General features: G+C 56.2%; 115 protein-coding genes and 1 riboswitch (1 of these 116 cut by a window edge). Of the genes, 22 read left to right on the forward strand and 93 right to left on the reverse strand.

The window, feature by feature from the left end:
- The 7 genes from Q8Q08_02115 to Q8Q08_02145 form a co-directional block, all read right to left on the reverse strand.
- A protein-coding gene (locus Q8Q08_02115) for an ABC transporter ATP-binding protein (GenBank protein ID MDP2652805.1) crosses the window boundary here: on the reverse strand, nt 1-269 show its start. Its footprint begins 637 nt before the window's first position; only the first 269 of its 906 coding nucleotides appear in the window; its start codon is at nt 267-269; its stop codon lies beyond the left edge, outside the window.
- A gap of 178 nt (nt 270-447) precedes the next feature.
- Nucleotides 448-786, reverse strand: coding sequence for a tetratricopeptide repeat protein (locus tag Q8Q08_02120; protein MDP2652806.1), 339 nt, complete (start codon nt 784-786; stop codon nt 448-450).
- A 317-nt stretch (nt 787-1103) separates the two neighbouring features.
- Nucleotides 1104-2444: a nicotinate phosphoribosyltransferase gene (locus Q8Q08_02125; GenBank protein ID MDP2652807.1), complete on the reverse strand. Its 1341-nt coding sequence runs from the start codon at nt 2442-2444 to the stop codon at nt 1104-1106.
- Nucleotides 2441-3052, reverse strand: a complete 612-nt coding sequence (locus Q8Q08_02130) for a nicotinamidase (protein ID MDP2652808.1) — start codon at nt 3050-3052, stop codon at nt 2441-2443. Before Q8Q08_02130 ends, Q8Q08_02125 begins: the two co-directional genes overlap by 4 nt.
- Before the next feature lie 23 nt (nt 3053-3075).
- Nucleotides 3076-3459, reverse strand: coding sequence for a response regulator transcription factor (locus tag Q8Q08_02135; protein MDP2652809.1), 384 nt, complete (start codon nt 3457-3459; stop codon nt 3076-3078).
- 25 nt (nt 3460-3484) lie between these two features.
- Nucleotides 3485-4129: a response regulator transcription factor gene (locus Q8Q08_02140; protein MDP2652810.1), complete on the reverse strand. Its 645-nt coding sequence runs from the start codon at nt 4127-4129 to the stop codon at nt 3485-3487.
- The gene (locus tag Q8Q08_02145) at nt 4116-5225 is read right to left on the reverse strand and encodes a PAS domain-containing protein (protein MDP2652811.1); all 1110 of its coding nucleotides are present in this window, start codon (nt 5223-5225) and stop codon (nt 4116-4118) included. The genes Q8Q08_02140 and Q8Q08_02145 overlap by 14 nt, the downstream gene beginning before the upstream one ends.
- 176 nt (nt 5226-5401) lie before the next feature.
- On the opposite strand from Q8Q08_02145, the gene Q8Q08_02150 reads away from it, so the two are divergent.
- From Q8Q08_02150 to phoU (Q8Q08_02220), 15 genes are all read left to right on the forward strand, one after another.
- Nucleotides 5402-6181, forward strand: a complete 780-nt coding sequence (locus Q8Q08_02150; protein MDP2652812.1) for a ZIP family metal transporter — start codon at nt 5402-5404, stop codon at nt 6179-6181.
- A gap of 222 nt (nt 6182-6403) precedes the next feature.
- A complete protein-coding gene (locus tag Q8Q08_02155; protein MDP2652813.1) occupies nt 6404-7687 on the forward strand; it encodes a putative porin in 1284 nt (427 codons plus the stop codon).
- Between the two features lie 176 nt (nt 7688-7863).
- Complete coding sequence (locus tag Q8Q08_02160) at nt 7864-8853, forward strand: PstS family phosphate ABC transporter substrate-binding protein (GenBank protein ID MDP2652814.1); 990 nt, start codon at nt 7864-7866, stop codon at nt 8851-8853.
- 87 nt (nt 8854-8940) lie between these two features.
- Entirely contained in the window at nt 8941-9843 is a 903-nt protein-coding gene (gene pstC, locus Q8Q08_02165) for a phosphate ABC transporter permease subunit PstC (GenBank protein MDP2652815.1), read from the forward strand.
- Nucleotides 9836-10789 (forward strand): phosphate ABC transporter permease PstA, encoded by a 954-nt coding sequence (gene pstA, locus Q8Q08_02170; protein ID MDP2652816.1) that lies wholly within the window; start codon nt 9836-9838, stop codon nt 10787-10789. The genes pstC (Q8Q08_02165) and pstA (Q8Q08_02170) overlap by 8 nt, the downstream gene beginning before the upstream one ends.
- Nucleotides 10790-10791: 2 nt before the next feature.
- Complete coding sequence (gene pstB / locus Q8Q08_02175) at nt 10792-11553, forward strand: phosphate ABC transporter ATP-binding protein PstB (protein MDP2652817.1); 762 nt, start codon at nt 10792-10794, stop codon at nt 11551-11553.
- 162 nt (nt 11554-11715) lie between these two features.
- Nucleotides 11716-12387, forward strand: coding sequence for a phosphate signaling complex protein PhoU (phoU, locus tag Q8Q08_02180; protein MDP2652818.1), 672 nt, complete (start codon nt 11716-11718; stop codon nt 12385-12387).
- Between the two features lie 132 nt (nt 12388-12519).
- Nucleotides 12520-13221 carry a response regulator transcription factor gene (locus Q8Q08_02185; protein MDP2652819.1) on the forward strand — a complete coding sequence of 234 codons (702 nt, stop codon included), beginning with the start codon at nt 12520-12522 and terminating at the stop codon, nt 13219-13221.
- Nucleotides 13214-14572 carry an ATP-binding protein gene (locus Q8Q08_02190; GenBank protein MDP2652820.1) on the forward strand — a complete coding sequence of 453 codons (1359 nt, stop codon included), beginning with the start codon at nt 13214-13216 and terminating at the stop codon, nt 14570-14572. The genes Q8Q08_02185 and Q8Q08_02190 overlap by 8 nt, the downstream gene beginning before the upstream one ends.
- Before the next feature lie 150 nt (nt 14573-14722).
- Entirely contained in the window at nt 14723-15601 is an 879-nt protein-coding gene (locus Q8Q08_02195) for a PstS family phosphate ABC transporter substrate-binding protein (GenBank protein MDP2652821.1), read from the forward strand.
- Nucleotides 15602-15607: 6 nt separating this feature from the next.
- On the forward strand, nt 15608-16480 hold the full coding sequence (pstC, locus tag Q8Q08_02200) for a phosphate ABC transporter permease subunit PstC (GenBank protein MDP2652822.1): 873 nt from the start codon (nt 15608-15610) through the stop codon (nt 16478-16480).
- On the forward strand, nt 16477-17328 hold the full coding sequence (pstA, locus tag Q8Q08_02205; GenBank protein MDP2652823.1) for a phosphate ABC transporter permease PstA: 852 nt from the start codon (nt 16477-16479) through the stop codon (nt 17326-17328). Before pstC (Q8Q08_02200) ends, pstA (Q8Q08_02205) begins: the two co-directional genes overlap by 4 nt.
- A complete protein-coding gene (gene pstB, locus Q8Q08_02210) occupies nt 17322-18083 on the forward strand; it encodes a phosphate ABC transporter ATP-binding protein PstB (protein MDP2652824.1) in 762 nt (253 codons plus the stop codon). The genes pstA (Q8Q08_02205) and pstB (Q8Q08_02210) overlap by 7 nt, the downstream gene beginning before the upstream one ends.
- A 132-nt stretch (nt 18084-18215) precedes the next feature.
- On the forward strand, nt 18216-18968 hold the full coding sequence (gene pstB, locus Q8Q08_02215; protein MDP2652825.1) for a phosphate ABC transporter ATP-binding protein PstB: 753 nt from the start codon (nt 18216-18218) through the stop codon (nt 18966-18968).
- Nucleotides 18969-19030: 62 nt separating this feature from the next.
- Nucleotides 19031-19690: a phosphate signaling complex protein PhoU gene (gene phoU / locus Q8Q08_02220; GenBank protein ID MDP2652826.1), complete on the forward strand. Its 660-nt coding sequence runs from the start codon at nt 19031-19033 to the stop codon at nt 19688-19690.
- 206 nt (nt 19691-19896) lie between these two features.
- Here the strand turns inward: phoU (Q8Q08_02220) and Q8Q08_02225 are convergent, their stop codons facing one another.
- From Q8Q08_02225 to Q8Q08_02240, 4 genes are all read right to left on the reverse strand, one after another.
- Nucleotides 19897-20151: a hypothetical protein gene (locus Q8Q08_02225; GenBank protein MDP2652827.1), complete on the reverse strand. Its 255-nt coding sequence runs from the start codon at nt 20149-20151 to the stop codon at nt 19897-19899.
- Nucleotides 20152-20236: 85 nt separating this feature from the next.
- A complete protein-coding gene (locus Q8Q08_02230; protein ID MDP2652828.1) occupies nt 20237-20443 on the reverse strand; it encodes a cold-shock protein in 207 nt (68 codons plus the stop codon).
- Nucleotides 20444-20782: 339 nt separating this feature from the next.
- The gene (locus Q8Q08_02235; GenBank protein MDP2652829.1) at nt 20783-21181 is read right to left on the reverse strand and encodes a hypothetical protein; all 399 of its coding nucleotides are present in this window, start codon (nt 21179-21181) and stop codon (nt 20783-20785) included.
- Between the two features lie 99 nt (nt 21182-21280).
- Nucleotides 21281-22561: a translocation/assembly module TamB domain-containing protein gene (locus tag Q8Q08_02240; protein MDP2652830.1), complete on the reverse strand. Its 1281-nt coding sequence runs from the start codon at nt 22559-22561 to the stop codon at nt 21281-21283.
- A 143-nt stretch (nt 22562-22704) separates the two neighbouring features.
- On the opposite strand from Q8Q08_02240, the gene Q8Q08_02245 reads away from it, so the two are divergent.
- Genes Q8Q08_02245 through Q8Q08_02255 form a run of 3 tightly spaced genes read left to right on the forward strand, consistent with a single transcriptional unit; the run spans nt 22705 to nt 27982 of the window.
- Entirely contained in the window at nt 22705-24225 is a 1521-nt protein-coding gene (locus Q8Q08_02245; GenBank protein ID MDP2652831.1) for a PEGA domain-containing protein, read from the forward strand.
- Nucleotides 24222-25871 (forward strand): glycosyltransferase family 2 protein, encoded by a 1650-nt coding sequence (locus Q8Q08_02250; GenBank protein ID MDP2652832.1) that lies wholly within the window; start codon nt 24222-24224, stop codon nt 25869-25871. The genes Q8Q08_02245 and Q8Q08_02250 overlap by 4 nt, the downstream gene beginning before the upstream one ends.
- The gene (locus Q8Q08_02255; GenBank protein MDP2652833.1) at nt 25868-27982 is read left to right on the forward strand and encodes an MMPL family transporter; all 2115 of its coding nucleotides are present in this window, start codon (nt 25868-25870) and stop codon (nt 27980-27982) included. Before Q8Q08_02250 ends, Q8Q08_02255 begins: the two co-directional genes overlap by 4 nt.
- A 169-nt stretch (nt 27983-28151) precedes the next feature.
- On the opposite strand, the gene Q8Q08_02260 is transcribed toward Q8Q08_02255, so the two are convergent.
- The 21 genes from Q8Q08_02260 to Q8Q08_02360 form a co-directional block, all read right to left on the reverse strand.
- Nucleotides 28152-29045, reverse strand: coding sequence for a permease (locus tag Q8Q08_02260; protein MDP2652834.1), 894 nt, complete (start codon nt 29043-29045; stop codon nt 28152-28154).
- A 170-nt stretch (nt 29046-29215) separates the two neighbouring features.
- Nucleotides 29216-29545 carry a DMT family protein gene (locus Q8Q08_02265; protein MDP2652835.1) on the reverse strand — a complete coding sequence of 110 codons (330 nt, stop codon included), beginning with the start codon at nt 29543-29545 and terminating at the stop codon, nt 29216-29218.
- Between the two features lie 79 nt (nt 29546-29624).
- A complete protein-coding gene (locus Q8Q08_02270) occupies nt 29625-30047 on the reverse strand; it encodes a hypothetical protein (GenBank protein MDP2652836.1) in 423 nt (140 codons plus the stop codon).
- A gap of 12 nt (nt 30048-30059) precedes the next feature.
- Nucleotides 30060-30386, reverse strand: a complete 327-nt coding sequence (locus Q8Q08_02275) for a YHS domain-containing protein (GenBank protein MDP2652837.1) — start codon at nt 30384-30386, stop codon at nt 30060-30062.
- A gap of 34 nt (nt 30387-30420) precedes the next feature.
- Entirely contained in the window at nt 30421-30612 is a 192-nt protein-coding gene (locus Q8Q08_02280) for a DUF2892 domain-containing protein (GenBank protein MDP2652838.1), read from the reverse strand.
- 18 nt (nt 30613-30630) lie between these two features.
- A complete protein-coding gene (locus tag Q8Q08_02285; GenBank protein MDP2652839.1) occupies nt 30631-33966 on the reverse strand; it encodes an efflux RND transporter permease subunit in 3336 nt (1111 codons plus the stop codon).
- Nucleotide 33967: 1 nt separating this feature from the next.
- Nucleotides 33968-35359 (reverse strand): efflux RND transporter periplasmic adaptor subunit, encoded by a 1392-nt coding sequence (locus tag Q8Q08_02290; protein MDP2652840.1) that lies wholly within the window; start codon nt 35357-35359, stop codon nt 33968-33970.
- Complete coding sequence (locus tag Q8Q08_02295; protein MDP2652841.1) at nt 35346-36659, reverse strand: TolC family protein; 1314 nt, start codon at nt 36657-36659, stop codon at nt 35346-35348. The genes Q8Q08_02290 and Q8Q08_02295 overlap by 14 nt, the downstream gene beginning before the upstream one ends.
- A gap of 111 nt (nt 36660-36770) precedes the next feature.
- Nucleotides 36771-37166, reverse strand: a complete 396-nt coding sequence (locus Q8Q08_02300; protein ID MDP2652842.1) for a hypothetical protein — start codon at nt 37164-37166, stop codon at nt 36771-36773.
- Nucleotides 37167-37222: 56 nt separating this feature from the next.
- Nucleotides 37223-39682 (reverse strand): PAS domain S-box protein, encoded by a 2460-nt coding sequence (locus Q8Q08_02305; protein ID MDP2652843.1) that lies wholly within the window; start codon nt 39680-39682, stop codon nt 37223-37225.
- A gap of 137 nt (nt 39683-39819) precedes the next feature.
- The gene (locus Q8Q08_02310; GenBank protein ID MDP2652844.1) at nt 39820-40221 is read right to left on the reverse strand and encodes an ACT domain-containing protein; all 402 of its coding nucleotides are present in this window, start codon (nt 40219-40221) and stop codon (nt 39820-39822) included.
- Nucleotides 40222-40359: 138 nt separating this feature from the next.
- Entirely contained in the window at nt 40360-41115 is a 756-nt protein-coding gene (locus Q8Q08_02315) for a flagellar motor protein MotB (protein MDP2652845.1), read from the reverse strand.
- A 165-nt stretch (nt 41116-41280) separates the two neighbouring features.
- Nucleotides 41281-42561: a class I SAM-dependent methyltransferase gene (locus Q8Q08_02320; protein ID MDP2652846.1), complete on the reverse strand. Its 1281-nt coding sequence runs from the start codon at nt 42559-42561 to the stop codon at nt 41281-41283.
- Nucleotides 42548-43264, reverse strand: a complete 717-nt coding sequence (locus Q8Q08_02325; protein MDP2652847.1) for a glycosyltransferase — start codon at nt 43262-43264, stop codon at nt 42548-42550. The genes Q8Q08_02320 and Q8Q08_02325 overlap by 14 nt, the downstream gene beginning before the upstream one ends.
- The gene (locus tag Q8Q08_02330) at nt 43261-44388 is read right to left on the reverse strand and encodes a DegT/DnrJ/EryC1/StrS family aminotransferase (GenBank protein ID MDP2652848.1); all 1128 of its coding nucleotides are present in this window, start codon (nt 44386-44388) and stop codon (nt 43261-43263) included. Before Q8Q08_02330 ends, Q8Q08_02325 begins: the two co-directional genes overlap by 4 nt.
- Nucleotides 44366-44971 carry a class I SAM-dependent methyltransferase gene (locus tag Q8Q08_02335; protein ID MDP2652849.1) on the reverse strand — a complete coding sequence of 202 codons (606 nt, stop codon included), beginning with the start codon at nt 44969-44971 and terminating at the stop codon, nt 44366-44368. The genes Q8Q08_02330 and Q8Q08_02335 overlap by 23 nt, the downstream gene beginning before the upstream one ends.
- Nucleotides 44968-45480, reverse strand: a complete 513-nt coding sequence (locus Q8Q08_02340) for a hypothetical protein (protein ID MDP2652850.1) — start codon at nt 45478-45480, stop codon at nt 44968-44970. Before Q8Q08_02340 ends, Q8Q08_02335 begins: the two co-directional genes overlap by 4 nt.
- A 6-nt stretch (nt 45481-45486) precedes the next feature.
- Nucleotides 45487-45765 carry a hypothetical protein gene (locus Q8Q08_02345; GenBank protein MDP2652851.1) on the reverse strand — a complete coding sequence of 93 codons (279 nt, stop codon included), beginning with the start codon at nt 45763-45765 and terminating at the stop codon, nt 45487-45489.
- Between the two features lie 33 nt (nt 45766-45798).
- Entirely contained in the window at nt 45799-46179 is a 381-nt protein-coding gene (locus Q8Q08_02350) for a response regulator (protein ID MDP2652852.1), read from the reverse strand.
- Nucleotides 46180-46322: 143 nt separating this feature from the next.
- The gene (locus tag Q8Q08_02355; protein ID MDP2652853.1) at nt 46323-47258 is read right to left on the reverse strand and encodes a tetratricopeptide repeat protein; all 936 of its coding nucleotides are present in this window, start codon (nt 47256-47258) and stop codon (nt 46323-46325) included.
- Entirely contained in the window at nt 47245-49458 is a 2214-nt protein-coding gene (locus Q8Q08_02360; GenBank protein MDP2652854.1) for a hypothetical protein, read from the reverse strand. The genes Q8Q08_02355 and Q8Q08_02360 overlap by 14 nt, the downstream gene beginning before the upstream one ends.
- A 187-nt stretch (nt 49459-49645) precedes the next feature.
- Between Q8Q08_02360 and Q8Q08_02365 the strand changes: the two genes are divergently transcribed.
- Both Q8Q08_02365 and Q8Q08_02370 read left to right on the forward strand, forming a co-directional pair.
- Nucleotides 49646-50404, forward strand: a complete 759-nt coding sequence (locus Q8Q08_02365) for a glycosyltransferase family 2 protein (GenBank protein MDP2652855.1) — start codon at nt 49646-49648, stop codon at nt 50402-50404.
- Nucleotides 50405-50440: 36 nt separating this feature from the next.
- Nucleotides 50441-52717: a glycosyltransferase family 39 protein gene (locus tag Q8Q08_02370; protein ID MDP2652856.1), complete on the forward strand. Its 2277-nt coding sequence runs from the start codon at nt 50441-50443 to the stop codon at nt 52715-52717.
- Here Q8Q08_02370 and Q8Q08_02375 read toward each other — a convergent pair.
- A complete protein-coding gene (locus Q8Q08_02375; GenBank protein ID MDP2652857.1) occupies nt 52714-53682 on the reverse strand; it encodes a tetratricopeptide repeat protein in 969 nt (322 codons plus the stop codon). The genes Q8Q08_02370 and Q8Q08_02375 overlap by 4 nt on opposite strands.
- 62 nt (nt 53683-53744) lie before the next feature.
- Between Q8Q08_02375 and Q8Q08_02380 the strand changes: the two genes are divergently transcribed.
- Nucleotides 53745-55226, forward strand: coding sequence for a hypothetical protein (locus Q8Q08_02380; protein MDP2652858.1), 1482 nt, complete (start codon nt 53745-53747; stop codon nt 55224-55226).
- Here the strand turns inward: Q8Q08_02380 and Q8Q08_02385 are convergent.
- The 45 genes from Q8Q08_02385 to Q8Q08_02605 all read right to left on the reverse strand — a co-directional run bounded on the left by Q8Q08_02385 (nt 55174) and on the right by Q8Q08_02605 (nt 101078).
- Nucleotides 55174-56343: a hypothetical protein gene (locus Q8Q08_02385; GenBank protein MDP2652859.1), complete on the reverse strand. Its 1170-nt coding sequence runs from the start codon at nt 56341-56343 to the stop codon at nt 55174-55176. The genes Q8Q08_02380 and Q8Q08_02385 overlap by 53 nt on opposite strands.
- Nucleotides 56344-56378: 35 nt before the next feature.
- On the reverse strand, nt 56379-57302 hold the full coding sequence (locus tag Q8Q08_02390; GenBank protein MDP2652860.1) for a DUF475 domain-containing protein: 924 nt from the start codon (nt 57300-57302) through the stop codon (nt 56379-56381).
- Nucleotides 57303-57332: 30 nt separating this feature from the next.
- Entirely contained in the window at nt 57333-57854 is a 522-nt protein-coding gene (locus tag Q8Q08_02395) for a hypothetical protein (protein MDP2652861.1), read from the reverse strand.
- Between the two features lie 176 nt (nt 57855-58030).
- Nucleotides 58031-58216 (reverse strand): hypothetical protein, encoded by a 186-nt coding sequence (locus tag Q8Q08_02400; GenBank protein ID MDP2652862.1) that lies wholly within the window; start codon nt 58214-58216, stop codon nt 58031-58033.
- 73 nt (nt 58217-58289) lie between these two features.
- Nucleotides 58290-61799 (reverse strand): DUF58 domain-containing protein, encoded by a 3510-nt coding sequence (locus tag Q8Q08_02405; protein MDP2652863.1) that lies wholly within the window; start codon nt 61797-61799, stop codon nt 58290-58292.
- Between the two features lie 59 nt (nt 61800-61858).
- Nucleotides 61859-62317, reverse strand: coding sequence for an isoprenylcysteine carboxylmethyltransferase family protein (locus Q8Q08_02410; protein ID MDP2652864.1), 459 nt, complete (start codon nt 62315-62317; stop codon nt 61859-61861).
- Complete coding sequence (locus Q8Q08_02415) at nt 62314-63225, reverse strand: cation diffusion facilitator family transporter (protein ID MDP2652865.1); 912 nt, start codon at nt 63223-63225, stop codon at nt 62314-62316. Before Q8Q08_02415 ends, Q8Q08_02410 begins: the two co-directional genes overlap by 4 nt.
- Nucleotides 63226-63304: 79 nt before the next feature.
- Nucleotides 63305-64489 carry a hypothetical protein gene (locus Q8Q08_02420; protein MDP2652866.1) on the reverse strand — a complete coding sequence of 395 codons (1185 nt, stop codon included), beginning with the start codon at nt 64487-64489 and terminating at the stop codon, nt 63305-63307.
- Nucleotides 64490-64722: 233 nt separating this feature from the next.
- On the reverse strand, nt 64723-65052 hold the full coding sequence (locus Q8Q08_02425; GenBank protein MDP2652867.1) for a DUF5666 domain-containing protein: 330 nt from the start codon (nt 65050-65052) through the stop codon (nt 64723-64725).
- 99 nt (nt 65053-65151) lie between these two features.
- Complete coding sequence (locus Q8Q08_02430; GenBank protein ID MDP2652868.1) at nt 65152-67575, reverse strand: hypothetical protein; 2424 nt, start codon at nt 67573-67575, stop codon at nt 65152-65154.
- On the reverse strand, nt 67572-68285 hold the full coding sequence (locus Q8Q08_02435; protein ID MDP2652869.1) for a glycosyltransferase family 2 protein: 714 nt from the start codon (nt 68283-68285) through the stop codon (nt 67572-67574). Before Q8Q08_02435 ends, Q8Q08_02430 begins: the two co-directional genes overlap by 4 nt.
- 6 nt (nt 68286-68291) lie before the next feature.
- A complete protein-coding gene (locus Q8Q08_02440) occupies nt 68292-69068 on the reverse strand; it encodes a nucleotidyltransferase family protein (protein ID MDP2652870.1) in 777 nt (258 codons plus the stop codon).
- On the reverse strand, nt 69065-71494 hold the full coding sequence (locus tag Q8Q08_02445) for a hypothetical protein (protein ID MDP2652871.1): 2430 nt from the start codon (nt 71492-71494) through the stop codon (nt 69065-69067). Before Q8Q08_02445 ends, Q8Q08_02440 begins: the two co-directional genes overlap by 4 nt.
- Before the next feature lie 153 nt (nt 71495-71647).
- Nucleotides 71648-72772 carry an alpha/beta hydrolase gene (locus Q8Q08_02450; protein MDP2652872.1) on the reverse strand — a complete coding sequence of 375 codons (1125 nt, stop codon included), beginning with the start codon at nt 72770-72772 and terminating at the stop codon, nt 71648-71650.
- Between the two features lie 116 nt (nt 72773-72888).
- The gene (locus Q8Q08_02455) at nt 72889-74160 is read right to left on the reverse strand and encodes an NnrS family protein (GenBank protein MDP2652873.1); all 1272 of its coding nucleotides are present in this window, start codon (nt 74158-74160) and stop codon (nt 72889-72891) included.
- Nucleotides 74161-74237: 77 nt separating this feature from the next.
- Nucleotides 74238-74927 (reverse strand): anaerobic ribonucleoside-triphosphate reductase activating protein, encoded by a 690-nt coding sequence (locus Q8Q08_02460; protein ID MDP2652874.1) that lies wholly within the window; start codon nt 74925-74927, stop codon nt 74238-74240.
- A gap of 7 nt (nt 74928-74934) precedes the next feature.
- Complete coding sequence (locus Q8Q08_02465; protein MDP2652875.1) at nt 74935-77064, reverse strand: ribonucleoside triphosphate reductase; 2130 nt, start codon at nt 77062-77064, stop codon at nt 74935-74937.
- A 19-nt stretch (nt 77065-77083) separates the two neighbouring features.
- Nucleotides 77084-77899: a radical SAM protein gene (locus Q8Q08_02470; GenBank protein ID MDP2652876.1), complete on the reverse strand. Its 816-nt coding sequence runs from the start codon at nt 77897-77899 to the stop codon at nt 77084-77086.
- Between the two features lie 214 nt (nt 77900-78113).
- Nucleotides 78114-78518 (reverse strand): response regulator transcription factor, encoded by a 405-nt coding sequence (locus Q8Q08_02475; GenBank protein MDP2652877.1) that lies wholly within the window; start codon nt 78516-78518, stop codon nt 78114-78116.
- Nucleotides 78519-78716: 198 nt separating this feature from the next.
- The gene (locus tag Q8Q08_02480; protein MDP2652878.1) at nt 78717-78950 is read right to left on the reverse strand and encodes a DUF2934 domain-containing protein; all 234 of its coding nucleotides are present in this window, start codon (nt 78948-78950) and stop codon (nt 78717-78719) included.
- A gap of 281 nt (nt 78951-79231) precedes the next feature.
- Nucleotides 79232-79828: a MarC family protein gene (locus tag Q8Q08_02485; GenBank protein MDP2652879.1), complete on the reverse strand. Its 597-nt coding sequence runs from the start codon at nt 79826-79828 to the stop codon at nt 79232-79234.
- 69 nt (nt 79829-79897) lie between these two features.
- Complete coding sequence (locus tag Q8Q08_02490) at nt 79898-81277, reverse strand: deoxyribodipyrimidine photo-lyase (protein ID MDP2652880.1); 1380 nt, start codon at nt 81275-81277, stop codon at nt 79898-79900.
- A 21-nt stretch (nt 81278-81298) separates the two neighbouring features.
- Nucleotides 81299-82333: a cytochrome d ubiquinol oxidase subunit II gene (gene cydB / locus Q8Q08_02495; GenBank protein ID MDP2652881.1), complete on the reverse strand. Its 1035-nt coding sequence runs from the start codon at nt 82331-82333 to the stop codon at nt 81299-81301.
- Between the two features lie 13 nt (nt 82334-82346).
- Nucleotides 82347-83693 carry a cytochrome ubiquinol oxidase subunit I gene (locus Q8Q08_02500; protein MDP2652882.1) on the reverse strand — a complete coding sequence of 449 codons (1347 nt, stop codon included), beginning with the start codon at nt 83691-83693 and terminating at the stop codon, nt 82347-82349.
- Between the two features lie 99 nt (nt 83694-83792).
- Nucleotides 83793-84260, reverse strand: a complete 468-nt coding sequence (locus tag Q8Q08_02505; protein ID MDP2652883.1) for a hypothetical protein — start codon at nt 84258-84260, stop codon at nt 83793-83795.
- Nucleotides 84253-84522: a hypothetical protein gene (locus Q8Q08_02510; GenBank protein ID MDP2652884.1), complete on the reverse strand. Its 270-nt coding sequence runs from the start codon at nt 84520-84522 to the stop codon at nt 84253-84255. Before Q8Q08_02510 ends, Q8Q08_02505 begins: the two co-directional genes overlap by 8 nt.
- A complete protein-coding gene (locus tag Q8Q08_02515) occupies nt 84519-84773 on the reverse strand; it encodes a response regulator (GenBank protein ID MDP2652885.1) in 255 nt (84 codons plus the stop codon). Before Q8Q08_02515 ends, Q8Q08_02510 begins: the two co-directional genes overlap by 4 nt.
- A gap of 43 nt (nt 84774-84816) precedes the next feature.
- Nucleotides 84817-86943 carry a CHASE domain-containing protein gene (locus Q8Q08_02520; GenBank protein MDP2652886.1) on the reverse strand — a complete coding sequence of 709 codons (2127 nt, stop codon included), beginning with the start codon at nt 86941-86943 and terminating at the stop codon, nt 84817-84819.
- A gap of 126 nt (nt 86944-87069) precedes the next feature.
- Nucleotides 87070-88308: a PAS domain S-box protein gene (locus Q8Q08_02525; protein ID MDP2652887.1), complete on the reverse strand. Its 1239-nt coding sequence runs from the start codon at nt 88306-88308 to the stop codon at nt 87070-87072.
- 284 nt (nt 88309-88592) lie between these two features.
- Nucleotides 88593-88925 carry a hypothetical protein gene (locus tag Q8Q08_02530; GenBank protein ID MDP2652888.1) on the reverse strand — a complete coding sequence of 111 codons (333 nt, stop codon included), beginning with the start codon at nt 88923-88925 and terminating at the stop codon, nt 88593-88595.
- 28 nt (nt 88926-88953) lie between these two features.
- Nucleotides 88954-90159 carry a cation:proton antiporter gene (locus tag Q8Q08_02535; protein ID MDP2652889.1) on the reverse strand — a complete coding sequence of 402 codons (1206 nt, stop codon included), beginning with the start codon at nt 90157-90159 and terminating at the stop codon, nt 88954-88956.
- An 88-nt stretch (nt 90160-90247) separates the two neighbouring features.
- Nucleotides 90248-90318, reverse strand: a riboswitch (Fluoride riboswitch).
- 66 nt (nt 90319-90384) lie between these two features.
- Nucleotides 90385-90843: a hypothetical protein gene (locus Q8Q08_02540; protein ID MDP2652890.1), complete on the reverse strand. Its 459-nt coding sequence runs from the start codon at nt 90841-90843 to the stop codon at nt 90385-90387.
- A 19-nt stretch (nt 90844-90862) separates the two neighbouring features.
- Nucleotides 90863-91477 (reverse strand): DUF924 family protein, encoded by a 615-nt coding sequence (locus Q8Q08_02545; GenBank protein ID MDP2652891.1) that lies wholly within the window; start codon nt 91475-91477, stop codon nt 90863-90865.
- On the reverse strand, nt 91470-92225 hold the full coding sequence (locus Q8Q08_02550; GenBank protein ID MDP2652892.1) for an ATP-binding protein: 756 nt from the start codon (nt 92223-92225) through the stop codon (nt 91470-91472). Before Q8Q08_02550 ends, Q8Q08_02545 begins: the two co-directional genes overlap by 8 nt.
- 28 nt (nt 92226-92253) lie before the next feature.
- Nucleotides 92254-92487, reverse strand: a complete 234-nt coding sequence (locus tag Q8Q08_02555; protein ID MDP2652893.1) for a hypothetical protein — start codon at nt 92485-92487, stop codon at nt 92254-92256.
- A gap of 47 nt (nt 92488-92534) precedes the next feature.
- Nucleotides 92535-93542, reverse strand: a complete 1008-nt coding sequence (locus Q8Q08_02560; GenBank protein ID MDP2652894.1) for a hypothetical protein — start codon at nt 93540-93542, stop codon at nt 92535-92537.
- Nucleotides 93543-93626: 84 nt separating this feature from the next.
- Nucleotides 93627-94160 (reverse strand): DUF3332 family protein, encoded by a 534-nt coding sequence (locus tag Q8Q08_02565; GenBank protein MDP2652895.1) that lies wholly within the window; start codon nt 94158-94160, stop codon nt 93627-93629.
- Between the two features lie 241 nt (nt 94161-94401).
- Nucleotides 94402-95115: an SAM-dependent methyltransferase gene (locus Q8Q08_02570; GenBank protein ID MDP2652896.1), complete on the reverse strand. Its 714-nt coding sequence runs from the start codon at nt 95113-95115 to the stop codon at nt 94402-94404.
- A 50-nt stretch (nt 95116-95165) separates the two neighbouring features.
- The gene (locus tag Q8Q08_02575) at nt 95166-96071 is read right to left on the reverse strand and encodes an HD-GYP domain-containing protein (protein ID MDP2652897.1); all 906 of its coding nucleotides are present in this window, start codon (nt 96069-96071) and stop codon (nt 95166-95168) included.
- A 57-nt stretch (nt 96072-96128) separates the two neighbouring features.
- Nucleotides 96129-97004, reverse strand: coding sequence for a hypothetical protein (locus Q8Q08_02580; GenBank protein MDP2652898.1), 876 nt, complete (start codon nt 97002-97004; stop codon nt 96129-96131).
- A gap of 121 nt (nt 97005-97125) precedes the next feature.
- Nucleotides 97126-97488 carry a hypothetical protein gene (locus Q8Q08_02585; protein MDP2652899.1) on the reverse strand — a complete coding sequence of 121 codons (363 nt, stop codon included), beginning with the start codon at nt 97486-97488 and terminating at the stop codon, nt 97126-97128.
- A gap of 680 nt (nt 97489-98168) precedes the next feature.
- Nucleotides 98169-98516, reverse strand: a complete 348-nt coding sequence (locus tag Q8Q08_02590; GenBank protein ID MDP2652900.1) for a hypothetical protein — start codon at nt 98514-98516, stop codon at nt 98169-98171.
- A gap of 56 nt (nt 98517-98572) precedes the next feature.
- Nucleotides 98573-100123, reverse strand: a complete 1551-nt coding sequence (locus Q8Q08_02595; GenBank protein MDP2652901.1) for a tetratricopeptide repeat protein — start codon at nt 100121-100123, stop codon at nt 98573-98575.
- Nucleotides 100124-100168: 45 nt separating this feature from the next.
- A complete protein-coding gene (locus tag Q8Q08_02600; GenBank protein ID MDP2652902.1) occupies nt 100169-100327 on the reverse strand; it encodes a DUF5989 family protein in 159 nt (52 codons plus the stop codon).
- Between the two features lie 22 nt (nt 100328-100349).
- Nucleotides 100350-101078, reverse strand: coding sequence for a cytidylate kinase-like family protein (locus Q8Q08_02605; GenBank protein MDP2652903.1), 729 nt, complete (start codon nt 101076-101078; stop codon nt 100350-100352).
- 203 nt (nt 101079-101281) lie between these two features.
- On the opposite strand from Q8Q08_02605, the gene Q8Q08_02610 reads away from it, so the two are divergent.
- On the forward strand, nt 101282-101776 hold the full coding sequence (locus Q8Q08_02610; GenBank protein ID MDP2652904.1) for a response regulator: 495 nt from the start codon (nt 101282-101284) through the stop codon (nt 101774-101776).
- A 56-nt stretch (nt 101777-101832) separates the two neighbouring features.
- On the opposite strand, the gene pyk is transcribed toward Q8Q08_02610, so the two are convergent.
- From pyk to Q8Q08_02685, 15 genes are all read right to left on the reverse strand, one after another.
- A complete protein-coding gene (pyk, locus tag Q8Q08_02615) occupies nt 101833-102858 on the reverse strand; it encodes a pyruvate kinase (protein ID MDP2652905.1) in 1026 nt (341 codons plus the stop codon).
- A complete protein-coding gene (locus Q8Q08_02620; GenBank protein MDP2652906.1) occupies nt 102855-103235 on the reverse strand; it encodes a response regulator in 381 nt (126 codons plus the stop codon). Before Q8Q08_02620 ends, pyk begins: the two co-directional genes overlap by 4 nt.
- Nucleotides 103236-103296: 61 nt before the next feature.
- Nucleotides 103297-103758, reverse strand: coding sequence for a hypothetical protein (locus Q8Q08_02625; protein MDP2652907.1), 462 nt, complete (start codon nt 103756-103758; stop codon nt 103297-103299).
- A gap of 52 nt (nt 103759-103810) precedes the next feature.
- Nucleotides 103811-104146 (reverse strand): hypothetical protein, encoded by a 336-nt coding sequence (locus Q8Q08_02630; protein MDP2652908.1) that lies wholly within the window; start codon nt 104144-104146, stop codon nt 103811-103813.
- Between the two features lie 27 nt (nt 104147-104173).
- Nucleotides 104174-104656 (reverse strand): hypothetical protein, encoded by a 483-nt coding sequence (locus Q8Q08_02635; GenBank protein MDP2652909.1) that lies wholly within the window; start codon nt 104654-104656, stop codon nt 104174-104176.
- Between the two features lie 552 nt (nt 104657-105208).
- Entirely contained in the window at nt 105209-106093 is an 885-nt protein-coding gene (locus tag Q8Q08_02640) for a response regulator (protein ID MDP2652910.1), read from the reverse strand.
- A 76-nt stretch (nt 106094-106169) separates the two neighbouring features.
- Complete coding sequence (locus Q8Q08_02645) at nt 106170-107327, reverse strand: hybrid sensor histidine kinase/response regulator (protein MDP2652911.1); 1158 nt, start codon at nt 107325-107327, stop codon at nt 106170-106172.
- A 9-nt stretch (nt 107328-107336) separates the two neighbouring features.
- A complete protein-coding gene (locus Q8Q08_02650; GenBank protein ID MDP2652912.1) occupies nt 107337-107705 on the reverse strand; it encodes a response regulator in 369 nt (122 codons plus the stop codon).
- Nucleotides 107706-107879: 174 nt separating this feature from the next.
- Nucleotides 107880-108782, reverse strand: a complete 903-nt coding sequence (locus Q8Q08_02655) for a hypothetical protein (protein MDP2652913.1) — start codon at nt 108780-108782, stop codon at nt 107880-107882.
- A gap of 24 nt (nt 108783-108806) precedes the next feature.
- Nucleotides 108807-109598, reverse strand: a complete 792-nt coding sequence (locus tag Q8Q08_02660) for a hypothetical protein (protein ID MDP2652914.1) — start codon at nt 109596-109598, stop codon at nt 108807-108809.
- Entirely contained in the window at nt 109595-110536 is a 942-nt protein-coding gene (locus tag Q8Q08_02665; GenBank protein MDP2652915.1) for a glycosyltransferase family 2 protein, read from the reverse strand. Before Q8Q08_02665 ends, Q8Q08_02660 begins: the two co-directional genes overlap by 4 nt.
- Before the next feature lies 1 nt (nt 110537).
- On the reverse strand, nt 110538-111620 hold the full coding sequence (locus Q8Q08_02670; GenBank protein MDP2652916.1) for a glycosyltransferase: 1083 nt from the start codon (nt 111618-111620) through the stop codon (nt 110538-110540).
- The gene (locus tag Q8Q08_02675; GenBank protein ID MDP2652917.1) at nt 111617-112825 is read right to left on the reverse strand and encodes a glycosyltransferase; all 1209 of its coding nucleotides are present in this window, start codon (nt 112823-112825) and stop codon (nt 111617-111619) included. Before Q8Q08_02675 ends, Q8Q08_02670 begins: the two co-directional genes overlap by 4 nt.
- 14 nt (nt 112826-112839) lie before the next feature.
- Nucleotides 112840-113481: an acyltransferase gene (locus Q8Q08_02680; GenBank protein ID MDP2652918.1), complete on the reverse strand. Its 642-nt coding sequence runs from the start codon at nt 113479-113481 to the stop codon at nt 112840-112842.
- Nucleotides 113468-115258, reverse strand: coding sequence for a hypothetical protein (locus Q8Q08_02685; protein MDP2652919.1), 1791 nt, complete (start codon nt 115256-115258; stop codon nt 113468-113470). Before Q8Q08_02685 ends, Q8Q08_02680 begins: the two co-directional genes overlap by 14 nt.
- Nucleotides 115259-115343 lie beyond the last annotated feature (85 nt).

A 115343-nucleotide genomic window follows, 5' to 3' on the forward strand; every position in this document is an offset into this window, starting at 1 on the left:
ATGTTGAAGTTGAACTCCTGGGGGACAACGCCGATCAATTTCTTGGCTTTGGAAAATCGCGTGTCAATGCTGTGGCCCAAAACCTCAACGCTGCCGCTGGTCTTGTTGACCAACCCGGTGACGATCCCGATCAGCGTGGTCTTGCCCGCGCCGTTGGCGCCGAGCAGGGCAAAAAAATCGCCCCGGGCGACGTCCAGATCCACATTTTTCAGGGCCTGGGTGCCGCTGGCGTAAGTCTTGCTCAATTGACGGATCGACAAGGATTTCATAAAAAAGGAATGCTGTCCTGGGTTATTCCTGCGCAAGATCCCGCATAGAAAGAAAATTATACTGAATCGCGGGGACAAATACTAATGTTTTCTATGTCCGAAGGGATGCTCAGCGCAAATAAAAAACCCTCCCCGCTGTCCGGGCGGGAGGGGGTTTCCCAAAAAACAACAATTCCGCTTATTCGAGTTTCGCTTTCTTCCTAATCAAATTCTTCAAATAATCGGCCGTTTCCTGATCACCCAGCTCTGCGATCTTGGCGATCTCGACTCTGACTTTCGCCATCTGCCCCAACTCAAGGTGTGCGACTCCCAGGTTGCAATGAACGGTAATGTCATCCGGCCTGATTTCGAGGGCTTTTTTGTAATTTTTAATCGCTTTCTCGTAATTCCCGCTATCATGAGCTTTAGATGCCGTGCTCAAAAAATGATCCCTCTTGAGCTTTGCGCACGATAATGAGGAGAAGGCAAGAATGAGACACAACAGGGTCAGCCATCCCAATTGTCCTTTGATTTTCATACGCCCACCTCTTTCAACCGCGGCATTCCTCGCGGAACGCCTATCGCCGGCCGGAACGGCCGGCGAGTCTCTATAAGCTCAAAAAGCCCATTCCTTTAGAAAAAGAATAGGCTTTTTGGTAAATGCGTTGTCAGTTGCTATTCTTTAAAACCTATAAGGTCTTCCTCCGGTGATTCTCCCCGGCCCCTCCGAAGAGTGGCTCCAGGTATATTTGATCTGAAAAGCGTTTCTGATGCAAGTATAAAACATTCCCGGCGGGATTACGAGGAAATATTTACCGTCCCGGGGGTGAATAAACTTAAGGCGTTGGAATATAACTACTTATATAATTTCTTCAACCTTAAAATCTCCCGGCTGAAGCCAACAGGGTAGGCAGGAAAACCCCGGGATTTCAATAACGCCGGGGCCAAGGCACCGCGCTTATCGCGGACCGAAGCGCGGATTTCTGCCGTGGACGGCAGCGGCTCCGCGAGATCCCCCCCGCGGATGACCTGTTTGAGCAGCGGCTGAAATCCGGCCGGGGACTGTTCCGTTGCCAGGGCGATGACATCGCGCGTCATCAAACCCTTGCGGTTGAAATGCCGGTAAACCTGCTTGCGGCCCGGGACGGTCTGCTTGCCCCTGCTGCGCTTGGCCTTGAACTTCACGGTGCCGTCCGGATCGGTCAGCTGAACAAGTTTATAAGTCAAATCCAGGGCCGGCGCATCACGGGAGACCACCATCTCCGTTCCCACGCCGAAGGCGTCGATCGGCGCCCCGGCCTTGACCAGCCGTTCGATCTTATATTCGTTCAAATTGCCGCTGGCAAAGATCCGGATGTCTGTCCGGCCAGCCTCATCAAAAATCCTGCGTACCTTCCGGCTCAAGGCCAGCAAATCCCCGCTGTCCAGGCGCACACCCCGGATGTTCTGCTTCATCGCGGCCACTTTGCGGGCGGCCTCCAGGGTGTCATACGTGTCGATCAGCAAAATGGTGTGGTCGGGAAAAACGTGCCCGTATTTTTCAAAGGCCTCTTCCTCCCGGTCAAAGGCCTGGACCCAGGAATGCGCCATGGTGCCGAACACGGGAATGCCGAAGGCCTTACCCGCGAAAACATTGGACGTGCCCGCGCACCCGGCGATATAGGCGGCGCGCGCGGCCAGGACGCCGGCCTGCGGCCCGTGCGCCCGGCGGGAACCGAAGTCGATCACCATCCGCTCTCTCCCGTCCTGCCCTGCGGCATGGACAACGCGGCCCGCCTTGCTCGCCACCAGAGTTGAAATGTTGAAAACAGACAGGAGATACGTTTCAAGGATCTGGGCCTCCATAACAGACGCCTCCACTTGGAGGATGGGCTCAGAGGCGAAACAAATCTCCCCTTCCTCCAGGGCCCAAACGTCCCCCTGGAACCGGAACGCGGACAGGGTTTCAAAAAATTCCCCTCGGACGTTGTGAAAGGCCGGCTGGGCTTTCAGGTAGCCGATGTCGTCGGGAGTGAATCTCAAACCCCGGATGTAATCCAGCGCCTGCCTCAATCCGCAGGCGACCAAAAAGGCGCGCGGACCGGGCATCGTATGGCAATAGAGTTCAAACGTCGCCCGGGCTTCGACCCGGTTCTGCCAGTACCCGGCCGACATGGTGAGCTCGTAAAGGTCCGTGAGCAGGGCGTCGGAACTCATTGCGTGTCCTTTGCGAGGATGGCCTTGACATCTTTCAGGTTTACAGACTTGACGCCGGCCCGCGTCATGTCCTCGATGGCCTTCCGGGAATCTTCCGGTTTGAGGTCGACCCCGCGGACCGCGTCGGCGAGCAGATAAACGGCCAATCCATGCCGGACCGCGTCCAGGCAGGACTGTTTGACGCAATAATCCGTGGCGAGCCCGCCGGCAAACAAGGCCGTGACCCCGGCCCGGATGAGCACCTGCGGGAAAGGGACATATTTCTCATCAAATCCCTGAAACGCGGAATAGCTGTCTTTTTCCGGGTCCATCCCCTTGGAAATGATCATCGCTCCTGGGGGTAGCTTCAGCTTCGGATGAAAGGCCGCCCCGCGCGTCCCCTGGACGCAATGCGCCGGCCAGTCCCCGCCGAAATCCCGAAAATGGGTTGTGCGGGACGGATGCCAGTCGCGGGAAGCGAAAACAGAACACCCGCCTTTTTCAAAAAGGCGGGCATACGTGTTCAGGACAGGAACAACCTGATCTCCCGAGCCCACCTCCAGGGCGCCGCCCGGGCAGAAATCATTCTGGACGTCGACGATCAAAAGGGCGTTCCCTGGGTTCGGCATCACGGGTCCTTTAAAAAGGATTTTCATTTGGCGGATTCTGATTTACCGATGAACTTCAGCAACGTGGGGACGAGCTTGTCATACAGCTCGCTCTTCCCGAGGTAGGCGGAGATGTCCTCGCTTTTAAAAACGTCCTTGAAGGCGGCCGTTTCAAACATCGTAAGGATCACGACCTTGCACTTTGGGCAGTGGACCCTGACCCGGCCGGCGGCTTCGATCCCGTTCATCCCCGGCAGGCGGATGTCCATGAGCACGATCTGGGGCTGTTCGCGAAGGGCGATGGCGATCCCGATCTCGGCGGACGACGCCTCCAGGACCGTCAGTTTGAGAGCCTGGTTTTTCAGATAGGACTTCACCATCTCCCGGAAATCGTCATGGTCTTCAATGATCAGCAGCTTAGTCCACACAGGTATCTTCCCTTCCGTCAAAACGCTACACGAGGCCTTTTTGAATTGCGTATTTGACAAGGCGCGACGTTGTCTTGATCCCCAGCTTGTTCGTCATGTTCGCCCGGTGCGTTTCAACGGTCCGGGGGCTGATCTTCAGCTTCTCGGCGATATTTTTGCTGGCATGGCCACCGGCGACGAGCCGGAGAATCTGCAATTCCCTCCTGGTCAGGATTTCGACCGACGGGGCCTCGGAATCGTCCAAAGAACGGATATACCGTTCCGTCATGAGCGTGGAAATGGCCGGAGAAATGAACTGTTTGTCTTTCAAAATCATTTTAATGGCCATCAATAGCTGGTCAAACGCGTCCTCCTTGAGCATATACCCCGACGCGCCGAATTTCATCGCGTGCCGAAAATGCTCGGGATCCTTCTGCATCGTCAGCACCAGGGTCCGGATTTTCGGAAATCTCTCGCGGATGATCTTGAGCGCCTGGACCCCGTCCATGTTGGGCATGGTCAAATCCAGAACAACAAGATCGCAGCGGACAACGCCGAGTTTCGCCAGAAGGGCTTCCCCGTCCCCGGCCTCTCCGACAACCTGCAGGGAAGATTCCTTGTCGATCAAACTCTTCAGGCCGGCCCTGAAGATCTGGTGGTCGTCCGCCAGGACGATCTTAGACTTTTGCATTTTTCTTTTCTCCCTGCGTCACGGGCACAATCATCTTGATCACGGTCCCCGCCCCGGGGGCGGACACGATCTCAAAAGAGCTTTTGAGCAGGCGGGTCCTCTCCTGCATCGTGGAAAGCCCGAGGCCGGGCAGGCCGGCGCCCTTGGCTTGCGGCTGAGGAAATCCTTTCCCGTCGTCGCGGATCGTCACGGACAAATTCGTTTCCTGCCGGCGCAGGATCAGGTCGACATTCCTGGCCTGGGCATGCTTGGCGATGTTGGTCAAGGACTCCTGGATGATCCGATAAAGGTTGATCGGTTCTCCCTCGAACACCAGGTCGTCCATGTCCGGGACGGCGGCCCTGATTTTCAGCCCTTTTTTATTCTGAAAGTCGCCCACCAGGGACTTGACCGACGTGGTCAGACCCAGGACATCCAGTGTCGAAGGCCGGAGGACCGCAGCCATGGTCCGGGATTTCTCAACGATCTGGTCCAGATATCCGATGATTTTCTTGACCCCCCTGCCCCTGTCCTGGGGGTTGGCGGCGCATTCCTGGCAGGTGGACTGGATCAGAATTTTCAGCGTGACCAGCGATTGACCGAGGTCGTCGTGGATCTCCCGCGAAATCCGGGCCCGCTCGGACTCCTGGGCCTGGATGATCCTCTGCGGCAACTTTTCCAGTTCCTGCTCCATGAGTTTGCGTTTCGTGATCTCGTTGCGGATCGAGATATACTGGTAGGGTTTGCCCTTGCCGTTCAAAAAAGGGACGATCGTCGTGTCCACCCAGTAATGGCTCCCGTCCTTGGCCCGGTTGCGGATCTCGCCTTTCCACACCTGGCCGGCCGCGATCGTCCGCCACATGTCCCGAAAAAACTCCTTCGGGTGAAGCCCGGAATTGATGAGCCGGTGGTCCTGTCCCAGCAGTTCATCGCGGGAATATTTGGAAATTTCGCAAAATTTGTCGTTGGCGTAAATGATCTTGCCGGTCTGGTCGGTGATGGCCACGATCGAAGAAACATCGAGGGCGAATTTGATGTCCCCCAGCTCTTTGACAAGCTTCTCAAACGGCTGGGGATATGGCGGGCTGACGGGAACTGTATTTTGGGGGGCTCTCATATTCACGGTTTATCTTTGGAGTAAATTATAGCATATAAATCTTGCCTAAGGGCTGCGGAATGCAGTTTTGCGTATCCGGGATGACGCCGTCTCCGCCCGGGGGCGGAATGTCTAAAAATCCTTTGTCGCCTGCCCGGGTTATGTTATGGTAATATTGAATTTAAAATACCCCGGCCATGATCGATCAATCTTCTCTCATCTTCTGGACTCTCACCTCAGGGATCATCAGCGCCCTGGCCACCGGATTGGGCGCGATCCCCGTCCACTTCATGCCGAACAATTCCAAGATGGTGAGAGCGTTCTCCTCCGCCTTTGCCGCGGGGATGATGATCTCCGCCTCGGTGTTTTCTCTGGTGCAGCAAGCGATCAGCCTGCAAACCCGTTTCCCCTCCTCCCCCTACGTCGTGATCGTCGGGCTTTTGGCCGGCGCACTCTTCTTCTGGATCACGGAACGCGTTGTCAGCCAATACGACCTGCAGGACCAGTCCATCGGACGGGGGTTCACGAAAAAAAGCCTCCTCATTTTCGTCGCCATGTTCATCCATTCCATCCCGGAAGGGATCGCCATCGGCGTGGGATTCGCCACCGGGAATTTTGAATTCGGCATGATCATGGCCATCGCCATCTCCGTCCACAACATCCCCGAAGGGATCGCCGTGTCCCTGCCGCTTAAGGCGGAAGGGAACTCCACGTTCAAGTGCGCCGTCATTTCCATTCTCACCAGTATCCCCCAGCCGGTCATGGCCGTTCCCGCGGCCTATTTCACATGGCTTTTTGAGCCGCTCCTTCCCCTGGGCCTGGGCTTTGCCGGCGGCGCGATGATCTATCTGGTGTTTTCGGAACTGATCCCGGACGCGCTTCAGGAAGGCGGGCACACCCTGACCGCCTGGGGCGTTATGACCGGCCTCTGCGCCATGCTTCTCCTCAACAATCTTCTTCATCTTCTCCCGTTATAATACCGTCAATCTTCACCATTTTTACGGATTCCGCAGGCCCTTTTCCGCCCGCCGGGCGCTTCCTGCCGGCTCTTTAACCGAAAGTTAACACAAGCTTTATTTGATTTTCATCTCCCCCCTTTATACTTTCGACCGTAACAATGAAAACATCCGCAATGTCGAAAAGGGTCCGAATCATTGCGCCACAATATTTCAAAAACTCAATAGTCAAGGAGGAGAGGAATGAAAAGAACGGTCGTAGGATTCATGGCGGTTCTGGCCTTTACCGTGTCAACGCCCCAAGCAAGCTGGGCGGCATCGGAAGTGGATGCCCTGATTGAAAAGCTGGTGGAAAAAGGCGTCCTCAGCAAGAATGAAGGCATCGAACTCAAAGCAGAAGTCGCGGCAGACGCGCATATTGTACGCGAAGATGAATTGAAGCGCATGCTCCCCGAATGGGTGCACAACACGAAACTCAAGGGAGACTTTCGCGCAAGATACCAATATGAGAGAAAAGCCAACGACACGGACTCCCGGGACCGCGGCCGGTACCGTTACCGCCTGGGCCTGGAATCCAAAGTCAATGACCAGGTGAAGGTCGGCGCAGGGCTTGCCAGCGGCGCCGAAGATCCGCGTTCCACCAACCAGACGTTCCAGGACACCTTTGAGCGCGGAGATGTCCGGCTCAATTACGCCTACGGAGAGTACTCTCCCTCCCCGGAGATCAGCATCATCGGCGGTGTTTTTGAGAAAAAGAAATACCTCTGGACCCCGGACGACATGCTCTGGGATTCCGATATCAACCCTACCGGCGGCGCCGTTCATCTCGAACGGAAACTTGTCGGCAACACCAAAGGGTTCCTCAACTCCGGTCTCTTTGTACTGGATGAAAGCACGTCATCCGACAAGCCGGATCCCTTCATCCATTATGTCCAGGGAGGGACGAAATGGAAGAATTCATCCGAAAAGGTTGATGCCACCCTGGCCGGGACATACTACGGCTTCAACGCCGTCAAAGGCTCGAATCTCGACTGGTGCGCCGGAACAAACACGGGCCGAACGTCAGGATCGACCTCAAGCGGCGCGTGCACCGGAGCGCCCATCTACGACTTTGACTCAGTCGGCGGCTCCCTGGAAGTCGGCGTAAACCAGTTGTTCGGAGGGCTTCCCTTGAGCTTTGACGAACGGATCTCCCTGTTCGGCGACTACATCCACAACTTCGACCCCAGCGACAACGCCAACGGCTTTGCCGCCGGCGTCAAGTTCGGGCACAAAAAGGTCACCAACAAAAAACAGTGGCAGGCCAGATACCAGTTCACCAAACTCGGGAAAGACGCCTGGTTCGATGCCCTGCCGGACTCCGACCGCCTGGGGGGCGCCACCGATGTCTACGGGCACGAAGGCGTCCTGACCGTCGGGGTCAACAAGAACGTCTTTCTGGAATTCGACTACTACCAGGACCAGCGGATCACCGGGGCGAAAAACCGAGCCCAAGTGATGCAGGCGGACCTGAACTTCAAATTTTAACCCGAATTTTGCATGACACCTCCATTGTTATCAATCATGAATATCCAGAAAAGTGTCATGCAAAATTCGCCTTTGGCCGCCTGCCGTACAGCTTTAGGGCAGGCGGGGTTAATCCGGATTTTGCTGTTGCAAAATCCGGATTCCCAAAATTCAACATAAATACCAAGGAGAAATTCATGAAAAAATTACTCATCAGTTTATTGGTCGGCCTCATGAGCGGGGCTGCGGGTCTCGCTCACGCGGCCGGAGACCTCATCAAGGTGGACGGTTCCAGCACGGTCTTCCCCATTACCGAGGCCGTTGCCGAGGAATTCGGAAAGGTCTCAGGGGGGACCAAGGTCATGGTCGGAATTTCGGGGACCGGCGGCGGGTTCAAACGCTTTTGCCGCGGGGAAACCGACATCAGCGACGCTTCCCGTCCCATCAAGGCCAAGGAAGTGGCTCTCTGCAAAGAAAACAACATCGAGTATATCGAACTGCCGGTGGCCTATGACGGGCTTTCCGTCATGGTCAACATGAAAAACACCTGGGTGGATCATCTCACCGTGGCCGAGCTCAAGAAAATATGGGAACCGGCCGCGCAGGGCACCGTCAAAAAATGGAGCCAAGTCCGGGCCGGATTTCCGGATGAACCGATCACGCTCTACGGGCCGGGAACGGATTCCGGGACCTTCGATTACTTTACCGAAGTCATTAACGGGAAAGGGGGCTTGAGCCGGGGCGACTACACCGCCAGCGAAGACGACAACGTCCTCGTGGAAGGGATCGCCAACGACAAGGGCGCACTGGGCTACTTCGGCCTTGCGTATTATGAGCAGAACAAAGATAAGCTCAAACTTATCCCGATCGATGACGGCAAGTCGTCCAACGGCGAAGGCCCCATCTCCCCTTCTCTGAAAACCGTCATGGACGGGACTTACCAGCCGCTGGCCAGGCCCATCTTCATCTACGTCCGGAAGGACGCGGCCGAAAAAGAATACATCAAGAAATTCATCGAGTATTACCTCAAGAACGGCGCTCCTCTGGTTGAGGAAGTCGGCTACATTCCGCTCACGGACGAGTCCTACGAAGCGGCCCTCCACCGCTTCAACAACCGCATGGGCGGCTCTGTGTTTGCCAAAGAAACCGCCGGCCGCAGCATGGTCGAGATCCTGAAGTCCAACTGATCCCCTCCCCGGAGAACAGCATGTTCTCCGGGGAGTCGAATGGCCCGGTTCCCCGCCGTACCTGCGGCGGGGAACTCCCTTTAAAAAATGATTTCTCCTCAAAAAAAGCGACTGCAAAAAATCAAAGAACGGCTGATCGAGCATATCCTGTTCGCCTGCAGCCTCCTGTCCGTCCTGACCACCGCAGGGATCATCTATGTCCTCCTCTCCGAATCGCTCGGATTTTTCAAGGAAGTCTCCATTGTGAAATTTCTCACGGATACCCAGTGGACACCCATGTTCACGGACAAGCATTTCGGCATCCTGCCCCTGTTGTGCGGGACGTTCCTGACCACGCTGATCGCGATATCCGTGGCTGTGCCGCTGGGGCTCATCAGCGCGATCTATTTAAGCGAATACGCCTCGGCCAAGGCCCGCGACATCGCCAAACCGCTCATGGAGATCCTGGCCGCGGTCCCGACGGTTGTTTACGGATATTTCGCCCTTTTGTTTGTCACTCCGCTTCTCAAAATCATCCTGCCGGGCATCTCCGGCTTCAACGCCTTGTCCGCGGGCCTCGTGATGGGGGTCATGATCATTCCCCTCGTTTCCTCACTGAGCGAAGACGCCATGCACGCGGTCCCCATGGCCCTGCGCGAGGGCGCCTACGCCCTGGGTTCGCACAAAATCCAGGTGGCGTTCAAGATCGTCTTCCCTGCGGCCCTGTCGGGGATCACCGCGGCCGTGATCCTGGCCGTGTCCCGCGCCATCGGCGAGACCATGATCGTGGCCATTGCCGCGGGGCAGCAGCCCCGGCTGACCCTCAACCCCCTGGTGCCGGTCGAGACCATCACCGCTTACATCGTGCAAATCAGCCTGGGGGATACCCCTCACGGCACCATTGAATATCAAACCATTTTTGTCTGCGGCATGACGCTGTTCCTTTTGACGTTCGCGCTGAACGTCGTGAGCTTCCAATTGCGGCGCCGCTTCCAGGAAGTCTATGACTAAAAAGACGGATTCCGCAAACCGCGCCAACAGCCTTATTCTGAGCAAGGAGAACGCTTCGGCCCATAAGAAAGCCGACGACATTTTCAAGATCATCGGTTTAAGCGCGACCCTCTTCGGCCTGATCGTCCTCGCGGCCCTGATCATCGATGTTTTCATCGACGGGGGCAGCCGCCTGAGATGGGACTTCTTCACCAGCTACCCTTCCCGCAAACCGGAACAGGCCGGGATCCTGTCGGCGTGGGTGGGGACCGTCTGGATCATGATCACTACCGCGCTGCTGGCTATCCCGATCGGGATCGCGTCCGGCGTCTACCTCGAAGAATACGCGCCCCGCAACAGATTCACGGATTTTATCGAGATCAACATCGCGAACCTGGCCGGCGTTCCCTCCATCATTTATGGAATTCTGGGCCTGGGATTATTCGTCCGATACCTCAACCTGGACCGCAGCGTCCTCGCCGGCGGCATGACGCTCGCCCTTTTGGCGCTGCCTGTTATCATCCTGGCCACCCGAGAAGCGATCCGGGCCATCCCGTCGTCCATCCGCGAAGCGTCCTATGCCCTGGGGGCGACGAAATGGCAGACTGTCTGCCAGCAGATCCTGCCCGCCGCGATCGGGAATATCCTGACCGGCATCATCCTGGCCATGTCCCGCTCCATCGGAGAAACTGCTCCCCTCATCACCATCGGGGCCCTGACGTACATCCCGTTTCTGCCGACGAACCCTGTCTCGTTTTCCAAACAGTTCCCGTTCCTGCACGTTTCCCTGCAGGGATTCCTGGACGCGTTCACGGTCTTGCCGATCCAGATTTTTAACTGGGTCTCCCGGCCGCAAAAAGGGTTTCTCACCGACGCCGCGGCGGGAATCATCGTCCTGCTGTTCATCACGCTGATGATGAACGGGCTGGCCATCTATCTGAGGCACAAAAATCAAAGAAGGTGGTGATCATGGAGAAGCAAGAGGTCATTCACATCCAAAACGTCAATTCTTTTTACGGGACCAAGCAGGTCCTCCGCGGCATCAACCTCTCGATCTTCGAGAAATCGGTCACGGCCCTGATGGGGCCGTCCGGTTGCGGAAAAAGCACCCTGATCCGCTGCCTGAACCGGATGAACGACCTGGTGCCGCGCTTCCGGCTGGAGGGCAACATCCTTTACAAATCCACGGACCTGTATTCCAAAGACGTGGATGTCACGGAACTGCGCCGGGAAATCGGCATGGTGTTCCAGAAGCCCAATCCTTTCCCCAAGAGCATTTATGAGAATGTCGCGTACGGGCTGCGCATCCAGGGCGTCACGGACCGCGGCACACTTGACGAAGCAGTCGAGGAAAGCCTCAAAAAATCCGCCCTGTGGGGCGAAGCCAAGGACCGGCTCCAGGAATCGGCCCTGTCCCTGTCCGGAGGGCAGCAGCAGCGGCTGTGCATCGCCCGGGCCCTGGCGGTGAAGCCGCGCGTGATCCTGTTCGATGAGCCGTGTTCGGCCCTTGACCCGATCGCCACGGCCAAGATCGAGGAACTCATCTCGGAACTGAAGGAAAACTATACCATCGCCATCGTGACCCACAACACGGCCCAGGCCGCGCGGGTCTCGGATTTCACGGCGTTTCTCCTGCTGGGCGACCTCATCGAATACGGATTGACGGAAAAAATGTTCACGGTCCCTTCCGACAAACGGACCGAGGCGTACCTGACTGGGAAATTCGGTTAATGGCTCTATGAGGGCAGCGGCTGTGTCCCGCGCGCAGTTCGAGACCGCTTTACCATGACTTTAAATCAGAATAAAGCGGGATCGCTGTTTGAGCACGGGACACAGCCGCTGCCTGTCCAACAAACATTCACTTAACTCAAATCATCTTTTGAGGAGAACTTTATGCTCGAAGAAAAAATGTCTTTGCTCAAACGAGAACTCATCTTTTTCGCAACACTGGTCCAGGGGATGATCGAAAAAAGCATCACCGGCCTGCTGAAGCGCGAGAAGGCCTTGTTGTCCACCCTGATCCAGGAAGATGAGATCCGCGCGAATGGGTATGAATCCAAGATCGACGAAGACTGCATCCAGCTGATCGCCCAGTATGAGCCCAAGGCCAAGGACCTGCGCACGGTGATGATGATCGCCAAGATCACCAAGGACCTGGAGCGGATGGCCGACCACAGCGTCAATATCTCCGAAAGCGGGCTGTTCCTGCTGGAGAAGCCGCCGCTCAAACCTCTGATCGATATTCCGCGCATGGCGGATATAACGCGCAAGATGCTCAAGGACAGCATTGACGCCTTCGTCAACGAAGACATCGCACTGGCCAAGGACGTTTGCCCGCGCGACAATGAAGTGGACAATATTTTGGAGCAACTCTTCCGGGAACTCGTCACGTACATGATTTCCGATGTGACGACCATCGAACGGGCCCTGAACCTGATCCGGATTTCCCACAACATCGAGCGCATCGCCGACCTCTCCACCAATATCAGCGAGGACGTGATCTTCATGGTGGAAGGCAAAGTGATCAGCCATCACAAAGAGGACCCCACAACTTCCCTTGGATAAAATCAAAGTGGTAGCTGGGACTTCACTGGAAGGGTTCAGGATAATGGTTGAAGGGAGCTGTAATCCCGCAGGATTCTTGATGCCGCGGCGCGGTTTTGAAGTATAATAAGAATCATCGCAGAAAGGGACACCATGCGCAAAGCCAAAATCCTGATCGTTGAGGACGAGAAAGACATCGCGGAACTTGTCCAATACAACCTCGAGCGGGAGGCCTACCAGGTCACCGCCGCCCGCACCGGCGAAGACGGGATCAAGACCCTGGAACGGGACCTTCCGGACCTGATCATCCTGGACTTGATGCTCCCCGGCATGGACGGGCTGGAGACCTGCCGGTTGATCAAGCAGGACAACAAGACGAAAAACATCCCGATCATCATGCTGACGGCCAAAAGTGAGGAATCCGACGTCATCGTAGGGCTCCAGGTCGGGGCCGACGATTATGTGACCAAGCCCTTCAGCCCCAGGGTCCTCCTCGCCCGCATCAAGGCCCTCCTGCGCCGGTCTTCGGAAAAACCGCGGCCCGCGGAGGTGCGCAGCATCGAGGACCTTGTCATCGACATCCCCAAACACAAGGTCCTTTGGCAGGGAAAACCCGTGGATTTGACCACGATCGAGTTCAACATCCTGGAGTTCCTCTCCCGCCACCCCGGGCGGGTGTTCAGCCGCGACGAAATCATGGACAAGGTCTGGAAAGAGGGCAAATACATCATTGACCGCGCGGTCGACGTCCACATCCGCGGGCTGCGCAAAAAACTCCAGAAAGCCGCGGATTACATCGAAACGGTCCGCGGGGTCGGATACCGGTTCAAGGACATCCACGAGGGGCATGAATAAAATCTTCGACAGACTCTTTGTTGTCATGGTGGGCGTGATCTGGCTCTGCCTCGCCGGGCTCGGGGCCCTGATCGGTGTCCCCTCGTTCCATTACACGGCATTTCTCCTGGCCGGCCTGTTCATGGCCGCGCTTTTGCGGGTCATTATCGGCAAAATCCTCCTGCGCCCCATCCGTCAGATGCAAAAAGCCGCCGCCAACATGAGCCAGGGCGACTTCACCCACCGATTTGACCTCTCCCGCCGGGACGAGCTGCGCGACCTGGCCCAGCAGCTCAACCAGGTTTCCGACGAACTGCAGGGCAAAATCCGGCGGATCATGCGGGACAAAAACGAATTGATGACCATCCTGTCCAGCATGGTCGAGGGCGTCCTTGTCATCGGCCGCGACGAGCGCGTCCTGCTTCTGAACAACCCCCTTGATCTCATGCTGGACCTGCGGACCAAAGATGCCATCGGCCGGCCGTACTGGGAAATCATCCGCAACGAAGAGATCAACACCCTGCTGCGCGAAGCCCTGACCCATAAGCACTCGGTAAAAAAAGACGTTTCGATCATCACCCCGGCCGAGCGCCAATTTTCCATGCAGGTCTCTTCGATCTTCTCCGATGAGGGAGAACTGGCCGGCATCGTTGCCGTATTTCACGACGTCACCGAACTCAAACGGCTGGCCCGGATGCGCTCCGAGTTTGTCGCCAACGTCTCCCACGAGCTGAAGACACCGCTCACCACGATCAAGGGCTTCACCGAGACCCTCCTGGACGGCGCCCTGGATGACAAAGATGCCGCCCGCAGATTCATTTCCATCATCCAGGAACACGCCCAGCGGCTGGAATACCTGGTCAATGACCTTCTGAGTCTCTCGAATCTCGAAACACGCGAGATCAAACTCAACCTGGAAAAAACACCCGTTCACCTGATGATGGAATCCGTCCTGCACCTTTATAAAGATCAACTGGAAAAGCACGGCCCCAAAATCAGGGTCCGGATCCCGGCCGACCTGCCACCTGTTCTTGTGGACCGCGTCAAGATCGAGCAGGCCTTTGTGAATCTCCTGGACAATGCCATTAAATTTACTCCCCCCGATGGCTCAATCGAGATCGCGGCCCACAGGGAAAACGATTATGTCCGCGTCCATTTCACGGACACCGGAATAGGGATCGCCCCGGAGCATCTGCCCCGTGTCTTTGAGCGTTTCTACCGTGTGGACAAAGGCCGTTCCCGGGAAATGGGCGGAACAGGACTCGGGCTCTCGATTGTCAAACACATCCTCCAAATCCACAATGGCAACGTCACAGTGCAGAGCGAACCCGACAAAGGTTCGGTCTTTTCTGTTTTCCTGCCGATCGCCTGAAAAAAACCATCATTTAATCCCCGCCAAAAATCTAAAGCTTCACAAAAGCATATATTTAATAGGTTTACAGATATCGTCACATTTAACATAATCTTAATAATTCCTTAATCGCATTTTAATCTATTAAGATACAATTAAATATTGATTAATATGCGCTCCCCCACTTCCCATGCCTTGTTCATCCCCCTGATTTTCCTGCTCGCCTCCTGCGGCGGCAGAGAATCTTCTCATTCTTCCGGGGCATCCCAACATTCGATCCAGATCAAAGGGTCGGACACCATGGTCAATCTTGTCCAGGCCTGGGCGGAGCGTTATATGGCCGACCACCCGGATGTTTTGGTGGCTGTCACCGGGGGAGGTTCCGGAACTGGGTTTGCCGCGCTTTTGAGCGGGACCTGCGACATCGCCATCGCCTCCCGGGAGATCAAAGCAAAAGAAGTTGAAGAAGCCAAGAAGAAGAACATCGATCCAAAGGAAATGACCGTTGCCCTGGACGGGATCGCCGTCACCGTCAGCCCTAAAAATCCCGTCAGCCGGTTGACCATTGACCAGGTGGCGGACATCTTCACCGGCAAGATCCGCAACTGGAAAGAGATCGGGGGCGAAGACCGGCCGATCGTCCTGCTGTCCCGCGAACTCAATTCCGGCACGCACCTGTACTTCAAAGAACATGTCCTGCGCAAGGGCGACGCCAAGGGCACAGAGGAATTCGATGAAGGCTCCCTCCTGATGCCGTCGTCGCAGGCCATCGCCGATGAGATAGCCCAGAACCCCAACGCCATCGGCTATTTCGGCATCGGATATTCCAACCCGACCCAGAAAATCCTGCCCATCGCCCGGGACGCCCAGAGCGAATACTATCTGCCGACGATCGAAAACATCCAAAAAGGGAAATACTACATTTCACGGCCCCTGCTGATGTACATCAACGGCGAGTCCCAGGGCCTTGTCAAAGACATGATCGAGTTCATCAAAAGCGAAGAAGGGCAGCAGATCGTCAAAGAGATCGATTTTGTCCCCGTCCTTTAACCGGCCATGAACATCAAAAAAATCAAAGAAGCCGTCATTGAAAAAGCCATCCTGGCCTGCGGGGTGACCTCGATCGTTTTTGTCGTCCTGATCCTGGGCTTCCTTCTCAAGGAAGGGTTGTCGCTGTTCAAAACCGTGTCCTTGCCGGACTTTCTGTTCGGACGGCACTGGTATCCCATTTCCGACCCGCCCCGATGCGGGATCCTCCCGTTGATCGTCGGGTCGTTTTATGTGACGCTCGGCGCGACCCTGATCTCCGTACCGCTGGGGATCGCCAGCGCCGTCTACATCGCGGAGATCGCGTCCCCCCGCATCAAGGAAATCCTGAAATCCGGCGTGGAGCTTCTCGCCGCCATCCCCAGCGTGGTTCTGGGATTTATCGGCATGACCACCATCGTCCCTCTGGCTAAAAACCTCCTGAATCTGCCGACCGGACTGACCGCGTTTTCCGGGTCGATCATGCTGGCCTTCATGGCGATGCCGACGATCGTCAGCATCGCCGAGGACGCGATCACGGCTGTCCCGCGGAAATACAAGGAGGCCGCGCTCGCCCTCGGAGCCACGCGCTGGCAGGCGATCTGGAGGGTGATCCTGCGCGCCTCGTCCACGGGCATCGTGGCCGCGGTGATGCTCGGCATCGGCCGGGTGATCGGCGAAACCATGGCCGTGATGATGATCACCGGAAACGCCACGCATATCCCCCAGTCCATTTTCCAGCCGGCCAGAACCCTGACGGCCGCCATCGCGGCCGAGATGGGAGAAACCGTGCGCGAGAGTACCCATTACCATGCCCTGTTTGCCATCGGGATCGTCCTCTTCATCATCACGTTTATCATCAATCTGATCGCGGACTTCGCCGTAAACCGGAAGATCAAATGAGCCACAACCCCCACAGATCCGAAAAAATCGCTTTTTCCCTGCTGTTCCTCGCGAACGTCCTGGTCATTCTCCCGGTCATTTTCATTATCTTCATCATCATCCAAAAAGGCATCAGCGCCATCTCCTGGGAATTCCTCACGGCCATGCCCAAAGACGGCATGCGGGCCGGCGGCATCTTCCCGGCGATCGTCGGAACGGTTTATCTGGTGATCGGGACCTTGGCCTTCGCCCTGCCGCTGGGCGTGCTGGGCGCGATCTATCTGACGGAATACGCCAGGGACAACATGCTGACCCGGCTCATCAAACTGGCGATCATCAACCTGGCCGGAGTTCCGTCGGTCGTCTATGGGCTTTTCGGGCTAGGGATGTTCGTCATGTTCTGCAAATTCGGGTCATCGCTGCTGGCCGGTTCGCTGACGCTGGCGATCATGGTCCTGCCGATCATCATCACGACGACCAAAGAGGCGCTCGACAGCGTGCCGCAGGCTTTCCGGGAAGTGAGCCTTTCACTGGGGGCAAGCAAATGGCAGACAATCCGCCATTCGGTCCTCCCCCACGCCCTGCCGGGAATCCTCACCGGCGTTATCCTGGCGGTCAGCCGCGCGGCCGGAGAAACCGCGCCGATCCTGTTCACGGTGGCCGCTTTTTATCTGCCCAAACTGCCGGAATCCATCTTCGACCAGGCCATGGCCCTCCCGTATCATCTCTACGTCATCTCGACCCAGGTGCCGAACGTCAGCCAGGATATCCGTTACGCCACGGCCCTGGTCCTGCTGGTCATGGTGCTTTCGATGAACGCCGTGGCCATCGTGGTCCGGTCCCAGTTCCGAAAGATGAAAAAATGGTAGACGGAAAAATCAAAATACAGGTCACGGATTTCAACCTCTGGTACGGGGACTCCCAGGCCCTCCGCTCCGTGAACCTCAGCGTTTTTGAAAATGAGATCCTCGGGATCATCGGCCCGGCCAACAGCGGCAAAAGCTCGTTCTTGCGAACTCTGAACCGGCTCAACGACCTCAGCCCGTCCTTCCGCATGAACGGAACCCTCACTCTTGACGGACAAAATATCTACAAGGACATCGACATCGGCCTCCTGCGCAAACGCGTGGGCATGGTCTTCGCCTTGCCAATCCCCCTGCCCTTGAGCATCTATGAGAATGTCGTCTACGGCCCCCGCCGCCACGGCATCAACAGCAGAAAACGGCTGGACGAGATCGTGGAGAGTACCCTCAGGGAAGCCTATCTGTGGGACGAGGTCAAGGACCGTCTCCACACTTACGGGATGAAGCTTTCCGGCGGACAGCAACAGCGGCTCTGCCTGGCCCGGACCCTGGCCGTTGAACCGGACATCATCCTTTACGACGAACCTTGTTCGGGGCTGGACCCCATCTCCACGGCCAAGATCGAAGAAGCCATGCTGCGTTTCAAAAAGAAATACACGCAGATCCTGGTCACCAACAATACCAAACAGGCCGCGCGGGTCAGCGGCAGGACCGCGTTCTTCCTCATGGGAGAGATGGTGGAGATCGACAAGACGGAAAAAATGTTCACCAACCCCGCGGATAAGAGAACGAATGATTATATATCCGGACGTTTCGGCTAATGAGCCCCACATTTACGGAGCGACAGCGAACGTAAATGTGCTGGGCGAATTAGTCCCGCAGTTGTGATTTGCGTCAGCAAATCATGCGGGAATAATGAGACAAAAAACGCGTATAGCAGAAGCCAATACCATATGCCCATCGTCGAAACAAAAAACCTGAACCTCTACTACGGCGACTTCCACGCCCTCAAGGACGTCACGGTCGATATCCGGGAAAACTACATCACCGCCCTGATCGGCCCCTCGGGCTGCGGCAAGTCCACCTTTCTGCGCACCCTGAACCGGATGAACGATCTCATCGAGGGTGTCCGGGTTGAGGGGGACATCCTCATAGACGGGGAAAATATTCTTGCCCCCCAAACAGACCTGGTGAACCTGCGCAAAAAAGTCGGAATGGTCTTCCAGCGGCCCAATCCGTTTCCCCTGAGCATCGCCGAAAACATCCTCTTCGCCCCCAAAATCCACAAGACGGCGAACAAAAAAGACTATGAACGGATCGTCGAGGAATGCTTAAAGGCGGTCCTGCTCTGGGACAAACTGAAAGACAAGCTGAACTCCAACGCCCTGAACCTCTCGCTGGAACAGCAGCAGCGGCTGTGCGTCGCGCGGCTCCTGCCGATCAAGCCGGAGGTCCTGCTCATGGACGAACCGTGCTCGGCCCTCGATCCGATCGCCACGGAAAAGATCGAAGAGCTGATGTGGGTCCTGAAAAAGAACTACACGATCATCATCGTGACCCACAACATGCAACAGGCCGCCAGGGTTTCCGATGACACCGGTTTCATGCTCTTGGGGGAGCTGGTCGAATTCGGGCCGACCAAAGACATTTTCATGATGCCCCGGGACCCGAAGACCCACGACTACATCACCGGAAGGTTCGGATAGCAAAATCAGGGAAAATGTTGTAAACTATTGACCTACTCTTAACAGGGAAGGATCGGGAACCGATGGAAAGACATTTTGACGAAGCGCTGAAAAACCTCAAGGAAAAGCTGTTGCGGATGAGCGGCCTGGTGGAGGAGTGCATCGGCTCAGCTACCAAGGCCCTGCTGGACAGGGATTCCAACCTGGCTTACCGGGTCATCAAATCGGACGATGCGATCAACATGCTGGAGATCGAGGTCGATGACCTGTGCCTGAAGCTCCTGGCCCTCTATCAGCCGACCGCCGGCGACCTGCGCTTCATCACCTCGGCCATGAAGATCACCAACGACCTGGAACGGATCGGGGACCTCGGCGTCAACATAGCCGAAAGGACCCTGGACCTGATCAAAGTCCCCCCTCTCAAACTGCGCCTCGACATCCCCAAGATGGCCACGGCCACCCAGCAGATGCTCAAGGACAGCCTGGACGCCTTCGTCAACAAGGACTCCCAGCTTGCCTACCAGGTCTGCAAACGGGACGACGAAGTGGACGACCTCAACCATGAAATCTTCATGGAACTCCTCAAGTGCAAGCCCGAGGACCAGCCCGAGGTCGAGCGTGTCATCGACCTGATCCTTGTCGCCAAAAACCTCGAACGCATCGGCGACCATTCGACCAACATCTGCGAAGATGTGATCTACATGGTCGACGGCAAAATCATCAAACACCATATCACGGATTAATGAGCACGCGACTTGCGGAACGAAGTGAACGCAAGTCTCTGTGCGAATTAACCCTGCCACATGTGAGCGAGCCTGCGGGCGAGCGGTGACGGAGCAGAGGGAATGTGCCTGACATGTGACTTACAGAGCCATAGGCGACGTAAGCCATACGTGCGGACGGAAGGCCCCAGCCGGGTTGCCCTAAAAAGCGATGAGGGCAGCTGAGGCTAAAAAGAAGAAACGGGGATGGCCTCGTCAATCAGGAGGATCGGGATGCTGCCCCGGACGGGATAGACATATTTCCCGTCCTTGCGGGTCAGGCCGCCGTCGATTTTCTCCGTTACGGCCTTGCCGGCACGGTTGACGACCTTTCCCTGGGGGATAAGCGCATTGATCCTGTCCACCAGCGCCTGCGGCGCAAGTTCGAGATCCTGGTGGCTTTCAGGACAAACGAGGATTTTGAGGAGCTCAGGTTTGATCATAGGAAATATAAAGGGAAACGGGAGACTGCCAAGCTTTGCGGCCCCCGCCTCCCGGGATGCCATTGGAAAAACGGCGATGCGCTGACTATCCGCCGACTTTATTGACTTTTTTGGCCTTGAGGCCCTTGGAATCCTTCTCCACCTCGAATTCAACTTCCTGGCCTTCATCGAGGGACTTATACCCTGCTCCCTGGATTTCGCTGAAGTGCACGAAGACGTCTTCGCCGCTTTCCGAGGAAATGAAGCCGTAACCCTTTTTGTTGTTGAACCACTTCACTTTGCCTTTGACCATGTTTTTGGCTCCCTTCTGACTGATATTTCCAAACCATTTGGAAATCAGCGTTCCGGGCCTCAAAGCCGCAAAGAATCCCTTAGCCATGTGAAGGCCCCTGTTCTTTAGGAAACTCCAGGGGCTGTGATGCACAAAAAAAATCCGCAAGCTTTGGGTTTACGAAAACATAGCTTGCGGTTCTTCTGTGCAACATCCTGAAATTTCCACTCCTTTAACTGACTTGATATAAGACTAACATTCCCTCCCCGGTTTGTCAACTGCCATTCCGTTTTTGCGCTGTCCCATCTGCAAGCAAAGGGTTGTCCGGACGCCGGATCCCGGGAGGTGCCGTGGAGTCCGCTATTCCGAAACCGTCCCCTCATCAACCGGCGGCCCGTCCTCGTTCTCGGCCTCAGACTCTTCTTCCAGAGGTTCTTCCTTGGCGATCATGACAGCGGCCCTCTGCCCCCCGGTTTCCTTATAATAAACATCCACAACATCTTCAGAAGTGAGTTCCGCAAGGGCGGTCAGACGGATCAATTTTGTCTCCGGGCTTACCGCGTAAGAGATCTCCACTTCTTGGTCCTTGTCATAATCGTACTCCAGGACCGTCAGCCGCTCCGCCGAGGCCTTCACGACCGCGCCGAAGGCATACTGGACGTCTTCATCAAACGGCTGCGCCTGAAGAACGGGGACCAAAGCCGCGAGCCAAACGCCCGCGAGCACGACACGACCTGATCTTCCTATCCACGGGATCATAACGAACTCTCCTTTGGTGCAGGTTGAGGGACAGGCATTCCGCCAGGAAACGCAACTATTTTACCATCACGGCCGTAAACGCGTATAAAAAAATCGCCGTCAAAAACGCTTCTGATATTTCAGGAGCACCTTGTCGTCCTCCGCTGGGACGTCCGTTTTCTCACTTGTATTCGGATCATAGGACTGCTTGATCTCCCTCTCAACGCCCACCGAGACCTCATCCGTCACTTGATACTCTCCTCCCATCTTCTGGCTGACCGTGGCGGACTGGGAGGACTCCAATTCCTGTTCGATCCCGTAGCCGACCTTCATCTTCCCGAAAATGTCTTTCCTGACTTCAAGGCCTTTTTTGCTCTGGTCATAGGTCAAAGACACGTCGCTGATCCCCAATTGCTGGGCCAGCCGGCTGCCAGAGCCTCCGAGAAAAATATAATCCACGAAATCACCGGCCAGATCCGGGCTGATGGCGCCCCGCCCGGCCGATTCCTCCAGGCCCTTCCAGCCCTTGCCGGTGACCAGCATCAACAGCAGGATCTCCTGCCGCAACGGCGGCTGAGACGACAAGAACATCTCCGGTTTTTTGTGCGAACCCCGCAGGGAGATCTTGATGTCGGTCTGCGCAACGGCAGCATGTCCCTTGAGATCGAGGACTGGCGTTTGGGGGTTGCCGTCATACCGGATCTTGCTGGGGTCCAGGTAAACTTTCATCCGTTTGGACCGCACGACACCGCTCTCCAGAAAGACTTCACCGTAAAGTTCCGGCGACCGCCGCGGATTCACGAGTTTCACATTCACAAGGGCCGGGCAGTCCTCAAGGAGAAATCCTTTGTGGAGTAATTTTTCGAAAAACCCGCTGCCCGTGATGAAAAATTCGGCGGCCGTGCCTTCAAGATGCAGATCGACTTCCGTCAGGGTCCCGGACAGGCGCTTGAACGCCGTTGCCCGCGGGAAAAAGGACATAATATCCTGGGCATCCAAACTCCGGCCGTAAATATCAAAATCCACCCGGCCATCGTCCACTTTTCCAAAAATCACAACCGGTTCGGAAGACCGGGGCAGCGACAAACGGCCGTCAACGACCTCCAGGACCAGACGCCGGGAACCCCACAGGACCGGGTCTAAAAACACAGTCTTGATAGCGAGAACGCTTCCGGGAGGAAAGCCGCGGAGGTGAGTGATCTTAACATTTTTAAGATTAAGTCCCCGGACAACGGTCCCCTCGACTCTGCCGATGCTCAACCGTCCGTATCCGGTCGCGGCAGGGACCAAATACTCCGCCAGCAAACGGGCGCCCGGGGTCGTGCAAAGGCCGGCCCAGGCCAGGATGCCGCTTGCGAAAAGAATGATTAAAATAGAAATAATAAAAATCTTCTTTTTCATGGGACAGAGACATTTTAACAGAAACCCGCCCCTTGGTTCGATAAAATTATGGCGCGCTGACCATGCCTTGACTCTGCACTCATAATTCTTTATGATAGAGGCGTTTATTATCCGCGCCCTTCTTGCTGACGGAGAGTTTGGCCATGATGCTGTTGAGACGAATCCTTTTCATCCTCTTTTGCCTGGCGTATGTGATTTTCTGTCCCCTCATTATCCTGAACACTCTGGGGATCGTCATATCCCCGCAGCACCGACAGAACATCGTCAAGACCGGGTTGGTCTACCTTTCCACCCTCCCGCCCGGAGCCCGGGTCTATCTGAGCCGGTACCGTTATCCCCAGAAAACACCAACCATGATCCGCAATCTCCCCCCGGGCCAGTATTCCCTGAAAGTCGAACTGAAAAATTACCGCCCCTGGCAAAAGATCGTCTCCGTGGAAAAAGAGAAAGCGACCGTCCTGGAAAACATCATCCTCATCCCCGAGCGCTGGGACGCCCGGTTACTGGATCTGCGGGCCTTTGAGACGCTGCTTCCCGTTGCCAATGGATCCTTGTTCCTTATAAGACAGGGCCCCCTGCTCAAAGACTGCACCATTTTCCGCGCGACAAGCGGCAAGCCCGAGCCGGCCATGCCGCCCCAGGCGGGCGTCCCGGACGGGACCGCCCTGATCCCGCTGACCGTTTCCCACTCCCCCTACGGCGACGCCAAGATCCTGTCTCTTGTGACAGCCCGGGACAGTTCCTGCCTCCTGGCCCATGCCGTCTATAAAGGGCAGGAACACTTTCTCTGGTTTGATCTCAAACCCAAACCGCCGGTCATGAGGGATGTCTCGAATTTATTCCTCCAAAAACCCGATGGGATATCCTGGGATCCGGAAGATCCCCAAAATATCTTTCTCAGCGAGGGATCCATCTTGCACCGCTTGGATATCAGCACCAGCGCGGTCTTTCCAAAGCTTGCGGAAGGGATCCGGGGATTCGGCCTCTTCCGGCAGAGGATCTACGCCCTGACCGAGAACAACGAATTCATCAAGATGGATTTCGAGGGCACGGCTCAGGACATCATCCTCCGGGACACCCGGCCGGTCTTCGGGGACATCGAGAAAGATGTCCGGTTTGACATCCATGTCCTTGCCGACGACGTCATCGTCATGCTCGGGGAAAAAGGAGAGCTCCTTTCCAACCGCCTCCCTTACCGGCTGGAAGAAACCGGTGTCCGGGGCTTCGCGTTTGACGCCCCCACCAAACGGCTGGCGTTCTGGACCGACCGCAAGATCGGACTTGTCGAATTTTCCAGGCCCTCCGCGGAAAAACTTTTCGACAAGGAGCTGTGGGTGACGTGGCTGGAGATCAACGGCAAAAACATCGAACAGGCGTTCTGGGTCAACAGGGGAGATTATCTCTTGTACCGCGACCAGGACAAAATTTTTCTTCGCGAGATCAAGACCTCGGGAGCGCCGCTGACCCAGGAACTGTTGACGGTCAAAAGGAACAGCGCCGTCGTCTTTTCCGAAACCAACGGACGGCTTTATTATCTCGACGACCGTGACCACACGCTCATGAGCATCCAGCTTGTGCCCCCTTACGAGCTGTTTTCCTTTCCCCGTTCCGGAGAAAAAAATCACGGGGCCGGGACAGAGCCCCTTCCGGAGGAAGGGCCATGACCTTTGCCTACTCCCGCAGAAACCTGTCCGGCCGGCAAGCCGCCCTCCAGCGGGCCCTGGAAATCCTGCCCGGATTGACAAGCTGGATGATCCTGGTCGGAATGACCATCCTCTCCATTTCCTGGCCTCTCACCGCGGCCATCCTGATCATCGCCTTCGATTTTTACTGGTTTCTGCGCCTGATTTACATGACGATTTTTCTGGTGCTGTCCTATGCGAGGCTCATCATCGAAAGCCGGACCCCCTGGGTGGAACGCGTCCACGCCGTTGACGCGCTGATCAAAAACGGCCGTCCTCCTTCCCTGGGAAACGGCGGGCCGAAGAGATTCATTTCCCGCCACTTTTACCGCAAAGACCTGAAAACCCTGCGGACAACGGGGGACCTCCCGGCGCTGTCGAGGGACATCTTCCACGTCGTGATCATTCCCGTTTCCAAAGAGCCCCGGGGCATCTATGAGTCCGGGATCCGCAGTCTCGCGTCCCAGGATTTTCCGCCGAAGCAGCTGATCGTTGTCCTGGCCGTGGAAGAACGGGCCACAGAACAAGTCCGGAAAGACACCCAGGCCGTGGCAAACCAATACCGGGAAGAATTCTTTGACATGATGATGGTCCTCCATCCCGATGGCATTCCGGGAGAGGCCAGGGTCAAAGGCGCTAATGTCACCTGCGCCGCCCGCCGGGTCACGGAATATCTCCGGGATAAAAAGATCCCGCTGGAAAACGTCCTGGTCTCCTGCTTTGACGCCGACACCATCGTCCCACCCAATTATTTCGCGTGCCTGACCTACCATTTCATGGTGACGCCCCGGCGGACCCAGGCCAGCTTTCAGCCGATCCCCGTCTATCATAACAACATCTGGGATGTCCCCGGCTTCGCGCGCGTCATGGAGTCCGGCTCATCGTTCTTCCAGCTCATCGAAGCCACAAACCCGGAAAGACTCGTCACCTTTTCCAGCCACAGCATGAGTTTCAAGGCGCTGGTCGACGTCGGATACTGGCCGGTGGACATGATCTCGGACGACTCGGCGATCTTCTGGAAGGCCTATATCCACTTCAACGGACACTACAAGGCGGTGCCCATGTATATCACCCTCTCCATGGACGTCGTGGCGGCCGCCAACTGGTGGAAAACCGCCCGGGGCATTTACAAGCAAAAAAGGCGGTGGGCCTGGGGAGTGGAGAACTTTCCGATCGTCCTGCGCGCCTTCCTGCAAGCGAGGGAGATCCCCCTGGTCAACAGGATCAAGCACAGCGTCAAGCTCTTCGAAGGCCACGTGTCCTGGGCCACATGGGGATTTCTGCTTTCATTCATCGGCTGGCTGCCCATCATTTTCGGCAGGGGCGAATTCGCCAAATCAGTAATGTATTACAACGCCCCGCAGGTGGCCGGGACGATCTTCAATCTGGCGACCCTGTCCCTCCTGATTTCCATCGTCCTCAGCGTGCTGTTGATGCCCAAGAGCAAAAGAAAATATTCCTGGAAGATGAAACTGATCCACTCCCTGGAATGGCTGTCCGTTCCAATCATCCTCGTGTTCCTGAACGCCCTGCCGGCGCTGGACGCCCAGACGCGGATGATGATGGGGCGCCCCATGGAATTCTGGGTGGCGGACAAACGTCGGAAACAGGAGACGCAAACGCCATGAGACTTCCCGTTTCCAAAGAGACCTTGAGCTTCCTGACGCTGACCGCGCTCGCCCTGCTGGTCCTGTTCCGGTTTGTCAACCTCGAGCCACAGGTCGACGACAAATTCTTTTTCTCGAGCGACGACCCCCAGTTCCAGTCGGAGAAGATGATCTCCCGGTTGTTTCCCAGGACGGATTCCCAGATCATTATCAGCGCCAAGGGGGACATTTTTTCAACGGGTTACCTCCACCGCGTCGAACAGCTAAGCCAGGCGCTGCTCACCATTCCCCAGGTCACCAGCCTCAAAAGCCTCGCCTATGGGCCCAACGGCGTTCAGGAAGCCCTCAAAAGCCCGCTGTGGCGGCGGCTCCTCATATCGGAGGACCAGCGGTCCAGCAATCTGATCGTCATGGTGGACGAAACATCCCCGAAAGACTACATTCCCCTGGTCGAGGAAATCGCGAGGACGTTCTCCACCGAAGATTTTCAAGTCCAGATTTCCGGGTTTCCCTACATCGCGGAACTGATCCGGCGCTACCTCCTGCACGATTTGCGGATGTTCACCCTGATCGCGCTCGTTTCCTTCGGGATCGTCATCAGCCTCATCTTCCGCTCCCGGATCATCCTGACCGGCACGATCATATCGGCTCTGATGACCTGCGTGCTCACGCTGGTGCTGACCGACCTTTTACAGATCCGCATCGGGATCCTCACGGCCAACCTCGCCACAATCGTTTTTGTGCTGACGATCTCGCACATTGTTTTCCTGACAAACAATTGGCAGCATATCGAGGACAGCGACCCGAAGTCGGCCGTGAACAAGGCCGTCAGATGGACGTTCCACGCCTCGTTCTGGTGCATGGTCACGACATTATTGGGGTTCTTAAGCCTTCTCCTGGTCCCGGCCAAACCGCTGCGCGAACTGGGGATCTCCGGTGCCCTGGGGACCCTCGTGGCGATCATGAGCGCCTACGGCGTGTATCCGTCGTTCCTCCGTCTTGTGTCCACGCAGAACCACCAGAAACCCGGGCTCCAAAGATCGGGTTTCGGACCGTCCTCCTTCGCTCTTTTCAACCGTTACGAAAAAATTTTTGTTTTCCTGTTAATAGGGCTGTGCGTCATTTCGGTCCCGGGGCTTAGGAAAATCAAGACCGACCCCAGTCTTCTCTCGTATTTTTCTCCCAAAAGCGAAATCCACCAGGGATTACTCTATATCGACCGCAACGGCGGAAGCAGCCCCGCCATCATTGTGCTGAGGGCGTCCAACGGCGAAAAATTGAACAGCAGCCGCGCTTATCAACAATTATGGGACCTTCAGACGGACCTGGAACGGCATCCGGCGGTGGGGACCATCGTCTCTCTGCCGGTCATCATGGCCGAGGCCAAGCGGGCGCCGTTCGCCTTCTTCCTGTCCTGGGAATGGCTGCTCAATATCCTGGAACAGCCGAACTTCGGCCGGATCGCCAACAGTTTTGTCACGCAGGACCGGCAATACGGATTGTTCCTGCTAAGGATGAAGGAGACCGGGCGAAAAACGTCCCGGCTTGATGTGGTCGAGGAACTCAAAGACATCGTGTCGCTGCACGGGTTTGTGCCGGAACTCTCGGGCGGGGTCTACATCCTGCAGGGGCGCTTGGCCCAGCTGGTCGCTTCAAGCCTGGTCTATGGGCTGGGGAACCTGCTGCTGATCTTCACGGTGATCGGGCTCATCATCTCGCGGTCCATCAAACTGACCCTGGCCATCACAGCCAGTGTCGGGGCCATCGCGCTGAGCATCCTGGGAACCATGGGAAATCTGAAAATCCCTTTTGACGTCATCGCCGCGCCGGCCGCCAACATCGCGATCGGCATGGGCATCGACTCCATGATCCATTCCGTAATGAATTTCCGGCGTTTCCGGAAAGAAAGCCAAAACAATACCGCGGCTTGGCTGAAAACACGCCAGCATCTGTGGAAAGCGATCCTGGGCTCGATGCTGATTATCGCGATGGGCTTCGGGATCTTCTGCTTTTCGACTTTTCCCCCCACCCAGCGGTTCGGCGCCGCCGTCGTTTACGGCACGGTCATCGCCGCGCTGACCGCGATCTTTTTCATGCCTTTCCTGACGAATCTTGGGCTCAGGAAAAAATAGACCTCTTCCGCAGCGCAGGATATTGCCCCGACTGCCCTGACCGCTTTGCAGGGGAAGGCGGCTGGGGCCTGCGATGCTTGGGCCCAGATGGGCCAAACCATCCTGAACGAAACGAGTGGGTTCGTCCGACAAATTTACGTTCGCCCCGGCTCCGCAAATTTGGGACTCATTAGAAAATCTTATTAGCGAGAATCCCCCAAAGGATGATCTGGGGAACCGTAATGATGGGAAGCCAGATGGCTGTCCTGCGGCCGACATTGTGCCACAACAGGCCGATCTCCGTGTAGTCCGTCGCGACCCCGGCCATCAAAAAAACAAAGCTGTTGCCCAAAGCCCCTGTCTGGCGGTAGATCTCGAAAGCCAGCGGCGCGGTCCCTTCCGAACAAACCTCCAAGACCGTGGCCAAGCCCAGGGTCACCGTCATCCCGAGAACTCCTGGCCCCATGTATTGCTGAAAAACATGAGCCGGAATATACGCCCCGGCCAAGCTCGCGAGGCCCATGCCGATCAATATCCACCACAGGACCATCTCTCCCAACGCCCAGGCCCCTCGCATGACGCCGCGGACATCGCTGATGAACTGGGCCCCCGTCAACCGGTAAACGCTTGCGCGGCGCGAAAAATCCTCCCCGATCGAAAACGCGCTGTCGTACTCCAGCGTGTTCGGGTTCCTGTCCACCCCGTTTTTCGATTCCAAAAACTGAAAGATCATGCCCGTCGTCAGGGCCACGGCCACCGCCGCAAAAATGATATACAGCGATTTTACCACGCCGAAAAATCCGATCAAGATCAGGGTCAGGGGCAGATTGGCCCATGGGCTGGCCAGCAAAAAAGCCACCACCGCCGGAGTGGACGCGCCTTTTTTATAAAGCTGGATGGACAGGGCCAAAATCCCGTGACAGCAGGCGCTGGCCAGGAACCCCAAACCGACGGCGTAAAAAATCGTCCGCCGTTTTCGCCGGGCCAGGACTTGCGAAATATACTGCTTCGGGACGAAATGCTCAAGCATCCCTCCGAGGACCAGCCCCAAAAGCACGGCCCACCAGATGGTCCGCAGATACATGTACAGGTTGTGCCGGAAAGGCTCGAGGAAGGGGAGAAGATAAGACAAACCGCACAACACGGCCAAGACGCATGCGACAATAAGCGCCCTGGAATACACCGGGCCCGCGGAGGCCGGACGGCAGCAAGAAGGATGGCCTGCGGCCTGTGGATCTGTCGGGGGAAGGGTCTCTACCATTTTTTAAAAACAAAAAATACGGCCAGAATGATCAGGGCGAACCCAACAAAATAATTCCACTTGAGTTCTTCCTTCAGATAGGCCACAGAAAAGACGCAGAAGACGATCAGGGTTATCACTTCCTGGATGGTTTTAAGCTGGGCCGCGGGGAAATGGGCGTGGCCGATGCGGTTGGCCGGAACCTGAAAACAGTATTCCGCAAACGCGATCAGCCAGCTGATCAAAATGACCTTGAACAGCGGTGATGACTTGAACTTCAGGTGCCCGTACCAGGCAAAGGTCATAAAAATATTAGAAACGGTTAATAACGCGATGGTCTTCATGGAACAACGGCATCCTTTCTGTTCAGTCTGAAACGACGGGGTTCATAAAGTTATCGCCATACCACATCGCCCCTCGGTTTCAATGGACGACGCCCACTCCGTACTCATAAACCATGCGCCCGCCGAAATAGCCGGTCGCCACCGCGGCCGCGGCTGCGGCCAGGACCAAAAACACAAAAACAACGCGGAAAATCGGTCTGCGGTTACGATTCAGCCACCAGAGGACCGCAAGCCCGCCGATCCCGATCCCGGTGGTCAAAAACCCCAACCGTTCGTGTTTTTCCAATAATGGATGCTTCAGATGCAGCCGCTCCTCTTCCCCCAGTCCCGTAAAAACGGCGGCCGGCGCTGTCAGGGCCCCCAGGATGAACAGATGCACGGCTGTCCGATGCCAGGCATCGCTCTTAAAAATCCGGGAACCGATTTCAACACCCGCCGCCGCCACAAACAGAGCGATCGGGAAATGGACGGCGACCGGATGAATCGTCATCGGCATGTCCATGACAGGATCTCCTTACTTGTTGCCCTTGAGTTCTTCGTTGACCTTCTCGATGTACTTCTCAGGGTCCTTCTGGAAATCCGTAAGGCACATCTTGCAACAGAAGTTGTAGACCTTCCCCTGGTGTTCGTACTTGACCGGGTCCCCCATCCCCCCGATTTTATGCCCGCTCACCGGACAGATTTTGTTGCCGACGTCCACGGCTGCGGACGGGACCGCAGGGGCCTCTTCCGCCGCCGCTGCGCCGTGATCGTGGCCGACGTGCTCCCCCTCCTCAGCCAGGGCCAAAGACGGCACGGCCAGGACGGCCAACAGGGCCATCATCATGAGTGCGTTTTTCATCTGTACTCCTCCTTCGTGTTTGTTCGGATTTGTTTTACTTCTTCAAAGAATTCTTATACATCTCGCAGGTCACGCAATACCCCTGCCAGGCGGACACCAGAAACAAGGCGCCCAGTACCATCACGACCCATTTCCCCCAACTCACAAACGCGGCCAGGATCATGATAACTCCAAAAACCGTGCGGGTGAATCGTTCCTCGGGCTTCATGTTGTTGATGCGTCCCATAGAAAACCCCTCCGTTTCTTAAGTGGCCGCAGTCTTCCCGATCCACGCGGCTTTTCCCTCTTTCATCTCGAAATGCCATTTCCAGATGAAATAGACCACAGGATAAACCAGCAGTTCCAGGGCAAATGACGTAACCAGTCCTCCCACCATGGGTGCCGCGACCCGTTTCATCATGTCCGCGCCCGTGCCGGTGGCCCACATGATCGGCAAAAGACCCATGAAGGCCGCCATGACCGTCATCATCTTCGGCCGCACGCGCTTGACCGCGCCGTGGACGATGGCCTCTTCCAGGTCCACGATGGTGCGCATCCGGCCTTTCCTCACGGCATCCTGGTAGGAAAGGTCCAAAAACAGCAGCATGAAGACACCGGTTTCGGCGTCCAGTCCCATCAGGGCGATCATCCCGACCCATACGGCGATCGAAATATTATACCCCAGAATCCACAACAGCCACACAGCGCCGATCAAAGAAAACGGCACAGCCAGAAGGACAATGCCGGTCTTGACGACGGATCGGGTGTTGAAATACAGCAACAGGCAAATGATGAACAGCGTCAGAGGAATCACGACCTTCAGCCGTTCCTTGACGCGGATCATGTTCTCAAACTGACCGCTCCAGATCAGGCCGTAGCCTTCCGGGAGTTTCAGCTCCTTGCCCACCTTCTGCTTGGCTTCGGCCACATACCCGCCGATGTCCCGGCCGGTGATGTCCACAAAGACATACCCGGCGAGAAGCCCGTTCTCGTTGCGGATCATGGCCGGCCCCGAACGCAGGACGATGTCGGCGACCTGTGCGAGCGGGATATGCTGGCCCGAAGGCGTTGGGACCAGGACGCGTTTGAGTTTTTCCATATCGTTGCGCATCTCCCGCGGGTACCGGACGCTGACCGGATACCGCTCCCGGCCTTCCACGGTCGTGGTGATCTCCTCCCCGCCGATGGCGGACACGATCACCATCTGCGCGTCGTCCACGGAGAGCCCATAACGGGCCAATTCTTCCCGCTTCAGGTCAAAATCCAGGAAGTACCCTCCGGCGACACGCTCGGCGTAAGCACTGCGCGTACCCGGGATCTTTTTCAGGATCGTCTCAACTTGCATCCCCAGCTCTTCGATCTTCTTGATGTCGTCCCCCAGGATCTTGATGCCGATGGGCGTGCGGACGCCCGTCGAAAGCATGTCGATCCTGTTCTTGATCGGCATGGTCCAGGCGTTGCTTGTGCCCGGGATCTTGAGCGCCCTGTCCATTTCATTGATCAGGTCCTCACGCGCGATCCGGTCCCGCCAAACGGGGCGGAACGGCTTTTGCAGGATCTCCGGCATCCACGAATACCACCGGTTGACCTTGCGCCATTCGCTCTCGGGCTTGAGCAGGACAACCGTCTCCATCATGGAAAACGGCGCCGGGTCCGTCGAGCTTTCGATGCGCCCGGCCTTGCCGAACACCTTCTCCACTTCCGGGAACCCTTTCAGGATTTTGTCCTGGGTCTGCAGGAGTTTCTGCGCCTCGGTGACAGAGATCCCCGGCAGGGTCGTCGGCATGTACAAAAGATTCCCTTCCCAGAGCGGCGGCATGAATTCGCTGCCCAGCCGCAAATAAACAGGGATCGTGGTCAAAACAAGGATCAGCGCCGTGATGATCGTGGCTTTGCGCTTTTTCAAAACAAAGCGGCAGATGGGTTCATAAAACCGGAACAGCTGTTTGCTGATCGGATGTTTCTCCTCCGGATAATACGTCCCAACCATCAGCGCTGTCGCGGCCCTGGACGCCCACGGCCATTTCAATTTTATCGGGTCCATGCGCGTGAACAGCATCCGCATCGCAGGGTCGAGTGTCACGGCCAGGATGGCCGCGATGGCCATGGCCAAGTTCTTTGCCCAGGCGAGCGGCTTGAACAACCGGCCTTCCTGGTCCACCAGCGTAAAGATCGGCATGAACGCGACCGCGATCACCAGGAGAGAAAAGAACACCGAAGGCCCGACCTCCTTGAGGGCCTTGAGCCGGACCGTATGAAAATCGCCCTTCCTCCCGCCCTCGATCCACTGCTCGAGCCGTTTGTAGGCGTTCTCCACCTCCACGATCGCGCCGTCCACAAGGACACCGATGGAGATCGCGATGCCGGCGAGCGACATGATGTTCGACGTCAGGTGCATGCCATACAGCGGGATGAAGGACAACAGTACCGCGACAGGGATCGTGACAATGGGGATCACGGCTGACGGGAAATGCCACAAAAAAAGCAGGATGACCAGGCTGACAATGATCATTTCCTCGATCAACTGATGCTTGAGGGTATCGATCGCCTGCAGGATCAGCTCAGAGCGGTCATAGACCACGTCGACCTTCACGCCAGGAGGCAGAGACGGTTCAATGTCCTTGATCTTGGCCTTCACGCGCTTGATCACGCTCAAAGCGTTTTCACCGGACCGCATGATGACCGTGCCGCCCACGACATCCCCTTCGCCGTTATAATCCGAAAGCCCCCGGCGGATGTCCGGGCCGATCACCACGTTCGCAAGGTTCTTGACCAGGACCGGGGTGCCGTCGGGCTGGAGGTCCACCACGATCTGCTCCAGGTCACCGACCGACTTGGCATACCCGTGCCCGCGGACCATGTATTCGGCGCCGGAGAATTCCAGGAGCCGGCCGCCGGTCTCTTTATTGCCCTTGCGCACGGCCTCGATAACGCTTGTGATCGGGATGTTATAAGCCAGCAGTTTGTTGGGGTCCACCGTGATCTGGTATTGCTTCACGAACCCGCCGATGGAAGCGACTTCCGCGACGCCGGGCACGCTTTGCAGATGATAGCGCAGATACCAGTCCTGAAAACTACGGAGTTCCTGCAGGCTCTGCTTTCCAGACTTGTCGACCAGGGCATACTGGAACACCCAGCCCACACCCGTGGCGTCGGGGCCGAGCTCGGTCTTGACGCCTTCCGGAAGACGCGAGCTGATCTTGCTCAAATACTCCAGGGTTCGGCTGCGGGCCCAGTAGATGTCGGTCCCGTCCTTGAAGATCACGTAAACATAGGAGTACCCGAAATCCGAGAACCCCCGGATCGCCTTAACGTTGGGCGCGCCCAGCATGGCCGTGACGATCGGATACGTGACCTGGTCCTCGATGATATCGGGACTGCGGTCCCAGCGGGAGTAGATGATGACCTGCGTGTCGGAGAGGTCCGGGATGGCATCGAGCGGGATGTTTTTAACCGACCAGACCGCCCCGACCATCGCAGCCACAACGAGAAGGATGACGAGGAACTTGTTCCGCGCGGAGAACCCGATGATCTTCTCAACAAGACCCTCAGGTTTTTCGGCGCCGGGGTGAAAATCTTCCTGTGAGAGGTTGTTGTTCATCTCACTGCCCTCCGTGCCCGCTGTGCCCGGATGACCCCCCGGACTCGTCCCCACCTTCGGACGCCATGCCGTCCAAGGCCGCCTTCAGCCGGCTCTCGGAATCAATGAGAAAATTCCCACTCGTCACGACCGATTCCCCTTCCTGCAGGCCGCTCACCAGTTCGTAAACGTCTTCCGCCTTGACGCCGAGGACAACGTCCCTCGGCTCCAGGATACCGTCGCCCTTGTCCACAAACACGATCTTCTTGGAACCGGTGTCAAAAACCGCCTCGACGGGAACGGATAATTTTTCCCCGGCGTCGATCCGGATGAAAACATTCAGGTACATGTCCGGCTTCAGCTCGCCCCTGGGATCTTCGACCTCGGCGCGGATCCGGGTCGTGCGCGTATTTTCTTCCACCATCGGATCAATGGCGCGGATGCGCCCGGTGAACGCCTTCCCCGATAGGGACGCGGCCTCGACCACCAACTCCTGCCCGATCTTGATTAGCGGTAATTCATATTCATAAACCTTGGCGTAGACCCACACCGGCTCTCCCGGGGTGGCGTACAGCAAACTGTGCTCAGGGGTTTTCCAGGTCGAGATATCTTTAATCATGTCCTCGCTCAATCCCATGTGCTTGAGCCGGATGCGCGTGGACTCGGCCAGGCGTTCGGCCTGCTCCGCGACTTCCGGGATAGAGCTTTGTTGGGCGCGTTCCACCGAGGCCAGGGCCTGAATGTATTCGGCCTGGGCCTGGTACAATTCCGGATCATGGGCCACGGTCCCGACGGTCCGGATGGTTTTCACCAGATGCTTTTTTTCAACAGGCGACGTCCGGATCCCGATCAACTGCTGTTTCTGCGGCGTGAGCATGATGGCCGCGTAACCTTCGGGAATGGCCGCGCCCTCGTGGGAGGAAGAATCATCTTCCTCATAAACCGGAACCAGGTCCATCCCCATCGGGGATTTCCCGGGTTTGTCGGACTTATAACCGGGAATCATCGGATCGGTCCAATAAAGGATTTTGCGTTCCTTCTTCTCGTCGCTTTCGCCGATAACATGCGTCCCGCAGACCGGGCAGGTCACCTTCTCTCCCATCTTGGCCACGACCATCATCGGGCACGGCTTGCCGCCGTGGGCCTTATGGCAATTGTGCATGACACAGATATCCGCGGCGATCTTTTGGGCTTTCTGGGCGTCGGAGGGCGCTTCTGTCTCCTCGCGCTTGATGAGCTTCATGTAACAGATCGGGCAGTCGCCGGGCTTGTCGCTGGTCACCGCCGGATGCATGGGGCAGTAATACAGCGCTTTTTCCGCCGTCGCAGACGGTTTGCGCAACGCCTGCGGGACGAAGATCGCGCCGGCCGCCGCGGCGATGAGGATCAAAATCAGCCATTTATTTTTCAACATCAGATTTTCCTCCCTGGGTCGAAAGATCAACCCCAACGGCGCGTTCAATGGCCGCCAAATTTTTGACAGAATCGGCCAGGGCCTGGGCATAGGCCATCCTGGCGTTCAAATAGGAACGCTCGCTGTCGATCAGATTCAGGACGTCCGTGCGCCCGGACTCGTATCCGGCCTGGTCGGAACGGAACGCGAGCTCGGCCTGCGGCAAGAGCGCGGTTTCGTAAAGGTCCACGACCTGCAGCGACGCCGTCAACTGATAATAGGCGTTCTTGATTTCATAATCGGCGAGATTTCCGTTGAGGGCCAGCCGCGCCTCGTTGGCGCGCAGGTTCTCCCGGGCCTCACGCGTTGCAGCGTTGATCCGGTTTCTCCAGAGCGGAATCGTCACTTTCAGCGGGATCATCCAGGCGTCGCGGCCGTCCTCGGGATCGGATGTCATCCCCTCGCCGATCCGCGAATATTGAAAACCCACCGTGAAGTCCGGGGCGTTTTCCATCCCGGCCAGGGCTTTGGCATGGATTTCCCTGTCCTTCATGGCCTCCGCTTCCAGGATCTCCGGGCGGTTGGATTTCGACAAAACAATCAGATCATCCAAGGAGTGGGCCAACTGCGGGCGGACCGGCAAGGCCAGATGTTCCACCAGGGTCTTGGGGTCCCGGTTCAACAGGGCGTTGAGCAGTGACACCAGGATTTCGCGCTGCTGCCTGATGGTCAACAACTGCTTGAGGGCTTCAGAGACTTCGACCTGGGCCTTGGCCACGTCCCTCTGCTCCCCCTGCTGGCTGGCATAACGGGCCTGGGCCGCGGATTCAAATTTCCTTAAGAGCTCATAAACTTCTTCGGTGACCTGGAGGGTGTAATCCAGCGCTGCAAGATCGGCGTAGGCCTGGGTCACTTTCGCGGCCACTTCTCGTTCAGCCATCTTATAGCGCGCCTCGGCCGCCATGACCTCGGCCCTGGCCATTTTCCGTTTCTGGATGAGCTTCCCGGGGAACGGGATCATCTGCTCGAATTCGTACACCTCTTCCTGCGGCCCAAGGCGTGTTTCGAGCATACGCCCCATGACCGCCGTCCCGGCCGTTGGGTCCGGTAACGCGGACGATTGCGGAACGCGGAATTCTGCGGCTTTCCAATCATTGTAAGCCGCCTTGATCTCGGGATTATTGTCCCTGGCCGTTTGGAGAAATCCGACAAGGACATCCCCCCTCTGGCCAGTGGTAACCGCGTCTTGAGCCGAAGCCGGCCGCACTAAACCAGCCGCAAGGACAACGGTTAAAAGCCCTATTCGGATTATTCTTTTCATTGTGACATCCTTTTTCATTATAGAGAGAATTGCGTTCACTGCTACGTAAAAATGGGAAAAACACACAGAATCCCCTGCCAAAAGGGACTCCCCCATAAGGATGTCTTTGGATTAAATGCGGAAAACAGAATGGCGGATATACAGAGGAAGCAGCGACAGGTCTTCGGGAGGGCCTTGCGGAACCCCTCCGAAAAACCGGACATCAGACGAGGAGGCGTCAGACACCAGGACCAGCACCGCCGCGACAGAGCCGGGCCCCGACAAAGGGGCGCTCTGCTTCTGCGGCTCGGACTGGATGATCTTCGTGCACAGGCATTCGCCGTGGCCGTCTGTCTGACCGGCCTTCAAACCCGAATCCCCTGAAGACGCCGGCGACGAATGGCAGGAATGCCCGGCGCCCATGGCGGGAGACGCCATGGCTTGTTTCTCCAGGCAACAGCAGAGCAGCACCGCCAGAAGAAATGGAACCATCAGAACAGACACGATCATGGAACGATGATGACGCATAGATAGTTCAGTTGTATACCAAAGCACCGGGCTTGTCAAGCGGTACGTAAAACGGCCTATCGGACGCAGACTCGGTTCTTCCCTTCCCGCTTCGCTTCATACAGAGCGGTGTCGGCCTTGAGGATGAACTCAAACCGGTCCATGTTCTCATGGAAACTCGCCACACCGATGCTCAGAGTGATCTTCATTTTAAAGGCATATTCCTCGACCCTCCGTTTGAGCTTGTCGGCAACGACCTCGGCTTCCGAAAGGTCTGTTTCCGGCAGGATCACGACGAACTCATCCCCGGCATAACGGCAGGCGATGTCCACGTCCCGCAGATTTTCGTTGAGGATCTGCCCGAGCTGTTTGAGCAGGGCGTCGCCTTCCAGGTGGCCGAACGTGTCGTTATAAATCTTGAAATCATCCACATCCATCATCAAAAGACAAAGAGCCCCGCCGTACCGTTTCATCCGCCGGATTTCGTGGTCCAGGCTTTTGGCGAAATGGCGGTAGTTGTACATGTTCGTCAACGGATCCGTGATGGTGAGATATTTGAGTTCCTTGTAAAGTTTTGCGCTCTCCAGGGCCACGGCCACTTGCCGGGTGATCATGCAGAGGATCTTCAGGTCCAAGTCCGAGAACTCGGTCCCGTTGGGTTTCTTCTCCGCGACACTCAAGACCCCCATGATGTCATGCCCCAGCTTGATCGGCGCGCAAATGAAAGATTTGCTTTTATAGGACGGCCGGTTTTTCCTCAAAAACCGCTCGTCACTCTCGATGTCTGTCACCAGCACCGGCAGCCCCTGCTGAGCGACCTGCCCGGCCACGGACTCTCCCACCCGCAGCCGGTTGTTAAGGATGTGGCGCTCGTTCAGGCCGGTAAACCCCTTGATGCAAAGTTCCCGGGTCTTGTCGTCCAGGAGCATCAGGGAACACCGGTCCGCATCCAGGACCCTCACGGTCTTCTCAACCACAAAATCCACCAGACGGTCCAGATTGAGCGTGGCGTTCAGCCCCTCTTCAATGCTGAGAACCTCCTCGAGTTTCGTCTTCTCCAGGTCCAGCCGGTCATTGAGTTTTTTCAAGTCCTCCTGCGACCGGATCCTTTCGCTGATATCGTGGGCGATCACGGAAATCCCGGTGACGCTCCCGGAACAATCCTGGATCGGGGAAATCGTCAGGGAAACATTGAGCTGGCGGCCGCTCTTGTCCTGCCGCACCGTTTCAAGATTTTTCACGCGGTCCCCCTGTTTCAGTCGGGAAATCAGGTCATGGCATTCCTGTTGCTTGTGCTCCGGGGACAGGGTGTGCGCGGGCTTGCCGATGATCTCCTGAGCGCTATAACCGTAGATCTGCTCAGCCCCGCGGTTCCAACTGGTGATATTCCCTTCCAGGTTAACGCCGATGATGGCGTCATCCGAAGAGTCAACGATGGAAGCAAGGTATTGCCGGGTTTCTTCGGCCCTCCGTTTTTCCGTGATGTCTTCGCCGGAACTCAAGGTCCCGATGACTTGCCCGCCCTCATCCCGGACCAGGGTGTTCCTCCAGGCGATCAATCGCTCTTCGCCGAGACGGGTGACCACCGGGTTCTCGTAATACTCCAAATGGGGGACCTCTCCGGACAAAAATTGGTGAAAAACCTTGCGGGTTTCCGCCTGTATCGGCCCGGGAAGAAATGTGCCGAACCAGTCCTTGCCGAGAATCTCCTCTTCCGGATACCCCAGGACACCGAGGCCCTTTTTGTTGATCAGGGTCACTTCTCCGCGCGTATTGAGCGCAACCAAAAGAACACTGGCGATGTCCAGATACTGTTGGGCCCGGTCCCTCTCGCGCTTGACCGCCTCCCGGGCCTGCTTGCGCTGGGTGATGTCCCTTGCGATGCTGGAGATGCCGATAAGCTCACCGGCGCTGTTTTTTATGGGAGAAATGGTCAGGGAGACATCGATCATCCGACCGCTTTTTGTGCGGCGGACGGTTTCGTAATAGTTGATCCGCCGGCCCCATTTCAACAGATTGATCAGCTGAGGAGTTTCATCGCCGGTTCCCTCCGGGAGGAGGCCCCCTGAGGGTTTCCCCAGGATTTCTTCGGCAGTGTACCCGAATGTTTCAATCGCTCCCCTGTTCCATGTGGAGATCTTGCCGTCCAGAGTTTCCCCGATGATCGCGTCATCGGAAGAATCGACGATAGCGGCCAAAAAAGACTTCATGCCCAGCTGGCGCTTATGCTGTGCACCCCAGGCCAGCGCGCCCCAGATGGCGGTCAGGACAAAAAAACGGTTCAGCAAAAGATCGACAAGATTGTGATTTTGCGGCCAGGAAATGACCGTTCCGGCGACAAGGAAGGCTGAAACGGAACAGGCGGCGAACAACGGCAGACGGAGATTGGAGGATCCCACTGCGGTGAAAACAACCGCGAGATAAAGAATGCCCGGGATGATCCCTAACGGCGTGATGAGGTCGACCACAAAGATGAGGAAGACGGCCAGGGCCACCCAAGCCACGGCCAGTTTGTTCTTAAGACGCATCTCCCCCATGCTCATCCCCTGGTCGATGGTAGTGGGAAAAAACCCTAAATTAATTATATCACTTCCTCTTTAAAAGGAAAGTGGCGGCGGAAAATAAACCGAGGAGACCTGCCCTGTAGCTGCTCCTCTGTAAATGCTTGGCAATATTACACTTTCAGGGCTGTCAGGACCGTCTCATTGTCTTCGGCGATGAGGACAATCCGGGTCACTTTTCCTTTTTTGTCCACGCTTCCGTAAAGGAGATTGATGTCGACCCCGATATCGGAGATTTTCTGGGTGACGGATTGGAGGGTCCCGGGCTTGTTCTCGACATTGACCAGGACCACGTCCTCTTCGCGGATGTCATATCCTTTGGCCTTGAGAAGCTTTTTCGCGTGGTCATGGTCCTCGGCCACGAACATAATGACGCCACGGTTGTCCACGGCATAAGCGCAGATCGCCATGATGTTGATCGCGGAAGATGACAAAATGTGGGTGACTTCCGCCAGGGTCCCGACCTTGTTATTCACCGTTATGATCAACTGTTTGCTCTTGACCGCTTGCGTCATAAACCCCTCCCTTCAATCTTGACCATCTGTCCGAGAAGAAGACCTGTCAACCCTGATGCGCCCGCGTCCCGGGCCAGATCATCGCTTCCCGCTGGCCCGGGGGAAAAACGAAATTTTCAAGCTTAGGCAACTCCCTCTTTAAGGGGTTACGGGTTCCTTGATTTTCTTCATCTGAGCAGGCAGGATCACGATCTCCACGCGCCGGTTCTGCTGCCGGCCCTGGGGAGCGTCGTTGGGGACCAGGGGATGATACTCCCCGTAGGCAACCGCGGAAACCCGGAGCGGGTCGACACTGCCGTCATTGATAAAATTGTGCAAAACGGCCAGCGCGCGGGCCGCGGACAATTCCCAGTTGGACTTCCACCCGGAGTGCTTGATCGGGTCGTTGTCCGTGTGGCCTTCGATGGCAATCTTGGAATCCTTGACGTCGCGGTTGAGGATCTCCGTGACCTTAAGCAGGGTCGGCTTCGCGTCTTCGCGGATATCGGCTTTGCCGGAATCGAAGAAAATTTCCGCCAAGAACGTCAGGACAAGCCCCCGTTCCGTCATTTCCAGTTTGGCCTGGTAATCTTTAAGCTCCTGCGACAAGGATGACTCCAGGTCCCTTTTGGCTTTTTCCAACTCGGACAACTCCTCTTCCTTGGATCTTTTCACTTGCTCGACTTCCTGCTTTTTCTGCGAGGCCAAGCGCTGGATCTCCCGGTCCTTCTCTTCCCGCAGCCGGGCGAGTTCCGACTCTTTGTCTTTCCGGGCCTGTTTCAATTCCGCGCGCAAGGCCGCCGCCTCTTTTTCCAAAAGATCCGCGCGCTGAGCTTTATCAAACGTGGCGCATCCGCTGCCGGCGATGGCCATCATGACCGAAAGGATGATCCCGGGTATGACTTTCCTCATCATGCCACCTCCCAAAGAAGACCTGGGTTGCGCGATCCGTTGAACAAAATCCGCCTGAGAACATCTCTATTATCTAACGAAAAGGGGTTTTAGGCAAAATCTTTGCTGCCGTGCCCGGCCAAGGGCTGGAGCAAAACAAAATTATTGCCGTCGAGAAAAACAGGAGGCTCAGACTCCGAGCGGCTGGCGGCGGACGGAAGGCCGAAATTTGAAAAATTCCATTTCCGGCAGGGAGAAAAGCATCTCTCCTCCGGCCCTGAGAAAAGACTGTTCCCGGGCGATGATATCATCCCTCAAATGCCAGGGCAAAACGAGCAGGACATCCGGATCCATCTCCAGGGCCTTGTCCTGGGGGACGATCGGGATCCGGCTGCCGGGGCAAAAACATCCGAATTTTTCCGGATTGATCTCCGCAACGCACAAGAGATCGTCCGGGGTCATGCCGCAGTATTGCAGGACCACGTTCCCTTTCGTGGAGGCGCCGTAACCAACGGCGCGCCGGCCCCTTCGCGCCCATTGCCCGACCACATCCCGCAAGGCGTCACGGTGGCGGCGCACGGCCGACTCAAATCTTTGATAAAGGAACGGCTGATCCAATCCCTGGAGGGACTCCGCTTCCAGCAAACGGCGCAGGACGTCCCGCCCTTCCGGATAGGGCGACGCGGCCCTGGCCGCCGTGACGATAAAACTCCCGCCGTTGACCGCGTTTAAAGACACGTTCACGATTTTCAACCCGGCCCGTTCCGCCATCCAGACGATCTGCGACAGCGCGTAATAGGAAAGGTGTTCGTGGCAGACCGTGTCGTAAGCGTTGCGGGACAGCAGAAACGGCAAATACGACTGCTCGAACACAAAGACCCCGTCGTCGGCCAGGACCTCGCAGACCTGGGACAAAAAGTCCAGGGGCGATTCCACATCATAGAACATCGCGATCGCGGTGACTACTTTTGCCTTCCGCCCCGGGAAATGCTTCCGGACGAGGTCGGCGGTGAAAAATTCAGCCGCCTTCGAGATCTCCGGCGGATAATCCCCCTCGAATTTCTCAAGGATCGGATCGATCCCCATCAACTGAAATTTTCCCTGCGGCCAGGATCTCAGCAGAGTCCCATCGTTGCTGCCGATATCCACGATGAGGTCCCCTGGCTCCAGGGGGACAAAATCTTCCAGCCGGGCCACAATGGCCTCCAGATGGCGAACCATGGACGGCTGAAGCCCGGAACGGTAACCGTATCGCGGGCTGTAAAGGCGGCGCAATTCGCACGTGTGCTTCAACTGGACCAGGCCGCAGCCGCCCAGGCATTTGACCAATTCCAGGGGGCATTGGGGAACAGGCTCCTCCGCGCTGGCAGGAAAAATCCCGGTGAGCGATTGAACGCCGAGGTTCAAAACCGGGGCCAGGTCCTCGCAGCCGCAGATGCGGCATCGTGTGACGGCCTTAAACATAGCCATGCGCCCTCCTGCGCAGGGCCAGCCGCAGCGTCGTCAGGACGTACTGGCCAAAAACTCCGATCAGCCGGACATGCCCCCGTGTTCTCCGGGGAACATGCCGGGCCGGGAACTGCCGGACGCGGAATCCCCGGTCCTGGAGCGCGCACAAAAAACGGATGAAATAATCACCATAACCGCGAAAAATTGTCTCCAGAGGCAGTCGGAACAGGACCTCTCGCCGGACCGCGAAATACCCGTACAGATTATCCGTCATCCTGCTGCCGGTCGCCGCGCGGACAAACATATTGAATATCCGGCTCAAGACCAGACGGAAACTTCCCGAAGATCCGTCCTGCAGAAAACGCGACGCCACCACGCAGTCGTGGGCTTCCAACTGCTGGATCATGAATGGCAAGTGCCGGGGATCATGGTCAAAGTCCGAATCCATCACGACCACCCTGGCCCCGCTTGCGGAGCGGATGCCGTCGACAATGGACGCGGCCAACCCCGGATCGCCCAACCGCCGGATGCCGGTGACAAAAGGCAGGGACAGATCTTCGACCGCCTGCATCGTCCCGTCCGGACTGTTGTCGTCCATGACAAGGATTTCGTGCTCATAACCGTTCAGGCAGGCGTGGATCTCCCGGATCAAAGGGACAACATTGTCCTTCTCATTGTATGTCGGCAGGATCACCGAAACCATGCCCTCCCGAGAGTTTGTCATGACAACCCTTTCCGTAAACCCTTCAACCCCGCGCAAACCGCCTCGACCTCGCCGTCCCCCAGCCCCGGAAAACAGGGCAGGACGATCACGCTCTTCCCTATATCTTCGGCAGCGGGAAGCGGGGCAGCCGCGTAAACCGGCAGGACGCTGGCGGGATAAAATCCGGGACGGGTCTCGATCCCTTCCGCCGCCAGGGCCTGGATCAGCGCGTCGCGTCCCTGTGGAAAAACAGCGGCATCGATCTTCACTCCCAGGGCCCAGATCACCGGATCCACCGAAGACGAAAAATGCTGAAGCGTGAGGCCGGTCTCCCCTTCAAGACTGGACCGGTAAAGCCGGTGGATATTCCTTCGCCGCGCAACAATCCTCTCAAGATCGTCCATTTGTCCGCACCCGACGGCGGCCTGGAGGTTTGTCAGACGAAAATTGTATCCGACCGCTTCATGCCAATACCGTTTGCCCGGCGTCATGCCGTGATCGCGAAGGATCCGCATCTCTTCATAAAGCTCCGGGCGGCGCGTCAGGACGCACCCCCCCTCTCCCGTCGTTATCGTTTTGGTCGCCTGGAAACTGAAACAGCCGGCGTCGCCGAAGGTCCCGGCGTATTGACCGTGGTCCCTGGAGAACACCGCCTCGGCCGCATCCTCAAGGAGAAGAAGGCTGTGCCGGGACGCGATCTCCGACAACCGGGCCATATCGCAGACATTCCCGTAAAGGTGCACCGCGATGACCGCGCGGGTCCTGTCCGAGATCAAGGCACTGACCGACGCCGGGTCCACGCACCATGTCCGGGGATCGACATCCGCAAAGACAGGCCTGGCGCCGGCGGCGATCACCATGTTGATCGGGGCGACAAACGTCAGTCCGGGGACGATCACCTCATCGCCCGGGCCGATGCCGCAGCCCAGCAGAGCCAGGTGCAAAGCCGCGGTGCCGCTGGACGTCATGACAGCGTAAGGCATGCCGTGAAACGCGGCGAACGATTCCTCAAATTTTTCCACATAGGGGCCGCCGGACACCCACGTCGATGACAGCGCGTCCGCGAGATATTCCTTCTCCTTCCCGGCGAACGACGGCCTGGCAAAAGGGATCTCAAGTTTTTCAGGAGTCTTGTTCCGGCTCATAATATCCGATCCAATACCGCTGATTATAGGGAAAGCACGAGTACCCGTGCCCGCGCATCAATTCGAAAAACTCGCCCCGCGTGTACAACTGCATCGGCCGGAAATAATCCAGGGCGCAAAGATAGTTCATGATCCTTTGGACCGGGGACCCGACCGGCCGCGGCTTGTCCAACACGTCCTCGACGATCAGGACCCGCCGGGCGGTTGTCTTGAACTCCTCCAGCAGGCGATGGGCCGAGGTCTCCCGGAAATGGCACAAGGAAATCAGCATCACCACGAGATCATAGGACCGCCCTATTCGGCCCAGGCCGTCATGCAGATCGCGGCGGTCACAGGGAATCCCCTGACGGGATAACCTGGATGCGAAGGACGGGCTGGCCTCAATCCCATGATATTCGCACGAAGCCGGGAGAAAACGGCGCAGGCCTCCGTCCCCGGCGCAGATATCGAGGACGGATACATGTCCGGCCGCGTATTCGGCGGCGATCCGGAACCTGAGAGAACTGCCGGCCCCCAGTTTCAGCCACGTCAGGAACCGGTAGACAAAAGGACTGCGGTAATGGATGCCCTTCAAAGGATTCATGGTCCGCGAAAATACGATTTAACGCCGGGACGCGTGAGGTAGTAGATCATGGCAGAACAAAACAGGATATCGAGAAAATAATGCACAATCAGCGCGGGGATGGTCAGGGACTCGAACGTGACGCCGGATACCCCCAGGGCATAGAACAGGCCGCCCAAAAGCTGGTCCAAATACTGTGTATGGTTCTTGAAGGCCTGATAAGGGTGCTTCCAGTAGAGCGTGGCCATAGTGAACAGGCCGATGACGATCGCCAGCTTGCGGCCCCAATCCCGGCGGGACAGCATGGCCAGGGCCGAGGAAATCCCCAAAATCCTCTGAAACCAGGAAAACGCGTAACGCGTGAGCGCAAGTCCCTTGCCCCAGTAGGCATAGTAGTCCAGGTACAAGGAATGATCCACAACAAGTTTATGGACGTGGACGAACGAACTGATCAGGAGCAGGATGCTGAACAGAAGGACCCCGGCGGGACGGGGCGGAGACGGGGATGGAAAATGTTCCGGGCCGGACATGGGGGATCATCCCCTTTTTCTGCGCCGGCGCTGAAAAAGCGCGACCAGCGTACTGAAAAACGTCCGGATCCTCCGCCGGCGGCCGGCACAGGCGGCGCCGGAAGGCGCCTCCCCTTTCAACTCGGAACGGTAATAATCCAGGCACTTCGGGCAGACCCCGCCGGCTTCCGCCCAGTCCGGATGACGGGCCTTAATGACGTCGACGATGTGGGATTCCAGATGATCCTTGTAAATCAGCATATCGGCGCTGATTTTCGCGCCGCAGATACTGCATGAATACTCCATGGGCCCTCCTGGACAGGAATCCGGGAAAACGCGTTACTTCAAAATTTTCATGATCTCACCATGGAGCTGGTGATATTGAAACGGCTTGGCAACGGCTTGGTACTGCCGGCCGGCCACCGTGATCTCGCCGATGTTGGTCTTGTTGGAATTGGTAACAATCCCGGACAGGAACAGCACGGGGATGTGCGCCAAGGACGGGTTTTCCCTGATCAGCCGGACGGCCTCGGGCCCGTCGAGATCGGGCAGGACGATGTCCATGAGGATGAGGTCCGGCAGATAATATTTGGCCTTGGTCACGGACTCCCGGCCGCCGCTGGCCTTGATCACCTGAAACCCTTCAGCCAGAAGTTTCTTCTCCAAGATATCTAAGATCACCGTATCGTCATCGACAATGAGAATCTTTTTACGGTCCATGGTTCCCCTTAGGGCAGGACAATACCGTATTTTCGGCCGGCTTCTCCGTCGCCGGATCCGGTGACCATTTTATTCTAATCCCTCAACCGAGCGGTTGGCAACTGGTATTTTTCACAAAACAGCCGGGCGGACGGCGGACCCATCTAATACAGGGCGAGCCGGATGTCCTGGGTGTCCCACGTTTTGCTCAAACCGGCCTCAGCGAGAACCCGGCCCCGCTCCAGCAGGATATGGGCCTGTTCGATCTTCCCGATGGCGGCCAGGGATTTTCCCAAATAATAAAGTCCGTTCGGGTCCTGCGGATACGACTCTACGTACGCCTTCAGGAAATAAGCGGCCTGGGGATAATCCTTCATCTGGTACAACGCGTATCCGGCATGGTAATAAAAAAATCCGTCTCCCTCCAAGGCCGCCAGAATGGCCTGCTGGGAAGAAAAGGCGGCCTGCGGCCACTCCTGAAGAGCGACATGGCTGAGGACCAAAAGCTTAAACCCGTTGTGGTAATTGTCCCTGAACTTGAATTTCAGATCATTGGCAAGGTTGCTGGATTCCGGGAGCATGGGGAAATAGATCCGCGAGGACGTGACATAGTTCAGGTTGTCATCGAGCGTGGTCCCCAGGGCTTTTTGCAGATATTCGATGGCTTCCCGGTGATGGTCTCTGCGAAAATATATCAACCCGGTATTATAGGCATAATTGAAGACACCCGGAAGAGACTCCCCCGCCGCCCGATAGGCCAACAGGGCCATTTTATGCTTTCCGAGATAATAATAGCAATACCCCAGCATCCCGTTGGTGTCCGGGCGGTCCGGCATAAAAAGAGAGACGCTTTCATAGTAACGCTCATATTCTTCCAGCTTTTGCGGATTGATCGTTTCCTTTCCCTCGCTGAAAGCGACAAGATAGTCAAACGGAGGCATCAGGCGGCTGAGGACAGCGGCGGCCGCGTGAAACAGGAGACTGCGGTAATCAATCAAGGGCAGAGACAGGGCCGCCACCAAAATATAAACAAGCAACGCCGGCGGGGATCGCCGCAGCAGGCATTTGATGTTAAAAGAATCCTTTTTAAAGAACGGCATTCCGCCCCTCCTCCTCCTCCTCCTCACTGGCCCGCCTCCACCAGAACGCCGTCCCTGCCAGCATCGCCGCAAAAAGCGCGATCAGGGCCCAATTCCCGATTTCCTGCCACCGACTCCCGAACCGGAACGTCACCTTGTGCTCTCCAACTGGGATCCAAACGCCCTTGAAGGCCATGTTGGCGCGAAACAGCGGAATTTCCTTCCCGTCCAGGAAGGCCCGCCAGCCGCTATGATAGGCGTCATTGTAAACAAGAAACTTGGGAGCATCCAAACGCGCGTGAACGGCAACCTCATTGACCCCGAATTTCAGGAGCTGGATCCGGCCCGACGATTCTTCCACTGGCTCAGCGGAAGACTGTTCCGGAGGATGCCCGCCGGGCGGAGGAACAGCACCGCTGTGAAGTGGAACATAGGCCGTGCCGCAAAATTTCCTGAGACACTCTTCAAGCACCATCTCATCGCCAAACAGGTCATCAAACACGTCAACCCGGTCATAAAGAATAAACCGGTAAACCGTATAGTCCTGATAGACGTCGTGATCCATTTTCCCCCGAAGCGCATTCACCCATTTTGACGCATAGTAGGAATCAATGGAGGCCTTGACGGTGCCCCCCCGTTCGGGGGACACTTCCAATTTCCGGGGCCTCAGAAATGAAAACCGGTCATATATCCCCTCATATTTGTAATATCGATACAGGGGGTTCCGGTCATAAAAATCCAACCGGGTATCTTCCGGGGCGCTGTCCTTGAGACCTTGATAAACTTCAACCGGCTGAAGGGCCACCACGGCCAACAACACAACCAGGAACGGCATCCCCCTGGCATGTCCCGTTGACGCGACCTGGGTCCTTCCCGCCCATTCCATCCCCAGGAACAGAACCAAACTTAACCCCAGGGTGAGATAGGTGGACCGGATCGGGTCCCCCTTCCAGGACACCAAAACGGCGAGCCCGGCATGGACGAGAACAATGAACGCGATCCGGGCGTAACGCCCCGGCGCCGTCTGCGGACGCCGCTCAAAAAACAGCTTCATCTGCTCCGCGAGGAACAGGATCAAGACCGGAAGGATCAAAAACCAGAGGAAAAAGTGGAGGTTTCTGAAATATTTAAAAAAGAAAATATGCTCATAAAGGAAAGCGTATAACCCGGATGACTCCGGGCTCCCCAGGGTCAGGATCGCGCCGCCCCAAAGCAGATAAAACAAGAGTCTCCTGTTAAAAGGCGTGATCAACCCCAAAAGAAAGATCACCCCGGCGAAAATGGGGACATAAAACACCGCGAACCGGAACGACCGCAGATCGAGCAAATAAAAAAAGGAATAGAGCAAGTCCTCCGCAATCGCCCAGTCCATGACGATGTCCCGGTCCACGCCCATGGCATGTCTGACCGGCGCCTCGGCGCTGCGCGCCGGCAGGACGAATTCCCCTTCCCTCCCGGAAAGAAAAAACATCACTCCGGGGACGAGGGCCAGGATCAGGGCCATCAGGCACATCAGGGAGAGCATTTTGTTCCTGGCGATGAATGCCGCGCATCTCACGGCAACGGCCTTGACCTGGCCGGGGTAAAGAACGAAGAAAAAAAAGAGAAACGAAAGGACAATGACCAGGAAATAAAACGGGATGTACGTGGTCAGAAGGACCATCATCGAGAGCGTCATGCCCAGCAGGGAATACCGCCTTGGGGACTGGAAAAATGCCACCCCAAAGTAAAAAAACCAAATCATCGGAATAAAAGTAAAATTGATATAAGAATCGAACAGCCGCGTCCCCATAGCCGAAAACAGCAACAGAAGAAAAGCCAGGAACGCCGCGGCGCGGTCCCGGAGGAGACGCTGGGACAGCAGATAAAAACCGATCATGCCTATGAAATAATAAACACCCAAAAACCACAGGTAGGCCAGCCGGGCCGGCAGGCCGGCCTGGTGGAAAAGAAGATAAATATAGAGAAACGGATTATACGTGCCGGCACGGCGCAGAAAGAATTCATTGGGAACGCCCCCTCCTTCATAAAACGGGTCCCACAGCGGATACATTCCGCGCGCGATGCTGTCCATGTAATACTTGATATGGTCGTAATAGGATATCGCGTCCGACATCAGGGCGTAATCGCCGAAAAAATAGGAACGCAGGGACAGGAACCAGATGAAAAAAGCCGCCGCGAACAGCACCGGAAGGGGAGAAAAAATTCTGGTTAATTTCAATGGGAAGGGGAATTTCATGCGCTTCCTGAACGTGAGAACCTGGCAAAGCTGAGGGTCATGACGGCGTTTCTCCGGCGACGTAGGCATTATAGGGCCCGCTTTTCCGGGCGTCAAGCGCATTCCCCTTTTCTTTGCCGGATCGTCCAGAATATCTCAATAAACGTTTGCCCCTCAGGATTTTGCTGGTATGATGATTACATTCACACCGGGAACAAACCGGGAATTCATAACCAGTTCCGCGCCTCCGAAACGCATGAAACTGTCCGTCATCATCCCCGTTTACAATGAAGAGAACAGTCTGCCCCGAATCCTGCCGATGGTCCAGCAGGCCCCCCTGCCGCCGGGCGTAGGACAGGAAATCGTGATCGTTGACGACGGTTCAACAGACGCCACCCCCAATATCCTGGAGGGCTTCCGTTCCGATCAACATGTCAAAATCCTGAGACACGACCGGAACAGAGGGAAGACCGCGGCCGTCCTGACAGGCCTTCGGGCCGCGGCCGGGGACATCTTCCTGATCCAGGACGCGGATCTGGAATATCATCCTTCCCATTATCCCCGGCTCCTGGAGCCGATCCTCCGGGACAAAGCCAGCGTGGTCTATGGCTCACGGTTCAAAGGCCGGATCCTCGGCATGCGTCCCGTCAACCGGTGGGCCAACAGGGTTTCCAACATCACGTTCAATCTCCTGTACGGCACACGGATCACCGACATCAACACCTGCTTCAAGGTGTTCACGCGGGACGCCTTCCGGGACATGGACATCACAACCAGCCATTTCGGACTCGATACCGAACTGACCGCCAAGCTCGTCCGGAGGGGATATGCCATCACGGAAGTCCCGATCGATTACGCGGCCAGGTCCGTCGAAGAAGGCAAAAAAATCACCTGGATCAAGGCCGTGAGCATGTACGCGGGTATTTTCCGTTTCCGTTTCGGGCGATGATCCGCGGCCCGACTCCGTCCTGAAAAAAATATCGCGATGTTACCCATCATTCCGTTGATCGCTTTTGCCGTTCTCCTGTTCTGCCTGCGCCGATGGGAACCGGGGCTGGGCGGACGCGACGCCTTTCTGCTCTCCGCGCTCTTCTGGGGAATCCTCCTCTCCGCCGGGACCGAGATCCTTGGGGCCTTCAAAAACCTCACGCCGGGCGGCTGTGCCCTGTTTTGGTCCATCATCATCGCCGGAGGGACATTTTTCACTCTTTCCCGCAAGGCCCGTCCCGCAGCCGCAGCGCCCCCTTTGCGACACCTCAGCCTGCCGGAGATCGCCGGACTTTGCGGCATCGCCGCCATAGTCCTGGGCACGGGCTTGACCGCCTGGCAGGCGGCCCCCAACACCTGGGACTCCCTCACCTACCACATGAGCCGGGTGGAGCATTGGATCCAAAACAAAACGCTGGCCCCTTATCCCACGCCCATCGTGCGGCAAATCGTCTATCCGCCGTTTGCCGAATTCGTGATCCTGCATTTTCAACTGCTGGCCGGCAACGACCGCTGGGCGAACCTGGTCCAGTGGTTCTGCATGGCAGGATCGCTCGCCGGAATTTCGCTGATCTCCAAACTCCTCGGCGCGGACCGCCGCGGCCAGATCCTTGCCGCGCTCCTGGCCGCAACCCTGCCCATGGGCATCCTGCAGTCCTCCAGCACCCAAAACGATTATGTCCTGACCTTCGCCCTGGTCTGTTTCGTGCGATACCTTCTGCCATGGCTCCGCACCCCGCGTTCAAGCGGGATTGAGACGTTAGGAGCTGGCTTTGCCGCGGCCCTCGGCATCCTCACCAAAGGAACGGCCTGGTTGACCGTCCTCCCCCTGCTGGCCCTGGGCGTTATGCCGGGCGGCCGCCGGCACCCGCGCGCCGCCGCCGGATTTGTGGGCCTTGTCCTGATCAGCGCCGCAGTTGTCAATAGCGGTCACGCCCTGCGGTCATTTTCCGCACCGCAGCGGGATCTGGCAAAAGTCACCGAACTCTCGGCCCTTTCCAACGAAACGTTCACGCCGCAAGCCGTTCTGTCGAACCTCCTGCGCAATCTGGCCCTGCAGATGGGCACGCCGTCGGCCGGGTTCAACACCGCGATCGAGCAGGCGGCCATGAAAATCCATTCAATCCTGCCCATTTCTCCGCTCGACCCGCGGACAACGTTCGGCGCCGAGGAATTCCGCATCCTCCGGCATCCGTTCCACGAAGACCATGCGTCCAATCTTGTACACTTGGCCCTGATCTTCTCTGCCTGCGGATTGTTTTTCAAACCGGCGGTCCGGTCCCTGCCGTTTCTCCGCGGATACTTGGGGGGATTCATCCTGTTGGTCCTTTTGTTTAACATCCTGGTCAAATGGCAACCCTGGCACAGCCGGCTTCACCTTCCCTTCTTTGTCCTGATGATGCCGTTTGTCGCCGTCGTGCTTGAAAAAACGGCAGGACGAAAAACGTTCACCGCTATCGGGCTGGCAGCCTGGCTGTGCGCCGCTCCCTGGCTGGTCTTTAATCCGTCGCGCCCGCTGGCAGGAGCCGGGAACATCTTCCAGACACCCCGGCTTGAGCAATATTTTGCCAACAATCCCGGATATGTTTATTCCTATCTCGGCGCCGTCAAATTAGCCCAGGCCCACAACTGCCGCGACATCGGGCTGGCGTTCGGCGGGGATTCCTGGGAGTATCCCCTGTGGCCCCTGAGCCGCCATGTCCTCGGCCGTCCTGTCCGTATCGAGCACGTCCTTGTTAAAAACGTCACCTCGGCCTGGGCCTATCCTCTGGGAAAATTTGATCCCTGCCTGATCCTGGATGATGGAAACACCGGGGAGACGAAACGGATCTGGAACAATCGCGCCTACTACAAAGAAAAAACTTTTGCGTTTCTTGGAATTTATACCAGGGACGACAGCGGCGACCTGGCCGTCAGGCTGATCGAACGCCATTTTAACAACGCGCTGAGCCGGTCGTTTGAGGCCGCGCGGCTGCTGAACGAAGGCCCGGCTCCGGGCCAACAGCCGTCGGAAGCCATTGTCCGGGCGGTCACGCTCCAGAGGCAGGCCCTGCAGGAAGCCCGAATGGTGGACATCGTTGCTCTCTCCGGGATTGACGCGGATTTGGGGGACCGCTTCCAGAAGGAATTTCTTGCCGGATTGGAATTATTTATCGGGGGGGCCGAACGGGGTGATGAAAAAATGATCCATGGCGGACAAGAACTCCTCATCCGCTGGCAAACCTGGCTGGCTGAAAACATTTCCAATATTCGCGAAAAATTTCCAAAAGACTAAAAAATCCTTAAGTCCAAAGAAGGCTCCTGCCCTTTGGGATTAGGGGTGCCGGCCTTCTTGAGGACTTCAGCCTGGGCTGTGAATTGGCGAAGGACATCGTCTTTCTCTCCGAGCGCCCGCAGGGACTCCGTCATCCGTTCATAAGGATCCGCCCACGATGGGTCGCGCTTGATGGCCTGTTCAAATGCCTTGACCGCTTCCCGGGGATCATTCATCCCCTGGGCCGCAATCCCGGCAAAATAATAAAATTCCCCGCCCTGGTCAAACCCGGCCGCGATCGCGTCCGCGGCGGCGCGCATCATCCCGCTGTAATCTTTCCGGTGATACCGGCTCTGGATCATCATCAAATAACTCTGGCGATATCCGTCTTTAAGCCGCAGGACCAGCCATTTCTCTTTTTCAGGCAGATCAACGAACAGCGGGACATACAGCCGCGATGAAACGACAAAACTCAGATTCTCCGAAAAAGGGACCGCGACCGCGTCGGCAAACGACTGCTCGGCTTCGGCGAACCGGCCGTGGCGGTACGCGAGAACGCCGCGATTATAATGGAACGGCAGAAAACGCTGCTGCATCCCCAGGGCTTTCTCCAGCAAAAACGTCGCCCGCTGGACATCCCCGCGGCGGTCATACAAGTATCCCAGGACACCATAGGCCTCGGCGCTCTGCGGCATGTATTCAGCGACCTTCTCGTAATAAACGATGCAATCCCGGATTTTCCCGGGATCAGACGGCCCGCCCTCAAGCAAAGACCGGAAGTCCTCGGCCGAAGGCATGAGCTGGTTCAGCGTGACAGCCCGGGCCTTGGATTTCACCTTTTCACGCTGGGCCACAAGGGCCGAGACCAGCGAGCTTCCCCCCAGCCGTTCGCGGATACGCGCGGCATCGCCGGCGATCACCCCGAGAAGGACCGTTGCGACAGCCAGCGTGACAGCGCCTTTCAGGTATTTCATCCCTTTTTCCATCAATCCGATTCCTCACATTTTCCCGGCCGCAAAAAACCGGAAATGATATAATGAATGCCCGTATGCCGGAAAAATCCTTCCATCGTCCCGATCCCGGGCGTCAGCTCCGTCTCTTCCTCTGGGTCCTTTTTCCGGCCCTATTTCTCTACTGGGCCTACCTGTCCTTTGTGACCCAAATGATCGTTGTGCACGATTCCGTCAATTATGAATTTCTGGGACGGCTCATCAAGGACCAGGGCTTCCCCGCGTATTTTCAAACCGGCCCCCACCGAGAACCCTTCTACCCGATCCTCATTGCCCTGGCGATGCGCCTTGCGGAAGGGATGTCCTTATCCTATCAAACTGTCCTCAAAGTTCTCCAGTTCATTTTTCTTTTTTTGACGCAGCTGCTGGCCCTGCGGCTGATGGTGCGCCTGAACATTTCCCCTGTGCTGACGGGGATCTGCCTCTTTTATATGGGAATCTCGCCTGCGTTCGTCAACGCCGCGTTAAGCTTGTATTCGGAAATCGCCGCATTCCCGTTTGCCGTTCTCATCGTTTTGGCCGGAGGCCGGGTCTGGACATCACTCGCCGAGGCGCCGCCCCGGAAGGCCGCTCTTGGCGGCGCAGGACTCGGGGCTGTTTTTGTGTTCGCCACGCTGTCCAAAGCCATTTTTCAGCTTGTGGCCGCGCTGTTCATAGCCGGGTTTGCCGCTGTGGCCGTCTCCGCAGTCCTTCGCAAACAACCAAAAACTTTTCGCAACATCCTTTGTTTTCTGGCCGCCTTCGTCCTGGTCTACCAGGGAGCCGTGACCTGTTACAAGTGGGCCAACTGGACGGGCAACGGGACGTTCACGTTCACGGACCGCGGCGCCTGGGCCCTCTACGGAAGCACGGCCCGCCGGATGGAACCGCTGCCGGGGCATCGCCTGCTGGCAGCCGTCGCCTTTGCTCCAGGCGAGGAATTTTGCGGAAAGGTCGCAAATCCGGAGGACTGCGTGTTCTGGTCGTACCGGACCTCGGACGATCTGGGCGTCAACAAACTCTATGAATTGATCGGACAAGGGATGTCCAACCAGGATATCAACCGCACCCTCCTGCGGTTCTCCATTGAAAAAGCCGTTCACAATCCCGCACAATATGCGATCCTTATGGCCGTGGAAGGATTAAAAATGTTCTTTTGGGAATCCACCGGGATCGGGTTTGTGGCCTACCCCGATTGGCTTTCCGCCGCCCACAGCCTGCCGTTGTTCAAACACGGCCTGCGCTATCTGCTGGCGATCCTCACGGTCCTGGCCCTGGGGTACGGCATCCTCGTTTCCTGGCGCGGCCGGCGCGCTGTATTCTGTCTGTCCCCGCCCCCGGAAGACCGCGTTCTGATCACCGGATGGATCACGGCCCTGATCCTGGCCCACATCATCTCCTATTCGTTCTTCTTCATCCTCAACCGCTATGTCCTGCCGCTCGCGCCTCTCTACATCATCCTGATCGCCCTGTTTCTGCAAAAATGCTTCAGGACAACAACGCGCCGATCAATTCCCAAACGGTCCGCAAAAGCCGGATAATCAGCAGTCCCCCCAGAACCAACAGCGTGTTCAGCCACATCCACGATCTTGCTTTGAAGAGCTGCAAAAAATGGACGGAAAAAACCGTGGTTGCCACGATCCCCAGCGGCGTCAGGAAAAGGAAATACCGCGCAGAAACTTCAAACCCTTCCAACCCCGGGGCTGAACGGACCTTGAATATCCCCAGCATAGCCAACGCCAAAAGCAGCATCAGCGAAATGAACAGAAAAAAATACTTCCCGGCCCGCGAGAGCGGCTGGTCAACGTCTCTCTTCTTCTTCAAAATCCCCCATGCCCCCAGGCCCCCGTATATCAAGAAAATCGCCAGCCGTTCCGGCGGGATATTCGCAGCAATCAGGGAGAACGAGTGCACCAGCCGGAATTTGAACGCCGCGGTATCGGGATAATAATAAAGCGCGAGCCCCAGCGGGACAACCAGCGGCAACAGCCATTTTTTCCAATTCCGGTCAACAGCATACCAAATCAGGAAAGAGCCAACAACGGCCTGGACGACACCAAAAACAACGGACAACGCCAATAAGGCATGAACAAGAAAAAGCCCTTTCCACGTCCCCCCGGACGGCCGCTCCGGGCCGGCCGCGCGGACAAAAAGGACGGATTGCACGATCGTGAGAAAAAACCACAGCGCGTACGGCCGGGCTTCGGCCCAATAGGCCCAGACCATGGGAGAGGCCAGGGCAACCCCAAGGGCATACATTCCCACAGGCCATCCGAAGGCCCTGGCGAAAAAGCAAAGCAGGATCACCATGGACAAGGACATCATGACATTTGGGAAAAACCGCAGGATCCGCTGGGAAGACGGATCATGGATGGTCCACTCATGGTCCCATGTCCCGGGGAAACGGTATCCGGCCGCGTCGATGACGGCCTTTTGAACCAGATAAAACAGCGGGCAGGGGTTGGCCTCTTCCAGCCGGCCCCGGAGGATGTCCGTGTAGGACTTGCGCTCAATGTTGTGGATCTGCGTGAAGATCTCGTCGTTCCAGAGGGGTTTAATCTGGGAGAGCCAGGATCCGGTGCTGAACAGCAGAAGAAATATCAGAAGGCCCGGGACAAAAAATCGTGGCAAGGACACCGTCATCATCCGCATTTTCATAACGCCTCCGGGGAATGACAAGAAAAAAAACGGCGTCAAACTTTCCGCCGCCGGTTAAACTGAAGGGATTTCAGGAAGAAATAGCCGACGCACCCGATCGTCACGACCGGCGGGACGGCATTCGGGATCTCCACATGAAAGCTCTCAAGCACCATGATAATCCCCAGGAAACAAATCGAATACATGGCCCCGTTCTTCAGATAAACATAACTCTTGATCTTGTCCACACCCTTGATGGTCAGCTCGCGGACAACGACCGCGCCCAGCCCGTTGCCGATGATGATGAGCGGGACCGACATCGTGAAGGCAAAAGCCCCGATCACTCCGTCGATGGAAAACGAGGCGTCCAGAATTTCCAGGTAGACCAGCTTGCTGATATCGGAAAGATTCCTGTTCTCCTTCATCTCCTTTTCCTTCCGGGCCGCGAAGGCCTTGAAGCCATGGGTGATGAAGAAAACCGCTGCGCCCAGAGACGCGCAAAACGCCATTTTGGGGTCCTGCTGGATGGCAAACCAGATGATCGCGGTCAAAAGGACAGAAACGATGGCGGGAAACCAGTCCCCTTGTTTGCTGAAAAACCGCTCCACAGGAAGGCCGTATTCCTTGGGTTCAAGGAACAGCCATTCCAGAAAAAGAAAAATGAGGAAAATCCCGCCCGCCAACAGCAGCATCGGCGCGGAAACTCTCAGGGCTTCGGCGATATGAGGATCATTGCTGAAAGTCGCGGTGAGGGCCCCCCACCATCCCAGGGCCGGGCTGGAAAGCCAGACGATGAACCACGGCAGAAGGCCGCGGACCAAAAACACACTGAAAAAGATACCCCAGACCAAGAACCAGCGCCGGTAACGCGGCTGCATCGTGGACAGGACGTCCGCGTTGACAACCGCATTGTCAAAACTGGACACGATTTCAAAGACACAAAGACCGACGATGATGAGGATCAGGGTCAATATTTCCATGACAAGAACGCTGTTCCCGGCCTGGGCTGACTATATAATTTTCTTGAACCGGATGCTGTTCTTAAACGCCTCGAACTGGGACCGGTATGACGGAAATTTCTCCGGCGTAGAAATGAACTGGATCTTTGTCAAACGGTTAAAATCATCGGCGATGTAAAACGTCAGAATGAATAAATCCGGGTCCCGGTGGAAAAACAAGACCCACCGGGCGTCCTGGTTGTCAATCTTAAGCTGCCCTTTGTCCAGCACTTTTCCCTTGAGTTGCCGGAGGGAAGCCATCACCTCCCCGAACAAATCCTCAAGGAAGAGGGCCCCGGTCGCTTTCACGGAATAGATGGAAAAGATCGCCTCCGGCATGCCGGTCATAACGCTGGTCTCGGGCGATTCAAAAATAATTTCGTTCTCTTCCTTGCGTTCGTTCCACCCCACCGGTTTCACAACCGTGTACCATCCTCCCCGGTGAACGGATTCATCGAACATTTTCTCTTTGAGGATATTCACGCCGACGATCAGGATGACAAAAAAAATCACCATTTTCTTTGGTTCGATCATAGCTCCGCCTTTGCTGCCCAGGTTAACGCCTTAAGTATACAACCATATCTGCCGTGAATAAATACAGGAAATGAAAATATTGTCTGGCGGAAAAAACGAACGTGAGGGGGCGGGAGAATCCGTCTCCCCGGGCCCCCGGAAGAAACAGGGGGGCCCGGACGAAACGGTGAAAGAAACTACTTCTGCACTTGGCTGATCGGGCAGGTTTTCATCATGGGGCAATATGTTGACTTGCCCACAAGATAGCCCGCGGAGAAAAGCAACAAAGCCAGAATAATGCTGATCACGGCCTTTTTGCCGCAACAGCAGCAACCGCTTTTCTCAGTTGAACAACAAGAATCACCCTTTTTCTCTTCGGTCATCAAGGACTCCTTTCCTTTTGTGTTATTGCAACGTGTCTCTTGGCATAAAAAAATGCTTCATTTTCTCAATTTGTCAACGGATTGTGTGCGTTTCCGCCATGCGGCTCAGCAGGCCGCCTTGCCAGAAAAACAGCCGGTTGCGCCGCCCGACCGCGTGATACAAGGCCTTCCTTCTCTCCGGCGGGACCCCGACCAGGACGAGGTTCTGCCCCTGGACAGGACCGAGGAGAACGGCTTCCTCCCTCTCATCACGGGCGGCCCGGACCAGCCTCTGACGCCGGAGATAATCCTGATTTTCCTCATCCGCGTAGAACCCGAGTTCCACCGCGGCCATCCAGCCGCCCAAAGCGCCGCCCCTCGGATAATGCTCACGGATCTCTCTAAATATTTTGATGAAAAGATTTCTCAACCCGGTCAAATGCCTCCAATGCAGGCCGGCGGAAAAGCTCCTGCCGTCAGGCATCAGAAAGATCAGGTAATCCAGCGTCTTTCCCCGTCCCAGGACCTTCAGCGATTTGACCATCTCTTCGGCCCATACCCGGCGGGTATCCTCGTCGTCCAGCCCGCCCATGTCCAAAACAAAACTGATCTCGGTCTCTCCCTGGGGCGGACGCTTGCGCACCAGCAGGTCCCGGTCCGCAGACCGCGCGGTGGCGTTCCAATCGATATCCCTCACATCATCACCGGGCATATACTTGTCCACACGGTCAAAATCCACCCGGGCCTGAACATGGTTCATAAACAGGCGGTTGTGACGGGACAGCAAATCCCTGGTCTTTTTTTTCCGGCGGACACTGCTGTCCAGAGAGGATTCCACCGTCTTCTCCAGGTCATCCAGGATCTCCTCAGATCCCGGAACGCGGGGACCTCCCTTTTTCCATGTCTTCAACGCCTCTTCTGCCAGGGCCTTCCAGCGCTCCGAGGAAAGCCCTCTCAAAGCCGCCGCAGCCAACGACGCGAGTCCGGCATTGAATCTGTCGCGCTCGTTGAAAACCCGCTGGGCAGGCCACAGCCATGAGGACCTGGCCACATACGGACCGACAAAAGGGATATAAAACAACAGCTGGTGGGCTTCGTTCGTGATATTCGATGCCCTTGGGGCGGCCGGGGCATACAGGAGCAACGTGTTCAAAGTCATCAGTTCGGCGGCTGTGGCGGTCAATCGGAACAATTCCAGCTCCTGACGGGTCTTGGGGTCCAGGTGCCATCCGTCTTTCATGAACAACCCGACCAAACGCTCGAGCTTTCTGCGATTGATGTTCCCCGCGGCCGGAGGCAGAAGATATTTCCAGGAAAGGCCGTGCATCTTGCGTTCACGGATCGGGCCGCCCAGCCGGTGGATAAGCACCATGGAGATCTCGAAACCCAAAAAGACCAGGATGGCCGTGAAAAACGCCTGGACATTGAACGGCCCCCCTTCGTCATCCCCCTCCCCGTCACGGATCAGACGCGGACCGCCGGCAGGCCCGCCGTCAGGGTCAGGGATCGAAACCACCTCCCTATCCGGGGAAATGTCCGCCCCAAGGATGATCTCCTCCGCGTTGGTGACAACGCCTTTATACCGTCCTTTACCGGCCGTGCCGAGGTATTTCCGCGGATTCTTGTACATCGTCAGGGCCATGGCGCGCAGTTCCGAAGAAAATTTTGATTCCAGAATGGTCTTTGCGGCGCTGATCCGGTCGTCTTCGAAATGATTGCTGATCAGCTCATCCGGATCCGGGCGGCCCGGCGAGCGGCTTAACAAAAGAAACCCGTTGACGATCCCCTTGGCGGCCTGGGCGTAATAGTCGTCTTTGTCTTTACGCTGGAGAAACGGCAGGATGTGAAAAAGGACATATTCTTTAGCGTCGGGGACAAAAAGCGCGGGGAAAAGCATGGCGTTCAGCTCGACATTGGCGGAAAATGAACGGCTCTCGTACGTGTGGCGCAACTGTTCGACCATGTGCCCCAGTTCGTGCCAGGCGGTCCATTCCGGCCGGGCCGAAAGTTCCTGGAGAACAACGGCATACTCCCCCTCGAAATATCCGGCCGCGTTATGAAAAGGATATTTTTGCCCGCGGACGAACAGGGCCTGGGTCGGCATCTTCTCCCAATGCGCGCTTAGGCGGGGATCGATGTCCAGCCGCTCAAAATGGCGTTTCTTCAAGGAAAGCCGGGCGTGAATAGGCTCGGCGTATAGCAAGATATACGGAGATTCCCCCCGCACGGTCATGAAAAAAAACGGATACACGTTCCGGGGAACAAAAATGCGGCGCAAATCCAGAAGGCGCTCCCGCAAAACGGATTCCTTCATGGTATCACGCGCGTAAAGCTTGACGATCTCTTCCAGACGGCCGCGGAGATCCGTAGACAAGGATTGAGAGGCATTCAAGACCTCGGCGATCAGCGCCCCGTCCGCTTCACGATTGGCGAGGTTCAGCAGAAATCCCTTCAGGATATTTTCTGCGAACAGCAAATAGCCGTTGCGGGCCTGGGCATGGCCTTCCGCAACAAAACGCCGCGTATGTTCGCGGACCAGCGAAGGGGGATATTCCAACGGAGCGTCGAGGATCTCCTGCCGGAGAAATTGCTCTTTCTCGCTCAACTCTCCGGGGCCGGCCTGGGCGGCGCTCCAGCCGCTGGCCCAGGACCGCCACCAGCCGGACAGATGCTCATCCCAGGAAAAAGCCGCCGCGGACAATGCCACGCAAACCCCTGCCATGACCACAAGCAAAATCTTTAAAAATGTCCGGCTCTTTTGACGAAGCCCCCAGTGCAACAGTTCCTCTCCGAGCACCCGGTCCGTCGCAGAAGACAACGATTGGGCCGTCCCCTCTCGCGGATGCCAATACCCGCAGACCAAATTCCGGACAGCGGACGTCACCGTGTCCGGCCCTCGGGCCTCGTCCGGGAGGTCAAACGCCGACAGGAGGCGCGACCTCAGATCTGAAGCAGGCCCGTCACGGAAAGATTTCAGGACCTCGTCATAAAAAAAAGTTCTGAACAAACGCCGGAGAGCGGCCTTGTTCCGCTTGAGGATGGCGGAAAGATGCCCGCGCATCCCTTCGCTCCATTGGCGCCGGGCCTTTCCCCAGGCCGGAGAACCGCGGCCTACCACCTCGCACGCGCCCTTCCAATGCAGGATATCCTGGATCCGCGCCGGCTCCCGGCCCCACGCCCCGGGGTCCCGGGTCCACCGGTTCAAGGTCTCTTCGGCAAACACCCGGAGATCATCTCTCCATTTCCGGCCCAAATAGCGGAAACGCCAGGAGACGACCGCCGGAGCCGAAGGGCAGAAGCACAGATAGACCGCCAGCCATTCGCGGTTTTCCCGGTGGAGACGCTCCGCTTCCTGCGCATATTGTGCCAGAAGTTTCCTGAGCCGAGGGTATCGGACGGCTTCCCGGCCTTCGAGAAGGCCTTGCAGGCCGCGGGAAAATTTTTGAAAAGATCTGTCCAGCCGCCAGAGCAGGGCCAGTCCGGGATCCCCCCTCATGTTCCGGTCGGAGAGAATTTCAAGGTAGTCCGTTTCCCATCGCTCGACCCTCGTCAGAAGGCCGGTGACGGGAACAGAAACGCCGTCATGAGCTAAATGATTTTGCATGAATAAAAGGGCGCCATGGCTCTGAATCCATCCGGACTGGTCCGGGGACCACATCCATTTCACAGCCAGCGCCGGACGGAAGACTTATACCGCAGATACCGGTCCCCGAACTTTTTCTCCAGGTATTCTTCCTCTCTCAGGACCACGCCATAATGCATGACGGCCAAGAGAGGGACAATCAACATCAGGATCCAGGCGTTGTCGAACATCAGCCCGATACCGGAATACATCAGGGTGGTGGCCACATAGAGAGGATTGCGAGAAAAACGGTACAACCCTTCGGTGAGGACCGTCTCGGCCGGTTCGTGCGTTTTCAGACCGGTCCCGGCGTTTTTCATCTGGCGTATCCCGGCCGACATCAGGGCCAGTCCCAGCCCGAACACAAAAGACCCGGCGAACCATTGAACTGCCGCCGGCAGAAATGACCAGGGGAAAAGGATTTGCAAAACCATCCCGAGGATCAAGAAACCGAAATAAATGTTCGGCGGACGCGTCATGACGTCCGGATGGTCGCTCATCGCCCCCCCTGGCTCATCGGAACCGGCTCGATGTGAATGACGGCGTCGATGATGCCCAGGGGTGAGCCCAATAGCGCGTCCTTGACGTTGTGGGCGATCTCATGCCCGCGGTGCACGGTCATGGTCCCGTCCACCTCCACATGGACTTCCACAAAATAGTTCAAACCGCTTTTACGCACACGGCATTTCTCAATGTTGCGGACGTCCCGGACCCCCAGGGAGATCTGCCGGATTTTCTGGTCCATGTCCGGGGACACGGCCGTGTCCATGATCTCGCCCACCGCTCCTTTCAACAACCGGAAGCCGTTGAAAGCGATGACCCCGCTGGCGAACACCGCGGCCCAGTCGTCGGCGCTCTCAAACCCCGGCCCGCCCAGCAGGGCGATCGAAATGCCGATGAACGCGGCCGCCGATGTCAGGGCGTCCGAACGGTGATGCCAGGCGTCCACCTTGACAGAAACACTGTCGATCTCGGTCCCGACCTTAAAAACAGAACGAAACAGGATTTCTTTAACGAGCACCACGCCGACCAGGACATACAGCGTAAACGGCGCGGGCATGTGGTGCGGGGCCAAAATTTCGCGGACGCTCTGGATCACGATGACGCCTGCCGCGCCGAGCAGGCCCAAAGAAACAATCATCGCGGCCAGGGGCTCGGCCCGGCCATGGCCGAACGGATGATTATCATCCGGCGGCTTGGCGCCGATCTTCAGCCCTCCGAAGACCACGATGGAACCGAAGATGTCCAGAGAAGATTCAATGCCGTCCGCGATCAGGGCATAGGAGCTGCCCACGACCCCGGTCAGGATCTTTGTGACTGCCAGTGCGACATTCACGATGATCCCGATGAGAGTGGAACGAAGGCCCCGAAGGGTCCGGGCGGCGCTGGTCGTTGCAGGTGTTGTCATGGTACTCCCATTAAGGTTGGAAAACCGCTCCCCATCAGGCTGGAAGCATCTTCATCATAATATAGGAACAGCCTTTTTTCTACCAGATCTTGGGGATGGCGCTCAAATTCCAGGAAAATACCGTCCGGCTGATGCCGACCATCACAAAAACGAGAAAAGCCCCGTAAACCGCCAGGATGACCCGGCTGATCCAGGGATGGACAACCCTCAACGCGTCAATGCCTTTGATGGTCATCAGCAGGACAACCGGGCAATAGAACAACGAAGTGCGCGGGACCGAGAAAGGGTATTTTTTCAGCGCGCCCAGGATGAACAGCTCCGCGAAAAGGGCCAGGGCGACGGTGTTGACGGACTTGAACAGGTACCCGTCTTTCCGGAAATTCCGAAAAAACGACACAAAAATACAGATCATCCCGAACGGCGTAAAAAACAACCCAATCTTCTTGATAAACCGAGGCTGTTCCGCGAACCAGCGGGAAATGAGATTGTTCACCCCTTCCCCGAACGTCTTGAAAAATTCCCCGGCCGACGCAAAGGAAATGAAATAATCGTCAAAGCCCTGCGTCCTGGCTCCGGAAACCTTGAAATCGTAATGGTAAAAAACGTGCGCGGCCGCCAGCACGGCGAAAACGTATACCAGCAGGCACTGATTCCGGAACCGGCCCTCCTCCTCCCGGCGGATCAGGTTGTATAACGGAAAACCCATAAAGAGGAACGACGGATAGGAAAACAGCGCCAAAAAAGGCAAAAGCGAAAGGGCGGCGATGTAAAGGACCCGGCTCCCGGCTTTCAGTTCCTCTCCGCGGTAAATGAACAACAAAAACAGCGAACCCGCCAGCACGTCCATCGAATACTGCTTCAGTTCCGACGCGTAATAAATGAGCGGAACAGACGCGGCCCAGGACAGGACAAATAAAAAATAATTTTTCCGGTCTTTCAGCTCATATCCCGCCAGCTTCAGCCAGACAAAGAAAGCCGCGACCATGCTGACAAACGGCAGGAAACGCACGCTCCAGACATGAAAATTGAACGGCTGGGCAACCGTGTGAATCAAAAATAAATACAGCCGGGGAAAAACCTGCGTTGTGATCAATTCTTCACGGAAAAAATCTCCGGGGGCAAAAAGCGCGACACTGCGAAACACATTGTATTCATCCAGCCACAGCGCCCGCGGGTTGAGCCAGTGCAAAAGGCACAGGATCACGTACCAGGCCGCGGCCGCAACCGCCAAGACAATCCACCCGTTGATCGATGGGCGCGTCATCTCTTAAAGCATTTCCCGCACATGGACATGGCCTTTTCTCGTTTCGTAAATCGCTCTTGGAAATGCAGCAGCCGGGAATGCGGTAAAAAACCGGCATAACGACATCGAATTCAAACCGGCTTTATTCTACCAGATATTGGAAAATTTTACGGCGGGAGTTGGAAAAATTACGGCCCTCTCCAACGCATGTGGAGAGGGCCGCGGGGTATTCTCAGGGGAGCAGAAGGATTTGCCTATATCCTCTCCTGAGGCTGAGGCTTCGCCTCCACGACTTTGGCGATGGCCACGGCCACCTTTTGCCCTCCCTCTTCCTTGTAATCCACCTTCACTTTATCCCCTTCCTGCAGACTATCCAGAGACGCCGACTCCTGGAAGTTGGTCTGATCGTTGATTTTGATCGCCACCTCCTGGATATTCTCGGGCTCTTCGACAATCAGGGTGATCATGTTGGATTGGATGTCCTTGATCGTCCCCTGCAAGAAGTTTTGCTGCCCCCACAGCGCGTACGCTGTGGACGAGGCTAACAAAACCAGACCCAAAGCACCTAAGATCATTCTCTTCATTTTGTCCCCCTTTCTGTTGGCTTACGAACATCTTTCGTAAGGGACATTATGAAAAAAATCACATGAAGAGGGCATGAATCCAGCATGAATTTCCCTTCATCAGGACCGGGAGGCCGGGCCGGGGGCCAAGGACGATCGAGTCGCAATCCTCATCATCCACCACAACACCAGCATCACCCATGCCAACGCCTGGAGCCCCATGAGCCTCAACAGCCACTCCAGCAGCCGGGAATGGAAATAAAACCGCACGCTGTTCTCTCCCGGCTCCAGGGCCACCGCCTTATAGGCCAGATTAGCGCGGTAGACCGGAACTTCCCTCCCGTTCACGAACGCCTTCCACCAGGGATGCCACACGTCGCTGTATATCATCCAGACAGGATCCGGCGATGGGTTACGGACCGTCACGTCAAAATGGTTGGCGTCGAACCGGTCGACTTTATAGGAAAGCTTCATGCGCTGATTTTGCGACAGCGACAGGTCCCCCTCCCCTGCGGCCGCAGCCTCCGGCCTTTGTCCCCCGTCCCGTGCAGACAAAAACAGCATATCGCCGAGGTAATCTTGAGCGGCCATCTTCGCGGCCAATTCGGATGCATCGGCAAAAAAATAGGCGCGGCTGAAAAATTGGATCTTCTCCTCATCCAGCCCTGAGAATTTCCGCGCAGCCACATGTCCGATGGGAAAATTCAGGCTGTTGGTCTTCCAACGAATGATCCCTGCCGGAATGCCCGACGAGTCATCAAAGGCTTGCCAAGAGTAAGCCCTCATCAATTCGTCCAGGGGCTTGAGCCAAAATTCCACCTTGACACTTGTGCCCAACTGGTCATAAAAAAGAAAGGCATTGACCGAAATATACCGCGGGACATCCTGCATGTCCTGGGGGAAGACCCATCGGGGATTCGAACGATCCAGGAAAATAGGCCGCTGCCGCATAAATGGCATCCTGCGGAATTCCAAGACCGTCATCTCTCCCCGGCTCAACCGGAAAGTTCTGCGGTTTCCCTCCGCAAACATATAACCGTATCCGGTCAAAATATGCCCGGCGAGGAGGACCGCAACCAGGCCAGTCCGCACCCGATGCCCGCCTCTGAGCAAAAGGATGATCACGGCAGGGGCAAGGGCCAGAAGGGCCCATGTGGCGCGGACCGGGGCCGGCCAAGAATCCCTCAAGATAAGATCATCAATATTCTGAGGGACGATGAATTGAAAGGCGGGGGCGCTCTTCCCGGAATTGAGAAAAAAAGGCTCCAGGAATCTCGCATTCTTAACAAAAACCACAAAAAACATGCCCACGGTCAAGCAGACGAAAACGGCTGCTCCCATTTTGTATCTCAGGCTTTTGGAAAACCCGCCTTCCTGAACCGCCTTCAAGATCGATTCCAAGCCGAAACCCGCCGACAGGCACAGAAACATCCGAACAATCGGCGAAACCAGCGAGATATGGCGAAAATAAAACATCCCCGGCCAAAAATGATAAAAAAAGACACTGACGGATGTCCCCAGAGAAAAGAGAAGGAGAATTCCTCCGGCCGCCAGGATGGCAAAACTTTTCCTGTTCGGGGCGGTCAGGGCTAAAAACAAGAACGGCAGCGTCAAGACACCGATATACAGGGAACAATTGACATCAACGGAAAAAGGCAGAAACAGACCGAGCCATTTTATAAAATGCGTATTCCCGCCATAGGCCAGAAATGTTTCCAAATCCACGCCGGCATCCCGCCCGCGCCCCAGGGAGGCAAAAACGATGTCCTCATCCAGGGCGAGAGAAAACAGTCCCCACAGCGCCAGCGCCGTTAACGCCGTCCCGGCTAAAAATCCCGCAAATCCGAGATCCCAGCGAAGTCGGCGTGCAAAGCGCACCGCATCCCTCCCATTGGCCAGCCCATAAAACAGAAAATACAGGAACACCGTTAAAGAAATCACCGGGAGAAAATACGCGTTGCCCCCCATTGTCTGGACGGCCACCAGGCTGACGGCGCCGAAAGGATACCTCCATTGCCCGGAATCCAGGAAGGCATGCCCCAGATACAACAGCAGCGGGATCGCATAGTAAAGATGAAAGTTGAACCCGAACTGCGTCATCCACAAACAGGAAAACATCATGGCCGCCGAGACAAAAAAAACGGACAACGGTGATGAAAAATACCGCCGGGACAGGAACCAAGTCCCGGTCAGCAGGAGAAACCGGTCAAACAGGATGCCGGCATAAAAAATCGGGAGAAAATTAACGCCCTTCAACAGCATGGCGACGGGTAGCAAAGCCGACGCCAAAATACCGTTCATGCTCAGGATGGACTGCCAGAACGCGGCCGGGGTCCCGTGCAGGAGCTGGGGCATCCATTGCGCAATTTCTCCGGACACGGCGGCATTGTTGAAGAAATAATACTGAAAAAATAAATAATTGAGGGTGTCGTGCGTGACGACCCGGCGCGAGGTGATCAGGTAAAGCAGGTGGGCGGTTTCCAGGCAGGCCAGCGTCAAGAACAAAAAACCTTCTAACCGGATTAAGGAGAAAACCCTTCTCATAGCCGCCCCTCGAAACGCTTCCGGATGATCAAGCCCATCATCCCCAACCCGTTCCGGAGCGCCCGGGCCATCCCGGGCGTATTCTTGGATTCTCCCGTCTTTCTCCCGCCGTAGAAAACCGGGATCTCAACGACCCTCATCCCGGCCTTGGCCGCTTCAACCATGATCTCAGGCGAAAGGGCCGTGCCGCCTGATGTCAGGTATGGCTCAATCCTTTTGTATTTCTCCCGGCGCATGAGCCGCAAGGTGCACCCGACATCCGTGAAACCGCACGCCCCGTACAAAATCTGCAAAAGCTTTCCCATCGCCACATTGCCCCACCGCAATAAAAGCCCCATGTTGGCGCCGGGACCGATCATCCGGGGGTTTGTCCTGCTCCCCACCACCAAATCCGCCTCATCGATCCGGGAGAGGAGTCTTTCGATATCCCGGACGGAGAACGTCAGGTCGGCTTCCGTCAAGATCAACAAATCCTCTCCGGCCGCATCCAGACCCCTTTTGACCGCGTGCCCATACCCCGGCTTCTCCTCCCGGATTACGACAGCGCCTTCCTTTTGAGCGTTTTCCGCCGTCCTGTCCAGGCTGTTGTTGTCCACCACGAGAACCCTGTCGACAAACCCGAGGCCCTGCAATTCTTTCACGACCAGGCCCACCGACAGCTCCTCGTTATAAGCGGGGATAATAACGCAGATTGTCTGATTTTTATACATTTGGCTTCAGCGACCCCGTCGGCCCCAAAAGGGGCCGGAAAGATCTCCGGACATCCGGACAAACATCATGTTGGCGCGAACAAGATCGTCCGGCGTGTTGATATTGATGTTGTTTCCCCGGATGAAAGCCGCGAAGGCCCTGCCTTCGCGCGCCATCAGGCCGATGGTATCGGTGATTTCGACCTCTTGGCGCCCCGAGCTTCGCGGGGTCTTTTTGATATAATCAAAAACCATCGGGTCAAACAGATACAATCCGCAGCCCCGGATGTCCGACATCGGCCTGGAGGGTTTCTCAACGATCCGGCGGATCATTCCTGCGGAGTCAATCGTTACGCAGCATGTCTTTCGAAGAATGTCCCGGTCTTTTTCTCTGATGACTGCTTCCACCGCGCCGGCGTTTTTCTCGCGAAACTTTTTCATGAGGCCTTTCGCGCTGCCCAGGGTGAAATCGTCCCCCAGAATGACAAGGAACGGTTCGCGGATATACCGGGAGGTCAAACTGACGGCGTGAGCGATCCCCCGGGGTTGCCTCTGCCGGACATATTTGATCCTGACGCCAAAATCCCGGCCGTCTTTGAAATAATTTTGAACAAGGCCCCCCAGGCGCTCCACAATGAGATAAACTTCCTCAACGCCGAATTCGTAAACCATCCGCCTCAAAATAAATTCAAGGATGGGCCTGTCCAGGACCGGAAGCATCGGCTTTGGCAGAATCCGGCCCAAAGGACTGATACGGCCTCCTTTTCCGGCCGCCGGAATCACTCCCACCCGAACCCTCTTCATCCCTCTGCCCTCCCCGCGGGAGCGCGGATGATCCCCGCCATCCAATAAAGGACAAGGAGCACCCATGCCAGCGCCTGCCATCCCATGCCCCTCAGCAACCATTCCAATATCCCGGAATGGAAATAAAACTTCACATGATTTTCCCCTGGTTTCAGTTTCACCGCTTTATATGCCAGGTTTGCACGATACACCGGAACTTCGTCCCCGTTCACAAACGCCTTCCACCAGGGGTGCCACACGTCGCTGTACATCATCCACGCAGGACCCGGAGACGGATTGCGGACCGTCACGTCAAAATGGTTGGCATCGAAACGTTCGACCGTGTAAGGGATCGCCAGACGCTGATTTCTTGACAAAGGCAGCTTTCCCGTCCACCTCAGGGCCCCCTCCGGCCGCTGCCGGGATTGAGGTGCCTGCAAGAGCAACATGTCGCCGGAGAAATTCTCATCGCCCACGATCTTCGCCAGCGCGGCAATGTCCTGAAAATCATGTGCCGCTGAGAAAAACTGGACCTTCTCCTCGTCCAACCCGGAAAATTTCCTCACCCCGGCGCGCTGAGAAGGAAAAAGGAGATTCTTCTTTTCCTCCCCTATTAATCTTTCGCGGACATCCACGTCTTGGTCCAGGGAGTAACCGACAGCGACCTTCATCAACTGGTCCAGGGGGTTGAGCCAGAACTCCACCTTCACATCGGTTCCCAGCTGATCGTAAAAAAGAAACGGCTGGACCGGGATAAACCAGGGAACATATTTCATGTCCTTCGGGAATATCCATCGGGGGTGGGACCTGTCCAGGGCCATCGGCCGACGCTTCATAAAGGGCATCTGTTGAAAAGCCAGCATGAAGGCCTCTCCTTGGCCCAGCGGCAAGGTCCAGCGTTTCCCTTCAAAGGCCATATAGGCACAGCCGCTCACAACATGCCCGGCCAAAATTATGCCGACGAGAATTCCCCGGAATCTTTGCCCTGTCCGGCACAGGGCGGCAACGAGCAACGACGAAAAGAACAATGCCATCCAAGACGGACGGATGACCCCGTTGAACACATCCATCCCGGACAGACCTGCGACATCCCGCAAGACGATAAAATTAAGCGGCCCCCATTGTTTCGCATCGAGGTCAAGAAAGAACGGCTCTAACACGGCAGGGTCCCTGGCCACGGCCAGCAGAAGCGCGCAGGCCGCCATCAGAAAAACGCAGACCGCGAGGCCCCTCCGGCCCGCGGATCCGGACCGACCTGCCTTCGCCGCTCGCAGCACCCCGTCAAAACCAAACCCGGCCAACAAACACAAAAAAATCCGTACCAGAGATGACACCAGAGCGATATGCCGGTAATACTTGATCCCCGGAATCCATTGATACAAAAAGATACTCACGCACGTTCCAACGGAAAACAGCAAAAGGACTACGGCAGCCAGCAAAAAAGGCCAGCTCTTCCGGGTCGGAGTGATCAGCCCGATGAACAAAAAAGGGACGGCAAACACGCCGATGTACAGCGAATGGTCCACGTCCACGGAAAAAGGCAGGAACAGCCCCAGCCATTTGCTCAGGTTGGTGTTCCCCCCATATGTTAAGAACGTTTTCAAGCCGACAGTGGCATCCGCCCCTCTCCCGAAAGAGGCAAAAACCATTTCTTTGTCGACGGAAAAATGGACCAGGCTGTACACGCATAGCGCGGTCAGCGCCGTCCCGAGCAAAAACCCCCACCCGCCGATTCCCCAGCGGAGGCGTTTCAGGGACTGCCGGGTCTCGTCCCAATGGATCCCGGCATAAAATAAAAAATACAAAAGAATGGTCAAGCATACGATCGGCAAAAAATACGCGCAATTGCCGAGCATTTGAACGCCCAGCAGATTGACCGCGCCGAAACCATACCGCCATTTCCCGGAATCCAGAAAGGCATGCCCAAGATGCAATATCAAGGGGATCGCGTAATAAAAATGGAAATTGAACCACACCTGTGTCATCCACAGGCTGGAGGACATCACAGTAACCGCAACAAAGAAGATCGACAACGGCGAGGAGAAACACCTCCGCCCCAGGAGCCAGATCCCCGTCAGCAAAAGGAACCTGTCCCATAAAATGCCTGCATAAAAGATCGCAAGGAAATTCACACCCTTGAATAAAGGCGCGATGTTCAGCAGGGCGGACGCCAGGATGCCGTTCACACCCAAAATCACCTGCCAGAACGTGGCCGGTGTCCCGTGGGTCACCTGGGGAATCCACTGGGCGATTTCCCCTGTTAAAGCCGCGTTATTAAAAAAATAGTATTGAAGAAAAAAATAATTGAGTGTGTCGTAGGTGACAAGCCGAAGCGAAGCGGTCAGGTAAAGCAGGTGAGTAGTTTCCAGGCAGACCAGCAGCAGGAACAGCGCGCTTTCCAGCCTGGGAGGCCAGCCCTGCCTGGAAGGCACTCCTTCCGCGGACAAACTCCCCGGCTTTGCCCGGGAAGGGTTCAAGCAGAACGAAAAAAATGAACGGACATCAGGCATAAGCAAAGTGGGGCAACGAAAAACCGGATTCATTTTACCAGATGCCGGGGAGAATAGCGACGGGAATTGAAAAACGCAGGCAGGGAGAAACTAAAAAGCTTCGGCAGGAATCCTTAAAGACTCTTTCAAAAAAGACTCATACTGATGGTCAAACTCCCAGACGATCCCGTCTTTTGACGTCAGGCCGCGTTCCTGGGGGGACAAGGCGTGTTTCAAACACAGCAGGATGTCCGTGCTGATCCACGGGCTGGTCAGCTGGTAGAGATGCCCGCTGCCTGTGCTGGCGTTCCGGGCGTTCGTCACATCAACCAGTTCGAGCTTCCTCTCCTTTTTGATAATATCGATTTTCTTCGGGTGGATGTTCCGCACTTCCAGCTCCCCCAGGCGCGGGGTCCCAAAAAGCAGGCGGGAAAACTGCAGGGCCCTGTCTTTGCGGGAGATGTAAATCGTGGCCTTTTTCATAAGAGCCAGGACATTGTCCCGGTAGTAAGACCTTAAAGCCGTCCGGTCAAAATCCGCGCCCAGCAGGATGACCTGTCCGATTTTCAGCGCCGATTGTATTTCTTCTTCCGTGTCGCGGGAATAGATGAGCCGCAGCTCCTTCAGGGCATTGCAGACGATCCTCACCCCCGCGCTGTGGCCGATCAGATGGATCTGCTCTGCCTCCGTCTCCTTGGCCAGGAAATCCAGCAGCAACCGGAAATTCCTCGAACAATAATTTGTGGTCTCCAGATCATGGGCGTAGGCCGACAACCGCCCCTGGGTGGCCGGCCAGCAGTAGGCGATAAAGGCCCCGTCATAACCGAGATAATGCCAAAGCGACCGGGACAGCAGGACCGGATCGTCAAAACAGACCTTGAAACCGGAAACATAAATGTATATATCTTTCCGCCGGGAGCGGCGCAATTTTTCATTGATGTCGCGGGCAAACGACATGCTTTGCTCCAATGTCTCCGCCTCCTCTTTCAGGTCATCCATCAAGGGGCAGGTGGTCCACAGGGCCCCGAATTCCCGGATATCCGCCACAGACATCCGCAAGGCCTTTTTCCGCTCAAACGAAAAAGACTGCTCGACGATTTCCTCCCAACCCATCCCCCTGGGGATAAATTCCACTCCTGCTTTGCCCAAATGAAGAAACTCATCCCTCCCGGCGTTATAAACGATCGCCCTTCCCTTCTCCACTCTCTGGCGGTCTGTGGCAAAATAAATGTCCACAACAGAATTTTTCTCACCGGATGACAAATCGGCAAAGGGATTGCGGGCAGAGACCTGAAACAATGCGGGGGTGGGGAGAGCACCTTTGCTGTATTTCTTAAATAAAACCCGTGGGATCACGACCCCCCCATTCTCTTTTTGGCCTCTTCATGCATCTTCTCAAATTCATCCTGATTCGGGATTTTTAAAACCAGCGGCAGCGCGAACGCCAGCCAGCACAACCCCGCAAAGATCCAGAACGCGGCCGCCAAACCGAGCATCCTGAAATAGGCGTCCGGATACGCGATCAGCATCGTGCGTTTCATCACGGCCAGCGCCAGGCCGAGACCGACCACCCACAGAACCCACAAAGGTTTGCGCAAATTTTCAGCCTGGCCGGCATGGCTCATCGTCACCATGGTAGCGATGGCAAAGGTCATCAAACTGAATCCCCCGATAAAAGAAATGTGCAACATCACAATATTGTAATCAACAAAAATCCCGGCCAGCCAGAATCCCAGCAGGGTCATCCACACAGAGACCCAGGTGAGACGGATGTATAGATCCGAAAACCGCGGCCATTTCAGGGCGCCGGTGCGCAGGAACACGGCCGTGGCCACGCCGGCGCGCAGGATGTATCCCCAGCGCGGCCAGCCCAGCCCCTCGATCCAAAAACTGAGCAAAATCAGCAGCCCTCCCGCCAGATAATACCGGATGTCTCCGGCGGGCCGGTGGACCGGCACGGTCCTGGCGTGGCAATCCTCTTCGTCATGACCGTTATGCAGCGGCGGAACGGATGGATATGTGCCCATGATCCGGGGAATCAGGAATCCGCCCACGCCAAGGACAATGCACAACAAAAATCCCTGGTCCATCATCGGCTTGCCGACCTTCAGGGCCCACAGCGGCAGGACCTTGAGCTGGCCGAGCATCAACACCAGGGTGCCCACGACACCGTGCAAGACCGCGATCGGAACCCAAACCAGCTCCAGAGGCGCCTGTCCGCCGGTATGGCGGGGACGCTGGGCAATCCGTACCAGCGCGAAACGGGCCAGCAGGGCCAGCCAAAGGATGTAACACCCTTCGGCCGCCACCCATTGCTCCAGAGAGAGAAATCCTGCGATTCCGAGCAAAACAAACAGCGCTCCCGCCACTTCTCCCGCCGTTGCCGGACGGGTCATGGTGAACCGGGGGACAGCGGTCATGAGAAATCCGATAATAAAGCAGTTCATGTAAACGAGGATCTGCAGCGACGAATGGAAAAAGGCGGAATAATTCGGCATCCATTTCAGCCAGTAAAACAACCAGTGTCCCGCGCCGACGCTTCCCATCAGGACACCAAGGGGAAAAAACAGGCGGTAGGGTTCCCGGCAGAACGCGGGGATCAGGGATCGCAGGTTGGGCATCATGCATCCTTTCTTCCATTGAGCATAAACAACCCCGGGGGGACTGTCAACCCTCGGGGTTTAAAAATGCCGGATGGGGATTACGCGTAAACAGAATGAGAATGCCGTTCCCACCGTTCCTTCAAGACGGCCATGTCCTCGTCCGAGTACTGGGGATGGGTGACGAGGTCCCGGCTGAGGATTTTTTCGCTGGGGATGAATTTCTGCAGGATGTAGTGCCGGGAATTCTTGACCAGGGGAACGGCATCCTCGATGTCCTGCTCCGAGCACAGCGCCTTGACGACGGTGGTCCGGAACTGGTGGGGAATGCGCGATGCCAAAATGAGGTCGATGCTGCACTGGACCGCCTCGGTATGGCCGCTGACGCCGGCCACCCGGTCGTATTTGGCCAGTGGCGCCTTGATGTCCATGGCCACGTAATTCACCAGATTCCGGGCCAGGATCTGTCCGAGCATGGCGGGGTTGCTGCCGTTGGTGTCCAGTTTGATCGCGTAGCCCAGGGCGCGAACCTTCTCCAGGAAGTCCGGCAGGTCTTTCTGGAGCGTCGGCTCGCCGCCGGTCACCGTCACCCCTTCCAGATATTCCTTGCGCCTCTTGAGAAAATCCATGACTTCCTGTTCGGGGATGGGCTCACGGAAAAGCTCCGGCAGGACCAGCTCGGGATTATGGCAAAAGGGGCAACGGAAGTTGCACCCCTGGGTAAAGATCACCGCGCTGATCCTGCCCGGAAAATCAATGAGAGAAAACTTTTGCAGGCCTCCGATTTTCATAGAGCTTTCACGACGCCGCCATGTTCTCCACGGCGACGAATTTGTAAGTTTCTCTTTTTTTAAATTCTTCTTTTTTACCCTTGTTCCACTGCTGCACCGGGCGCAAGTACCCGACGATGCGGGAATACACCTCGCACTCACTGCCGCATTTGCCGCAGGAAGGGTGCTCGCCGGCATGATACCCGCAGGACGGGCACACGCTGAAGGTCGGAGTGATCGTGAAATAGGGCAGGCGGAACTTGTGGCAGATCGTCTTGACCATGCTCTTCAGGGCCATCGCGTCTTCGATCTTTTCCCCCACGAACCCGTGCAGGACCGTGCCGCCGGTGTACCGGGTCTGGAGCTTGTCCTGCAGTTCCAGAACCTCAAAGATGTCGTCGGAATAATTCACCGGAAGGTGCGTGGAGTTGGTGTAAAACGGCTCCCTGCCCTGCCGCCATTCCTCTTCATTGGCGCAGGAGATCTCCGGGTAAAGCTTTTTGTCAAGCTTCGCCAGCCGGTAGCTCGTGCCTTCGGCCGGGGTGGCCTCCAGATTATAGATGTTGGTGGTCTCCTGCTGATACTGCATCAACTTCTCTCTCATGAACTCCAGGACCCTGATCGCGAACTCCTGGCCCTCGGGCGAGGTGATCGGGGTCTTCAGGAGATTCTGGCAGGCCTCGTTCATCCCCACCAGGCCGATCGTGGAGAAATGGTTCTTCCAGTATTGATCGGTCTTGGCCTTGATGTTGCGCAGATAGAACTTGATGTAGGGATACAAATCCTCGCCTGTGAATTTCTCGAGGATCTTTCTTTTGATCTCCAGGCTGTCCTTGGCCAGCCCCATGAGGTTCTCGAGCCGGCTGAGGAATTCCTCTTCGGTCTTGGCCAGATACCCCAGCCGCGGGAGGTTGATGGTGACGACCCCGATCGAACCGGTCAAGGGCGAAGCGCCGAACAACCCGCCGCCGCGGCTGCGCAGCTCGCGGTTATCCAGGCGCAGGCGGCAGCACATGCTGCGCGTGTCCTCGGGGTTCATGTCGGAGTTGATGAAATTGGAGAAATACGGGATGCCGTACTTCGCCGTGATCTTCCAGAGGAGATCCAGGTTCGGATTGTCCCAGTCAAAGTCCTTGGTCATGTTGTAGGTCGGGATCGGGAACGTGAACACTCGCCCCTTGGCGTCGCCTTCGAGCATGACCTCGAGAAACGCCTTGTTAAACAAATCCATCTCCTTCTGGAAGTCGCCGTACGTCTCTTTCTGCATCTGCCCGCCGATGATCACCGCCTGGTCGCGCATCATCGAGGGCACGGTGAGGTCCATGGTGATGTTGGTGAACGGCGTCTGGAACCCCACGCGGGTCGGGACGTTGATGTTGAACACAAATTCCTGGAGCGCCTGCTTGACGTCCCTGTAGGTCAGATTGTCGTACCGGATGAACGGGGCCAGGAACGTGTCGAAATTGGAAAAGGCCTGGGCCCCGGCCGCTTCGCCCTGCAGGGTGTAGAAAAAATTCACGATCTGGCCCAGGGCGCTGCGCAGATGTTTGGCCGGAGCGGATTCCATTTTACCGAACGCGCCGCGGAACCCCTGAGTCAGGACGTCCTGCAGGTCCCAGCCCACGCAATAAACGCTGATCAACCCCAAATCGTGCAGATGCATGGCGCCCTGCAGATGGGCCTCTTTGACCGCCGGCGGATACACTTTGTTAAGCCAATAAACCTTGCTGATCTCCGAAGACACATACTGATTGAGCCCCTGGAGGGAAAAAGCCATGTTGCTGTTCTCGTTGATCAGCCAGTCTTCCTTATTAAGGTAGCGGTCCACCAGGTCCGTGTTGGCCTGCGAGGTGATCTCGCGGATCTGGGCGTGCTGTTCGCGGTAAAGGATATACGCCTTGGACGTCTTTTTGTAGGGGGATGTGAGGAGGACGTCCTCGACAATGTCCTGGAGCTGCTCCACCGTCGGGATATCACCGCCCAAGAACTGCTGGGCGATGTTCAAAGCGCGAATGGTGAGCTTCTGCGCCATCTCCAGGCCGAACTCTCCGGTAGCCTCTCCGGCTTTGTGAATGGCCCGGGTGATTTTTTCCGGCTTAAAATCTTCCACCCGCCCGTCGCGTTTGATGATTTTCGTGAAAGTGAGCGTTGGCGACATTGCTTCCTCCCCCTGGTTGTTAGTTGCGGAATGAAACCTTGGAAATGTTTTTCTTGGGCCCGTACATCCCGTGCCGCAAGACGGTTCCCCTGTGGTCGAACGGTTCGATACTTTTGGTTTCGGCGTCGTAAACGGAGATGACATGCATCCCGCTAAAGTCCCGTTTGACCTCCTCCATCTCCTCCGGGGTCAAGACCGTGGCGCCGCTGGGCCGCGTCGGCGTATTGAGCTGGATCTCGTCGGGCGCAAGTGAAACAGCGATCTTGGCGATCTCCCCGGCGAAACATTTGTTTTCCGGAATGAACATGATCTGCAGGGCGAACTTGCCCGAAAAATCTTCGCGGAACAACTGGATGGAACGCAACATGGTGGAGAAGTCGACAACCTTGTGGGCCTGATCCACCTGGCGGAAGCTTTCGTCCGAGTGCGCGTCCAGTTTGGCCACGACCATGTCGGCCATGGCCAGATCCAGCCGGACATCGGGCCGGTCCATGAGCGAAGAATTGGTGATCACGGCGATGGGCTCGGGCCGGATCTTGCGCAAGTCGTCGATCATCTCACCGAGGTTGGCGGCCAGCGTCGGCTCGCCGCGGCCGGAGAACGTGAGATAATCTATCTCGCAGTCTTCAGGAAGGGCCCTGATCTCATCCATGATCGCGGCGGAGGGGACAAATTCTCGGCGTTCGAAATCGAACCTCACGGTCTTGCCCAGTTGGCAGTACACGCAGTCGAACGTGCAAACTTTCTCCGGAGTGGCCAGGGGATCAATGCCGAGGGACCGTCCCAGCCGCCAGGAATACAGCGGGCCATAGATATATTTGAATTGTTCAGACATCTGTCTGCCTTTTTAGGGAATAAAACACTATATATTGGTATGGTCATTATATACCAATACCATATTTAGTAAATAAGAAAATATACGTAGAAAAGTCCGCAGGATTACGGGAACTGGGGCAAATGGCCCCGGCGAAGCACCCGCATGAACACCATGCGGTCCAAGAGCGTTCATGTCCCAAACATCAAGAGCAGATTCCATTTCAAGGGAAAAGTTATGATGGGGGGAAAGAACGTTTACGGGAGAGGGGGGATTGGGGTTTCAAGGCTCTCTTAATCGCAGGAAGCAACTCTTCCAGCAATGCCCCCTTTTCGATCATGGCGGCGACCTTGATCCCCTTGACCAGGAATTGATACCGGGAGGCGTCGAACATCGACAGGATAATAAACTGGCAGCCGGGGATTATTTTTCCAATCGCTCTGGCGGTTTCGAGGCCGTTTCCCTGAGGAAGCTGGATACCTATAATCACGACATCCGGCTGAAAGGCCTGGGCCCGGGCAACAGCTTCGCCCCCGCTGACGACGGAAGAAATTTCCCCTTCATGGGCATGGCGGGACAGATAAGCAAGAAGCATCCGGCAAAATTCCGGATTGTCCTCCACAATCAAAATCCTGGCCATGAGTCACCCCGCTGTTCCGGGAACACTTGCGGCCAGACATGACAGCCGCAACAGGAGCACCTATTCTTGCTGTCCATCCCGCAGAAGGCCACGTTCGCTTGCGCCGGTTTCTTGATGGAGATGCTTTTGAAACAGACGCCCGGGCCGGTTATTGGCCTTTGGATGACTTGGCCTTCATGCGCGCTCCCTGCGTTGACGTCAGGACAGCCACCGGCGGCCGCGACCCGCCAACTCCTCCCGAACGATCCGCTCAGCATCATCCCAATCTTCCCGGTGATGTCCGTTTTCTTTACCTCGGCGCAGGTAAAGATCGTACGCGGCCCGCTCGACCATGCGGCGGAATTCGTCTCCTCCGACGGAGGAATGCTGATCTTCTCTTCCCGTCATGGGTTTTAAGAAATGTTTAAGATGCGCCATGATCGTTTTGACCATACAGCCTCCCCTGGTTGCGTTCCAATATGATTGTAATGATCTTTGTCCTTAACAGGAATCCGGTAATATACGTAGAAAATTAAAAAGTTGCACGTATTCCTTAATCAAAGCGGTAAAGAAAATGGGCAAAAAAACGACCCCGCATGCCAAGACAGCAACGGGGCCTCTCAACTCTTCAAGGGAAGGATTTCTCTCTGGCCGGGCCGATGATCCCGAAAAAAAGACACGCATCATGATATCTCTCTGTGCGTTCGTTCAACACGGGCACACCGGGACATTGATCAAGGGCGCTGCAAAAACATGGGCAGAATCTCCAAAAAACCCCGGCGGATCATCATGACGCCGATCGAGGCCAGGAGCAGAGACATGACCTTGGACATGACGCGCGTCCCCACCTCCCCGAGGAAACGGATCAGGTGCTCGGAAAAGATGAACACGACCCCGACCAAGAACAGGTTGATGAGGAGCGCCGCCATGGTCACCATAAGGCCGTAAACATCCTGAAGCATCAAAGAGATGGTCAAGACCGCAGGCCCGACGACAAGAGGGGTCCCGATCGGCACCGCCCCGTAATCCTTGGATATCTTTTTCTGGTTCTTTGCCGGGACAATGAGGTCGATCATGGCCAGGCAGAACAGGATGGCCCCGCCCGCGATCATGAAGTCGCCCATGGTGAGCCCCAACAGGCGGAACACCAGCCGGCCGGTCAGCAAAAAGCCGACAGCCAGCCCCACCGCCGTGAACAAAGACTGGATCGTGACCGCACGCCGCTCGGCGGGGTTGAGCCCTTTGGTCAGAGTGCAAAAAATCGGCAGGGCGCCGATGGGATCAACGGCAAAGAAAATCGGGATGAACGCCAGCAAAAGGTCATGCCCCATGGGAGAGTTCCTTTCTTTTCCTTATTATAGCCGACTCCCGTTTCTCTTCCAGCAAAAGGAGGTGAATTTTCAACGGACCGCGAGGAACATCTCCCTGGAAATCCGGCTTTCCAGCGCATGGTCCACAAGCGGCAGAGGATAGCCGCGCAAACCTGAAGGGCAGGCCTTCCCGAGGCGGTGGATGTCCTGCGGGCGCAGGTCTTTCAACTCAGGGACCCACTGCTTGATGTAGCGGCAGTCCTTGTCGAACCGCTCCTGCTGTAGCCAGGGATTAAAAATCCGGAAATACGGCTGGGCGTCGCATCCGGTCGAAGCCGCCCACTGCCAATTCCCGTTATTCACGAAAGGATCGTAATCCACCAATTTCTGCGCGAAATATTTCTCGCCCCACCGCCAGTCGACGTGCAGGTCCTTGACCAGAAACGAAGCGGTGATCATCCGCACGCGGTTATGCATGAAGCCCGTCGCGTTGAGCTCACGCATCCCGGCGTCCACGACCGGGAAACCGGTCAGCCCGTCGCGCCAGCGCCTGAATTTCTTCTCGTCATTTTCCCAGGGGATCCTGTTATACTTTTCGACAAACGCGCCGGCCAGGACCTGTGGACAATGAAACCCCACATACGTAAAAAAATCCCTCCAGTATAACTGGCGGATCAAGGGATGCCCCTCCCCCAATTCCTCCTGGACCGCGGCATAGACCTCCCGCGCCGAGCAGGTCCCGAATTTCAAGTGGGCGGACAGCCCGGTTGTGCCTTTCACCGACGGGATATCCCTGGCGCGCTCGTAATTCCGGAACTCCTTCAGGGACGCAAGGATCTTCAGCGCGTTCTTCCGTCCGCCCCTCACAGCCAGATCGGAATTGAGACGTCCCAGGACATTCTGCGCCGCCAGGTCCACCTGACCGGGGATGTCACCCTGAAAAAAATTCCCGAGAGTGTTGGCCCGAGGAGGGCGGACCGGCAGGGACGCGCTCTTGCGGAAGAACGGAGTGAATACCGTATAAACGCCGCCGTCGTCCTTGACCACGGCTTCCGGCTCATGCAGGAGGCAATCGTCGGATTCATCAAAGACCACGCCGTTTTTTTCGCAAATGTGCTTTAACGCCAGGTCCCGCTGGATGCTGAAAGGCGTGTAATCCCTGTTGATAAAGACGGCCTGGATACTTTCCCGCGTCAGGATCTTTTCCAACGCCTTGTCCGGCCGGCCGAACAAAAGATAAAATCTCCCGCCTTTTTGCCGGATCTGACCGGCAAGGTCTTCCAGGGATTCCAGCATGAACTGTACACTATTGTCTGAACGGTAAGGGTTGTCGCTGATCTGCCTCGGATCCAGGATAAAACAGGGGATCACGGTCCGGGACGACTCCTGCGCGGACAACAGGGCGGTATTGTCGTCCAGCCGAAGGTCGCGGCGGAAGATGAACAGCGATTTGTCATAAGGGAAGGGCATCGGGGACTCGCTTTTATAGGGTCAATAGCTGTCTTTTGTCAGCCTGACCTTGCCGCGGAAAATCCAGTAGATGCCGATGGTGTACGCGAGGACGAACGGAATGCCGAGGACCGCGATGTTGAGCATATAGTTCAGCGCCCGAATCGAAGACGCCGCGTTGTAGATCGTCAGGCTGTGTTCCGGGCCGGGATCGGACGCTACGATGTTCGGATGGATCCCGATGCCGACGAGCGCGATCAATGCCAGCATGGCGGCGCAGGACGATACGATCGCCATAAAAGCGCGGCCGTGATGAATCTCGCGGGGGATGTTGGCGATGGTCAGCATATTCAACAGGGGGATCGCGAAGAAAACCGGATGGTCCCGGAACTTGTCGACCATATGGGGCATGTAAACAAGGGTCACCATGGTGGTGGCGGCATAACAGATGATAAAAAAGATGATACAGTTGTTGACCCATCCCCTCACCTTGGCGTGGAACTCCCCTTCTGTCTTGAGGACGGCATAGATCGAGCCGTGCATCATGAACAGGGCCACGGTCGTGATCCCCACCAGGACCGCATAGGGATTGAACAGGCCCCAGAACGTTCCGGCGAATTCCTTGTCGGCCCCGAGGGGAACGCCGCGGACAAGATTACCCAGCGCGATCCCCAGCACAAGGCTGGCCAGGATGCTGGAGACGCTGAAACTCACATCCCAGAACTGGCGCCAGGCCGGGGACGGATGCTTGCTGCGGAATTCAATCGCAACCGCGCGGAAGATCAGCGACAACAGAAGCAGCATCACCGCGAAATAAAATCCCGACGCCAGGGTCGCATAAACGTCCGGGAAGGCCGCGAACAGCGCCCCCCCGCCGGTGACAAGCCATACTTCATTGCCGTCCCAGACCGGCCCGATGGAATTGATCATGAGCCGCCGCTCGCTGTCCGTCCTGGTCAACAGATGCAAAGCGCCGATGCCGAGGTCAAATCCGTCCAGCATGGCGTATCCGCTGAACAGCACGCCGATCAGGATGAACCAGATCAAGTTCAAATCCAGGTGAGTGAAATCAAACATCCGTTATTCCTTTTTAAGCCCGGTGCGGCTGCAACTCGTCCGCCTGGTCTGGGCCCTGGCGAATTTTGCTGTCCAGCAGGTAAATAAACAAAACAAACAAAAGGACATAAATGACCGAGAACATGATCAGCGACGTCAGGACCATGCTGGCCGTCACTGTTTTGGACAGCGCCTCCGACGTGCGCAACAGGCCGTAAACGATCCACGGCTGGCGGCCGACCTCAGCCGTGATCCATCCTGTCTGGTTGGCGATCTGCGGGCCGAGGACCGCAAAGACATATATCCAGAGGATCGGCCGCGCGCTGAAAAGTCTTCCCTGCAGCAGCAGGACAAAGCCAAGGACGTTGAGCGCGATCAAGAACATCCCGACCACGATCATCAAATGAAAAGAATAAAAAACGATATTCACCGGCGGGCGGTCTTCTTTCCTGAAGGCCTTCAGCCCCTGGACCGGGGCTTTCGTATCCTCGTGGATCAGAAAGCTCACCATCCCCGGGACCTGGATCCCTCCCGTCATCTGTTCATTCTTCTCATCGGGCCTTCCGAACAGATACAGGGCGGCCGGGGCCGATTCTTCAAAATGCCCTTCCATGGCGGCCAGTTTGGCGGGCTGATACTTCGCCGCCAGCTTGGCGCTCGAATGTCCGCTCGCAAGCTGGGCCAGGGAAGCGAACAGCGCCAAAAACAAAGCGATCTTCATGGAAGCCCTGGCAAACTCTTCGTATTTTCTCTGTAATAAATAGTAAGCTGAAATGCTCAACACCAGCATCGCGCCGGCCTGCCAGCAGCCCAGGACCACATGGGCCAGCCGGTCCATGGAAGACGGGTTGAATACCATGGCCCAAAAATCCGTGATCTCGGCCCGGGCGCTCATGCCCTCACCGACGATATGATAACCGGCCGGGGTCTGCATCCAGGACCCGGCCACCACGATCCAGATCGATGAAAAATGCGCGCCCAGGCAGACCATCACCGTCGAAAAAAAATGCACGGCCGGAGACACCTTGTCCCAGCCGAACAGCAGAACGGCAAGGAACCCGGACTCGAGGAAAAACGCGAAGATCCCCTCCGCGGCCAGGGCGCTGCCGAACACGTCGCCCACGTACCGGGAATAGGTGGCCCAGTTCGTCCCGAACTCAAATTCCATAACGATCCCGGTCGCCACGCCGATGGCAAAGGTGAGACCGAAAATCTTGACCCAGAACCGGGTCATTTGGTGGTAAAGCGGGTTACGGGTCTTGAGGTACATCCCTTCCATGATCACCAGAAGGATGCCAAGCCCGATGCTTAACGGAGGATAGATATAATGAAAAGCGATTGTGAGGGCGAATTGAATTCTGGACAACAGGAGGACATCCATAGGACAGGGCCAGCATGGTTGCCCGGCAACAATTGCCAAGCTGTTAACGTTACCATTTTAATAATATTTACTTATCCTGTCCACTTGTTTTGCGGGAAACTATGCGTCACAGGCGCCCCGGGAGAGCAAAAGCTCGCGGACCTGTCTCACCAATTCATACCCCTCGGCGTTCAAAGCGAAGATCTTCCGGCGGGGAGGGTCTTCCGGCCCCTCGGAGCGGCCGATAAACTGCCCGATATTCTGGTAAATCACGACCGGCGTGCCTGTCATCACAGGAACATCGTTGATGCGGTTCGATAATTCCCAGGCATCGATTTCCGGAGGAAAATTCTTGAGCACGACCACGTGCGGGTTGACCTTCCGGATCTCCTCCCGTAAAGCCTCCCGGGACGTCACCGCCACGGTTTCGCATCCGTCCCACGAAAACAGGTATTTCAGCTCGCGGCAGACTGCGGTATCCGGGTCCAGAAGAAGGATCCTGGGTCTGGGCCTTTGCAACCTTGATCCTTCACGCTCGTTTTGCCCGGGGGCCAGGGGCTTCTTGTCCGTTAAAAAAGGATTATTCATCAATCCCCACCCTTTCTATCAAAGTTTGCGCTCTTAAACTCTGGGCCCCAGAAACGCCACGGATGGCATCCACCAGCACGTCTCTTGAAAACGGTTTTGGGATATAGGCATGCACACCGAATTCGTTTGCGATCTCCTCCGGCGCTCTTTTCCACTTCAGGACATCAGGGATGGTTCCGCGCTCATGGATGGCCGTGGTATTGGGAAGCCAGCGCCACTGGGCCTTGTCCCGAAGATAGACCATCTCCCCCAGCCCGCTCATAAGGATGATCCAGCTTTTGCAGACCAGCCCGGGGCTTTCAGACGCTTAACGACTTCGTCTCCCCTCATCTTGGGCATGACAAAATCCAGGAAAACCAAATCCGGATTCAAGGCCGCGCACATCTCCATTCCCTGCGCGCCGTCATACGCCATGGACACCTCGTAAGGGCCCGTTCCCTCCAGGATGTCCCTGACCAAAGAGCACAGATCCTTTTCATCATCGATCACGACGACGTTCATTTTATTGCCCACGACTTCCCTCTCTCAGTGACCAAAGGCATTTTGGTTCGACGGGTTAACAGGTCTTTTTTTCCATGTGGCCCGTGATGTCCCGGGACACGCCTACGGTCATCTTGACGTTCCCTTCCTCATCAAAAATCGGGGCCTTAACGGTATGAAAAATCCGAACTGTCCCGTCATGGCGGGTGACCGGCTCTTCCGGGATATCCAGGATTTCTCCGGTGGAGAAAACATGGGCGTCATCAAAAAGATACTGCTGTGTATAACTCGGCTCGTTGAAGGCGGCGTCAATCCGTCCCTGCAACTGTTCATTGGTCATGCCGTAATAATCGCAAAAGGCCTTGTTGGCCCAAATGATGACCGACTTCGGCCCCTTGACCAAGACCATGTCCGCGATGGCGTCCAGGGTCTGGCGGTACTGCTGCTCGCCCTCCCGGAGGGCGGTTTGCACCATTTGCAACTCGTCCGAATACCGCTCGAGGTGCACGTTCGTATCCTTGAGGGCGGCGTTGGCCGCTGTCAAAGCCGTGGTCCGCTCAGTCACTTTCTTCTCGATGTCCGCCCGGTAGACGGCGCTCACCCACAGATATCGGAGCAATAAAACATTGGATATCAGCAAAATCGCCAGCATTCCCCACGGCAGCCAGGTGTTGTCAGAATCGTAAAATTGAGGAGTCGGGACACACATAATCTCCCAGTGATGATCCAGGACATCCACCGTGGTAGAAAAAACGATCTTGTCCAGTTTCCTCAGCAGGGGTGCCGGGGCCCATTCCTCACGCCCTTTCTCCGCCGTCCGGGAACGGTGATAAAACAGCAATTTTTTCTCGCGCCCCGGGGTCGCATCATACAACCCGATGTCAATTCCAACCGGGGGGACATACGTCAAGGCCGCATTGAAAATATCGGCTTGCGAAAGGACCCCGACGATCACGCCCTGAAAATGCTCGGGGGACGATGATCCGGCCTTGTTAAAGACCGGGACATAGACGCGAAAAACAGAGTGTCCCCCAAGAATGAAATTCTCACCAATCCCGCTCGCCCCCGTGCGGTGGACCTGCCGTAAAACGCCCTGCTCCTCCGGCACGGCTCCCAGATCCAGGCCAAGACGGCTGGGGTCTCCCCCGGGCTCGATGTAAAACAACGGAAGATATTCCGGCCTCGGCTCTGCCGGCCGGCCATGCGGGTCAAGGACGGGGATGGCCAGGTCCTGAACACCTGTTAGAAACTGTCCCCCCTCAAAAATCTCCCGCTGTCCGGCCAGGACGCGCGGCGCCCATTCCAACGCTCTGATGGTCGGATGATTGCTCAAAACAGTTCTGGAAAACTCCTTAAACTCCTCCCGTTCCACCTGCACGGAACTGTCATACAAGGCTTTCAAAGAATGGATGGCCTCCAGGCTGATTTTAATTTCCCGGCCCATCAGAAGGGCCCTCTGCTGGGCCTCTTTTTCAAACCTGCTCTTGATGGACTGGATTTGCCAATGCTGCAGGAGCATCACAATGAGCAGAGACAGCGGGATGCAAATCAACGTCGTGATTTTGACCGCGCGGAATTGGATGGACGAAGGCCAGTTGATGGCAACAAGGATCCCCCCCGTCAGGGCATACCCCAAAAGGGACAAAAAAGAAACGGCTGGGATCCCGGAGGTTGAAGAAGCCCCGGCAGGATTCAGAAGGGACGCCGTGAGGGAAACCGCGGACAAGGAGAAAATCAAATTTCCCAGAAAGAAAAGGCCCCAACGGATCTTTTCGTCCCGGCGGGCGTTATCCGCAAAAATGAGGGCGAGACCTATCATCAACAAATACAGGGCGGAGGAGGGCGTCGCCGGCCCCATCGGGTCATTTTCCACCAGCAACGGGAAGGGGAATAAAAGCCACCCAAAAATCCGCGATGCGTCAACCAGGTATTCAATGACCCCCAAAATGCCCATAAAAAAGATGATACCGCCGCAGGCCATGGCCACCCCGTATCGGCGGCCGACAACACCCAGCAGGCCGAACCCGGCCAGAAGCAGGGCGATGGAAGTGTTGTATGTCACCGGGGGGGGAGCGGAAGACAACTGTAAAGCTGTGGCATGGCCGGCAGGCCAGGCTAACAGGAGGGCGAGAATCAAAAAAATTAAAAAATCAAAGGCAAAAACTTTGGGCTGTTCCGGATTTCGATTGTCATGCTTCCTCATAACTCATCCACCATCCTGGCATGCTCCGCGCCGATAATTCACCGGATATAATATTAATATTTACCATTTCTCTAAGCAACACGCCTTTATCAGGCATCAAATGGGTATCGAATATACCCGCTTTCCCTAAAAATCCTTCAAGAAAGTCGCCAGATTTATCCCCTTGTGCGCCAGTTCCATCTTTTCCCGAATGTTCTTTCTGTGCTTTTCCACCGTCTGGCACGATATGTTCAGAAGTCTGGCGATCTCCTTGCTTTTCATGCCCCCCTTGATCATATTGCAAATTTCCACTTCCCGGGGGCTCAATTTATAACCGGCCTGGGTCAATACCCTGCCGAAAGATGACACCAAAGACGTCAGCTGGTCTTCCACCAGCTCAATGTATTTGCTATTTTCGGCGCGCATCCGGATCTTTTTGAGATTGGGCAGGACGAGTTCCCGGACATTGATGGCAATGTCTTCCTTGAGTTTGCTTTTTTCAAATTCAATCTGCTGAAGGAGCTGGTTCAAGGCCACATTCTTTTGCTCCAGGGCCTCCTTCTGCTGCCAAAGTTTCTCTTCGGACAGCCGCAAAGACTCCTCCATCCTTTTGCGTTCGGAGATATCGATAAACATGACGAGCTGGATGGGCTCCGCGGGGTCCTCAAAATGAATGATTTCCATGGAGATGATGACCGTCCGGTGTTCGCCGGATTTGCAGCGCATCAACTTCTCGACCGGTGGGACGCTGCCGTGCTCCTTCAGTTGCCGGATGGTCCTCGCGCGGTCCTCCATGTCGGCCCAGAGATAAAGGTCTTTGACCGTGCTCCCGATCATCTCCTCGCGGCTGTAACCGAACAGTTTCGCGCAGCGGTCATTGACGTTCAAAATGACCCCGTCCCTCAACCGCGAGAACCCGATGGCCACCGGGCCCGACTGAAAGACCCGGGCGAATCGGTCTTCGGAACGCTGAAGGGTCTCTTTCATGATCCGGCTGTGCGTGACATCCCGCGTGATCCCGAAAACCATCTCAACCCGGCCTTGCCGGTCCAGCAGGGGGACATAATCTGACAGGAAAGAATATTTCTCGGATTTCAATTGGACATGACACTCACACCTTTGCGGCTTGCGCGTTGTATAAGCTTTTAATAGCGTCGGCAAATATTCTTTCGTGACCTCGGTCTGGAAGATGTCCTCATCCCGTCGCCCGAGCAAATGGCTCAGGGGCAACCCTGTTCTCTTGGCCCCTTCTTTATTGATAAAAAGGCATCTGCGCTCGGCGTCGAGGATGACAAAAGGATATGGAAGGCTGTTTAACACCGCCCGGAAAAGCCGCGCGGAGAGGAGGTTGGACATCCTGCCTTTTTTTTGAGAATCTGCTGCCATGGTTCCCTACCTTTGATCAAAACCGGGGCCGGTCCTGTTGAAAAATCATGCCGCTGGTCAACCCAAGGTGCCGCTGGATATTGTCCGGGGTGAAAATCTGAGGAGAGAATCCTGTAACACCAATCCAATTGTATCCGATGGGCAAAAAAAGTAAATCGGAGGAAACACGGGGGAAAGTAGGTAGGACTACGCATGCCTCAACTAATCCATAAACCATACAAGCACAACATGTTGCACCCATACCGTTGCGATTCTTTTCCTCAACAACATACCCAATAAAAGCGTTAGCGGGATCGGCGGCGGGATTTCGGCAGATCGGCCAGCAGGCCGGAAAGCTTTTGATCATAACGGATGAAACACCGAGTCAAAATTTTATCCAAAGACGCGCGATGCTCCAGGATCAGCTCGAAACACAGGATCACCAGGTCGCCGGTTTCCACAACGGCGTGCTTATCCTTCCGGCGGCAGAGCTCCTCGATCTCCGCCACATGCTTGCGCATGAGATGAAGAAGCCGCTTCTGATGGGAAATTTTCACTTTCTGGTTATAACAGCGGGACAACCGGTGAATCTCTTTGATCCGCGCCTTGGCCTGGGGGAAGATGACGTTTGTAGTCATCGGATTTACCGCCTTTTCACGTCTCTCTTCATTCTTCATCAATCCCCCCCTCTGATATTTTTCCCATAGGATGTCCCTTCCTGGTTTTAAGAAGAAGGTGCTTTGGCAAAAATGCGATATTTGCGATCATGGTGGGAATCACCGCACTGGCAATCACGGCCGCGACAAGAAAGGAGTATTGTTCTCGCGTGACGATACCGTGAGAAAAGCCGTAAAGGGCGGAGATCGTCCCGAATGTCAAGCCGGTGGACATCATCAGCGTGTAAAACCATCGTTCTGAATGTTCCTGGCGAAAACGGCTAATGACCGGATATAACCCAAAAATTTTGGAAACGACCTTGCCTGCCAATAAAATCAAGAAAATAAACGGGCCGGTGACCAGGGCCGGTACCGAAACAAGCGATCCCGCCCGGAGAAAATAAAACGGCGTAAGAAAACCGACGGTGAGGGTCCGAAAACGTTTGACCCAATGCTCCTCCTTGACCGCAAATTCAGCCAAGAGGATCCCGGCGATATAGGCGGGCAAGACAGCCTCACTTCCGGACCAATAGGCCAAAGCTCCCAGGCCGAATAAAACCAACATCACCCACTTGGCCCGGATGGCGGCCGTTCTGTTGCCATAAATTTTCGTCAGCAATGAGGTGAAAAACGGGAACGCGGCTAAAACTGCGCCGCTCACGGCGACAAAAATAACCGTTTTATGCGTAAAGGGAGCAAACAAAAGCCCCAGGACCAAGACGGTCCCCAAATCATTGACAAAACAGGCCCCCAGGATCCCTTTGCCGAACTCTGTTTTATTGAAACCCGTCTCCAGCATAACAGCATACACAACGGCCATTGAGGTTGTTGAAAGCGCCACTCCCGCCAGCCAACTGGCTTGAGGATCCCAATGAAGAACTAAACGCGCCAGCGCCGCGCATCCCAAGAACGGCGCCAAAAATCCGAAAATGCCAACGGTGAGGACCTCTTTCCATTTTGTTCGAATGACCCGCGGATCCAGCTCCGCCCCGGCCAAAAAGGTCAACAAAACAGCTCCCGTTGCCGCCAAAAACCGCAACCATTCGAGATTACTGCCCAAGGCATCTGGTCCCCAAAAATGATCGGCCACCGCAGCGGCGACAACCCCCACACAAATTTCTACAAGGGCAATTGACATTCTCAAATGATAAGCAACAATTGTTGATAAAACGGCGAGACCAAGCCAAAGCGCGGCAATTGTAAACGGACTTTCCATGCATTGTCCTTTCTTGCGGGGGCGCAAAAAAATAAGCCCCTATCGAGTTCTTCCTTGGTAGGGGCCTAACGAATAACCTCTACCACGCAACGCAGTAGAGGTTATTAACTCCAAAATTTCCGGAGTGATTATACGGTGAACCTCATCACCATTTTCATTATATATCAAAACCGAAAAATTCAATCATAGAATTATGAAATTTTTCAACGGCGACGCCTGCCCCTGTCAGGGGATCTCGAAATCTATGAATTTCTTCACGACTCTCTCCGGATACTGCGGAAAGTCCTCCGGCGTCAGCGTGATGATCGCCCGGCACCGCCGGGGCGGCGCCAATCCAGCATCCATAATTTTGTACCGTTTATACGCGGTCTCTCGGGATTTGAGCAGGGCCTTGTCAAAAGAGGGCGAGTCCGGCTTGGACAGGAAACGGTCGCTGTGGAATCCGTCCGGAAAATTCCCGCCGTAAAGGCTTGCGCCGGTTTCCAAATCCACGATCTTTGCGTACCCTCCGGTGTAAATCATCTTTCCGGTGTTTTTCACCTGAAAATAAACCCACCCCTTGTCGAACTTTAAATAGGAGACCTCGAAATCCGAGGATAGCGCCCGGGAAAAATAACGGTTGGAGAACGCGTCCACGACAACCAACGCCGCCACGATCCCCAAAATCCAGAGAGTCTTCTTCATCCCATCCTCCCTTCCGGAATCAGAAACCCGATCCTGGTTTGCGCAAAAACTCGATTTCCTCCGGAGTGGAGATCCGGTTCAGGACAAGGTTCCGGTGCGGAAAACGCCCGAAACGCTCAATGATGTCATGGTGCCTCCGGGCGTAACCGAGAGAATACTCGTAATAAGAAACATTGCCGGGGATTTTCAAACGGGCTTCGTCAACCAGAGATTGGAACCGTTCCAGGGCCAGTTTCTGGACCTGCAGTTCCTCGGAATGCATGAGCGGCATGTAAGCGAACGTCCTTTCGATGAGTTGCAGGCGGATGTCCGCGCCCTCCGGAATGGACCGGAGAGCCAGTTCCAGGGCCAGGGGATCGGTCGCGAACATCTTCGGCGTGTTGCGGAACATATTTCGGGAAAACTGGTCAAACAGGATGATGAGCGCCAGCCGTCCCCGGGGGGTGTCTTCCCATTCACGGTATTCCCGGCGGCTGGCCTTCTCCCAGTCGGCCCCGAAGGTGTCGCGGATCTCCCGGTCGAAATCATCGTTCTTGGCGAACCAGAGGCTGAACGGCGGGACTTTGCGGTCAACGGCCGTCTCATCGCTGAGTCCTCGGAACCAAAACTGCAGAATTTGCTCAATTTTATCCATGCGAAGATCCAGAGGGCTCCAGAAGATAATCGGACTTGATGTTCCTCAGACTGTTGAAAATATTCCAAACCAGTTGGCGGTTGTCCTGCTCCATCCGCCGCAGCATCTGCTTGATGAGCATCCGGTGGGACGTCTCGTCGTTGGCGCATTTGGACTGGCCGCCGATGGCCTCGATCCCCAGTTTCCCGGCCAAGAGGACCATGTTCTCCTCCCGCTCATAAGCCAGCGGACGGATGATCACGACCTTGCCGCCGAAGAGCGCCTGTTTAGGCCGCATGGCGCTGATCTCGCCGCGGTAAAACTGGTTCAAGAGGATCGTCTCCACGATGTCATCAAGATGATGGCCGAATGCGATCTTGTTGAACCCCATGCGGCCGGCAAATTCGAAAAGGGCGCGACGGCGGCTGCGCGACCAGCGGAAACAGTCGATCTCTTCCCATTTCTCGCCTTTCAACGACTCGGCCCGTTCGACATAATAGGGGAAGCCCTCCTGCTCCAGGTACTCGACCAGCTTTTGGGGGTTGAAATCCACGAACTCGAAATCCACATGAACGGCCGCGACCTCGAATTGGATTGGAGCGACTTTTTGCCGGTGACGCAGAACGTGCAACAGAGAGATGCTGTCTTTCCCGCCGGAAACAGCGACGGCGATCCGGTCCCCTTCCTGGATCATGTCATAATCCCCGATCGCCTTCCCGGCCAGGCGGGAGACGTCTATGAGTTCCTGGGGTTCGCTGATTCTGGACATGGTTATGCCTCTTTAAAATCCATCGTGTTCATAACGAAAGCTTATTCCCCGCCGGGGCGTCTTTGTCCAGACCTTTCAACCGGAAAACCTGTGGCGTGACGCCGCTGATCAACCGAACGACGGGCGCACGGACCGGTGTTTTCCCCGGATCCCGGCCCGCGTGACGGCAAAGGTCTCCCCATGTTTTGAGCCGCACGCTCATCGCGTGCATCACCTCGACGGTTTCCCCGTTGGCTTCGCAGAAATAATCGTAAAAAGGCATCCGACCCCCTCCGGCCTTGCAGGTTGAATTGTACTGGAGTTTCGGAATTATTGCAATTGTTGATTGATCTGGTAAAGCAGGCCCGACGCGATCTCGGGCTTGGCGAGGAGAAATTTGCGCGCGGTGATCTGCAGATGGACCCGCCGCGATTCCGCTTTTTGAATTCTCACTTTGACGTCACATCCCTGAAACTTGCCCTGGATGAACCCCGACGCCGGATCCGACCGCTTGATACTCCCGGCGTCGCTGATGGCCTTGAGGCAAACATCGAAAACCGTCTTTAACGAAATCCCTTCATATTCGGCCGTCGCGTTATCCTTGGCCACGATGACCCCCAGGACCCCCGCCGGCAGAAAGCCCACCCCCAGCCACGCGGCCGCGCCGTAGAGGCCGGCGCTCTTGATCGCCGTCGGCCCCATGGCCTGGACAAGGACAAGCGTGATCATCTGCGGCAGTCCTTTAATATTCCTAAACGTCTTGTTCTTCAGAGGAACATCGTAAGCCTTCACGAACGGCGGGTCCCCTTTGCTGTAATCCTTAAAAACCACCTTCTCGACATTCAGTTTAAGAACATCGATCTGCATCTTCATCTTCCAGGGGTCCATCTCTTGCGCAGCCCCTTTCGGGGAGGGGACCGTTTGATCTTTCTTCTCCTCTTTTTTCTTCGCGTCCTGGACGACCTTCAGGGCGTCGACGTTCAGCTGGCCGTCCTTGTTTTTCACAACAATCAATTCTTTCATGTTCATCCGGACCAAAGGCAGATGATTTTCGCCTTTCAGCACCGAAGGAAGGTCAAAATCAACAACGACGTCCGGTATATCCAGAAGGGTCTCCTTCGGAAACCCGGCCGGATTCCCGACCCGAAGGCCGCGGATATGGACCTTTTGAGTCAACGGGTTAGACGAGAAGCCCTCCATGGAGACCGGAGCGCCCAGGGCCCCTGATCCTGCCGTCGTGATCACGGCCTTCATCAACACGTCTTTGATGATCCATGCCGCGGCCATCCCAACGGCAAAGATCAGCAGCCATCGGCTTTTCAGAACTCCCCTCCTCATGATACCATTCCTGTTTCCATAAAAAGGGACAGCCCCGGGAATCCCGGGGACTGTCCCTTTTGCAATGGTTCCGCTCCCGGCAGATCAATTCTTGGAGAGCGTTTCCTTCATGATCGCCACGTCCTTGGCGGAATAATTCTTCACCAGCTTGTTGTCCTTGTCATAGACCGAGATGTCCCCTTCGGGTCCTTTGGCTGAGACATACAGGACCGTTCCGGCCTGGTCCTTGACAGCCACCCGGTGATCGTCAAGCCTCTCCAAAACCAGGGCCTGTTTCTCCTGGCCGTTGGCCTTGGGGAGAACGGTGATCTGATCGGTGGCCTTGTCGTAGGAGATCACAACTTCCTCTCTGCCCTGCGTGACCGTTTTGGCGTCCGCCATGTCCACCGGATTTTCCCCGGTCCAGAATTCGATGGAATTGAAAATGATGGCGTCCGCGAACGTCGCGATGCTGTACACCGGGATCAGCGTGACAACGAGGAAACACAGCTCGTCCATCCACTTGTCAGGCTGCTGAGAACGATGGAAGTTGTAAACCTTGCGGGTCAGGTTGAAAGAACCCGTACAGCCCGTGACCAAAAACGCGGCGATCATGACACCCAGGATTGCTTTTTTCAAGACGTCCTCCTTTGGTTGGTTTGGTTGAACGGATTTCTCGGGAGTGAGAATAATTGGGGAAATATCATCACCATGGTGAGAATGCGAGACATCAGCCTGCTGGGAATCGGTTCCATACAATCGCCTGGGGACGGCTCAAGGGAGTGGGATGCGAGAAAGATACCGCCCGGCACGGAAAGTAGTATATCCCCGATGTTAGAAAAATGTCAAGCGCGGAAAGGGATACTGCTGTCCCGGCAGATCACGGCCGGGATGGCTTTTGGATCAAGAAAACCGCAGGACTTTTTTCAATCGGCGGGGACGCCGTTTTCCATTCCCGGACAGGCATGGTCTTGACATACTGGGCCGGGCCGGTCAGGTCCGCGGCAATGCAGAGAAGCGTCCCGGGAGCGCAGGCGGCCAGGACGTCATCAAAAACATGCTTATTACGGTACGGGGTCTCCATAAAAATCTGCGTTTGCTGCTCGGCCGCTGAACGCTGTTCAAGGGCCCTGATCTTTTTCAAACGCTCTGCCTGTTCCCGGGGAAGATAGCCGTTAAACGCGAAATTCTGCCCGTTGAGCCCGGACGCCATCAGCGCCAGCAGGAACGACGACGCCCCGGCCAGAGGGACAACCTCTCTCCCGCTCTGGTGCGCCAGCCGCACAAGGTCCGATCCCGGGTCCGCCACGCACGGACAGCCGGCCTCGGAAATCAGCCCGGCATCACGACCCTGCAGGCCGTCCATGATCTTCCCCGCATCTGCCGCGGCCGCGTGTTCATCCAGGACAAAAAAAACGCATTCTTGCAGAGGAAACTGCGGGTCCAATTTTTTCAAAAACCGCCGGGCTGAGCGTTCCTCTTCCACAACAAACACGCGAAGCCCCGCGGCGACCTTCGCCACGTGGCCCGGGAGGCTGGCAGGAGACTCCGAATCGCTGATAAAACTGGGGATCAGATAAAGCCGTGGATTCATAAAAAAAGCGGGGTCTCCCCCCGCCATACTACCCTGTACATCAGGATCAATTAAACTGTTACCGTGCCTGCCGGGGCTGACTGCCAAAATTCCGGATGTTTCTCCAGAGCGCTTAACAGCAGTGCCACGACCGAAGAATCCAGTTGTGTCCCGGAAACCTTCTGTAATTCCTCCAGCACGACCTCGCGGGGCAACCGTTCGCGGTAAACCGTTGGGGAATTCATCTCATCAAACGTTTCCACCGCGCCGATGATCCTGGACTCCAGCGGGATGTCCGTGTCTTTCAGCCCGGAGGGATACCCCTTGCCGTCCACTCTTTCATGATGATACAAAATGATTTTTTTCTCCAGATGAAGAAACTTCAACGGCTCCAGGATATCCACGGCCAGTTGGGGGTGCCGCTTGACGATCTCCCATTCCTCGGGTGAAAGTTTCTGCGGTTTCCTTAAAATTTCGTCTTTGATGGCGAGCTTGCCAAGATCGTGCAGAATGCCGGCGCGGTAAATGGACGCCAGCGTGTCCTGAGAAAAATCCATCATCCTGCCGATCTCCACCGCCAGCCTGGCCACCCGTTCCGAATGGCCCCGGACCATCGGGTCCTTGGCTTCAACGATGCGGATCAGGGAAGAGATCGTGTCGATCTCGGCTTTCTGCAGCTTGATCTGCGCCTCGACCAGCTCGGCATTGATCCTCTTAACGCGGTCGCGGTCGCGGATCTCCTGGACCCACAAATACCCGATCAGGATCAGGACAACGCTCAAAATGAACTTTTCAGAAAGGAAATTGGCGCTGGGAAAGAGAAAAAGGGCGAACAACTGGAGAAAGGTCATGAAAAAGATGAACCCCATCACCCAGACCTTGAACTCGGTGCTCAGGTAGGGGCTGTTGAGGACTCCCGCCTCCCTCAGCATCGCCCTCATACCGATGACTTCCGATGATTCCGTCTTTTCGGCCATAAATGTATTTTATCCTGCTCTGCCGGTTTTCACAACGGATAGTTTATGATAGTTCCGCTATGGGACGAAACGGAAGGTTGAAATGATCTTTTCGGCCAAAACCTCGTCCATGCGGCCGTGCATTCGGGAATAGGTGATTTCAAGCCCCGGGAGGCAATAAAACTCACTCCAAGGTTCCCGCACAGCAAGTTTGCGGCCCTGTCGGCCCGCGACATCCACCGTGGAAACTTCAACGCCGCTGATCCCTGGCGAGGCGCAGGCCGGGGACGGAGGATCCGCTTCTCCCGGCAATCGGATGTCCATCGTTGACGGCAAAGACAGATTGTCTTCCATGATCCTGAAACCATTCCCTTCTACAGAGGACTTCATCGGGAATATCGAAAACCCCTTGGGGAGCTGGATCTCAAAACCGGCTTTGGGATTCAAATAGGTGATCCACACTTCCCCCTCTTGGGGCGGGGAATGGTTCTCGAAAGGGACCTCAACGGCCGCCGCTTCCGGACGGGCTTCCGGCAGGACCGCAAAATCGGCCTCAGCGGCATAGGACCGGTCCACGTCTTTTTGCAGGATAAAAAGCCGCCATCGTCCCGGGGTATCAATCCCTCCCATCATCGTGGAAAGACCAAAGTCCTGGAACGAATACACATTGGCCCCCGACCGGACCGCTTTGATCCCGGTCATAACCTGCTGTTCCAGCTCATCCTCACGGAACAGCATCATGTCAAAAGTGGCCGCCTGGTTGGCCCCCAGGGTATTGTTGATTTCCACGGTCCCGGCCACAGGTTCCCCAAGGGCATATTCGCTCTTATTCAACAGAATTTTGACCGAAAGATAGGACTGCGGCCCCGCGGCCACGGCGAAAGGCGGCAGGACGGGAACAAAGACAAACGCGGAAAGAATCGAAAATATGATCCAAGAATTCTTTATCATCATGCGAGCACAAAACAATATCTGTCCCAAGAAGACAGTCAGGCAAAAACCGGCTTCGACATTACCAATTGTAATACCAACAGACGGACCTGTCGATGCCTATCCCTCAGCGAATTCTGACGGGTCAAAATGCCAGCCGCCCTCCCGCGCTCCAGACATAATCGAGCTCCTGGTGCTCTCCCCCAAGATCCTGATGAACAGGAAACATCAGGGAGCCGAAAACAGAGATCCGGTCATTGGCCTTGATGGTGATGTCCGGGCCCATCAGGAGGGTTGTGCCCCCGCTGTCGCGGACTTCGCTCCCCTTGTCGGTGTGTTTCTGTTCATATTGAAAATTTGTTGCCAAACCCGCGCTGGTCTTGAAGGCCCGGCTTGCAGGATTGATATCCACATGAACGAACAGGGATGTTGACAGCAGATCACCGTATTCATAATCCTGCCCGCCCTGGGTCTTGAACACATACGCGAGATTGGCCAGGTATTCCAATCTGCTGACCCGCTGTTTGTAAAGCCCGCCGATGACATAATCGAACGACCCCGTGCCGGGCTACAGCTCCGGCTCGAATTTCCCCCGCCGGAATTCCGTTCACCCGTCATTCCGGTCGGAAACTTGACGCCGCCCAGTACACCCGCAGTCCGGTTGTCGTCCCTCAAAAATTCATAGTCGCCGAAGACATGCAAGTCGCCCCAACCCTCAGACCGTTCGAGCCGCCCCAACCGGGCATGGCTGTCGATCTCGATGGACCTCTTGATCGCATACGGGATTTCGGCTGAAAGAGTGAACTTCTCGGTCAAACGCCGCCCCAGAGAAAAATGATATAAGGAGTCCTCTGTTTTGTCATGAACATGATGGCCGTCATGATGGAGCGCATGGGCCTCCCCCGCAGGAATTTCCTTCCAGTTCTGCTCTTCATATAAATACTTGAAGACCCACTTCTGATCCTTGCTGGACGTCTGCAAACCCTGGCTGTCGCGGCCCAGCCTCGGGATCGTGCAGGATTCGCAGGCAAAAAGCTGGGTTGAGGAAGACATCCCAAAATTCAATAAAGCCGCAAAAAATATTATTCTTAAAAAATTCATACACCTCTCCCTCTAACAAAAAATGGATTATAAATGGAGTCCGCTTGAGACGGAGACCTTTGGATTGCTCAGGGGCTTCGGGAGAGATTACGCCTTCGGGACGTGTTCAATACTTCGGAGGAACGGCTGCTGGAAGGATACTGCCGTATTTTCATCAAACAGGCGCGAGCCAAAGGGGCCACGATCGTCCCCCATGGGGCGCAAAAAGAAATGACTGCCACCTGAAGATTCGGAATCTTTCGGGATCCCCGGTTTACTGAGAGTAACCCCTTTGTTCTGCTGGCCACCGGACTGGTCAGCAGAGGCGTGCGTGCAAAGACAAACCGCCCGCCGGCCGCCGCAAACTTTATCCTCTTTGCTGGGGGAGACAAAAATACCCAATGGCAGGAGCCACGCGCAAAAACAAAAGATAATGATGACATACAAAATCTTCATGGCCGGGATTATAACAAAAAGAAATTCTTTGGAAATATTTTTTCGATACGAAACAACTATGGACGGGGAATTACAACAGTGCCAGCGGCCGCAACTTCTTTCACTATGGCGCCAGCAACGTTCTCGGCGATCAACCGGTTGCCGGCCCGGGTGCCGTGGCCGAAATCGCCGGCGAACATGTCGGAAAAATACGTGGCGTAGGGCGTTCCATCCAGGGCTTCTTCAAAATTCGCCTTGTTCTCGACGAAAACGATCGGAGACTTACCTGAGAGCATTTTCCGCAAAGGATCCACGTCCCTCAAAGGGTACTGCACGCAAACGAGCTTGATCCCTCTCGACAGGACGATCTGCGCAATAGCGTTATAATTGCCGACCGTGGCGTCCGAATAATTCTCGATCCGCCGCACGAGGGCCTGGCCTGCCTTCTTGACCTCGTCCGCCTTGTCCTCGTCGCCCAATCGGGCATGGGCCTCGGCCAGGCGATCATAAAGCGAGGGGTCGCTCGGATTCTGGTTCACAGCGGATCCCAGGGCCTCTTTTGCCAATTCATACCGGCCGTGCTTCAGCATCCATGTCCCGACCAGGGACGCCACCTGATAGCGCTCCGGATGCGCTTTCCAAAGCGCTTGATAAATCTCCCCGGCCCGGGCATCCTGCCCCATCGCCTCATAACACCTGGCCAGCCCCATGCTGGCCAGGACGGTGTTGGCATTGACCTCCACCGCCTTCTGAAAAAACACCACGGCCTTGTCGCAATGGCCCTGATCTTCCAGACTCCTTCCCATCTCGACATATGCGCTGTAATTCCGCGGGTCATGCGCGATCGCCATCTGGAAGTACCTGTCAGATTCCGCAAAATCGCTCCGGATCCGGTAATGCCGCCCCAGCGCCACCAGCAGGATGCCCTGCCGGAGCTTGACCGTCTCCGCCGCTCTGGCAAAATGCGCTTTCTCCTCGGGCCGGGTGGCACGCTTAAAACTTTCCCTGAATTCCGCCCGCGTTTCGTCCAGCTGACGGATATAGGTCTCAAGTTCCCTGGGATCTTTTAAGGGCCGGGGCGGTTTTTCGGGTTCCGCGGTTTGGGCCGCGCTATCCGCGAGGGACGGGGCCCCATGGATTTTTCCCCGGACATGCTGGCCCAGAAGCTGAAAGAAATGATAAACCCTGAAATTTTCCAGAAAAAAAACAACACCGCCGGAAAAGGCGTTCTCCCTCACCGGGCCGCCGCGGTCATTGATCCCCACCATCACCACAACGATAGCCGGCCGATACCGGTTGAGGTTCTCCGGCAGGCGGGCAAGGACATCCGCCGATCCTTTGGCCACCAGGCCTTTGTTGATCACGCGCAAATTCCGCCCGGGAAGCGAGGACTTCAGGATTTCCTCCAGCTGAGTGGGATACGAGTTGCGGCCCCCCAGAGCGGTCATGGAATCCCCCACGCAGAGGACCCTTATCGCATCCCCTTGCAGGTTCACTCGATTCCCCCGCTCCTGCAGGAACGAAAACACAAAACCGCCCAGCCGCAATCCTGCCTCCAGCAAAACGATGGTCAGGACAACGCCCAGGATAACGAGCAGGATTTTCTGGCCAGAGGTCGTTTTCGCCATCGGATGGAAACGTCCTTTAAGGAATGGGGCCGTGAGACGCCCGGCTCAAAACAACGTATATATGAACGGCGCCACCGAGGAGCTCTGGGCGAACACCGTCAAGAGGCTCAGCGCCATAAGGATGATCACGATCGGCGCCAGCCAGTACCGTTTCCTGATGCGGAGGAAATCCCAAAATTCTCTGACAATGGAAAATTTCGACATGAATAGTGGTCCGCGGCTGGGGTCAGGCCTCAGCGGGCGCGCCCCCGCAGCCCCTCAAGACTTCATCACCGATGAGCCGGACCGCGTTCTCAACCGGCACCGTGTCCGTGTTGATCACGAGATCGTAAAGAGACGGGTCATTGATGTCCTTGCTGAAATATTTCCTGACGTAACTCCTCCGGTCTTTCTGCTCTTTGACCAGACAGGCGCGGGTTTTCTTTTCATTCATCTTCAGATATTCCTGCATGTGCTCCACGCGCTTTTCAAAGGACCCGATCAGCCGGACATGGAATCCCCGGGGCAGCCGGCGGGTGATGATGTTCGCGCCCCTTCCCACAAGGATCACATACCCCAACTGGGCCAGCCGAAGGATGGTATCGTTCATTTTGTGGACAAGGGACCATTGGGAGGGATGGGAGCTGAACAATTCCTCCAGGATGTCCTCGATTTCTGAAACGGCGCATTCCGAAAAATATGCGGCGAACTCTTCAGGAAGATGGTGATCCGACATGACCTTTTTGACGATATCCTTGTCAAAAACGGTCCAGGGGGAGCCCTCGCGCCGTTCCTTGTCCTGGAGATAGGCCGCGAGCGCCTCGGCAACGGTCATGCCGTAGGCCCCCGGCTCGCGGGAGATGGTGACAAACGGACGGCCCTGGCGGCGGTCGTGTTTCACGGATTTAAAAATCGCTTTGACAGACTTTTTTTGATTGACAACGTAGATGGGAGATCTGTTGGAAAAGTCAGACATCGCTGTACCCTCTTGAGTTTATTGTAACCCTCCCCGCGGGGAGTGTCCACGCCTTTATTTTTTCCGGACCGCAGAAGGCCAAACCTCGCGGATATCTCCGTGATAAATTCGTTTCCCCCAAGGCGCAATGTTTGTTACAATAAAATCCATTAATAGTTAATCCGGGCCTTTACCGCACCAAGCGCCCCACAGAGGAGGCCATCATGAAAAAATCCGTATTTTTCTTTGCGAAAGATGGGAAGTTGTGTGAACAGGTCGAACAGCGCATCAAAGGGGAAGGCTTCGAAGTCATCACCGGAGAAGACGGCAATGTGGCCCTGAAAACCATCAACGTCAACAATGTCCCCAGCCTGGTCGTTCTGGAATCAACCCTCGAGGGAATTGATACCCCGGAAGTCTGCAAAACCCTCCGGAGCGACGCGCGGACCGCCCGGCTCCCCATTCTCATCATCAAAGATAAGGACACCGACGAAACTGTTTTCAACGCGTTTCAGATCAACGCATACCTCACAAAACCCTTCTCGATGGACGGCCTGGTTTATAAAGTGCGCCAGGCGCTCTCCTCAACGGATGCGGCGTCAAAATCGCAGGAGAAGGATCCCCGGGCCCTGCTGAAAACCATCGGCATGACCGCGGTCTTGATCGCTGCGCTGGTGATGCTCGTCCTGTTGTTCTTCGGACACAAAATTTTCAAATAGATGTAACGGGAAAACGGCGGGCCTTCTGAGGGCGGAGCCTGAAACTTTCCAGATCCTTAACGGCTCCCCTGTTCCGTATGCCGGATGATCCTGTTCATCATGGCCACGGCCTCGACCGGATGCCGTCCGACCGCGGTCTCGGCGGAAAGCATCACGTAATCCGTTCCGTCCAGGATGGCGTTGGCCACGTCCGAAACCTCGGCCCGCGTGGGGATCCGGTTCTCCGTCATGCTCTCCAGCATCTGCGTTGCCGTCACCGCGATCTTTCCGGCCCGGTTGCATTTCCGGATGATCGCCTTCTGAACGAGAGGGACCTCATAAACCGGGATCGAAACACCCAAGTCGCCTCTGGCCACCATGACCCCGTCGGAAACCCTGATAATACCGTCAATATTCTTGATCCCTTCCCTGTCTTCGATCTTGGCGATCACCCGGAACGGATGCGGACAGCCCTCCAGATACTCCCGCAGGCAGAGGACATCATCCGGATTTTGCACAAATGACAGGGCGATATCGTCAACCTCATGCTCAATGCAAAAATCAAGATTCCTCCGGTCTTCCGGAGTCAGTCCTTTTTCCGAAAGGGGAACGCCCGGCATGTTGACGCCTTTGCGTTCCCGGATGGCCCCGGACGTGAGGACCCGGGCCCTGACACCGATCTTCCCGGCGGCTTCGGCCCGCAGGGCGATATTTCCGTCATCGATGTAAACGAGCTGGCCCTTTTTGATCCTGGCCAGCGGGCCTCGGTAATCAAACGGGATCACGTCGCCCTCTCCCAAAACGTCCCGGGGCGTGAGCCAGACAGACTGTCCTTTCTTGACACCAACGGGGCCGCCCCCCTTCAGCCTCCCGATGCGGATCCGGTGGCCTTCCAGATCTCCCAGGATCCGGATGCGGCGGCGGTATTTTTTATTGAATTCCTTGACCTTCTGTATCCGCTGCCGGTGTCCCTCGAGACTTCCGTGAGAAAAGTTCAGCCTCACCACGTCCATCCCGGCGCGGATCATTCTCCGCAGAACACCGGACCGGTCCGAGGCTGGCCCGATCGTGCCGATGATTTTCGTTCTCGGCGCGGACCTCATCCCAAGATTTCTCTCATCCGCGACAACAGCGTTTTAAAATTGATGGGTTTGGCAACCGCGGGATAATCTTGGCCGCCGGCCTTGACGCTGGGAGGGTGCTCCATCGACGCCTCGTCCGAAACAATGCTGGACAAAAATAAAACCGCGACATTTTTGGCCGCTGGATTTTCTTTCACGTGCTTCACGACATCCGCGCCGTCGACATCCGGCAACATGATGTCCACCAACATCATATCCGGCGGTTCGGCCATGGCCTTTTCCATCGCGGAACGGCCGTCCCTGGCCACGTCGATCTCGTAGCCTTCCGACTTCAGCCGGCGTTCCAGCATCTTGATCGTGACTTCCTCATCCTCCACAATGAGAATTGTCCAGGCCATTCCAAGGCTCCTTTGCTCAAGGTTGTCGCCTGCCTGCGCGATATTCTCCAAAACCAACCGTTTATTCTTCGATCGGATGAAAAATCCCGGGGTGGGCCAGCAGTTCCGGGGACAAATACCCCGTCAGCTTCCGGCGGATCATCTGGTACAGCGGCTCTTGATCGCCGCCGCTCTCCCGGATGCCGCCCATCTGCAGATAGGCCATGTTCATCAGGACCATGCTGTGCAGCCATTCCTTCGCCCTGAGTTTCACGATTTTTTGCTCCTGAACGATATCCGTGTACGTCCTGGCCACGGCCTCCAGGATTTGAAGGTTCTCTTCAGGGTAGCCGGTCTCTTCCAACTGATCCATGGTCTGCCGCAGGAATTTTTTATCCACCTCCTGCAGCAACTGCTTGCAGACCTTGACGCGCTCGACCTGCGAAGCGGTCAAACGTTCCGCCGTGTCCGCGAAAACGGGCAGGCATAAGGCCGTCGCCAAAAACCAGACCATCCCCATTCCCGAGTTACTTTTCAACCTCATAACTTCTCCTCTTCTCTGTTGACCACGGCATTCCCGCCACCAGGTCCGCGGGTTATTCGCTGCGATACAGGTACCCGAGATTCTGTCCGTCTTTTTTATACTCCAACGGCGTCATTTTTTGAATACTTTCCGCATATTTCCCCGAACGGTAATAAATACGCACCCGATCCCCTGCCTGCAGAGGTTCCGTCCCGATGAGGACGATGAACCGCTTGCGCCACTGGTCGTTTTCATCAATGATCTCGATGTCATTCCGCCCGATCTTCTGGATGATCCCCACCACGGATTCCATCCGCGGACGCCGGATCCGGAGGACGTCACCATCGGCAACGGCAGGGCCGAAGACCGGACACAACAGCGCCATGCATAAAAAAACCCGCAGATTCATGGTCGATAAAATCAGGGGCTTCGCGCGTTATTCTTCCATCAAGCGGACGCTGAACCCCCGGCACCCTTCATGCGTGATCGTTCCTTCATAGCGGACGGGATCATCCAGGACCTTGCCTTCCATGCCGACCGTCATATAGCCGGACGGCTGCCGGATCCATTCCCCGGGGAAAAGCCTCATCTCCCGGGTCTGGGAATCGTATTCGCCGCGCAAATAAAAACTCCCCTCCGCCCCGGTCGGGGCATGATAAAAATGAAAAATCCCCTGAACGTCCCCATGATTTCTTTGCGTGATCTCCAGGTCAAGGTCCGTGACCCCCTGGCGGCATTCATATTGCCCGACCCATCGCGTTGTGGCCTCGGACGGCCCGGAGGAGCGGGGGCCGCAGCCGGCCCATAAAACGCACCCCCAGACCACGAAAAACAATTTCCGCCCAGCGGATATCCCGATCATGGGGCCTCCGGTCATCCTCTCGAGGTTAAACGCCGTTCCTCCCCGGCGTTTTTTCATTCTAACGGCTTCCCCCGCGGTTGTCTACGGCAGACTCAAACAAAACTAATCTCGGACAGGCCGTGATTTACGGGACAAGACCTTGTGCTTTTTGAGATCTTTCTGGAAAGGGAATTCGAATTTCCCCTCCAGGACACACCCCTTGCTGCCGGGATAACAGGCTTTCTTCCTTTTCCGGCAAAAGTCCTGTTCAGTCCTATGCTTACAGTCCCACATGGGATGGTCCTTTGCAAAATTTTTATTAATAGTACCAATCTCCTTTGCGAGTGTCCACCAGAATTCCCCACTGCACCAGGCCGGGCCCGGGAGTTGGCCCGGCCAAATCCTGTCAGGGGCGTCACCCTGCGGGGGTACGGCGAGGGCTTCCCGTGATTCACCGTTTTTATCATGCCTTCCTGCACGGCCTGAAAAACCGGCGGACAAAATAAAAAACCACCGGCCTCTCGAGGCGGCGGCTTCTGTTATTGACACATTGTTTTAAAGATCCCATGGAATTGGTCCCCCTGACGCCGATCTCGCCTCTCTCAAAGAGGAGAAAAAGGGACCCCGGCCCTACGTCCCCAAATGCAGGGCCAAGAAATCACTCAAAAACTTTTCATCCATCTCCCTCATCGTCTCGGTCGCGCCGGCATCGAGAGACAATTTCCTGGCCCGGTCAATTTCGATCGTTTTTTCCGCCAGAGATTTTGTGCCCAAATTTTCTTTATCCATTACGGAAAACGACAGAATCGGCAGATCTTTCAGATCACGGTGTTTTCGCACTTTAAGGACGACATCGCTGGTCGGCCGGCCTGCCATCATGACTTCCAGGACAAGGAGATCGGGCTTGGCAAAGGCAACGACATCATAAACATTCTGGTTTGCCGGACAAATTTCGCACGCGTATTTGCCGGACCTGATGGCTCGCTCCATCCGATCCAGAACGCCCGTGCTGGAACCTGCCAGCAAGACCCTCTTGCCCTTGACGGTGGACGGCTTTTCGGGGGCTTTCGCCGGCTCCGGTTTGGGAGAGGGCGGCTCTTTCACCGTTTCCGGTTTTGGGGAAGCGGGTGCCTGGGCAGGCGCGGCATCGGGGTTTACTCCCAGCATCCCCAGAATTTTCCCCACCAGGTCAGCGGCATCAAAAGGTTTGGTCACAAAGTGGTCCACCCCCATGACCCGGAACGTTTCCTCCATCTTCCCCCGCGCCGTCAAAATGATGACCGGGATATTGGACGTGCCGGGGGCTTTTTTCAACTCCTTATAAAAAGCGAAGCCGTCCATTTTCGGCATCAGGACATCGGCGATGATCAGGTCCGGCTTCTCCACCCTGACCTTCTCCAGCCCCTGCACACCGTCGAAGGCCTTGATCACCTGGAAACCGTTGGCCGAAAGTCTCAACTCGAGCATCGAGACCAGATCCGCTTCATCATCTACGACGAGTATTTTTTTTGCCATGATACACCCCGATTTTTTGTAAGATTATTAAGGCCGGAGATGTCCCTCTCCTCCACGAAAAATCCTGCGCCGGCGTCTACTTTTTCGGCAAGGCGAAATAAAAGGTCGTCCCATGCCCGGGCTCGCTATGCGCCCAGATTTTTCCGCCATGCAGATCGATCAACGATTTGCAGATCGCCAGCCCCAGCCCCGTGCCCTTGACGCCGGGGCTGTATTTATGGGAAAACTGCTCAAACTTGTTAAATAATTTTTCCATGTCCTCCTTGCTGATACCGATCCCGGAATCCTTCACCGCGCACAACACGCTCATGTCCTGGACAGCCAGCGAGACCTCGATATGCCCTCCCTCAGGAGTGAATTTGAAGGCGTTATTGAGCAGGTTGTTCAGGACCTGGACGATCTTGTCCTCATCGACACTTGTCAGGACCTCGTGCCCCGGCCCGGAATAATTCATAGAGACCTTTTTGGACCGAATCAAGGGAAAATGGGAATCCACCACCGACTGGACGATCGCATTGATGTCTTTCGAGGCCAGCCTCAACTCGATCTTTCCGGCCTCGATTTTCGCCATGTCCAGCAGGTCGTTGATCAGGGAGATCAGGCGCTCGACGTTCTTCTTGGATTTCCTGAGGACATCTTCCTGCTGAGCGGGAAGGTCGCCCAGGACCCTGTCCAGCATAAGGCTCAGCCCTTCATTGATGATCGTCAGGGGGGTGCGCAATTCATGGGAAACCGTGGCCACGAAATCATCCTTCATCTGGTCGATCTTCTGCAGTTCTTTGTTTTTCCGTTCGAGCTCCTTGTACAACAGGCGGATCCCGTCGTTGGTCTTCTGCATGACCCACTGGATGTCATCATACATCTTCTTCAAGGACAAGTAAGACGCCACCCGCGCGGTCAGCTCCTCCGGGATGATCGGCTTGTTGATGAAGTCCGCCGCGCCCAGCTGAATCCCGCGGATGCGGTCATTTTCATGGGTGAACGAGGAGACCAGGATGGTGGGGATCAGCCGGTCTTCCATCTTCCGCAATTCGGTCAGCGTTTCAAACCCGTTCAGGTTGGCCATCTGGATGTCCAGCAGGATCACGTCCGGAGCGTTCGCCCGGACAATCTCCAAAGCGTGCATGCCGGACTCCGCCTCGACCAGCTCATATTTCAGGTTCGTTCCGAGCAGGATCTCCTTGATGAACTCCCGGTCAAACGGGCTGTCATCGACGATCAGAATTCTTTGCATAAGCTCCCTTCAACCGATGATCTTTCTGACGGCCTGGATGATGGACTCGCAATCCGAGGTCTTGACGCAAAAATCATCGGCCCCCGAGCGCCGCGCCCTGCCGGCATCGAGGGCGTCCACCACTCCCGTCATGATGATGAGCTTGGCGTCGATGCCCGGCATCGCCCGGATGAGCCGGCAGACTTCGAATCCGTCGATTTCCTTCAAATTTGTGTCGATCAATACCACATCGGGCTTTTCCTGGGGCACTTTTTCCATCCCATCCTTGCCGGACGCGGCCATGACCAATTCGCACACGATGCCGTTTTCCCGCAAAAGCTCGCGGATCAGCACCCTGTCTCCCTCGTTGTCATCAATGACCAGAATCTTCCTGCCCATAACCCCTCCCCTTGCCGAAAGCCTCAATCCATCTGAAAATAACCACCATTATTTTAGCCGCTCTCCCCCAACCTGTCCACCCCGCCTTTAAATAAAAACGACAGCCTCATAACCTCCTCGCCGAAGGAAACCACGCCAAGGCGCGGATCCGCTTATCTCGCGACAGCCCTGTCGTCAGCGCAGGGGCTTGATCCCCAGAGACTCCGGAAAAGGCAGGCGCGCCGCCTCGGGCTCCGCCCTTTTGAATTCCTCCCATTCGAGCAGGCGGGGAGCGGTATAAACGTCCTTCACGAATTTGTGATACCGGGAGCGGGGATATTTCTCAAGCTCATAGTTCCCGGTCCCCCGGTCCCGTTTCATCCCCTTCAGGTGAAAAAAAAGGACCCCCGCCCATTCCATTTTGAGCCGGTGCGCAAAAACCCCGTAACGGTGAGTAAAAATGTAGCGGGTCGCGGGGCTGACAGGAAAAAAACCGATGTCTCCCAAGCCGCACAGAGGATAGTTCCCGTTCACATAAACCTTGCCGGCGTGGTCCCACAGATTGACCCCCTTGAACAAAACGTATTTGGCCAAGCCGTTTTTGCGGATATGGGCGACCGCCCGGCCGAACAATTCCGGGATGACGACCTGGTCCCCGTCGATCTTGACAGCCCACCGGCAGGTGGTCTTGCTGAGGGCGTAGTTCGATTGGTTGACGAAGCTGTTCGGCGATTCCGCCGGGAGATCATGGTACTCCGCGGAACTCTGATGATAGACCCGGGGCGCGTACTCATACACTTTGACCTTGTCCGGAAAGGACCTGCGGAACCCCTCCGCGATCGCCGGGGTCTCATCCGAGCAATTGTTATAAACGATCACCAGCTCGTCCAGAAACGGCAGGATGGCCGCGATCGCCTGGCCCACAAAATCCGCCTCGTTCCTGAGCCGCATGTAACCGCTCAACCCGGGCCTGCGCCCCTTGGGATCCAAAGCGGCCCTGTCAAACCAATACTCGCGCAGCGATCCCCCTCCCGGGGAACGAAGTTCATTCCAGAGTTTGACCTTTTCCATGGTTCTGCGCAGCGCGGAATACATCATCTCAGCGATACGGCGACCTTCGGCTCAAGACACAGGGCGGCCGCCAGGCCCCTCAATCATCAGGTTCGGATAATCCCCTTTGTCCCGGGGGTCGAGATCCCGGCGTGGAATTTCCCAGTTCCCGTACTTCTGGGTCAAATACTTTTCAGTTTCCCCCGGGACCAAAATCGGCTGGCCATAAAACCGGACCGGGGCCAAGTTCGCGAACACGTCCGCCGTATGAAAATATTTGAGCAAGGTCTCCCCATCTGGCGTCACGGTAAAAACCTGGCCGTCCTGATGGAAATGATAGAAAAAGTCCACATGGATGTCGTCATAAACCGGCTTCCGGAAGGAAATAAAATATTCGTTTTTCATCCGGACCTTGTAACCCGTCCGTCTCAATCGATCTTCCAGAAGGCTGACTCGCCCACGGTCTTCCTCCATGAGCCCCAAATCAATGTCCGCGTCATCCCGGATGAATTGATTTTCCCTGCGAAAACCCAGGAGAGTTCCGCAGGTCAAAAACGGCCGGAACCCGACGGAGCGGCACGCCGGCAAAATCTCCTTCAGAACACGGTGGCCAAAAATCCGCAGTCGCAAGCTCGGATAACGCGCAGGGTCCAGGTCGCCTTCCCCCAAGGAGAAAAGGGCGCGAGGCCGGAAAATCAAAATTTTGCAGATAATCCGGCACCGCCAGGCCAACAAATGGAGAGCCCGCACGGATTTCCCCCACAGGGTTCCGCGGGCATATTGCCGGTCGACCCACGCCTTGATCCTGAGCCTCAACAGGGTCAAGGCGGCCCCGTCGGGCGAACTGTGATCTCCGCCAATCATAGGAACAAGGAATCGGATTGGACGCCAAGCATCCGTAAAATATAATTCATTTTCTGAACAGCCAGGCATCGCTGTTGGATAACAAAAGGATTCTGGGCCGGGCACAAAAAACTCAGGCCCCGGCACAACAGGACAAACTTGATGAACTCTTTGATAGCGACGTAAAGTCTTGCAAGAGAAGAAAGCCTCTCCTGCCGAATTTTGATCATCGCGAGGCTGATCCCCTCCCAGGCAAACCTTTTCATCAGCCAGGACATGGAAAGCCGCTGGGGAAGAACCGCATGGCGGACGCGGATACCTGGATCAAAAAGGGACTGGCACCCCTTGCCCCGCAGGATTTTCTGGATGGCGACGTCTTCTCCGGACAGCAGGGATTCGCCTTTTCGCCCCAATCCTTCGTCAAAACCGCCGGCCTCCGATAATATCTCCTTTAAAAACGCCATATTGCACCCGTGCAAAAAATATTTATCTCCCCGTAAAATCTGCGGACGGACGGTCCATTCAAGTTCGCTGAAGAAAAATTGGGGGCCGTCCCCCAGCCAATGGGGACGCGCGGTATCCCAAACAAGTTCGACTTTCCCTCCCACGCACGCCACGTTGGCAGGAGCGGACCGGAAAGCCTCAAGGATATTCTTCAGCCAGTCAGGATCCGCGACCGCGTCATCATCCATAAAGGCCACATAACGCCCCCTAGCGCGGGCGACGCCGGCATTCCTCGCCCGGGAAAGGCCGAGCTTGGGCTCATAAACATATTTCATGTTGCTCCGGTTTCCCAAAGACCGGACAACGCCCGCCGTGTCGTCGGACGAGGCGTTGTCAATGACCAGAATTTCATACTCTTCCGCGGGCAGACTCTGCGCCAGGAGGCTCTGCAGGGCCTTCTTGAGCAGTCCGGAGCGGTTGTGTGTGCAGACGATCGCGGAAACGGAAAGGGCCATGTCAATGTCCCATCAATGTTTTAATGCGGGAAACAAATATTTTTGTGTCGAAAGCCCTGGCCCGGTCCTCGCAGGCCGGCCGGTATTTCCCCGGGTCCTGTCCGACGAAGCGGACCGCCGCGAGGAGGCTGTCCTCATCCATCCGGTCCAAAAGCCGGCCCGTGACACCGTCGAGAACGGTTTCCCTGAACCCGCCATCGGCCGGGGCGATGACGGGTTTCCCGGCGGCCATCGCCTCGACCGGAGTCAGGCCGAAATCTTCATCCAAAGCGGTGGCCAGGAAGCCCCGGCAATCCGCGTAAAGTTTCAGCAAATCTTCCTGGTGGACCCAGCTGAAAACGCTGACGTTGGCCGGCTTGATGGACCGGATATAATCCGCGTAAGACCGGAAATGCCGGGATTGTTCATAACTGCCCACGATCACCAGTTTTTGTTCCGGCATCCGCTGGAAGGCCCTGATCTGCAGGTCCACCCTCTTATGGCTGATCAGCCGGTTGACCGACAGCCAAAAATTCCCATTCCGACCGTACCGGAATTCCCGTGTTTCAACCGGGGGATGAACGATCTCGGCGTCCCGCGACAGGTATGTCCTGATCCTGTTTTGCGTGTTACGGGAATTGCAGACCATCCGGTCGACCTGCCGGATATACGCCCGCGTCAAGATCCGGTTGGTGTGGACCCAGACGTCGAAACACCCCCGCAAAGAGGCGGGAACGGTCTTCTTCCGGGTGTAGGGGTACAGGTCCCAGATTTCGCGGATCGGCGAATGGACATACCAGAGATTGGGATGGTGATTGACCGCGGCCGAGACCGCCCAGTCTCCGCCGATGATGTAACGGTCGTATGTATTCCCCAGATCCAGGCCGCGAAAACGCCAAAGGGCCAGTTGGTGCCGGAACGGGGCATTGACAGGGACTTCGCCGATCGAGAGAATTTTGACATCGGGAAATCCCATCCTCCGGACCTTGTCCCTGTCGATGTTCGTGGTGTAGATGTCCGCCCCCAGCTCCCGGGCCAGGATCAGGCACACCCTTTCCGCGCCGCCGATGTTGTCCATAAAACTGTGAAAGATGGCTGTTTTCATATCGCCGTTGTGATTTTGCCGCGTAGACTTGCTCCCTCTTCCGGCCAAGACCTCGGCCTTGCCTCGATCAGAGACTGATAGATGGCTTCAAGACGCGGGGCTTCTTTCCGAATGTCATGGTGCTCCCCGACGAACTCCCGGCCGCGCAAACCCATGTCTTGCCGGACCCCCGGATTTTTCAACAAGAAAAGAATATTACGGGAAAGAAGCTCGACATCCCGTTCCGGGGACAATACCGCGCTTTTGCCGGGAACAACTACGCTGGGGATATCCGCGTGCGTTGTTGAGATCACGGGAACCCCCAGGGCCTGGGCCTCCAGGATCACGGTCGGGGCCCCGCCCTCCGTGTCCCCATCAGCGGCCGTGACGCTCGGCTGGAGCAGCATGTCCGCCCTGCCCAGCTCATCAAGATACCGATCGTAATTAAGAAAACCGAGCAGTTTCACATGGCCGTTCAGGCCCAGCCGTCCTATCAGCTCGGACACTTTTTGTTTTTCCGGGCCGTCGCCGATCACGCGAAATTCAAAACGGTCCTTCGTTCTCTTGACCTCGGCCAGAGCGCGCAGGGCGTATTTCAGACCTTTCTTCTCGACAAACCGGCCGCAGAAGACGATGACTGTTTTGTCCCGGGTCTTCGACCGGACCGGCGGCGCCATTTTTGCGACCGGAACGCCGATCCGCTGGATCCTGATTTTCTCCGGCGGGCAACCCAGTTCTGCCAGCCGGAAGCGCATCACTGGCCCTTCGACGAGAAAACAATCGCCCTCGCAAAACAATTCGCGGTATTTCGTCCGCCATTCCTCTTCACGGGACAGTTTGGTCACATCATAACCGTAAAACGACGTCACGAGCGGAATCTTCAATGCCCGCCGGAGCGCCAGCGAAAAATAACCGTTAGGGCCAAAATGGGCGTGGATGCACTGCGCGCCGGTTGTCCTGAGGGCTTGGATGGCCTTGGCGGCATCCATGCCCAGGGGGCCATACCGCCAGCGGCGATAAAAATCCCAAAAGGGAAATCGGCCGGGGGCGATCCGATAGATGTCGCCCCTGGGAAAGGGAAACGTTTCCAAATTCGCGATCTCTTCAGCCAGGCAGACAGCGCGAAAAAATTTCAAATGGCTGACAAAAAAATAAACAAACGTCTGGGACGGAGTAAATGCGCCACGGTTCACATGGGCAACAACGGGCCTGAGATCTTGGGGCATAGGCAGAAAGGGGCTCACAGAGGAACCCCTCCGCCCTGCTCCGGAAACTGCCATTCCTCATAGAAACGGCGCAACTGCTCATCCGTCCTCAAATACCGCCTGTCCAGATGGCGCGTGTCACCAATGATCCGCACGGGGTTGCCCCGGGCGATGGCATAATCCGGGATGTCCCGGTTGACATACGTGCTGGGACAGACGATGCACCCATCCCCAATGGTCACCCCGGGGACAATCACGGTTTGCGATCCGATGGCGGTGTATTTCCCGATGCGAACGGGTCTGGTCTTGTATCCGACCTTCTTCTCCTCGGGAATCTCCATGTAATGCCGGCCATAGAGCCGGATCGCGACGTAGGAACTGTGCGTGAAAATCCCCACCCAGGCACCGAGCTGGGTCCCGGCCCCAATCTTTACGCCGCCTGTGCCGTCAATGACACAGTAATGCCAAATAAAAACATTTTCCCCGATCTCGATGTTCTCTTTGTGGGTAAAGCACACGGTATTGCTGTACCGGACACGGGGGATGAGACGGCCGCGGGCGTCCCGGTAATTGTCGTAGATCATCCGGGGGGACGCCACGGCAAGGGAGATCCGGTCCAAGAACCGCCGGAAAGCGTTTTTGATCATCCGTAAAAATCCCATCTCAATCCCTCTCATCAAGAAGTTTGCCGGCGCTGACAGAATTCTCCAGATATTGTAACAACCCCTCGCCGGAAATGGGCAAGATTTCTCGGGACTTGAGCAAATACTCCCGGGCGCCGCGGACATCGCCTTTTCTCAACGCCTTCAGCGCCGCGGCGTAAAGGCCGAACGCCTCGTTATGAAGGCGTAAAACAACGGCCCGGTCAAAATCCTCCCGCGCCTGCCGGTCTCGCCCCATCCTCAGATTCAGCCCGCCATGAATCCGGCATAGCGTTTCTTCCTGCTGTCCCAGAAAAACATATTCCTCAAGATCGTCGAGAGCGGCGGCACTCCGCTTTTCCCCGAACAACGCCTCTACGCGGCCGAAGCGCTCCTCCCGCCGAGTCTCATAAATCCTGACGGCCTTCCCCAAATGCATCAAGGCCGAGGAAAGCTCGCCTTTTTTGAAGTATTCCGCGGCGATGTTGATGTGTCCGGTGGCGTCCCGGGGAGACTTGCCCACCACATCCGCCCACAAGGAAATTCCTGTCCCCCACACAACGTTCCGTTGATATGTCAGGCCGGAGTAAATCAGGATGACGACGCCCAGGGCCAAAAGAAATATCCTCCGTGTCCGCGCCAGGGCCGCTGTCCCCAAGACCAGCAGAACATAAAAACCCACCGACGGCAGATACAACCGGTGTTCGCTGATCACATCGCGGATGGGGATGACGCTGGATTCCAGCGCAAGATGAACAAAAAACCAAAGGATGGAAAACGAAACCAGGGGCTGAGGGCGCCGGATCTTTAACGCGATCCCCCCAAGGGCCGCGATGCCCAGGAAGCCCAGGACCGTCAGCGGTTTCCAAAAGCCGTAAGACAACGGATAGTCATATTTCAAATTTTGGCCGATGGGAAGGACCAGGAGCCGCAGATACGTAAAAAATCCCTGGAACTGCGTGAACAGGTACGCCTCCACCGGAATGTTGGCCCGGGAGCGGATCAGCAGACGGGGGACATCGATGATGTAAGCCCCCATCAGAAGGAACAGGAACGCCAAAACGACAATCCCGGTTCGAATCCACAGCGCTTTGCTGCCGCGGCCGGAGGCGATTTCTTGACTGCTCCCCTCCTTCCGTCCCCAGGAAAAGCAAAACTCGTACAGCAGCATCGTAACCGGCAGGGTCAGGGCTGTTTCCTTGGTAAAAATGGCCAGCAGACCGAAAACGAGAGCCCCGGTGAAAAAAACCAGGCTCCGGCTTCGCCTGTGGCCGTCATCCGGGACCACCCGGCGGCCGGACATGTACAGGCAAAGCGCCGTCAGATAAAACAACGCCGACAACGACGTGAATCTTTGGCTGATATAAGTGACGGCCTGAGTCTGGACGGGATGGGTCAAAAACAAAAACGCGGCAGAGAACGGCAGGAGCTTCCGGCAAGGGTTCGCGGCCAGTCCGCGGCATTGGGGGTGGGCCAAAAGCAAAGCCACAAGCCACCAGACCGCCCATGCCGAGGCAACATGAATGGCAACATTCACGGCATGGTAGCCGAAAACACTGTCTCCGTGGACCCGATAATTGACGGCAAAGGAAAGGAATCCGATAAAACGTTTGCGGTAATCCAGCCGTTCCCACAGAGTTGGAATTTCGGCCGCTCTTTGGATCGCGGGATTGGTCAGGATGTAGCCGTTATCGTCAAATAAAAAAGGGGCGTTGAAAGACGGAGAATAGACAACCGCGCCGGCGACACCAAGGAGCGCGGCTGCCCAAAGCGTTAAAGCGGAAATCTTCAGGCTTTTCCAAATGTCACGCATGCGTTCTAAAATATCCCGGGATGAACTTGCGAAAAATGACGCCTGTCTAAAAAGACCCACTCATTTTAGCCCCGCGCCATTCTTC

Source organism: Candidatus Omnitrophota bacterium (genome assembly GCA_030688425.1).
GTDB lineage: Bacteria > Omnitrophota > Gorgyraeia > Zapsychrales > JANLHA01 > JAUYIB01.

Bases quoted from the DNA above. Each gene is read 5' to 3' on its own strand.
- Q8Q08_02120 (MDP2652806.1), bottom strand. From the start codon at position 786: ATGAAAATCAAAGGACAATTGGGATGGCTGACCCTGTTGTGTCTCATT.
- Q8Q08_02125 (MDP2652807.1), bottom strand. From the start codon at position 2,444: ATGAGTTCCGACGCCCTGCTCACGGACCTTTACGAGCTCACCATGTCG.
- Q8Q08_02130 (MDP2652808.1), bottom strand. From the start codon at position 3,052: ATGCCGAACCCAGGGAACGCCCTTTTGATCGTCGACGTCCAGAATGAT.
- Q8Q08_02140 (MDP2652810.1), bottom strand. From the start codon at position 4,129: ATGCAAAAGTCTAAGATCGTCCTGGCGGACGACCACCAGATCTTCAGG.
- Q8Q08_02145 (MDP2652811.1), bottom strand. From the start codon at position 5,225: ATGAGAGCCCCCCAAAATACAGTTCCCGTCAGCCCGCCATATCCCCAG.
- Q8Q08_02150 (MDP2652812.1), top strand. From the start codon at position 5,402: ATGATCGATCAATCTTCTCTCATCTTCTGGACTCTCACCTCAGGGATC.
- Q8Q08_02155 (MDP2652813.1), top strand. From the start codon at position 6,404: ATGAAAAGAACGGTCGTAGGATTCATGGCGGTTCTGGCCTTTACCGTG.
- Q8Q08_02160 (MDP2652814.1), top strand. From the start codon at position 7,864: ATGAAAAAATTACTCATCAGTTTATTGGTCGGCCTCATGAGCGGGGCT.
- pstC (MDP2652815.1), top strand. From the start codon at position 8,941: ATGATTTCTCCTCAAAAAAAGCGACTGCAAAAAATCAAAGAACGGCTG.
- pstA (MDP2652816.1), top strand. From the start codon at position 9,836: ATGACTAAAAAGACGGATTCCGCAAACCGCGCCAACAGCCTTATTCTG.
- pstB (MDP2652817.1), top strand. From the start codon at position 10,792: ATGGAGAAGCAAGAGGTCATTCACATCCAAAACGTCAATTCTTTTTAC.
- phoU (MDP2652818.1), top strand. From the start codon at position 11,716: ATGCTCGAAGAAAAAATGTCTTTGCTCAAACGAGAACTCATCTTTTTC.
- Q8Q08_02185 (MDP2652819.1), top strand. From the start codon at position 12,520: ATGCGCAAAGCCAAAATCCTGATCGTTGAGGACGAGAAAGACATCGCG.
- Q8Q08_02190 (MDP2652820.1), top strand. From the start codon at position 13,214: ATGAATAAAATCTTCGACAGACTCTTTGTTGTCATGGTGGGCGTGATC.
- Q8Q08_02195 (MDP2652821.1), top strand. From the start codon at position 14,723: ATGCGCTCCCCCACTTCCCATGCCTTGTTCATCCCCCTGATTTTCCTG.
- pstC (MDP2652822.1), top strand. From the start codon at position 15,608: ATGAACATCAAAAAAATCAAAGAAGCCGTCATTGAAAAAGCCATCCTG.
- pstA (MDP2652823.1), top strand. From the start codon at position 16,477: ATGAGCCACAACCCCCACAGATCCGAAAAAATCGCTTTTTCCCTGCTG.
- pstB (MDP2652824.1), top strand. From the start codon at position 17,322: ATGGTAGACGGAAAAATCAAAATACAGGTCACGGATTTCAACCTCTGG.
- pstB (MDP2652825.1), top strand. From the start codon at position 18,216: ATGCCCATCGTCGAAACAAAAAACCTGAACCTCTACTACGGCGACTTC.
- phoU (MDP2652826.1), top strand. From the start codon at position 19,031: ATGGAAAGACATTTTGACGAAGCGCTGAAAAACCTCAAGGAAAAGCTG.
- Q8Q08_02225 (MDP2652827.1), bottom strand. From the start codon at position 20,151: ATGATCAAACCTGAGCTCCTCAAAATCCTCGTTTGTCCTGAAAGCCAC.
- Q8Q08_02230 (MDP2652828.1), bottom strand. From the start codon at position 20,443: ATGGTCAAAGGCAAAGTGAAGTGGTTCAACAACAAAAAGGGTTACGGC.
- Q8Q08_02235 (MDP2652829.1), bottom strand. From the start codon at position 21,181: ATGATCCCGTGGATAGGAAGATCAGGTCGTGTCGTGCTCGCGGGCGTT.
- Q8Q08_02240 (MDP2652830.1), bottom strand. From the start codon at position 22,561: ATGAAAAAGAAGATTTTTATTATTTCTATTTTAATCATTCTTTTCGCA.
- Q8Q08_02245 (MDP2652831.1), top strand. From the start codon at position 22,705: ATGATGCTGTTGAGACGAATCCTTTTCATCCTCTTTTGCCTGGCGTAT.
- Q8Q08_02250 (MDP2652832.1), top strand. From the start codon at position 24,222: ATGACCTTTGCCTACTCCCGCAGAAACCTGTCCGGCCGGCAAGCCGCC.
- Q8Q08_02255 (MDP2652833.1), top strand. From the start codon at position 25,868: ATGAGACTTCCCGTTTCCAAAGAGACCTTGAGCTTCCTGACGCTGACC.
- Q8Q08_02260 (MDP2652834.1), bottom strand. From the start codon at position 29,045: ATGTATCTGCGGACCATCTGGTGGGCCGTGCTTTTGGGGCTGGTCCTC.
- Q8Q08_02265 (MDP2652835.1), bottom strand. From the start codon at position 29,545: ATGAAGACCATCGCGTTATTAACCGTTTCTAATATTTTTATGACCTTT.
- Q8Q08_02270 (MDP2652836.1), bottom strand. From the start codon at position 30,047: ATGGACATGCCGATGACGATTCATCCGGTCGCCGTCCATTTCCCGATC.
- Q8Q08_02275 (MDP2652837.1), bottom strand. From the start codon at position 30,386: ATGAAAAACGCACTCATGATGATGGCCCTGTTGGCCGTCCTGGCCGTG.
- Q8Q08_02280 (MDP2652838.1), bottom strand. From the start codon at position 30,612: ATGGGACGCATCAACAACATGAAGCCCGAGGAACGATTCACCCGCACG.
- Q8Q08_02285 (MDP2652839.1), bottom strand. From the start codon at position 33,966: ATGAACAACAACCTCTCACAGGAAGATTTTCACCCCGGCGCCGAAAAA.
- Q8Q08_02290 (MDP2652840.1), bottom strand. From the start codon at position 35,359: ATGTTGAAAAATAAATGGCTGATTTTGATCCTCATCGCCGCGGCGGCC.
- Q8Q08_02295 (MDP2652841.1), bottom strand. From the start codon at position 36,659: ATGAAAAGAATAATCCGAATAGGGCTTTTAACCGTTGTCCTTGCGGCT.
- Q8Q08_02300 (MDP2652842.1), bottom strand. From the start codon at position 37,166: ATGCGTCATCATCGTTCCATGATCGTGTCTGTTCTGATGGTTCCATTT.
- Q8Q08_02305 (MDP2652843.1), bottom strand. From the start codon at position 39,682: ATGGGGGAGATGCGTCTTAAGAACAAACTGGCCGTGGCTTGGGTGGCC.
- Q8Q08_02310 (MDP2652844.1), bottom strand. From the start codon at position 40,221: ATGACGCAAGCGGTCAAGAGCAAACAGTTGATCATAACGGTGAATAAC.
- Q8Q08_02315 (MDP2652845.1), bottom strand. From the start codon at position 41,115: ATGATGAGGAAAGTCATACCCGGGATCATCCTTTCGGTCATGATGGCC.
- Q8Q08_02320 (MDP2652846.1), bottom strand. From the start codon at position 42,561: ATGGCTATGTTTAAGGCCGTCACACGATGCCGCATCTGCGGCTGCGAG.
- Q8Q08_02325 (MDP2652847.1), bottom strand. From the start codon at position 43,264: ATGACAAACTCTCGGGAGGGCATGGTTTCGGTGATCCTGCCGACATAC.
- Q8Q08_02330 (MDP2652848.1), bottom strand. From the start codon at position 44,388: ATGAGCCGGAACAAGACTCCTGAAAAACTTGAGATCCCTTTTGCCAGG.
- Q8Q08_02335 (MDP2652849.1), bottom strand. From the start codon at position 44,971: ATGAATCCTTTGAAGGGCATCCATTACCGCAGTCCTTTTGTCTACCGG.
- Q8Q08_02340 (MDP2652850.1), bottom strand. From the start codon at position 45,480: ATGTCCGGCCCGGAACATTTTCCATCCCCGTCTCCGCCCCGTCCCGCC.
- Q8Q08_02345 (MDP2652851.1), bottom strand. From the start codon at position 45,765: ATGGAGTATTCATGCAGTATCTGCGGCGCGAAAATCAGCGCCGATATG.
- Q8Q08_02350 (MDP2652852.1), bottom strand. From the start codon at position 46,179: ATGGACCGTAAAAAGATTCTCATTGTCGATGACGATACGGTGATCTTA.
- Q8Q08_02355 (MDP2652853.1), bottom strand. From the start codon at position 47,258: ATGCCGTTCTTTAAAAAGGATTCTTTTAACATCAAATGCCTGCTGCGG.
- Q8Q08_02365 (MDP2652855.1), top strand. From the start codon at position 49,646: ATGATGATTACATTCACACCGGGAACAAACCGGGAATTCATAACCAGT.
- Q8Q08_02370 (MDP2652856.1), top strand. From the start codon at position 50,441: ATGTTACCCATCATTCCGTTGATCGCTTTTGCCGTTCTCCTGTTCTGC.
- Q8Q08_02375 (MDP2652857.1), bottom strand. From the start codon at position 53,682: ATGGAAAAAGGGATGAAATACCTGAAAGGCGCTGTCACGCTGGCTGTC.
- Q8Q08_02380 (MDP2652858.1), top strand. From the start codon at position 53,745: ATGCCGGAAAAATCCTTCCATCGTCCCGATCCCGGGCGTCAGCTCCGT.
- Q8Q08_02385 (MDP2652859.1), bottom strand. From the start codon at position 56,343: ATGAAAATGCGGATGATGACGGTGTCCTTGCCACGATTTTTTGTCCCG.
- Q8Q08_02390 (MDP2652860.1), bottom strand. From the start codon at position 57,302: ATGGAAATATTGACCCTGATCCTCATCATCGTCGGTCTTTGTGTCTTT.
- Q8Q08_02395 (MDP2652861.1), bottom strand. From the start codon at position 57,854: ATGATCGAACCAAAGAAAATGGTGATTTTTTTTGTCATCCTGATCGTC.
- Q8Q08_02400 (MDP2652862.1), bottom strand. From the start codon at position 58,216: ATGACCGAAGAGAAAAAGGGTGATTCTTGTTGTTCAACTGAGAAAAGC.
- Q8Q08_02405 (MDP2652863.1), bottom strand. From the start codon at position 61,799: ATGCAAAATCATTTAGCTCATGACGGCGTTTCTGTTCCCGTCACCGGC.
- Q8Q08_02410 (MDP2652864.1), bottom strand. From the start codon at position 62,317: ATGAGCGACCATCCGGACGTCATGACGCGTCCGCCGAACATTTATTTC.
- Q8Q08_02415 (MDP2652865.1), bottom strand. From the start codon at position 63,225: ATGACAACACCTGCAACGACCAGCGCCGCCCGGACCCTTCGGGGCCTT.
- Q8Q08_02420 (MDP2652866.1), bottom strand. From the start codon at position 64,489: ATGACGCGCCCATCGATCAACGGGTGGATTGTCTTGGCGGTTGCGGCC.
- Q8Q08_02425 (MDP2652867.1), bottom strand. From the start codon at position 65,052: ATGAAGAGAATGATCTTAGGTGCTTTGGGTCTGGTTTTGTTAGCCTCG.
- Q8Q08_02430 (MDP2652868.1), bottom strand. From the start codon at position 67,575: ATGAGAAGGGTTTTCTCCTTAATCCGGTTAGAAGGTTTTTTGTTCTTG.
- Q8Q08_02435 (MDP2652869.1), bottom strand. From the start codon at position 68,285: ATGTATAAAAATCAGACAATCTGCGTTATTATCCCCGCTTATAACGAG.
- Q8Q08_02440 (MDP2652870.1), bottom strand. From the start codon at position 69,068: ATGAAGAGGGTTCGGGTGGGAGTGATTCCGGCGGCCGGAAAAGGAGGC.
- Q8Q08_02455 (MDP2652873.1), bottom strand. From the start codon at position 74,160: ATGATGCCCAACCTGCGATCCCTGATCCCCGCGTTCTGCCGGGAACCC.
- Q8Q08_02460 (MDP2652874.1), bottom strand. From the start codon at position 74,927: ATGAAAATCGGAGGCCTGCAAAAGTTTTCTCTCATTGATTTTCCGGGC.
- Q8Q08_02465 (MDP2652875.1), bottom strand. From the start codon at position 77,064: ATGTCGCCAACGCTCACTTTCACGAAAATCATCAAACGCGACGGGCGG.
- Q8Q08_02470 (MDP2652876.1), bottom strand. From the start codon at position 77,899: ATGTCTGAACAATTCAAATATATCTATGGCCCGCTGTATTCCTGGCGG.
- Q8Q08_02475 (MDP2652877.1), bottom strand. From the start codon at position 78,518: ATGGCCAGGATTTTGATTGTGGAGGACAATCCGGAATTTTGCCGGATG.
- Q8Q08_02480 (MDP2652878.1), bottom strand. From the start codon at position 78,950: ATGGTCAAAACGATCATGGCGCATCTTAAACATTTCTTAAAACCCATG.
- Q8Q08_02485 (MDP2652879.1), bottom strand. From the start codon at position 79,828: ATGGGGCATGACCTTTTGCTGGCGTTCATCCCGATTTTCTTTGCCGTT.
- Q8Q08_02490 (MDP2652880.1), bottom strand. From the start codon at position 81,277: ATGCCCTTCCCTTATGACAAATCGCTGTTCATCTTCCGCCGCGACCTT.
- cydB (MDP2652881.1), bottom strand. From the start codon at position 82,333: ATGTTTGATTTCACTCACCTGGATTTGAACTTGATCTGGTTCATCCTG.
- Q8Q08_02500 (MDP2652882.1), bottom strand. From the start codon at position 83,693: ATGGATGTCCTCCTGTTGTCCAGAATTCAATTCGCCCTCACAATCGCT.
- Q8Q08_02505 (MDP2652883.1), bottom strand. From the start codon at position 84,260: ATGAATAATCCTTTTTTAACGGACAAGAAGCCCCTGGCCCCCGGGCAA.
- Q8Q08_02510 (MDP2652884.1), bottom strand. From the start codon at position 84,522: ATGAGCGGGCTGGGGGAGATGGTCTATCTTCGGGACAAGGCCCAGTGG.
- Q8Q08_02520 (MDP2652886.1), bottom strand. From the start codon at position 86,943: ATGAGGAAGCATGACAATCGAAATCCGGAACAGCCCAAAGTTTTTGCC.
- Q8Q08_02525 (MDP2652887.1), bottom strand. From the start codon at position 88,308: ATGGCAGCAGATTCTCAAAAAAAAGGCAGGATGTCCAACCTCCTCTCC.
- Q8Q08_02530 (MDP2652888.1), bottom strand. From the start codon at position 88,925: ATGACTACAAACGTCATCTTCCCCCAGGCCAAGGCGCGGATCAAAGAG.
- Q8Q08_02535 (MDP2652889.1), bottom strand. From the start codon at position 90,159: ATGGAAAGTCCGTTTACAATTGCCGCGCTTTGGCTTGGTCTCGCCGTT.
- Q8Q08_02540 (MDP2652890.1), bottom strand. From the start codon at position 90,843: ATGAAGAAGACTCTCTGGATTTTGGGGATCGTGGCGGCGTTGGTTGTC.
- Q8Q08_02545 (MDP2652891.1), bottom strand. From the start codon at position 91,477: ATGGATAAAATTGAGCAAATTCTGCAGTTTTGGTTCCGAGGACTCAGC.
- Q8Q08_02550 (MDP2652892.1), bottom strand. From the start codon at position 92,225: ATGTCCAGAATCAGCGAACCCCAGGAACTCATAGACGTCTCCCGCCTG.
- Q8Q08_02555 (MDP2652893.1), bottom strand. From the start codon at position 92,487: ATGCCTTTTTACGATTATTTCTGCGAAGCCAACGGGGAAACCGTCGAG.
- Q8Q08_02560 (MDP2652894.1), bottom strand. From the start codon at position 93,542: ATGAGGAGGGGAGTTCTGAAAAGCCGATGGCTGCTGATCTTTGCCGTT.
- Q8Q08_02570 (MDP2652896.1), bottom strand. From the start codon at position 95,115: ATGAATCCACGGCTTTATCTGATCCCCAGTTTTATCAGCGATTCGGAG.
- Q8Q08_02575 (MDP2652897.1), bottom strand. From the start codon at position 96,071: ATGGCCGAAAAGACGGAATCATCGGAAGTCATCGGTATGAGGGCGATG.
- Q8Q08_02580 (MDP2652898.1), bottom strand. From the start codon at position 97,004: ATGATGATAAAGAATTCTTGGATCATATTTTCGATTCTTTCCGCGTTT.
- Q8Q08_02590 (MDP2652900.1), bottom strand. From the start codon at position 98,516: ATGAAGATTTTGTATGTCATCATTATCTTTTGTTTTTGCGCGTGGCTC.
- Q8Q08_02595 (MDP2652901.1), bottom strand. From the start codon at position 100,123: ATGGCGAAAACGACCTCTGGCCAGAAAATCCTGCTCGTTATCCTGGGC.
- Q8Q08_02600 (MDP2652902.1), bottom strand. From the start codon at position 100,327: ATGTCGAAATTTTCCATTGTCAGAGAATTTTGGGATTTCCTCCGCATC.
- Q8Q08_02605 (MDP2652903.1), bottom strand. From the start codon at position 101,078: ATGTCTGACTTTTCCAACAGATCTCCCATCTACGTTGTCAATCAAAAA.
- Q8Q08_02610 (MDP2652904.1), top strand. From the start codon at position 101,282: ATGAAAAAATCCGTATTTTTCTTTGCGAAAGATGGGAAGTTGTGTGAA.
- pyk (MDP2652905.1), bottom strand. From the start codon at position 102,858: ATGAGGTCCGCGCCGAGAACGAAAATCATCGGCACGATCGGGCCAGCC.
- Q8Q08_02620 (MDP2652906.1), bottom strand. From the start codon at position 103,235: ATGGCCTGGACAATTCTCATTGTGGAGGATGAGGAAGTCACGATCAAG.
- Q8Q08_02625 (MDP2652907.1), bottom strand. From the start codon at position 103,758: ATGAGGTTGAAAAGTAACTCGGGAATGGGGATGGTCTGGTTTTTGGCG.
- Q8Q08_02630 (MDP2652908.1), bottom strand. From the start codon at position 104,146: ATGAATCTGCGGGTTTTTTTATGCATGGCGCTGTTGTGTCCGGTCTTC.
- Q8Q08_02635 (MDP2652909.1), bottom strand. From the start codon at position 104,656: ATGAAAAAACGCCGGGGAGGAACGGCGTTTAACCTCGAGAGGATGACC.
- Q8Q08_02640 (MDP2652910.1), bottom strand. From the start codon at position 106,093: ATGGCAAAAAAAATACTCGTCGTAGATGATGAAGCGGATCTGGTCTCG.
- Q8Q08_02645 (MDP2652911.1), bottom strand. From the start codon at position 107,327: ATGCAAAGAATTCTGATCGTCGATGACAGCCCGTTTGACCGGGAGTTC.
- Q8Q08_02650 (MDP2652912.1), bottom strand. From the start codon at position 107,705: ATGGGCAGGAAGATTCTGGTCATTGATGACAACGAGGGAGACAGGGTG.
- Q8Q08_02655 (MDP2652913.1), bottom strand. From the start codon at position 108,782: ATGATGTATTCCGCGCTGCGCAGAACCATGGAAAAGGTCAAACTCTGG.
- Q8Q08_02660 (MDP2652914.1), bottom strand. From the start codon at position 109,598: ATGATTGGCGGAGATCACAGTTCGCCCGACGGGGCCGCCTTGACCCTG.
- Q8Q08_02665 (MDP2652915.1), bottom strand. From the start codon at position 110,536: ATGGCCCTTTCCGTTTCCGCGATCGTCTGCACACACAACCGCTCCGGA.
- Q8Q08_02670 (MDP2652916.1), bottom strand. From the start codon at position 111,620: ATGAAAACAGCCATCTTTCACAGTTTTATGGACAACATCGGCGGCGCG.
- Q8Q08_02675 (MDP2652917.1), bottom strand. From the start codon at position 112,825: ATGCCCCAAGATCTCAGGCCCGTTGTTGCCCATGTGAACCGTGGCGCA.
- Q8Q08_02680 (MDP2652918.1), bottom strand. From the start codon at position 113,481: ATGAGAGGGATTGAGATGGGATTTTTACGGATGATCAAAAACGCTTTC.
- Q8Q08_02685 (MDP2652919.1), bottom strand. From the start codon at position 115,258: ATGCGTGACATTTGGAAAAGCCTGAAGATTTCCGCTTTAACGCTTTGG.